At 70.6% G+C, this 115343-nt stretch carries 111 protein-coding genes and 1 pseudogene (2 of these 112 cut by a window edge); 49 read left to right on the top strand and 63 right to left on the bottom strand.

Going from position 1 to position 115343, the window contains the following annotated elements:
- Positions 1-1389, bottom strand: the 5' portion of a protein-coding gene (locus FFT09_RS15920) for an ABC transporter ATP-binding protein (protein ID WP_138383135.1). It extends 441 nt beyond the left edge of the window; only the first 1389 of its 1830 coding nucleotides appear in the window; its start codon is at positions 1387-1389; its stop codon lies off the left edge, out of view.
- 86 nt (positions 1390-1475) lie between these two features.
- Positions 1476-2240, bottom strand: coding sequence for an SDR family oxidoreductase (locus tag FFT09_RS15915; protein WP_081191124.1), 765 nt, complete (start codon positions 2238-2240; stop codon positions 1476-1478).
- 304 nt (positions 2241-2544) lie between these two features.
- Between FFT09_RS15915 and FFT09_RS15910 the strand changes: the two genes are divergently transcribed.
- The 11 genes from FFT09_RS15910 (at position 2545) to FFT09_RS15860 (ending at position 11122) form a co-directional block, all read left to right on the top strand.
- Positions 2545-2808: a hypothetical protein gene (locus FFT09_RS15910; protein ID WP_081191125.1), complete on the top strand. Its 264-nt coding sequence runs from the start codon at positions 2545-2547 to the stop codon at positions 2806-2808.
- Between the two features lie 102 nt (positions 2809-2910).
- Positions 2911-3168, top strand: coding sequence for a hypothetical protein (locus FFT09_RS15905; protein ID WP_138383134.1), 258 nt, complete (start codon positions 2911-2913; stop codon positions 3166-3168).
- A 72-nt stretch (positions 3169-3240) separates the two neighbouring features.
- Positions 3241-4113, top strand: coding sequence for a hypothetical protein (locus FFT09_RS15900; protein ID WP_138383133.1), 873 nt, complete (start codon positions 3241-3243; stop codon positions 4111-4113).
- Positions 4110-4994 (top strand): alpha/beta fold hydrolase, encoded by an 885-nt coding sequence (locus tag FFT09_RS15895; RefSeq protein WP_138383132.1) that lies wholly within the window; start codon positions 4110-4112, stop codon positions 4992-4994. Before FFT09_RS15900 ends, FFT09_RS15895 begins: the two co-directional genes overlap by 4 nt.
- Before the next feature lies 1 nt (position 4995).
- Positions 4996-5562 (top strand): hypothetical protein, encoded by a 567-nt coding sequence (locus tag FFT09_RS15890; protein ID WP_244231380.1) that lies wholly within the window; start codon positions 4996-4998, stop codon positions 5560-5562.
- An 83-nt stretch (positions 5563-5645) separates the two neighbouring features.
- Positions 5646-5924: a hypothetical protein gene (locus FFT09_RS15885; protein WP_138383131.1), complete on the top strand. Its 279-nt coding sequence runs from the start codon at positions 5646-5648 to the stop codon at positions 5922-5924.
- 51 nt (positions 5925-5975) lie between these two features.
- Positions 5976-6881, top strand: a complete 906-nt coding sequence (locus FFT09_RS15880; RefSeq protein ID WP_244231379.1) for a hypothetical protein — start codon at positions 5976-5978, stop codon at positions 6879-6881.
- Positions 6878-7858, top strand: a complete 981-nt coding sequence (locus FFT09_RS15875; protein WP_138383130.1) for an alpha/beta fold hydrolase — start codon at positions 6878-6880, stop codon at positions 7856-7858. Before FFT09_RS15880 ends, FFT09_RS15875 begins: the two co-directional genes overlap by 4 nt.
- Positions 7858-8430: a hypothetical protein gene (locus FFT09_RS15870; RefSeq protein WP_081191131.1), complete on the top strand. Its 573-nt coding sequence runs from the start codon at positions 7858-7860 to the stop codon at positions 8428-8430. The genes FFT09_RS15875 and FFT09_RS15870 overlap by 1 nt, the downstream gene beginning before the upstream one ends.
- Before the next feature lie 4 nt (positions 8431-8434).
- On the top strand, positions 8435-9916 hold the full coding sequence (locus tag FFT09_RS15865; RefSeq protein WP_208544428.1) for an aldehyde dehydrogenase family protein: 1482 nt from the start codon (positions 8435-8437) through the stop codon (positions 9914-9916).
- 183 nt (positions 9917-10099) lie between these two features.
- Complete coding sequence (locus FFT09_RS15860) at positions 10100-11122, top strand: zinc-dependent alcohol dehydrogenase family protein (RefSeq protein ID WP_208544427.1); 1023 nt, start codon at positions 10100-10102, stop codon at positions 11120-11122.
- A 21-nt stretch (positions 11123-11143) separates the two neighbouring features.
- On the opposite strand, the gene FFT09_RS15855 is transcribed toward FFT09_RS15860, so the two are convergent.
- Positions 11144-11650, bottom strand: a complete 507-nt coding sequence (locus tag FFT09_RS15855) for an SRPBCC family protein (protein ID WP_081191132.1) — start codon at positions 11648-11650, stop codon at positions 11144-11146.
- Positions 11647-12009 carry a metalloregulator ArsR/SmtB family transcription factor gene (locus FFT09_RS15850; protein WP_081191133.1) on the bottom strand — a complete coding sequence of 121 codons (363 nt, stop codon included), beginning with the start codon at positions 12007-12009 and terminating at the stop codon, positions 11647-11649. Before FFT09_RS15850 ends, FFT09_RS15855 begins: the two co-directional genes overlap by 4 nt.
- 131 nt (positions 12010-12140) lie before the next feature.
- Here FFT09_RS15850 and FFT09_RS15845 point away from each other — a divergent pair, with 131 nt between their 5' ends.
- Positions 12141-12464 carry a DUF3817 domain-containing protein gene (locus tag FFT09_RS15845; protein WP_081191134.1) on the top strand — a complete coding sequence of 108 codons (324 nt, stop codon included), beginning with the start codon at positions 12141-12143 and terminating at the stop codon, positions 12462-12464.
- Between the two features lies 1 nt (position 12465).
- On the opposite strand, the gene FFT09_RS15840 is transcribed toward FFT09_RS15845, so the two are convergent.
- From FFT09_RS15840 to FFT09_RS15830, 3 genes are read right to left on the bottom strand one after another with little or no spacing between them, the layout of a single operon-like run.
- Complete coding sequence (locus FFT09_RS15840) at positions 12466-13137, bottom strand: response regulator (RefSeq protein ID WP_081191135.1); 672 nt, start codon at positions 13135-13137, stop codon at positions 12466-12468.
- The gene (locus tag FFT09_RS15835; protein WP_081191136.1) at positions 13104-14177 is read right to left on the bottom strand and encodes a hypothetical protein; all 1074 of its coding nucleotides are present in this window, start codon (positions 14175-14177) and stop codon (positions 13104-13106) included. The genes FFT09_RS15840 and FFT09_RS15835 overlap by 34 nt, the downstream gene beginning before the upstream one ends.
- Positions 14170-15303, bottom strand: coding sequence for a sensor histidine kinase (locus FFT09_RS15830; RefSeq protein ID WP_138383129.1), 1134 nt, complete (start codon positions 15301-15303; stop codon positions 14170-14172). The genes FFT09_RS15835 and FFT09_RS15830 overlap by 8 nt, the downstream gene beginning before the upstream one ends.
- A 147-nt stretch (positions 15304-15450) precedes the next feature.
- Here FFT09_RS15830 and FFT09_RS15825 point away from each other — a divergent pair, with 147 nt between their 5' ends.
- From FFT09_RS15825 to FFT09_RS15815, 3 genes are all read left to right on the top strand, one after another.
- Positions 15451-15990 (top strand): YbaB/EbfC family nucleoid-associated protein, encoded by a 540-nt coding sequence (locus FFT09_RS15825; protein ID WP_138383128.1) that lies wholly within the window; start codon positions 15451-15453, stop codon positions 15988-15990.
- Between the two features lie 15 nt (positions 15991-16005).
- Positions 16006-17139 (top strand): type VII secretion target, encoded by a 1134-nt coding sequence (locus tag FFT09_RS15820; protein WP_081191138.1) that lies wholly within the window; start codon positions 16006-16008, stop codon positions 17137-17139.
- Positions 17140-17219: 80 nt separating this feature from the next.
- Positions 17220-18041 carry an alpha/beta fold hydrolase gene (locus tag FFT09_RS15815; RefSeq protein ID WP_081191139.1) on the top strand — a complete coding sequence of 274 codons (822 nt, stop codon included), beginning with the start codon at positions 17220-17222 and terminating at the stop codon, positions 18039-18041.
- A 46-nt stretch (positions 18042-18087) separates the two neighbouring features.
- On the opposite strand, the gene FFT09_RS15810 is transcribed toward FFT09_RS15815, so the two are convergent.
- Positions 18088-18495: a VOC family protein gene (locus tag FFT09_RS15810; protein WP_024877728.1), complete on the bottom strand. Its 408-nt coding sequence runs from the start codon at positions 18493-18495 to the stop codon at positions 18088-18090.
- 10 nt (positions 18496-18505) lie between these two features.
- Complete coding sequence (locus FFT09_RS15805) at positions 18506-18871, bottom strand: helix-turn-helix domain-containing protein (RefSeq protein ID WP_138383235.1); 366 nt, start codon at positions 18869-18871, stop codon at positions 18506-18508.
- Positions 18872-18988: 117 nt separating this feature from the next.
- Between FFT09_RS15805 and FFT09_RS15800 the strand changes: the two genes are divergently transcribed.
- Positions 18989-19765: an LLM class flavin-dependent oxidoreductase gene (locus tag FFT09_RS15800; RefSeq protein ID WP_138383127.1), complete on the top strand. Its 777-nt coding sequence runs from the start codon at positions 18989-18991 to the stop codon at positions 19763-19765.
- Between the two features lie 33 nt (positions 19766-19798).
- On the opposite strand, the gene FFT09_RS15795 is transcribed toward FFT09_RS15800, so the two are convergent.
- The 5 genes from FFT09_RS15795 to FFT09_RS15775 form a co-directional block, all read right to left on the bottom strand.
- Positions 19799-20602, bottom strand: a complete 804-nt coding sequence (locus tag FFT09_RS15795; protein ID WP_138383126.1) for a PIG-L family deacetylase — start codon at positions 20600-20602, stop codon at positions 19799-19801.
- A 76-nt stretch (positions 20603-20678) separates the two neighbouring features.
- Positions 20679-21443, bottom strand: coding sequence for an SDR family NAD(P)-dependent oxidoreductase (locus tag FFT09_RS15790; RefSeq protein WP_138383125.1), 765 nt, complete (start codon positions 21441-21443; stop codon positions 20679-20681).
- A gap of 11 nt (positions 21444-21454) precedes the next feature.
- A complete protein-coding gene (locus tag FFT09_RS15785; protein WP_138383124.1) occupies positions 21455-22828 on the bottom strand; it encodes a TRAP transporter large permease in 1374 nt (457 codons plus the stop codon).
- Positions 22825-23361, bottom strand: coding sequence for a TRAP transporter small permease (locus tag FFT09_RS15780; RefSeq protein ID WP_081191144.1), 537 nt, complete (start codon positions 23359-23361; stop codon positions 22825-22827). The genes FFT09_RS15785 and FFT09_RS15780 overlap by 4 nt, the downstream gene beginning before the upstream one ends.
- 3 nt (positions 23362-23364) lie before the next feature.
- The gene (locus FFT09_RS15775; protein ID WP_138383123.1) at positions 23365-24372 is read right to left on the bottom strand and encodes a DctP family TRAP transporter solute-binding subunit; all 1008 of its coding nucleotides are present in this window, start codon (positions 24370-24372) and stop codon (positions 23365-23367) included.
- Between the two features lie 142 nt (positions 24373-24514).
- On the opposite strand from FFT09_RS15775, the gene FFT09_RS15770 reads away from it, so the two are divergent.
- From FFT09_RS15770 to FFT09_RS15745, 6 genes are all read left to right on the top strand, one after another.
- Positions 24515-25408, top strand: a complete 894-nt coding sequence (locus FFT09_RS15770) for an IclR family transcriptional regulator (protein ID WP_138383122.1) — start codon at positions 24515-24517, stop codon at positions 25406-25408.
- A 6-nt stretch (positions 25409-25414) separates the two neighbouring features.
- Positions 25415-26587, top strand: a complete 1173-nt coding sequence (locus FFT09_RS15765) for a thiolase domain-containing protein (RefSeq protein ID WP_208544425.1) — start codon at positions 25415-25417, stop codon at positions 26585-26587.
- The gene (locus tag FFT09_RS15760; protein WP_138383120.1) at positions 26584-28191 is read left to right on the top strand and encodes an acyl-CoA synthetase; all 1608 of its coding nucleotides are present in this window, start codon (positions 26584-26586) and stop codon (positions 28189-28191) included. Before FFT09_RS15765 ends, FFT09_RS15760 begins: the two co-directional genes overlap by 4 nt.
- Positions 28188-29087, top strand: a complete 900-nt coding sequence (locus FFT09_RS15755; protein WP_138383119.1) for a PCC domain-containing protein — start codon at positions 28188-28190, stop codon at positions 29085-29087. The genes FFT09_RS15760 and FFT09_RS15755 overlap by 4 nt, the downstream gene beginning before the upstream one ends.
- Positions 29074-29892 carry an SDR family NAD(P)-dependent oxidoreductase gene (locus FFT09_RS15750; protein WP_081191149.1) on the top strand — a complete coding sequence of 273 codons (819 nt, stop codon included), beginning with the start codon at positions 29074-29076 and terminating at the stop codon, positions 29890-29892. The genes FFT09_RS15755 and FFT09_RS15750 overlap by 14 nt, the downstream gene beginning before the upstream one ends.
- A 99-nt stretch (positions 29893-29991) precedes the next feature.
- The gene (locus tag FFT09_RS15745) at positions 29992-31290 is read left to right on the top strand and encodes an MFS transporter (protein ID WP_138383118.1); all 1299 of its coding nucleotides are present in this window, start codon (positions 29992-29994) and stop codon (positions 31288-31290) included.
- A 6-nt stretch (positions 31291-31296) separates the two neighbouring features.
- Here the strand turns inward: FFT09_RS15745 and FFT09_RS15740 are convergent, their stop codons facing one another.
- Positions 31297-31956 carry a response regulator gene (locus FFT09_RS15740; protein WP_024877723.1) on the bottom strand — a complete coding sequence of 220 codons (660 nt, stop codon included), beginning with the start codon at positions 31954-31956 and terminating at the stop codon, positions 31297-31299.
- Entirely contained in the window at positions 31953-33161 is a 1209-nt protein-coding gene (locus tag FFT09_RS15735; RefSeq protein WP_138383117.1) for a sensor histidine kinase, read from the bottom strand. Before FFT09_RS15735 ends, FFT09_RS15740 begins: the two co-directional genes overlap by 4 nt.
- A gap of 165 nt (positions 33162-33326) precedes the next feature.
- On the opposite strand from FFT09_RS15735, the gene FFT09_RS15730 reads away from it, so the two are divergent.
- A complete protein-coding gene (locus FFT09_RS15730) occupies positions 33327-34409 on the top strand; it encodes an ABC transporter permease (RefSeq protein WP_138383116.1) in 1083 nt (360 codons plus the stop codon).
- Entirely contained in the window at positions 34406-35101 is a 696-nt protein-coding gene (locus tag FFT09_RS15725; protein WP_138383115.1) for an ABC transporter ATP-binding protein, read from the top strand. Before FFT09_RS15730 ends, FFT09_RS15725 begins: the two co-directional genes overlap by 4 nt.
- 68 nt (positions 35102-35169) lie before the next feature.
- On the opposite strand, the gene FFT09_RS15720 is transcribed toward FFT09_RS15725, so the two are convergent.
- Positions 35170-36366 carry an FAD-dependent monooxygenase gene (locus FFT09_RS15720; protein ID WP_138383114.1) on the bottom strand — a complete coding sequence of 399 codons (1197 nt, stop codon included), beginning with the start codon at positions 36364-36366 and terminating at the stop codon, positions 35170-35172.
- A 77-nt stretch (positions 36367-36443) separates the two neighbouring features.
- Here FFT09_RS15720 and FFT09_RS15715 point away from each other — a divergent pair, with 77 nt between their 5' ends.
- The 3 genes and pseudogenes from FFT09_RS15715 to FFT09_RS15705 all read left to right on the top strand — a co-directional run bounded on the left by FFT09_RS15715 (position 36444) and on the right by FFT09_RS15705 (position 38228).
- Positions 36444-37001 carry a TetR/AcrR family transcriptional regulator gene (locus FFT09_RS15715; RefSeq protein WP_138383113.1) on the top strand — a complete coding sequence of 186 codons (558 nt, stop codon included), beginning with the start codon at positions 36444-36446 and terminating at the stop codon, positions 36999-37001.
- 124 nt (positions 37002-37125) lie between these two features.
- Positions 37126-37494 carry a DoxX family protein gene (locus FFT09_RS15710; protein WP_138383112.1) on the top strand — a complete coding sequence of 123 codons (369 nt, stop codon included), beginning with the start codon at positions 37126-37128 and terminating at the stop codon, positions 37492-37494.
- 107 nt (positions 37495-37601) lie between these two features.
- Positions 37602-38228: pseudogene (locus FFT09_RS15705) on the top strand (HNH endonuclease family protein).
- Between the two features lie 78 nt (positions 38229-38306).
- Here FFT09_RS15705 and FFT09_RS15700 read toward each other — a convergent pair.
- On the bottom strand, positions 38307-38714 hold the full coding sequence (locus FFT09_RS15700; RefSeq protein ID WP_244231378.1) for a hypothetical protein: 408 nt from the start codon (positions 38712-38714) through the stop codon (positions 38307-38309).
- A 382-nt stretch (positions 38715-39096) separates the two neighbouring features.
- Here FFT09_RS15700 and FFT09_RS15690 point away from each other — a divergent pair, with 382 nt between their 5' ends.
- From FFT09_RS15690 to FFT09_RS15680, 3 genes are all read left to right on the top strand, one after another.
- A complete protein-coding gene (locus FFT09_RS15690) occupies positions 39097-39549 on the top strand; it encodes a GNAT family N-acetyltransferase (RefSeq protein WP_138383109.1) in 453 nt (150 codons plus the stop codon).
- A 90-nt stretch (positions 39550-39639) separates the two neighbouring features.
- Entirely contained in the window at positions 39640-40509 is an 870-nt protein-coding gene (locus FFT09_RS15685; protein WP_138383108.1) for a HalD/BesD family halogenase, read from the top strand.
- A gap of 31 nt (positions 40510-40540) precedes the next feature.
- Entirely contained in the window at positions 40541-42325 is a 1785-nt protein-coding gene (locus FFT09_RS15680; protein WP_138383107.1) for a choline/carnitine O-acyltransferase, read from the top strand.
- A gap of 134 nt (positions 42326-42459) precedes the next feature.
- Here FFT09_RS15680 and FFT09_RS15675 read toward each other — a convergent pair whose 3' ends face one another.
- On the bottom strand, positions 42460-43278 hold the full coding sequence (locus tag FFT09_RS15675; RefSeq protein WP_081192182.1) for an IclR family transcriptional regulator: 819 nt from the start codon (positions 43276-43278) through the stop codon (positions 42460-42462).
- Between the two features lie 80 nt (positions 43279-43358).
- On the opposite strand from FFT09_RS15675, the gene FFT09_RS15670 reads away from it, so the two are divergent.
- Positions 43359-44534 (top strand): 4-hydroxybenzoate 3-monooxygenase, encoded by a 1176-nt coding sequence (locus tag FFT09_RS15670; protein WP_138383106.1) that lies wholly within the window; start codon positions 43359-43361, stop codon positions 44532-44534.
- Positions 44535-44578: 44 nt separating this feature from the next.
- A complete protein-coding gene (locus tag FFT09_RS15665; RefSeq protein WP_138383105.1) occupies positions 44579-45073 on the top strand; it encodes a MarR family winged helix-turn-helix transcriptional regulator in 495 nt (164 codons plus the stop codon).
- A gap of 32 nt (positions 45074-45105) precedes the next feature.
- On the opposite strand, the gene FFT09_RS15660 is transcribed toward FFT09_RS15665, so the two are convergent.
- From FFT09_RS15660 to FFT09_RS15630, 7 genes are all read right to left on the bottom strand, one after another.
- Positions 45106-46593 (bottom strand): acyl-CoA synthetase, encoded by a 1488-nt coding sequence (locus FFT09_RS15660; protein ID WP_138383104.1) that lies wholly within the window; start codon positions 46591-46593, stop codon positions 45106-45108.
- 31 nt (positions 46594-46624) lie between these two features.
- Positions 46625-47467, bottom strand: a complete 843-nt coding sequence (locus tag FFT09_RS15655) for a p-hydroxycinnamoyl CoA hydratase/lyase (protein WP_081191163.1) — start codon at positions 47465-47467, stop codon at positions 46625-46627.
- Positions 47468-47781: 314 nt separating this feature from the next.
- Positions 47782-48921, bottom strand: coding sequence for an ABC transporter permease (locus FFT09_RS15650; RefSeq protein WP_081191164.1), 1140 nt, complete (start codon positions 48919-48921; stop codon positions 47782-47784).
- Positions 48921-49805 carry an ABC transporter ATP-binding protein gene (locus tag FFT09_RS15645; RefSeq protein ID WP_081191165.1) on the bottom strand — a complete coding sequence of 295 codons (885 nt, stop codon included), beginning with the start codon at positions 49803-49805 and terminating at the stop codon, positions 48921-48923. Before FFT09_RS15645 ends, FFT09_RS15650 begins: the two co-directional genes overlap by 1 nt.
- 85 nt (positions 49806-49890) lie before the next feature.
- On the bottom strand, positions 49891-50571 hold the full coding sequence (locus FFT09_RS15640) for a response regulator (RefSeq protein WP_081191166.1): 681 nt from the start codon (positions 50569-50571) through the stop codon (positions 49891-49893).
- 13 nt (positions 50572-50584) lie between these two features.
- A complete protein-coding gene (locus FFT09_RS15635; RefSeq protein WP_244231377.1) occupies positions 50585-51901 on the bottom strand; it encodes a sensor histidine kinase in 1317 nt (438 codons plus the stop codon).
- A 38-nt stretch (positions 51902-51939) separates the two neighbouring features.
- On the bottom strand, positions 51940-52788 hold the full coding sequence (locus FFT09_RS15630; RefSeq protein WP_425273059.1) for a hypothetical protein: 849 nt from the start codon (positions 52786-52788) through the stop codon (positions 51940-51942).
- A 109-nt stretch (positions 52789-52897) separates the two neighbouring features.
- Here FFT09_RS15630 and FFT09_RS15625 point away from each other — a divergent pair, with 109 nt between their 5' ends.
- Positions 52898-53668, top strand: a complete 771-nt coding sequence (locus FFT09_RS15625) for an endonuclease I family protein (RefSeq protein WP_138383101.1) — start codon at positions 52898-52900, stop codon at positions 53666-53668.
- A 111-nt stretch (positions 53669-53779) separates the two neighbouring features.
- On the opposite strand, the gene FFT09_RS15620 is transcribed toward FFT09_RS15625, so the two are convergent.
- From FFT09_RS15620 to FFT09_RS15600, 5 genes are all read right to left on the bottom strand, one after another.
- A complete protein-coding gene (locus FFT09_RS15620) occupies positions 53780-57034 on the bottom strand; it encodes a glycosyltransferase (protein ID WP_138383233.1) in 3255 nt (1084 codons plus the stop codon).
- 11 nt (positions 57035-57045) lie between these two features.
- Positions 57046-57948, bottom strand: a complete 903-nt coding sequence (locus FFT09_RS22950) for a hypothetical protein (protein ID WP_081191169.1) — start codon at positions 57946-57948, stop codon at positions 57046-57048.
- Complete coding sequence (locus FFT09_RS15610) at positions 57945-58901, bottom strand: glycoside hydrolase family 18 protein (protein WP_244231375.1); 957 nt, start codon at positions 58899-58901, stop codon at positions 57945-57947. The genes FFT09_RS22950 and FFT09_RS15610 overlap by 4 nt, the downstream gene beginning before the upstream one ends.
- 378 nt (positions 58902-59279) lie before the next feature.
- A complete protein-coding gene (locus FFT09_RS15605) occupies positions 59280-59756 on the bottom strand; it encodes a DUF4383 domain-containing protein (protein WP_081191171.1) in 477 nt (158 codons plus the stop codon).
- 114 nt (positions 59757-59870) lie between these two features.
- Positions 59871-60998: a glutathione-independent formaldehyde dehydrogenase gene (locus tag FFT09_RS15600; protein WP_138383100.1), complete on the bottom strand. Its 1128-nt coding sequence runs from the start codon at positions 60996-60998 to the stop codon at positions 59871-59873.
- Positions 60999-61248: 250 nt separating this feature from the next.
- On the opposite strand from FFT09_RS15600, the gene FFT09_RS15595 reads away from it, so the two are divergent.
- Together FFT09_RS15595 and FFT09_RS15590 are read left to right on the top strand one after the other, a co-directional pair.
- Positions 61249-62364, top strand: a complete 1116-nt coding sequence (locus FFT09_RS15595; RefSeq protein ID WP_024877692.1) for a WD40/YVTN/BNR-like repeat-containing protein — start codon at positions 61249-61251, stop codon at positions 62362-62364.
- Positions 62361-62657, top strand: a complete 297-nt coding sequence (locus FFT09_RS15590; protein WP_024877691.1) for a MoaD/ThiS family protein — start codon at positions 62361-62363, stop codon at positions 62655-62657. Before FFT09_RS15595 ends, FFT09_RS15590 begins: the two co-directional genes overlap by 4 nt.
- Before the next feature lie 24 nt (positions 62658-62681).
- Here FFT09_RS15590 and FFT09_RS15585 read toward each other — a convergent pair whose 3' ends face one another.
- The 10 genes from FFT09_RS15585 to FFT09_RS15540 form a co-directional block, all read right to left on the bottom strand.
- Positions 62682-63953, bottom strand: coding sequence for a cytochrome P450 (locus tag FFT09_RS15585; RefSeq protein WP_081191172.1), 1272 nt, complete (start codon positions 63951-63953; stop codon positions 62682-62684).
- Between the two features lie 100 nt (positions 63954-64053).
- Positions 64054-65235, bottom strand: a complete 1182-nt coding sequence (gene thiI, locus FFT09_RS15580) for a tRNA uracil 4-sulfurtransferase ThiI (RefSeq protein WP_081191173.1) — start codon at positions 65233-65235, stop codon at positions 64054-64056.
- 49 nt (positions 65236-65284) lie between these two features.
- Positions 65285-66223: a coiled-coil domain-containing protein gene (locus FFT09_RS15575; RefSeq protein WP_138383099.1), complete on the bottom strand. Its 939-nt coding sequence runs from the start codon at positions 66221-66223 to the stop codon at positions 65285-65287.
- A 187-nt stretch (positions 66224-66410) separates the two neighbouring features.
- Positions 66411-67322: a methylenetetrahydrofolate reductase gene (locus FFT09_RS15570; protein WP_024877687.1), complete on the bottom strand. Its 912-nt coding sequence runs from the start codon at positions 67320-67322 to the stop codon at positions 66411-66413.
- Between the two features lie 85 nt (positions 67323-67407).
- Positions 67408-68865, bottom strand: coding sequence for an adenosylhomocysteinase (ahcY, locus tag FFT09_RS15565; RefSeq protein ID WP_024877686.1), 1458 nt, complete (start codon positions 68863-68865; stop codon positions 67408-67410).
- A gap of 35 nt (positions 68866-68900) precedes the next feature.
- Entirely contained in the window at positions 68901-72449 is a 3549-nt protein-coding gene (gene metH, locus FFT09_RS15560; RefSeq protein WP_138383231.1) for a methionine synthase, read from the bottom strand.
- 2 nt (positions 72450-72451) lie between these two features.
- The gene (locus FFT09_RS15555) at positions 72452-73429 is read right to left on the bottom strand and encodes a carbohydrate kinase family protein (protein ID WP_138383098.1); all 978 of its coding nucleotides are present in this window, start codon (positions 73427-73429) and stop codon (positions 72452-72454) included.
- Positions 73430-73597: 168 nt separating this feature from the next.
- The gene (gene metK, locus FFT09_RS15550) at positions 73598-74797 is read right to left on the bottom strand and encodes a methionine adenosyltransferase (RefSeq protein ID WP_138383097.1); all 1200 of its coding nucleotides are present in this window, start codon (positions 74795-74797) and stop codon (positions 73598-73600) included.
- Between the two features lie 54 nt (positions 74798-74851).
- Entirely contained in the window at positions 74852-76564 is a 1713-nt protein-coding gene (locus FFT09_RS15545) for a glycine/sarcosine N-methyltransferase (protein WP_138383096.1), read from the bottom strand.
- A 1021-nt stretch (positions 76565-77585) separates the two neighbouring features.
- Positions 77586-78413, bottom strand: a complete 828-nt coding sequence (locus FFT09_RS15540) for a hypothetical protein (RefSeq protein ID WP_138383095.1) — start codon at positions 78411-78413, stop codon at positions 77586-77588.
- Between the two features lie 284 nt (positions 78414-78697).
- Between FFT09_RS15540 and FFT09_RS15535 the strand changes: the two genes are divergently transcribed.
- Positions 78698-79585, top strand: coding sequence for a helix-turn-helix domain-containing protein (locus FFT09_RS15535; protein ID WP_138383094.1), 888 nt, complete (start codon positions 78698-78700; stop codon positions 79583-79585).
- A 386-nt stretch (positions 79586-79971) separates the two neighbouring features.
- On the opposite strand, the gene FFT09_RS15530 is transcribed toward FFT09_RS15535, so the two are convergent.
- Positions 79972-80259, bottom strand: coding sequence for a helix-turn-helix domain-containing protein (locus FFT09_RS15530; protein ID WP_081191179.1), 288 nt, complete (start codon positions 80257-80259; stop codon positions 79972-79974).
- Between the two features lie 570 nt (positions 80260-80829).
- Here FFT09_RS15530 and FFT09_RS15525 point away from each other — a divergent pair.
- Both FFT09_RS15525 and FFT09_RS15520 read left to right on the top strand, forming a co-directional pair.
- Positions 80830-81630, top strand: coding sequence for an IclR family transcriptional regulator (locus FFT09_RS15525; RefSeq protein ID WP_024877678.1), 801 nt, complete (start codon positions 80830-80832; stop codon positions 81628-81630).
- A gap of 68 nt (positions 81631-81698) precedes the next feature.
- Positions 81699-81956, top strand: coding sequence for a GntR family transcriptional regulator (locus FFT09_RS15520; protein WP_024877677.1), 258 nt, complete (start codon positions 81699-81701; stop codon positions 81954-81956).
- Between the two features lie 33 nt (positions 81957-81989).
- Here FFT09_RS15520 and FFT09_RS15515 read toward each other — a convergent pair whose 3' ends face one another.
- Positions 81990-82802, bottom strand: coding sequence for an alpha/beta fold hydrolase (locus tag FFT09_RS15515; RefSeq protein WP_420852677.1), 813 nt, complete (start codon positions 82800-82802; stop codon positions 81990-81992).
- Between the two features lie 56 nt (positions 82803-82858).
- On the opposite strand from FFT09_RS15515, the gene FFT09_RS15510 reads away from it, so the two are divergent.
- A complete protein-coding gene (locus FFT09_RS15510; RefSeq protein WP_138383092.1) occupies positions 82859-83386 on the top strand; it encodes a CGNR zinc finger domain-containing protein in 528 nt (175 codons plus the stop codon).
- 10 nt (positions 83387-83396) lie between these two features.
- Here the strand turns inward: FFT09_RS15510 and FFT09_RS15505 are convergent, their stop codons facing one another.
- Positions 83397-83771, bottom strand: a complete 375-nt coding sequence (locus FFT09_RS15505) for an STAS domain-containing protein (RefSeq protein ID WP_138383091.1) — start codon at positions 83769-83771, stop codon at positions 83397-83399.
- 395 nt (positions 83772-84166) lie between these two features.
- Here FFT09_RS15505 and FFT09_RS15500 point away from each other — a divergent pair, with 395 nt between their 5' ends.
- From FFT09_RS15500 to FFT09_RS15465, 8 genes are all read left to right on the top strand, one after another.
- Positions 84167-84994 (top strand): SigB/SigF/SigG family RNA polymerase sigma factor, encoded by an 828-nt coding sequence (locus FFT09_RS15500; RefSeq protein ID WP_024877673.1) that lies wholly within the window; start codon positions 84167-84169, stop codon positions 84992-84994.
- Positions 84995-85102: 108 nt separating this feature from the next.
- Positions 85103-85663 carry a 2Fe-2S iron-sulfur cluster-binding protein gene (locus FFT09_RS15495; protein WP_081191183.1) on the top strand — a complete coding sequence of 187 codons (561 nt, stop codon included), beginning with the start codon at positions 85103-85105 and terminating at the stop codon, positions 85661-85663.
- Positions 85660-86652: an FAD binding domain-containing protein gene (locus FFT09_RS15490; RefSeq protein WP_138383090.1), complete on the top strand. Its 993-nt coding sequence runs from the start codon at positions 85660-85662 to the stop codon at positions 86650-86652. The genes FFT09_RS15495 and FFT09_RS15490 overlap by 4 nt, the downstream gene beginning before the upstream one ends.
- Complete coding sequence (locus FFT09_RS15485) at positions 86649-88751, top strand: xanthine dehydrogenase family protein molybdopterin-binding subunit (RefSeq protein ID WP_138383089.1); 2103 nt, start codon at positions 86649-86651, stop codon at positions 88749-88751. The genes FFT09_RS15490 and FFT09_RS15485 overlap by 4 nt, the downstream gene beginning before the upstream one ends.
- Before the next feature lie 3 nt (positions 88752-88754).
- On the top strand, positions 88755-89600 hold the full coding sequence (locus FFT09_RS15480) for an SDR family oxidoreductase (RefSeq protein ID WP_024877669.1): 846 nt from the start codon (positions 88755-88757) through the stop codon (positions 89598-89600).
- Between the two features lie 11 nt (positions 89601-89611).
- Positions 89612-89944 carry a DUF3140 domain-containing protein gene (locus FFT09_RS15475; protein WP_024877668.1) on the top strand — a complete coding sequence of 111 codons (333 nt, stop codon included), beginning with the start codon at positions 89612-89614 and terminating at the stop codon, positions 89942-89944.
- A gap of 83 nt (positions 89945-90027) precedes the next feature.
- A complete protein-coding gene (locus tag FFT09_RS15470) occupies positions 90028-90777 on the top strand; it encodes a beta-phosphoglucomutase family hydrolase (protein WP_081191186.1) in 750 nt (249 codons plus the stop codon).
- Positions 90774-93215: a glycoside hydrolase family 65 protein gene (locus tag FFT09_RS15465; protein ID WP_138383088.1), complete on the top strand. Its 2442-nt coding sequence runs from the start codon at positions 90774-90776 to the stop codon at positions 93213-93215. Before FFT09_RS15470 ends, FFT09_RS15465 begins: the two co-directional genes overlap by 4 nt.
- 5 nt (positions 93216-93220) lie before the next feature.
- Here FFT09_RS15465 and FFT09_RS15460 read toward each other — a convergent pair whose 3' ends face one another.
- A complete protein-coding gene (locus FFT09_RS15460; RefSeq protein WP_024877665.1) occupies positions 93221-93400 on the bottom strand; it encodes a hypothetical protein in 180 nt (59 codons plus the stop codon).
- Positions 93401-93430: 30 nt separating this feature from the next.
- A complete protein-coding gene (locus FFT09_RS15455; protein WP_138383087.1) occupies positions 93431-94405 on the bottom strand; it encodes a Ppx/GppA phosphatase family protein in 975 nt (324 codons plus the stop codon).
- A gap of 210 nt (positions 94406-94615) precedes the next feature.
- Here FFT09_RS15455 and FFT09_RS15450 point away from each other — a divergent pair, with 210 nt between their 5' ends.
- Positions 94616-95293: a sortase domain-containing protein gene (locus FFT09_RS15450; protein ID WP_138383086.1), complete on the top strand. Its 678-nt coding sequence runs from the start codon at positions 94616-94618 to the stop codon at positions 95291-95293.
- A gap of 179 nt (positions 95294-95472) precedes the next feature.
- Here FFT09_RS15450 and FFT09_RS15440 read toward each other — a convergent pair whose 3' ends face one another.
- Positions 95473-97140 carry a DUF885 domain-containing protein gene (locus FFT09_RS15440; RefSeq protein ID WP_208544424.1) on the bottom strand — a complete coding sequence of 556 codons (1668 nt, stop codon included), beginning with the start codon at positions 97138-97140 and terminating at the stop codon, positions 95473-95475.
- Between the two features lie 34 nt (positions 97141-97174).
- Between FFT09_RS15440 and FFT09_RS15435 the strand changes: the two genes are divergently transcribed.
- Entirely contained in the window at positions 97175-98200 is a 1026-nt protein-coding gene (locus FFT09_RS15435; protein ID WP_138383084.1) for an AsnC family protein, read from the top strand.
- Positions 98201-98213: 13 nt separating this feature from the next.
- Here FFT09_RS15435 and FFT09_RS15430 read toward each other — a convergent pair whose 3' ends face one another.
- The 16 genes from FFT09_RS15430 to ftsW all read right to left on the bottom strand — a co-directional run.
- Positions 98214-99140, bottom strand: coding sequence for an RluA family pseudouridine synthase (locus FFT09_RS15430; RefSeq protein ID WP_138383083.1), 927 nt, complete (start codon positions 99138-99140; stop codon positions 98214-98216).
- Positions 99137-99742, bottom strand: coding sequence for a signal peptidase II (gene lspA, locus FFT09_RS15425; RefSeq protein ID WP_081191192.1), 606 nt, complete (start codon positions 99740-99742; stop codon positions 99137-99139). Before lspA ends, FFT09_RS15430 begins: the two co-directional genes overlap by 4 nt.
- 71 nt (positions 99743-99813) lie before the next feature.
- The gene (locus FFT09_RS15420) at positions 99814-101292 is read right to left on the bottom strand and encodes a potassium/proton antiporter (RefSeq protein WP_138383082.1); all 1479 of its coding nucleotides are present in this window, start codon (positions 101290-101292) and stop codon (positions 99814-99816) included.
- Between the two features lie 157 nt (positions 101293-101449).
- Complete coding sequence (gene ileS, locus FFT09_RS15415; RefSeq protein WP_138383081.1) at positions 101450-104632, bottom strand: isoleucine--tRNA ligase; 3183 nt, start codon at positions 104630-104632, stop codon at positions 101450-101452.
- A gap of 319 nt (positions 104633-104951) precedes the next feature.
- On the bottom strand, positions 104952-105680 hold the full coding sequence (locus FFT09_RS15410; protein ID WP_138383080.1) for a hypothetical protein: 729 nt from the start codon (positions 105678-105680) through the stop codon (positions 104952-104954).
- Positions 105681-105762: 82 nt separating this feature from the next.
- Positions 105763-106635: a DivIVA-like cell division protein Wag31 gene (wag31, locus tag FFT09_RS15405; RefSeq protein WP_138383079.1), complete on the bottom strand. Its 873-nt coding sequence runs from the start codon at positions 106633-106635 to the stop codon at positions 105763-105765.
- Positions 106636-106684: 49 nt separating this feature from the next.
- Positions 106685-106954, bottom strand: coding sequence for a YggT family protein (locus FFT09_RS15400; protein WP_037335691.1), 270 nt, complete (start codon positions 106952-106954; stop codon positions 106685-106687).
- 46 nt (positions 106955-107000) lie between these two features.
- Positions 107001-107660, bottom strand: a complete 660-nt coding sequence (locus tag FFT09_RS15395) for a cell division protein SepF (protein WP_138383078.1) — start codon at positions 107658-107660, stop codon at positions 107001-107003.
- The gene (locus FFT09_RS15390) at positions 107657-108475 is read right to left on the bottom strand and encodes a YggS family pyridoxal phosphate-dependent enzyme (protein WP_081191198.1); all 819 of its coding nucleotides are present in this window, start codon (positions 108473-108475) and stop codon (positions 107657-107659) included. The genes FFT09_RS15395 and FFT09_RS15390 overlap by 4 nt, the downstream gene beginning before the upstream one ends.
- Entirely contained in the window at positions 108472-109176 is a 705-nt protein-coding gene (pgeF, locus tag FFT09_RS15385; protein ID WP_081191199.1) for a peptidoglycan editing factor PgeF, read from the bottom strand. Before pgeF ends, FFT09_RS15390 begins: the two co-directional genes overlap by 4 nt.
- Before the next feature lie 55 nt (positions 109177-109231).
- Complete coding sequence (gene ftsZ, locus FFT09_RS15380) at positions 109232-110575, bottom strand: cell division protein FtsZ (protein WP_081191200.1); 1344 nt, start codon at positions 110573-110575, stop codon at positions 109232-109234.
- A 239-nt stretch (positions 110576-110814) separates the two neighbouring features.
- Positions 110815-111321, bottom strand: a complete 507-nt coding sequence (locus FFT09_RS15375) for a DinB family protein (protein WP_138383077.1) — start codon at positions 111319-111321, stop codon at positions 110815-110817.
- A 23-nt stretch (positions 111322-111344) separates the two neighbouring features.
- Positions 111345-112169, bottom strand: coding sequence for a cell division protein FtsQ/DivIB (locus FFT09_RS15370; protein ID WP_244231374.1), 825 nt, complete (start codon positions 112167-112169; stop codon positions 111345-111347).
- Positions 112111-113529: a UDP-N-acetylmuramate--L-alanine ligase gene (gene murC / locus FFT09_RS15365; protein ID WP_081191201.1), complete on the bottom strand. Its 1419-nt coding sequence runs from the start codon at positions 113527-113529 to the stop codon at positions 112111-112113. Before murC ends, FFT09_RS15370 begins: the two co-directional genes overlap by 59 nt.
- 34 nt (positions 113530-113563) lie before the next feature.
- Positions 113564-114700 carry an undecaprenyldiphospho-muramoylpentapeptide beta-N-acetylglucosaminyltransferase gene (murG, locus tag FFT09_RS15360; protein ID WP_275528145.1) on the bottom strand — a complete coding sequence of 379 codons (1137 nt, stop codon included), beginning with the start codon at positions 114698-114700 and terminating at the stop codon, positions 113564-113566.
- A 144-nt stretch (positions 114701-114844) separates the two neighbouring features.
- Positions 114845-115343: the 3' portion of a putative lipid II flippase FtsW gene (ftsW, locus tag FFT09_RS15355; protein WP_051473448.1), read on the bottom strand. It continues 950 nt past the right edge of the window; the window shows 499 of its 1449 coding nt (coding positions 951-1449); its start codon lies off the right edge, out of view — the gene reads right to left on this strand; its stop codon occupies positions 114845-114847.

The following is a 115343-nucleotide window of genomic DNA, read 5'->3' as shown; positions in this document are numbered from 1 at the left end:
CGCGTGCTGCTCGCCGTAGACGAGGTTGTCGCCGATCGTGCCGCGCAGGGTCGCACTCTCCTGCTGCACATAGCCGACGCGACCGCGCAGCCGATGCACCGGGATGGAGGCGATGTTCTCGCCATCGAGCAGAATCCGCCCGTCCGACACCGGGTACAGCCGCATCAGCAGTTGCAGCAACGTCGTCTTGCCGGAACCGGAGGGGCCGACGATCGCCGTCAGCCCGCGCGCGGGCACGGTGAACGAGACGCCGCGCAGCGTGGGCTCGTCGGGTCCGTACGCGAACCGGACGCGATCGAACGCCACGCCGGCTCCGTTGCCGACGACGGCCTCCGGCTCCACCGAATCCTCAGTGGACTCAATAAACTCTGTGGACTCAGTGAACTCGGTGGACTCGCGCTCGGACGTGCTCGCGGGCGTCGGCGGGAGCACAACGGACGGCTCCTGATCGATGTCGGCGAGTTCGTTGATGCGCCCGATCGCCGCCCTGCCCTGCTGGAGCTGACCGATGCTCATGAAGAGCATGACCAGTGGCGACACGAGGTAGAAGAGATACATGATGAACGACGTGAGCTCGGCCGGGCCCAACGAGCCGGTGGCCACGCGGCCCATCCCGGTGATGATCACTGCCGCGAGCGAGGCCTGAAGCCCGATGCCCATCGTGGGCGAGAGCATGGCGCTCAGCGCGCTGACCCTGACGCCGGATCGGCGGGCCGACACGGCAAGCCCGCCGATCCGGTTGCCTTCGAGCCGCTCCGCGCGGCACGCTTTGACGGTGTTCAGTGCGCCGATCGCACGGTGCAGGTCGGCGCCGAGGTCACCGACGATCGTCCGGTTGCGGACGGCGGCTTTGCGCAGCTTCCGTGCCAGCACCAGTGCGACCAGACTGGCCACGGCCATGCAGGCCACGGTGACGCCGAGCAGGAGTGGGTCGATCACGAACATCAGCACCACGCTGCCGAGCACCATGAACGAGTCGACGATGATGCTGGCGGTGCTCTGCGCCAAGGCGATCTTGAGCAGCGACGTGTCCGTGACGATCCGCGCCTGGATGTCCCCGTGCCGCCACCGGCTGAACGCGCGGACATCGGCGTGGAGCACCCGCTCGATCAAGGCCGTGCGGGTGTCGTACACGATGCGCTCGCCGGTGCGGCCCATGAGATAGGCCTGCGCCGTCGTCAGCGCGGCGTCGGCGACGAACAGCCCGACCACGATCAGAATGGGGACCAGCAGCGGCACGTTCGTGCCGACGGCCGCGATGAGCTCGCCGATCATCGCGGGCTGCGCGAGTCCGGCGACCGCGGCGAGCAGGCCGAGCACCACCGCGCCGCCCACCTTCGGCAGGTGTTGTCGCGTGATGGCGCCCACCAGACTGCGGTCAGGGTTCATGTCGTCGAATCTAGGTCGGCCGGGCGGGTGGCCGAATCAATCAGCGGGCTGAGATTCGCGCTGCCGGTCAGTACTTCTGTGCTTGTTCAGACCAGTCCGCCGTCGGCCCTGATGTTCTGGCCGGTCAACCACGAGGCGTCCGGCCCGGCGAGGAACGCGACGACCGAGGCGATGTCGTCCGGCCGACCGAGGCGGCCGAGCGGAGTGATGCGCGGGAGGGTGTCCAGCACCGCCTGCGTACCGTTCTGTCGCAACAGATCCGTCTCGGTGATGCCGGGCGACACCGTGTTGACCGTGATGCCGCGCGCACCGAGCTCGCGGCTGGCGGCCCGGGCGAACTGCTCGGTCGCCGCCTTGCTGGCCGCGTAGATCGCTTCGCCGGGGCCCGTGTTGACGGTGTTCACCGTGGACACGTTGATGATCCGCCCACCGGGGCGCAACCGCCGCGCGGCGTGGTGCATCGCGAGGAAGGTGCCCCGCGCGTTCACGGCCATCGTACGGTCGTAGTCCTCCACCGTCGCCGACTCGATTGCCTGCGGCACGGCGATTCCCGCGTTGTTCACGAGAATGTCGAGGCCGGCCGTTTCCTCGGCGAAGTGCCGGTCGGCTCGCGTGAACAGCTGCTCGATCGCCTCGGGATCGGCTTGGTCGGCCCGCACCGCCCACGCGCGCCCGCCGGACGCTTCAACCTCCTCCACCATGGTGCGAGCGGCCACGTCGTTGTCCCGGTAGCTGAACACCACGGCAGCACCGTCCCGGGCCAGTCGCCGCACGATCGCGGCACCGATGCCGCGTGAGCCGCCGGTGACCAGCGCGGCTTTCCCCGCGAGCGTCCCCTCCCCCGCCGTCACCGCGAGGACCGCTCCGCGGAGGTGTTCTTTTCCCCGGCAGTGCGGCACAGGGCGAGCAGCGCGGTGGCGACGCCGGTGAGCACGAGCAGCTTCTTCACGGGCCGGCTCCCTCTCGAAATCCGTGCGATGTGCTGTGGCCAGGAAACCGGAGGAAGAGGCCGAGGGACAACCGTGCGAGTACCGGTCTCGCGGGCCGTTGATATCAGTTTTCTTGTGGATGCCCTGCCTTGGCCCGGTGCTTACGTTGCCGTTGGACGACCATCGACTGGTCGCCGGGTCAGTCATCCACGAAGGAGGAACCTCCATGTCCGTTATCGCGGCATTCGCCAACAGCAAGGCCGACCACGGCCTCGCACCGCTCGAAGCAAGCCCGGTCTACACACCGGTGTTCTGCACGACCTCGACCACGACCGCGACGCTGGCCGGAACCGTCGGCATGGTCTTCACCGCAGGCATCATCAGTGATGCCTGCGAGAGCGTCCACTCCAGCGACGTCTCGTCGGCTGGTCTGCCCGCCCACGGCTCGGCGCAGGACCTGCTCAACTTCCGCGCCGGTTCGATCGGCTGACAGTGCGCCGTCCCGGTGGTGCCTGGCATGTCCGTCATCGCACCACCGGGTCGGCCCCCACACATCAGTGAGGGGCCAGTCATCCACCAAGGAGGAAGTTTCATGTCCGCTGCCGCGGCATTCGCCAACAGCAAGGCCGGCCAAGGCCTCGCACCGCTTGAAGCAAATCAGGTCTACGCACCGGTGCTCTGCACGGCCACGACCTTGACCACGACCACCGCCACCTGCACGGTGTTCGCCACGGGCAGCATCGGTGATGCTGGCGAGAGCGTCCACTCCAGCGACGTCTCGTCGGCTGGTCTGCCCGCCCACGGCTCGGCGGAAGAGCTGCTCAACTTCCGCGCCGGTTCGATTGGTTGACAGTGCGCTACCCGGATTCGCCTGGCATGTCGCACCACCCGATCGGCGCCGCGCACACCAGTGAGGGGCATCATGCCTGACGTTGCGAAGGCCGTCGTGCCGCATTCCGGCAGCACCGACGCCGCCGAGATCGATGCGGTCCTGCGCCGGGTCGAGCGGCTCGCCGCCGTGGGCGCCGGAGTGTCCTCCATGGAGGCTCTGACCGCCATCCGCGACTTCGACCGCGGCTCACTGCTGAACTGGCAGGTGGCGCGAACGCGCTTTCCGTGGATGGTCGGCCGCGCGGGGCGCGTGCTCGACGTCGTGTTCGACAAGGAAGGACTGCGCGTACTGCACGGGCTTCGCCTGCTCTCGGCGGGTACCGTCCTCGCTGGTCGCAAGCCTCGCAGGAGTAAACGTGCCGCGAAAGCCTACCTCGCGGGCTCCAGCCACGCGATGCGCCTGCGCTCACCATACGGCTCGGACGGTTCGGAAGTCCTGCTGAGCCTCACGCTCACCGCGCTGACCCTGGCCGATCTGGCCGGGTCGGACACTCGCGCCAGGAAAGCCTGTCTGTGGTTCATCGCCGCGCAATCCTGCCTGTCGTACGGGATCGCGGGCTCCGCCAAGGCGATCTCCCCCGTGTGGCGGGACGGTTCGGCGATTCGCGACATCTTCCGTACCCGGATCTTCGGTCAGGACGATCTCTTCCGGTTCCTGCGGGACAAGCCTCGCCTCAACCGGGCGATCGGGTGGGCGACCATCGGCGGCGAGGCGCTGTTTCCCCTGGTACTGCTGGCGCCCAAACCGCTCGCACGCGCTCTGCTTGCCGTCGGCCTGTGCTTCCACACGGGCAACGCCGTCGCGATGGGACTGAACCGGTTCGTGTGGGCCTTCGTCAGCACCTACCCGGCCATCGAGTACTGCGCTCGCGGGCTCGGCCGTCAAGAACGGACCGGATCATGACCGCCGGCATGTCCCCAAGCATGTCACCGAGCACGTCGCCGAGGCCGGTCGAGGCCGGTGGGCGGCGGCTGCGAGCACTCGTGCAGGGGGTTTCCGGCGACCTCCCGACCGTCGTGTTCCTGAGCACGCTCGGGTGCCCGCTGGAGGTGTGGACCCGGGTGCGGCAGGCGGTGGCCGAGCACACGATGACGATCAGCTACGACCGTGGCAACGTGCGCTGGAACGGGCGGGAGGCGACGGTGCCACGCCGGGCCGACGAGCTCGAAGACCTGCTGACGGCATTGCGGGTCGACGGTCCGGTCGTGCTCGTCGGGCACGCCTACGGTGCACTCGTCGCCGAGGAGTTCGCGCGCACGCGCACCGACCGGGTGGCCGGCATGGTGCTCGCCGACGCGTGGCGCTCCGACGAGCTGCTGCGCCTGGTACACCAGCGCAGGGCGATGGCCTACCTGGAGACACAACTGCAGCGCAGCCTGCTGATGACCCTCGCCCGGCCGGGCAAGCACGCGCGCTTCGTGGCGTTCGACGCGCTGCCCGACGAGCAACGTCAGGCGGCGTACCGGTATCTGCAGCGGCCGCTGCACTGGCGGACGGCGCTCGCGGAGTTGGTGGCGTGGAAGCACTCCCGGCCCGCCGCGCCGGATGCCTGGCCGCCGCACCGGGTTCCGGTTCTGGTCGTCGTGTCGCAACCGCATGTCGAGCACGACCAGGCCAGGCTGCGGATGCAGCAGGAGCTCGCGGCCTCCTCGACCCGATCCGGGCTGATGGTGATCCCGGAGGCGACGAACCTGGAACTCGTGACCGACGGCCGGTTCAGCCCGCACGTCGCTGGCGCGGTGGTGCAGGCGCTCGGCAAGGACCTCGTAGCAGAAGGAGCGTGACGTGCGGGGACAGCGGAAGGCTGCGCGCGCGGCGGTGTACACGGTACTCGGCGGCTGGCTGGCGCTGAGTGTGGCGGGCCAGAAACTGTTCCGCGACGCGGATCGGCGCAGCGCGTGGGACAAGCTGTACCTGCTGATTCCGGACTGGCGCTTCTTCGCCCCTCATCCGGGAATCCACGACTACCATTTGCTGTACCGGGACGAGCTCGCCGACGGTTCGCTGGCGCCGTGGAAGGAAATCTCCTCGGTGGAGGAGAGAAAACTGACGCACGCGTTCTGGCATCCACATCGGCGTGTCGAGAAATGCGTCTTCGACATCGCGAAGGAACTCTCGAGGTTCGTCGAGGAGTGCCACGCGGACCCGGAAAGACCGATCGAGTCGGTGCAGGTCAGCGTTCCGTACCTGACGGTACTCGCGCATGTCGCCGAGCAGGAGCACGCCGGGACGGCCGCCCGAACACAGTTTCTGGTGTCCACCTCGGCAGGCTACGACGAGCACGAAGAACCTCGTGCCATATTCCTATCGGCCTTTCATCCTGTCGAACGGCCCACGGACTCAGTGGTTTGACTGATGTGACCGCGGCGGCGCCTCGAATACGGTGATGGCGTTTCCCTCTCCGTGGGGGTTCCATGAGAAGTCAGGAGGACTGGATGAACAAGGTCGAGCAGGCCGCTCAGGCGGCACAGGCCGGACACGAGGGCCAGCTGCTTCCGTTGCGGCGCGACGAGCCGGCAGCTCCGGCGCTGAGCGCTGCCTGGGTCGCCGCGACCGCGGGTGTCACCTTGGCCGCAACCGCGGTCTTTCAGGCGGGCAACGCGGTGACCGACTACGTCGGCAACCACACCAACCCGGAGATCAACCCGGAGGCGCTGAGCGGCAAGTCCGGCACGGAACTGCTGAGCATCCGCCAGAACGGTGTCCGTCGCTGATCGCGAGATGCGAACGGTACCGGCTCACGCGGGGACCACAGTGTCACTCGCGTGGGCCGGTCACCGGTCCACCACTGGCACGAGACGAACTGGGAACAATCGATGGTGATGAAGCACATCACGGCCCGGCGGCGACCGGTCGACGACATCGACCGCGCGTTCAGCAGGGTCGAGCGGTTGACGGCGGTCGGCTCCACGATCGGCGCACTGGAACAGCTCGTCCAACGTCGCAAGTACGACGACAACGGGTTGCTCAGCTGGCCGGTGAACCGCACGAGACTTCCCGGTTCGCACCGGCGGTACTACAGACACCTCGACAGGCTGCTGTCCCATCCACAGTTCGTCCACGTCATGCGGGCCCGCCTCATCAGCGGGCTCGGTCTGCTGACGGGGGGAAACCGTCGCACGAGGGCGGTGGCCTTGGCCGGCATGACCGGCACCGGAGCCGCGATCAACGTGCGCAGCAACTACGGTCTCGACGGATCGGACCACTTCGCCTTCATCAACTACGCGGTCGCGACGCTCGAGAAGCTGTTCCCGAACGACCGCCAGGCCCGCGAGTACGCGCTCGCCTTCATCGCCTTCCAGAGCTGCCTGTCGTACTTCACGTCGGGCAGCGTCAAGCTGACGTCGCCGGTGTGGCGCAGCGGCGAGGCACTCACCGGCATCTTCCGTACCCAGACCTACGGTGACAAGTTCCTCTACGACCTCATCAAGGACCGCCCGGGCTTCACGAAACTGATGGCATGGTCGGTGATGCTCGCGGAGGCTGCGTTCCCACTGGTCCTGCTGATGCCGAAGCCGATCGCACGGCTGTTCTTCCTCAGCGGGATGCTCTTCCACGTCAGCAACGCGAAGTTCATGGGACTCAACCGGTTCTTCTGGTCGTTCGTGGCGACCTACCCGGCCGTCTCGTACTTCACGCGCGACGCGATCCGGGAACGGGCCGGGACATGACCACACGTCTCGCGCGCGGGCTCGGCATCGGCGCGTCAGCGATCGCCGCGGGCGCGACCGTGGCCGCCGTTGGTGCCACGGCACTGTCCCGGCTGAGCCGGCCGTCCGGCGAACCGGGCGTCCTGACCAACGTGAACGGCCTGCCACTCCACGCACTGATCCATCGCGGCGACGGCCCGACCGTGGTGTTCGAGAACGGACTGGCGTGCGCCTGCACGGAATGGTCCTGGGTGCTGCGCGATATCGCCGACCGGTACAGCTACCTGGCCGCCGACCGCCCCGGCTGTGGCTGGAGCGGCGACGACGGCAGGCGCCGGTCGGCACGCGAGATCAACGAGCTCACCGCCCAGCTGCTAACCCAGCACGACCTGCCCGCGCCCTACGTCCTGATCGGGCACTCGATCGGCGGGCTGCTGGCGATGTCGTTCGCGGCGGCAGGGTCGCACGACATCGCGGGCCTGGTTCTCGTCGACTCCTCACATCCCGATCAGCTCGTCAGATCCTCCGCGCAACGCGACGCGATGCCGATGGCCGAGCACGCCATGGGCTCACTGTTCTGGCGCACGCTCTCCGGCCGGAAGCCGTCGCGCGTGGCCGTGTCGGACCTCGACGACCTGCCGGAGCACGAGGCCGCGCGCGGTCATCGACTGATGGAACGACCGGCACCGTGGCGTGCGGCGGTACGCGAGATCAGGACCTTCGACGCCTGGTGCGAGGAACTCCGCACGGCGACGCTGCCGAGATCACTGCCGATCGCCGTGGTCACGGCGGGAAAGACGGATGTCGGCGACAGCAAGCACGGTGAGCTCCAGGCCGACCTGGCGGCGGCATCGGACGTCAGCAGGCACGTGGTGCTGGCGGAGGCCGACCACGACAACATCGTGATGCGCGCGGACCACGCGGCCGAGGTCGGTGCCGCGATCGACTGGACGGTGTCGCACAGCACGGCACAAGCACGGAAGGCGAGGAGTGCGTGATGGGACGCGGTTACGGGCGCACCGCGGGCCGCTGGGGCCTGTACGGGCTGCTGGCGGGCTGGGCGGGCCTGACGGTCTTCCAGCAGCTGGACAAACCACACTGGATCCAGACCAAGGTCGACCCCACGGCGATGGGCATCCCGAACTGGCGCTTCTTCGCGCCGACACCGGGCAGGCACGACTTCAACCTCCTGTACCGCAGCACCCTCGCCGACGGTGCGCTCACCGAGTGGCGGGAGCACTCGGTCGGTGTCCAGCGCCGGGCCCTGCAGATGGTGTGGCACCCGGGAAGGCGGCTGGAGAAGGCGCTGTTCGACGCGATCTCCCAGCTCTTCCAGCTCGCCGACCGGTTCGACGATCCGCGCCGGATGCAGCTCACGGTGCCGTACCTCGCGTTGCTGAACTTCGTCACCCACGAGGTCGAGCACCACGCCGACGCCGTCGAGGTGCAGTTCATGATCGGGCAGTCGGCGGGGCACGAACCCGACGTGGAACCGAAGATGCTGTTCCTGTCGGAATGGCACAAGCTCGCCGGGGCGGCCGGGATCGCTCCGACAACCGTGGCGGCGTAGTCCGATGGCGACGATCGACATGCTCCCCGTCGTGCGCGACCGGCTCGCGGGTGGGCCGACCGGCTTCGTGCTCGGCGACGAGACGGACGTCCCCGCGCTGGCGGGAGCCACGCTCGCGGTCGAGAACCCGTCGACCGGCGCGGTGCTCGGGCACGTCGCCGCGGCCGACGCCGAGGACGTCGACCGAGCGGTCGCGCTCGCCCGCGAGGCTGTCGCCGATCGCCGGTGGTCGGCGAAGCATCCCGGCAAGAAGTCGCTGGTGCTGGAGACCCTTCGGCAGCTTCTGGAGGAGCACCTGGACGAGTTCGCGCAGTGGGAGGCGCTCGACGCGGGAATCCCGATCGCCCAGGCGCCGTTGCAGGTGTACGCCGCGTCGGGCGTCTGCCACCACTACTCGGGCTGGCCCACGAAACTGTACGGCGAGCTCAACCCGCTCGTACACACCTTCCACTCGTACACGGTGCGCGAGCCCGTCGGCGTCGTCGCGGTGCTGGCACCGTGGAACCAGCCGCTGGTCACGGTCGCCGCCCGCGTGGCACCGGCGCTGGCGGCGGGGAACTGCGTGATCCTCAAGGCGTCACGGCGGGCCCCGTACAGCGCGGTGCGGTTCGGTGAACTCGCACTGGAGGCCGGACTGCCACCGGGCGTGCTCACCGTGTTGACCGGCGACGGCGAGACGGCCGGCAGCGCGCTTGCGCGTCACCCCGGAATCGACACGGTGACCTACGTCGGCTCGCCGGAAACCGGGGCTCGGTTGCGCGAACTCGCCGCGCCCACCGGGAAGCCGATGCTGATGGAACTCGGCGGCAAGAGCCCGAACATCGTGTTCCCCGACGCCGACCTCGATCGCGCCGCCGACTCGGCCGCGGTGGCGGTGTGGCGCAATGCCGGGCAGATCGGCAGCGCCGGGAGCAGGCTCCTGGTGGAGCGGTCGATCCACGACAGGGTCGTCGATCGCGTCGTGGACTCCATGACGTCACTCACGGTGGGCTCAGCGCTGGACCCGGGCACCCACATCGGCCCGCTGATCTCCGCCGAGCAACGACGCCGGGTGGGCGAGCACCTGAATGTGGCCGAGCAGCAGGGCGCCACGCCGGTCCTGCGCGGTGCCGTGCCGGACGGGCCGGGATACGGCATCACCCCCGCGGTGTTCACCGACGTCGACCCGGACTCCGCACTCGCCCAGGAGGAGGTCTTCGGTCCGGTACTCGCGGTGACGGCGTTCGACGACGAGGACCACGCGCTCGCGCTCGCCAACAACACCCGCTACGGCCTCGGTGCCGGTGTGTGGGCCTCGGACGTCCACCGCGTCCACCGCTTCGCGCAACGCCTCAGGGCGGGCACCGTGTGGGCCAACGTCTACGGGATGCAGGACGTGTCCGCCCCGGTCGGGGGGTTCGGCGCGTCCGGCGTCGGAGCCGACGGCGGACGCGAGTGGATCAACGCCTACACGCGGCCCAAGGCGGTGTTCGTCTCGCTGCTGTGAGGTGTCCCGCCATCGCGCACACCAGAAGGCACGCGACCGGCCTCGCGCCCGCACACTGGAGGCAGGCGCGTTCGTGCGTGGCGAGCGCGGCGCGGCCGGGGGCTGCTGTCCCCTCCCAGTGGCGCGGGTTTCAGGTCTCCTGGTTCTCGGCGCCAGGACCGGCGCCGGAGCGAGGAGGAACTCATGCGTGGAGTAGTGCTGCACACCGCGGGCGACGTCCGGGTGGAACAGCGACCCGACCCGGCGATCGTGGAGCCCACGGACGCGATCATCCGCGTGACGGCGACCTGTATCTGCGGGTCTGATCTGTGGCCCTACCGCGGTGTGGAACCGGCCGATCACCAGGTGATGGGGCACGAGTACGTCGGCGTCGTGGAGGAGGTCGGCGACCGGGTACAGACGATCGAGGTCGGCGACTTCGTGGTCGGCTCGTTCGTCATCTCCGACAACACGTGCGAGATCTGCCGGTCCGGTTACCAGTCGAAGTGCGTCCACGCCGAGTTCGTGGCACAGACGATCGGGACGCAGGCCGAGCGCGCCCGTATCCCCCACGCGGACGGCACGCTGGTCGCCACGCCGGGGCAGCCCGCGCCGGAGCTGATCCCGTCGTTGCTGGCCGCTTCCGACGTGCTCGGTACCGGCTGGTTCGGTGCCGTCGCCGCCGAGGCAGGCCCGGGCAAGACCGTCGCGGTCGTCGGTGACGGCGCGGTCGGGCTGATGGGTGTCCTGGCGGCGAAGCAACTCGGCGCGGAGCGGATCATCGCGATGTCCCGGCATCCCGAGCGGCAGAAGCTGGCCCGCTACTACGGCGCGACGGACATCGTCGAGCAGCGCGGCGCCGACGGTGTGGCGAAGATCAAGGAGCTGACGAACGGGCTCGGCGCCCACAGCGTGATCGAGGCCGTCGGCACGCAGGAAGCCACCCAGCAGGCGATCGGCGCCACCCGCCCGGGTGGACACCTGGGCATGGTGGGCGTGAACTATGACGTCACGCTGCGCGGTATCCAGCTGTTCTTCTCCGGCATCCACCTGCACGGCGGACCCGCTCCGGTGCGCCGGTTCCTGCCCGAGCTGATCCAGCTCGTCTGGGACGGCGCGATCGACCCCGGCCGGGTCTTCGATCTCACGCTCCCGCTGGAGGACGCCGCGCGGGGCTATGAGGCGATGGACGAGCGCCGCGCCACCAAGGTCCTGCTGACGGTCTGACGACCCCTCGCGGCGGGCTGGTCAGGTCGCCGGTGACGCGACCAACCCGTCGAAGTACCCCTTCAGGGCCGGGTAGTACTCGCCGAAATCGGGCCGAGGGGAACCGTCCCGGGAAGCGACGAGCAGGTCGAGGTAGTACTCCCAGCCGGGGCCGATCTCGCCGAGACCCTCGTCGGTGTCCAGATGCTGCACGAGGCGCAGTTCGGTCGCACCACGTCGTTCCGACAGCACAAGCTCCATGCGCCAGGTCCCGGCCTCGTCGGGCATGGCGACGGCCAGTCGTCGCGGAGGTTCACAGGCGTCGATCCGAAGATCGCACCAGGGCGCCTGCTCTTCGAACGCCATCCGCACTCTGAGCGTCCGGCCCGGAGCCGCCTCGCCTTCCCAGGGACCGAACCAGCGCGCGGTCCGCTCGGGTTCGGTGATGCTGGCCCAGACATCGGTCAGCGGCGCACGAAAAGTGCGGGACAGCACCAGGTCGCCGCCGGTGGCGGTACGGAACAGTCGGCCGGTGGGCACGGGTCTCATGCGGTGTGTTCCTCTCCGTTCGCGGTGGGGTCACGTGCGAGGCGTTCGCGGCGCGTACGACGGACTTCGGTCTCCAGCGCGTCGAGCCGGTGCTGCCAGCCGAGCGGCTCGGCGAACTGCGCGAGCCACTCGACGAGGTCGGTGAACTGCCGTGGATCGATCTCGTAGAGGCGGCTTCTGCCCACGACCTCGTCGCGGACCAGCCCGCTGTCGCGCAGGACGCGCAGATGCCGCGAGACAGCGGGCCTGCTGATCGCGAAGCTCGCCGCGATCTCCCCCGCCGAGTGTCGCCGGTGTCGCAGCATCACCAGGATGTCCCGGCGCACGGGATCCGCTATCGCACCCGCGACCCTGTCCATGCGGAAAGCGTAACGCATCGGTTACACGTTTGCCAGTCGCCACGCACGGCGCGGCCCCGCGCACCCGCCGCACCCCGACGGCGCGTCCTGCACCACAATGGCGACGAATCGCCCAACGAAGGGAGAGCCTCGTGCTCCGCAGCCCCGCCGGACGTTTCCGCCTGCTCGCACTGGCCGAGGCCTTCTCGTGGGCCGGCCTGCTGATCGGCATGTTCTTCAAGTACGTCGTGGTCGGCGACGAGCTCGGGGTGAAGGTCTTCGGGCCGATCCACGGGGCGATCTTCGTCGGCTACGTCGCGGTGTGCCTGTGGGTGCGGACCCGGCTGCGGTGGGACCGCCGCACCACGGTGTTCGCGCTGCTGGCCAGCATCCCGCCGTTCGGCACGATAGTCTTCGAGCGGTGGGCGCTGCGCACGAATCGCCTCGACGACTCGCCCCGGACCGCACCCGCCTGAGCTACAGGTCCTCGAGACTCACGACCCCGTCTTGGATGGCGCGGGCCACCAGTGCCGCCTTCGTGCGGGCCGGGCGTCCCGCGTTCGCATACCGGACGCGCACGCGGTCGATGTAGCTGTTCACTGTGCGGACCGACAGGTTGAGCTTGCGCGCGACCATCTCCTTCGATTCGCAGGCGAACCAGTTGACCAGCACGTCGACCTCGCGGGGCGTCAGAGCAGGGCGGCCCGGTCTGGTGTCGGTGCAGATCGCGCGGGCCATCGCCGGTGGTGTGTAGGGCACGTGTCCCCGGGCGGCGTGGACCGCGTGCACGAGGTGGGCCGCGCCTTCCGTCTTCGCCACGTGGGCGAAGGCACCGATGTCGAGGCACGTGAGGATGGCGTCCCGGTCCTCCCTCATGGTGTAGACGACCACGTGGCGGCCGGCGTCGACCAGCCGCCGCAGATCTCCGTAGTGCGGCACCGAACCGGACAGCATGAGGTCGAACACGACCACATCGGCCTCGCTCCCGGGGCCCGTCCACGCGACGCCCGGGGTGGCACCGGCGGCCAGTACGCGGGCGGGCGGGTCGGCCGCCGCGCACCACGACTCGATCCCCGCGACGATCGCGGGATGGTCGTCGACGACGGCGACCGTGGTCAGTCCGGTACGCGCCACGTCACTTCCACCCATACCTTGGTCCCTTCCACGACTTGAGTCACCGCAAGGGGTACGCCTTCGACAGCGTCGGCGATCGTGGGCACGAGTTCCGAGGGCACCTGCGTGACGACGCCGGCTGAGACGTGTTCCGGCCCGCCCAGCAGCGTGACCCGCGCCTCCGAGACCGCCACCGACGTCACCCGCAGCACCACCTCGGTCATCGCCCGGCGCACGGGCAGGGGCGGCGTGGGCCGGTCCCCCCACACGGCGAAGTGCAACGCCACACCGCGTCGCTCCGCCAGGGTCACGCAGGCCGTGAGTTCGTGCCACAGCGGGTCGGCCGTCTCGTCGCTCTCGGCGAACAACCGTCGCAGCTTCGCCGCTTCCACGGCGTACCGCGCGCGGACCCGGCCGTCAGACAGGTCGGCCGCCCCCGAGGCCAGGTCTTCCAGCAACGGAACCGTGGTGCTGGAGAGCTGGGCGAACCGCGACAGCCTGCTCTCATGCACCTGCTCGGCGACCACTTCGGCGGTGCGCAGGTCCTCCCGGCTCCGCCGGGCAGCCGCGGCCTGGTCCGCGACGCGCTCCAAGATCGTGCCCGCCGCCACGACGGGTAGCTGGAAACCCAGGACGAGCGCGGTCAGCACCACCATCCCGGTGACGTCCTGCCCTGCCACGACCGTCTGCACGAGCCGGGCAGCTGAGTACGCCAGCAGGAACGCCGTCGCGATCCGGCCCCGGTCGAGCAGGAGCACCAGCGCGAACCAGCCTGCGACCCCGTACGGGAGCTGAGTTCCCGCCACCACGGCCGCCGTCACGACCGTGGCCACCAGAACCCACCGGGTTCCGCCGTACAGCCGTGCTCGCAGGAGCAGGACACCGGTGACGGCGGCGACGATGGTGAGCAGTAGGAAGGCCCAGACCAGTCGAGCACCTCCGGCATCCTCCGGGGCGGTGGACAACCACCAGGGCAGGGTCAGCCCGTACAGGGTGCCTGCGGCCACCAGTAGGGTCGCGAGCCGGAGCGCCCGCCGAAGCCGGACCGCCACCAGCCGCGATTCGACGTCACTCACCGGGCCATCGCAACGTCACCTGGGTACCCCGGCCGGGCGCGCTGGCCACGGTCCCCTGCCCTCCCACGAGTTCCATCCGCCGCACGATCGAATACGCCACACCACGGCTGTGCGGCGCCACCCGCGCGGGCACGAAGCCGCGACCGCGATCGATCACCTCCACCGTGGTCACACCGTCGACCTGGCTCACGGTCACCGACGCCGTGGTCACTCCGGCGTGGCCCGCGACGTTCGCGAGTGCCTCGGACGTGGCCCTGCGAATGGCCTCCGCCTGCGCGGCAGGCATGGTCACGTGCGCCGGTGACGTCAGCTCGGCGTCCACCATGGCCTCGCCCAGGACCGCGCGGAGCGACGGGACCAGATCCTCATGGTCCGGCCGCGTCGCCGGGGTCCTCCCCTGGTCGCGGAGCACCGCCAGGTCGCGGGCGGCCTGCTCCCGGATCCAGCGATCAGGCTGACCGGCGGTGCCTGCGGCGAGCAGCGTAGCCGCGGCGGTGTCGTGCAACATGGCGAGGTACTCCTGCTCGTCCGTCCGCCGGGCCGCGGCGACGGCAGCGCGCCGACGTGCCCGCTCGCCGCCGGTCAGTTCCCTGTCCGCGGCGCGCGCGCCCGCCCGCACCACGAGGAACAGTCCCCACGACAGCACGGCTTCGGCGGTCGACCACGCCACGAGCGTGACAGCGTTCGGCAGCGCTGACGGAGCTGCCACCACGTTGCCCGCGAGGCAGGCGCCCAGCACGGCAAGTGTGACCAGAAGCCTGGCGCCTTGGTTCAGATACCACTGCTGCGCGACGACCGTGATCGCGACCGTGGCGATCACCCAGTTCGCGTTGTCGCCCACGAGTTCCGGGACGACGAGCCATCGCTGAGCCAGGCAGAGCACGAGCAGTACGGCGACGTCGGTCACGACGACCCACCGGCGTGGTCCACGCCAGACCGCGATCGCGCTCCACGCGGCGAGCGTGGCAGCCACGGCGAGCGCGAGCAGTTCCGTGGCCGCGGGGGCCTGGTGCGCTGCCACCGGCGTGACACACGTGAGCACCGCTGCGCGCACGACCGTGGCGTAGCGGCGCCCCCGCCGCAGAACCTCCTGCTCGGTGACATCACCGGAGTCACCCCGCTTCATCACCGCAGTCTCCCACCGTGGCCACCGCCTGTGGGCCAGTCCGCCGAAGCCGCCGAGTACGCCGGTTGTGGGTCGAACGGCCGTCACGGCACCGGGAGATCCCGCATAACCTTCGAGCGCACCGACACACCGGGGGGAGACGTTGTCATGAGCGGGTATCACGATTCGGGGCGGCCACCGTTCACGGTGAGGGGGATGGCCGCCGACGAGTCGATGCGGCAAGTCGAGGACGCTGTCGAGCTCGCCGTGAGACGGGATGAGCAGTTCACCGAAGCGCGGCGGCAGATCGACGCGCTGACCGCCACCGAGCGATCGCCCGGCGGCGCGATGGAGGTCACGGTGGGATCGGACGGCAACGTGCTGGACGTACGCTGTACCGACCAGATCAACACCCTGTCGCCCCGCGAGATCGCGGACACCGTCCGGTCGTGCGTGCAGCGAGCGCAGGCGGGCATCGCCCGCGAGGTCGAGCGCATTCTGCGCGCCACAGCACCGGGCGATCCCCTGACGGAGCACCTGGTGGCGAACGCGCATCAGGCGTTCCCCGCGCCCGCCCCGGACGAACCCGCGCCGGAGGTCCAGACCTCGGCTCCGGGCCGGCGCAGGATCGGCGGCCCCGGGAACGACGGTGACGACCCGGACGACGACTGGAACGGTCGACCGGTCCTGTCGCGAACCCCGAGATGAGTCAGGGAGCCACGAATGTCGTCACCTCACGGCTACACAATCGATCCCGACGAGCTGTTTTCCCATGCCCGCGCCGTGGCTCAGCTGCAACAACCGATCGACCGTTTGGTCGCGGCGACCGACGAGGCGGCGCCGATCGGACTGTCACTGGCGTACGGGACGAACTGCCAGAGCTTCGGGCTGGCGCTGGACCCCGCAGAGCAGCAGGCGAAAGACACCGCCCGTGCCCTGTCCGACGCCGTGGACTCGGCGGCACGATCGCTCACCAGCGCGGTCGACCGCTACGTCCGCTCGGAGGAGCAGACGTCGCACGTTCTGCGGGAGATCGGCAAAGACCTGCCCTCGGACGCGAGTAACGGTCTCATCGAGAAGGGCACGTCCTGGGACTGGAAGGACTACCACCCCGGAGTGGGAAGCCCGTGGACGAACATGGACGACAAGAATGTGTTCAAGGGCGCGGGAATCGCCGGAAACACCTGGGATCTCCTGCTTGAAATCGAAAACGAGGGTGAGCGCAACTACGGCGAGATGATGGGGCAGATCACCTCCGTCGGAGCCGACGCGGCCGGTTTCGTCGGCGATCCCCTCGGCACCGGGGTCAGCTGGCTCGCGGGATGGGCCATGGAACACCTCAAACCCTTCAAGCTCATCCTGGATGGCCTGGCAGGCAATCCCGATGTGATCCAGGCGGCGAGCAAGACCTGGAAGAACGTCGGCGACGAGTGGAACCGGCTCGCGGAGCACTACACCCGGGCGCTCCAGCACGGCGCGGGCGGCTGGGACGGCGCGGGTGGCGCTGCCTACCGGGACACCGCCAACACGATCATCGAGGCGATGAAGGCCACCGCCAACCTCGCGCACACGATGAGCATCATCGTCGGCGCCACCGGCGACCTGGTCAACTGCGTCCGTAACGCGGCGCGGGACCTCACTGCGCAGGCGGCGGGCCAGCTCGCGGTCTATGCGGCGAAGTCGTTCTACAAGCCGCCGTTCGAGGAGCTGTCCAACCTGCGTTTCCATCTGAAGAACCTCAAGAACCTGGTGAACTTCCTGGTGGTGCTGGTGAATCACTTCGGCAGGGAGATCCCGCTCGTCATCGAGGCGTACAAGACGGTGGCCACCATCGTGCCGAAACTGAACGGGATCTGAGGGCGCCCAGGGCGGCTGGTTTGACGGCGGAGCGAAGGGTAGTCCTCTCGCGCAGCCGATCCCCACCGCAGGAGACCACCATGCCCTTCGTCACCACAGCCGACGGCGCCGAGATCTTCTACCGCGACTACGGGAACGGAGCGCCGGTCGTGCTCAGCCACGGCTGGCCGCTGAACTCCGACGCCTGGGAGGCCACGGCACGGGTCCTCGCCGAGCACGGTTACCGCGCCGTCCTGCACGACCGGCGCGGGCACGGCCGGTCGAGCCAGACCTGGCACGGCAACGAGATGGACACCTACGCCGACGACCTCGCGACGCTCATCGACGGCCTCGACCTGCGGGGCGCCACGCTCGTCGGGCACTCGACGGGCGGCGGTGAGATCGTCCGCTACGCCGGGCGGCACGGAACCGGCCGACTGGCCAAGCTCGTGCTGGTCAGCGCGGTGCCTCCACTGATGCTGCGCACGGACGACAACCCCGAGGGACTGCCGGCTTCGGGGTTCGACGACCTGCGACGCGGGGAGGCCACCAACCGGGGCCAGCTCTACCGGGATCTCGCCGACGGGCCGTTCTTCGGGCACAACCGCGGGCAGGACGTCGCCCAGGGCTTCCGGGACGCGTTCTGGGCGCAGGGCATGGCATGTGGGCACCGCGCCGCCTACGAGTGCATCGCCGCGTTCTCGGCCACCGACTTCCGGCCCGACCTGCGGCGGATCGACGTGCCGACGCTGGTCGTCCACGGCGACGACGACCAGATCGTGCCTTTCGAGGTGGGGGGCAAGCGGTCGGCGGAGCTGATCGACGGCGCCACGCTCAGGGTCTACGAAGGCGGCGCCCACGCGCTGCCCGACACCGCCCGCGACCGACTGCACGCCGACCTGCTGGAGTTCCTCGGCTCCTGAGGCCGGCGCCTGCCCGGATCGCGGGCGGGCACAGCGCCGCGCTCCCCTACGCCGGCTGGGTGATCCGGATGTGGTTGCCGAACGGGTCGCGCAGGGCGCAGTCGATGCCGTAGGGCCGCTGGGTGGGCTCCTCGGTGAACTCGACGCCGCGCGCGGACAGCGTCTCGTAGGTCTGCTGGCAGTCGTCGGTGTGCAGGATGGCCGCGACCCCGAGCGCGCCCTTGGTCACCAGGTCGCGGACCTGCGTGGCGACCTCGTCACTGAGCGCGGGCGGTCCCGGCACCTCGAGCAGCAGCTCCCGCTCGGGTTCGGACGGCAGCGCGACGGTGAGCCAGCGCATGAAACCCAGATCGACGTCGGCGGCGACCTCGAAACCGAGCTTGCCGACGTAGAAGTCGAGTGCTTCCTGCTGGTCGAGAACCGGAACGGAGTGAATGGCTACGCGGGTGAACATACCGCTGACATTAGCCGGGCGTCGACGACGACGGCTTATCCGAAACGACTCGGGTCCACGCCCGCACGAAACAGCTCGGGGCAGCGACCGGGCGGGTCCGCTCGCGGTATTCGGTCGGCGAGAACCCCACGACGGCGCGGAACGTGCGGCTGAACGTGCCGAGGCTGTCGAACCCCACCCGGGCGGCGACGTCGGTGACCGTGATCGACGGCGACCGCAGCAGCGCCGTGGCGCGCTCGATGCGGCGGCGCTGGAGGTAGCGGTGCGGGGTCGCGCCGAACGTGGCGCGGAACGAGCGCGTGAAGTGGGACGGAGACATGAGCGCGATCCGCGCCAGCGCGGCCACGTCGAGCGGCCGGGCGAAATCACGGTCCATCGCGTCCCTGGCACGCAGCAGGCGCCGGTTCTGGTCCTCACTCGCGCTGAAAGCTCCGGCCACCGCTCGATCGTAGTAACGGGAACAGATCGCCGTCCGCGCCGGTTACGAACGATCATGAAGATCGGTGTGTTCCTTCCCGCTTCCAGCCCGGCCGACGTTCCCGCCGCCGCCCGGTTCGCCGAGCAGGCCGGCCTCGACTCGGTGTGGTCGGTCGACCATCTGATCGCGAGCGGCCCGATCCTGGACAGCACCGTCGCGCTCGCGGCGGCGGCCGGAGTGACCGAGCGGATCACCCTCGGCTACGGCGTCATGTTGCTCGCGCTGCGCCGGGTCGCGGTGGCGGCCAAGCAGGTCAGCACCCTCCAGCTCGTGTCCGGCGGGCGCCTCGCGCTCGGGGTCGGCACCGGCAACCCCGCGCACGGCGACCCGGGGTGGCGCGCGGCGGGGATGTCGTTCGGGGACCGGGGACGCCGCACGGACCAGGCGTTGTCCCGGCTGCCCGCACTGGTCACCGGGCAGCGGGCCACGATCGAGGACGGCCAGGACGTGACGCTGGAACCGGGTTCGGCCATGCCTCCGGTCCTGGTGGCGGGGGACGGACCACGGGCGCGGCGCCGCGCGGCCGAGTTCGGCGACGGGTGGATCGCGCTCGCTCAGGACCCCGGGGCCGTGGCAGCGGGTCTCGCCGATCTGCGTGAGCGTGCCGTGGCGCTCGGCAGGCCGGTGCCGAGCGCCACGGTGGTCGCTCCGGCACTGGACGGCTCCGTGGCGCGGGCGGCGCGGAGGCTGGCCGAGTACGCCGCCGCCGGAACCGAGCGGGTGGTGCTCGCCCCGACCGGGGAGGACTGGCGGCACGACTACTCCTTCGCCGCCGACCTGCACGCCGCGTGACGACGGTGCCGCCGGTGCCGCCGGTGCCGCCGCTCAGGCGGCGCGTTCCTCTCGCGCGTAGCTCTTGGCACCCCACCGGCTCCACTCCGGATCACTCTCGGGCGGCCTGCGGCCCATGATCCGGGTGGCGAGGTCGACGTAGCCGTCGTAGTAGAGCGTCCGCTTGTTCGCCAGCGCCGTGCCGGACAGGTTCGCGGGCCGGTTGGCGGTGTCGTAGGAGACCCACCACGCGCGGTGGAAGCCGTCCTGGGCGAGGAAGGAGCGCAGCGCGTCGGCGGTGGCGTAGTGGTCCGGGTGGTCCCCGGGGTTGCGGGCGCGGTCGTAGTCGGCGGCGTTGAGCCACGGGTTCGGGTTCGTGGCGCCCTGGCGCTCGGTGACGAAGATCGCGCGAAGGGTCTGCACCACGTCGTTCCACGACGAGTACTGCTGCGCGGGCAGCGCCGGGGTGGGCAGGCTGCGCACGACGCTGATCGCGCCGTCCCGCAGCTTCGACAGGCTCTGGAACCCGGTCGAGGCGAACCCGTTGCCGTCGACGTTGCCGTCGGGCAGCCGCAGGAAGTAGCACCGCCAGCTCGCGGCGCGGTAGCAGGCGACGCTGCGGCCGTTGACCGGCACCGCCACGGGCGTGAAGTCCTCGTGCCTGGCGACCCGGCACGAGTCGACGAGACCGTGCTCGCGGGCCCACCACCAGTCGTCGACGCGGCCCGCGTCCCCCGCGGTGGTCACGATGCTGACCACGCGGATGTCACTCCACTGTAGATCACCGTAAAACATCTCGCCCCGGAACAACAGCACGTCGTCGGGATGCCCGCTCACGTGGTAGACGACGGTCGGCATGTGGCACCACCTTTCCCACCCCACTGGGCACACCAGAGTGCGAGCGGTACCACGGTCCCGCAAGGGGCCGACGACCTCACCCGATCGCGGCACCACCACAGACGCTGAGGACCTGGCCGGTGACGTACGCGGCGCCGGGTGAGGCGAGGTAGGCCACCGCCGCGCCCACCTCCTCGGGGGTGCCCATGCGCTGGATCACCTGGTCGTCGAGGGCGTAGGTCACGGAGTTCGTGAGTGCCGTGGCGATCGGGCCCGGCGCGACCGAGTTGCAGGTGATGCCGTCACTGCCGACTTCCTTGGCCAGCCACTTGGTGAGCGCGATGACACCGCCCTTCGACGCCGCGTAGGCCGGTCCGGAGCGGCCCCCGCCCTCCCCTGCCGAGCGGGGGCCGCCCATGAGGCCGGAGATGGAGCTGACGTTGATGATCCGGCCGCCACCCTGCCGCCGCATGGGCTGATGCACGGCCCGGCAGTACAGGAACATGCCGCGCAGGTTCGTGTCGAGGTCACGCTGCCACTCGTCGGCGCTCAGCGTGCCGAGCCCGGCTCTGCTGGCCGTGCCCGCGTTGTTCACCAGCACGTCGAGCCTGCCGAACTCGGCGACGGCGGCCTCAACGGAGGCGTTCACGGCGGGCTCGTCCCTGACGTCGACGCGGCGGTAGGCGAACCGCTGGCGTGGGAAGTCCTCCCGCAGTGCGGGCAGATCGTCGGCGGACTCCGCCAGATCCACCACGAGCACGTCGGCTCCCTGCTGTGCGAGCACCCGCGCGGTGGCGGCGCCGATCCCGCGCGCGCCGCCGGTGACCAGTGCGGCGCGACCGGTGAGGTCGAAGACGGTCATGCTTTCCTCCTCTAGAAGCCGAGCAGGTCCGGCAGCCAGTTCGAGATCGCGGGAACGTAGGCGACGAGCAGGACGACGGCGAGCCCGGCGACGAAGAACGGGCGGATGCCGCGCACGACCTCGACGAGCGGGACGCGGGCGATTCCCGCCGCCACGAACAGGTTGACGCCGACCGGTGGGGTGATCAGGCCCAGTGCCAGGTTGACCACCATCATCACGCCGATCGTGGTCACGTCCACGCCGACCTCCAGCAGCACGGGCGCGACGATGGGGATGAACAGGTACAGCGCCGAGACCGCGTCGACGAACGCGCCGACCACGAGCAGCAGCACGATCGTGAGCAGCACGATGAGCACGCGGCTGTCGGTCAGCCCGAGCAGCGCGTCGGCGACGCTCGCGGCGATCTGGTTCACCGTCACGACGTAGGCGAACACGGACGCGGCGCCGACGATCAGCATCACCACGGCCGACTGGGCGGCCGAGCTGACGAAGATCTGGTAGAGCTGCCTCGGCGTGATCTCGCGGTAGACCAGCGCGCCGACGAGCAGCGCGTAGGTCGCGGCCACGACCGCGGACTCGGTGGGTGTGACCACGCCGCCGTAGATCCCGCCGAGAATGATGATCGGCACGAGCAGTCCGGGGATCGCCCTGACGAACGTGGCGGCGAACCCGCGCGCCGGGGCGGGCGGGCCGGGCGGCTCGCCGCCGCCGTCGGCCACCGGGGCGGGTGCGGTGGCGGCGCCGGGACCACCACCGGCGGGTGCGGCGGCTGTGTCGGCGACGGCTTTCCTCGTCACGAACAGGCAGGCCAGCACCAGCGCGACGGCCAGCAGGATTCCGGGCACGATCCCGGCCACGAACAGCCGCACGATCGACACACCGGCGTAGTCGCTGACGACCACGGCGAAGACGATGAACGCGATGCTGGGCGGCACGATGATGCCCATCGACCCCGCGCTGGCCATGAGTGACGTCGCGTGCCGTGCGGCGTAGCCGTGGCGGATCAGCGCCGGGATGAGAATGGACCCGATCGCGGCCACCGTCGCGGGTCCCGAACCCGAGATGGCGGAGAAGAAGAACGCGGCCACGATCACCACGATCGCGAGTCCGTGTTTGCGGCTGCCGACGCAGGCGTGGGCGAAGTCGACCAGCCTCCGGGAGATGCCGGCGTATTCCATGATCACGCCGGCGAGGATGAAGAACGGGATCGCGAGCAGCGTCTCCGACGACACCGAGGCGACGAACACGTTCGGCACCAGCGAGAGCTCACCGAGCCCGCCCATCGCGACCAGCGCGCACACCGCCGCGCCGCCGAGCGCGAAGGCCACGGGCACGCCCAGCAGCAGCAGGACCAGAAACGTTCCGAACAACACGAGCCCGATCACCGGCCCGCCTCCTCACTCGACGCGGCGTCCGGACGGGACTCACCCGGCGCACGGAACCCCGCGCGCGCCGCCTGGATCGTGCGGTGAACGCCGAGCAGTGCGCCCACCGGCAGGGCGAGCGTGAACAACCACTGGGGCACGCCGATGGACGGTGTGGCCCTGCCCCGCTCGGCCTGCTGCCACGCCATTTCCAGCCCGAAATACAGCAGGACGGCCAGGAACGCGAGCACCACGATCGCGATGACCGTGGTCATCACCGCGCGGACGGCACCGCTCGCCTTGTCGTGCAGCGCGCCGAAACCCAGGTGGGCTCCCTCCCGCAGCCCGATGACCGCACCCATCATGACCATCCATACGGCCAGGTTCACCGTGAGTTCGGAGGTGAAGGCCAGCGAGGCGTTGAGGAAGTACCGGCTCAGCACGTTGACGAACGCGACCGTGGCCACCACGGCGAATGGCACGGCGGCCAGCAGGTTCTCGGCGAGGGCGAGGCGACGCCCGAGCTTGGCGGTGTCGGCGGGCAGGGCGGCCATGCGTCAGCCCTCCGGGGTCACGGCGTCGGTGAGGGTCGGGCCCCACACCCGCTCGTACTCGTCGTAGAGGGGGCGTACCGCCTGCTGGAAGCGTTCCACCTGAGCGTCGGTGAGCCGCGTGACGTCCATCAGCTCCGACTGCTCGTCGATCTGGGCCTGTTCGAGTTCGCGGCTGGCCTGGACCTGGAACTCGTTGGCGTCCTCGGCGGCCTTGGTCACGATGCGCCGGTCGTCCGGTGACAGGGACTCGAACAGCTCCTGGTTCATCCCGAGGATCAACGGGTCGTAGACGTAGTTCCAGATCGTCAGGTACTCCTGCACCTCGGCGAGCCCGGCCGAGGAGATCACGTCCATGGGGTTCTCCTGCCCCTCGATGGTCCCCTGCTGCAGTGAGGTGAAGACCTCCGAGAAGTTCATGGTGGTCGGGTTGGCGCCGAGGTCGCGGTAGACGTCGGTGAACAGCCCGATGCCGGGGATGCGGATCTTGATGCCGTCGAGGTCGGCAGGCTCGCGGATGGGCCGGACGTTGTTGGTCACCTGCCGGAACCCGCTCTCCCCGAAGCCCAGCATCGTGACCCCGAACTCGGCGCTCAGGTCCTCGTACGCCTCGCGCGCTCCCCCGTCGATGGCGCGGTCGGCTTCCTCGTGGTTCTGGTACAGAAACGGCGCGTTGATGGCACCGAACCGGGGATCGATGCCCGCGTAGATGATGGTGGAGTTGTAGGAGAAGTCCTTGTCACCGCTCATCAGCTGTTCGACGCCCGCGGCGGGATCTCCCGAGGACAGCTGCTCGCCGGTGAAGACCCGCAGCCGCATCCGGCCGTCCGATTCGCGTTCGAGCGTGTCGGCGAAGCGTTGCGCGGCCTGGTACCACGTCGACGACTCGCCCGTGGTGACCGTCATGTCCCAGGTGTAGACCTGCTCGCCGGGAGTGGCGGCGCCCTGCCCGCACGCACCGAGCGCGAGACAGGCGAGCACGGCGGCACCGCGCAGGAAACGCTTCGACCTCATCGTCCGTTCTCCTCGTTCCGGCCCCTCGTCGGGCTCCCCGATGGTGAGAGACGCCGATCACTCGTGTCAATCACTGAGCCGGAATGCCGGTTCACATCGTGGACCATTGCCAGCAGGGCGACGTACTCGCATTATGGTGGTCATGAGCCCCGAAGCGGACCCGAGAGCGTTCAACGACCGTGGTCAGGCCGCGCGAAGGTCCGCATCATGGACCCTTGCGCACTCGGCGGAGCCGGGAGCCGAGCCCTCTGGTGCACAGAGCGTTCACCGGGCGCTGGTGCTGCTCAACCTCGTCGGTGTCCTGGCCAGGGACCGCCCCGAGGGCGTGACGTTGTCCGAGCTCACGCGGGTCAGTGAGCGACCGAAGGCCAGCGTGCGGCGCGTGCTGGTCGCGCTCGTGCAGGCCGGATACGTGGAACAGGACCCGCGCACCGCCCGTTACCGGCTGGGATTGCAGGCCGCCGTGCTGGGCGAACTCGCGGCCCAGGGAGCCGACCGGCTGGGCGCGGTGAGCACCGACAGCCTGATCCGGCTGTCCGACGCCACGTCCGACACGGCGTTTCTGACCGTCCGGCACGGCAGTTACGCCGTGTGCGCGCGGCGGCAGGAAGGTCCGGGGCCCATTCGCAACTTCGCGCTCGCGGTCGGCGACCGGCATCCGCTCGGCATCGGCGCGGGCAGCCTGGCGATCCTGGCCGCGCTGCCCGACCGGGATGTCGACGCCGCGATCGCGGCCACCGCCCCCGCCCGCGAGCAGTACCCGCGCTTCGACGACGAGACGGTGCGCAAGCTCGTCCGCCGCACCCGCACGGCGGGATACGCGCTCAACGACGGACTGTTCATCCCCGGGTCGTGGGCCGTCGGCGTGGCGGTACGCGACGGGACGGGCAGACCCGTGGCCGCGCTCAGCGTGGCCAGCATCGCCGAACGGCTCGGCGGGCAGCGGCGTGAGGAACTGGTCGAACTTCTCACCCGCGAGGCCGGCGCCGTCCACACCGCACTCACCGGTTCCGACGAGTCCCCACGGAAGGGATGACCGCTGTTGACTTCCTCCCCCAGCATGATCGGATGGGCGCACTCCATGTTCGGCAGGGCGGCCGAGCCCGACGTCGAGGCGCTGCTCGCCGGAGTCACCGGCGCGGCACTGGACCACGCGGGTGTGGCGGCCGGTGACGTCGACGGCGTCTTCGTCGGCGTCTTCAACGGCGGGCTGTCACGCCAGGGGTTCGAGGGCGGGCTCGTCGGAGCCGGCAGGCCGGAACTGGCGAACGTCCCAGCCGTACACGTGGAGAACGCGTGCGCCACGGGTTCCGCCGCGCTCTACGCCGCACTGGACTTCGTGCGCTCGGGGCGAGGGCGGATCGCGCTCGTGGCCGGAGCCGAGAAAATGACCTCGGCCGAGCCCGCACTGCTCAACGACGCGCTGCTGACCGGTTCCTACCGCAGGGAGGAGGAGTCGGCGGGCAGCTTCGCCGGGGTGTTCGCCGGGCTGGCGCGCACCTACTTCGACCGCTACGGCGACCATCGCGAGACGCTGGCCCACATCGCCGCGAAGAACCATCACCACGGCGTCGCCAACCCGTACGCGCACCTGCGCAGGGACGTCGGGTTCGAGTTCTGCCACACGGTGTCCGACCGCAACCCGCTCGTCGCGGACCCGTTGCGCCGCACCGACTGCTCACTCGTCTCCGACGGTGCGGCGGCGGTGGTCGTGGCCGCACCGGAGATCGCGGCGAGGGCACCGCGCGCGGTGACGTGGCGTGCCGGCGCCCAGGCAGCCGACCACCTGCCGCTGAGCCGCAGGTCCGACGTGCTGGAGTTCGCCGGGGCGAGGGCGGCGTTCAGCCGTGCGATGGCGGAGGCGGGAATCGCACTGTCCGATCTGGACCTGCTGGAGACCCACGACTGCTTCACCGTGGCCGAGTTGTTGCAGTACGAGGCGTTCGGGCTCGCCGAGCCGGGCAAGGGAGCCACGGTGGTGGACTCGGGTATGACCCGGCGGACCGGATCGCTTCCGGTCAACCCGTCCGGCGGGCTCAAGTCGAAGGGCCACCCGGTCGGCGCCACCGGTGTCTCGCAGCACATCATGGCCGCCCTGCAACTGACCGGGACGGCGGGCGACATGCAGGTGCCGGGCGCGGAGCTGGCCGGGGTGTTCAACATGGGTGGGGTCGCCGTGGCCAACTACTTCTCGGTGCTGGAGCGGCTCCGGTGAGCGCGGCGCGGCGACGGGCGGTCAACCTGGCACACCTGCTCACCACGACGGCCCGCAGACTCCCCGCCCGGGACGCGCTGGTGCGGGGCTCACTGCGGCTGACCTGGCGCGAGCTCGACTCCAGGGTGTCCAGCGTGGCGGACGCGCTGCGGGCCAGGGGCATCGGTCGCGGGGACGCGGTACTCGTCCACTCCCCCAACCACGTCGAGCTCGTCGAGACCATGTTCGCCGTGTGGCGGGTCGGGGCCGTGTTCGCCCCGGCCAACTTCCGGCTGACGCCGTCGGAGGTCGCGGGGCTCGCCGAGCTGACCAGCCCGTCGGCCCTGGTCTGCCACGCCGACTACCCCGAGCACGCCGACGCCGTCGCGGGGGCCGTGCCCCTGCGTGGCGGCACGCTGTGGATCGGCGCGGAGGCCACCATCGAGGGCGCCCTGAGCGGGTTGGCCGAGCCCCGCGACGCGCGCGGCGCCGAGCCCCGCGACGCGCGCGGCCCTGAGCCCGACGAACCGGTGCGGGAGGGCGAGCACGCCTGGTACTTCTTCACCTCGGGCACGAGCGGCAGGCCGAAGGCGGTGGTGCTCACGCACGACCAGCTGGGCTTCGTCGTCAACAACCACCTGTGCGATCTGCTGCCCGGGCTGACGGCGGACGACGCCCAGATCGTGGTCGCTCCACTGTCCCACGGGGCCGGGATCCACCTGTTGCCCCAGGTGGCGCGCGGGGCGAAGACCGTGCTGCCCACCGCGGCCCGGCTGGACCCCGCCGAGATCTGGCGGCTGGTCGAGACCGAACGGGTCACCAACGCCTTCACCGTGCCCACCATCCTCACCACGCTGACACAGGCACCGGAAGCGGCACAGCACGACCTGAGCTCACTGCGCCACGTCGTCTACGCGGGCGCGCCCATGTACCGCGAGGACCAGTTGCGGGCACGGCGCGTGCTCGGTGACGTCCTCGTGCAGTACTACGGGCTGGGCGAGGTCACGGGCAACATCACGGTCCTGCCCGCGTCGGAGCACGACCGTCCCTCCCCCGACGGCGTCGAGTTCGGCACCTGTGGCTATCCGAGGACGGGGATGCAGGTGAGCGTGCAGGACGACGACGGCCGCGAGCTGCCCACCGGGCAGCAGGGGGAGATCTGTGTGGCCGGGCCCGCCGTGTTCCCCGGCTACCTGCGCAACGACGACGCCAACGCCGCCTCCTTCCGGGACGGCTGGTTCCGCACCGGTGATCTCGGACTGGTCGACGAGCAGGGCTACCTCTACGTCACCGGCAGGGCATCGGACATGTTCATCTCCGGCGGGTCCAACGTGTACCCGCGAGAGATCGAGGAGCGGCTTCTGCGGCACCCGGCCGTGGCCGAGGTGGCCGTCGTGGGCGTGCCGGACCCGAAGTGGGGTGAGATCGGCGTTGCCGTGTGCGTCGCCGCCGACGGCGACCGGCCGGACGACGACGAACTCCGGACGTGGCTCGGCGGCACGCTGGCGCGGTACAAGCTGCCCAAACGGTTCGTGTGGTGGGACGCCATTCCCAAGTCCGGCTACGGCAAGGTGGTCAAGCGCACCATCCGGCAACAGCTGACCGCGGCGGGGGCTCCGTCGTGACGGCGCGCCGGGCGGGAGTACCGCTGCACCATCCCGGGCCGCGCCCCGCCGAGCGCATCGTGTCGGTGCCGACGCCGGTGACGGTGGTCCGGGCGGAGCTGCCGCCCGGTGCGGTCGTGGCGGACGCGCTGTGGGAGCTGACCCGCTCCGCCGGGTGCCGGGGCGCCAGTGCCGAACTCGCGCACGGCTGTTTCGGCACGCTGCGCTACGTGCATCCCGCGATCGCCACCGACGGCACACGCATCGCGAGCTTCAGCGACACCGTCGAACCCACGGCGCCGGGGTTCGTGGTGGGCGGCTCCGCGACCGTCGGCACCCGCGAGGGCCGTGGCTTCGCCCACGTGCACGCCGCGTGGCTCGACGGCGACGGCGCACTCCGTGGCGGGCACCTGCTGCCCGGGACGACCGTCGGCGACGTCGCGATCCAGGTGACGTTGCGGGCCCTGCCCGGCGCGGCACTGGTGAGCGAGACCGACCCGGAGACCACTCTGCCCGCGTTCACGCCCCACCGCGTTGCGGGCGAGCACGGCCCGGCCCGCGCCGTCGTGTCCCGTGTGCGGCCCGGCGTCGACCTGCACGAGGCGGTGGTGGAGGCGGCGCGGCGCGGTGGGTTCTCGTCGGCGGTGGTGCGCGCGAGCCTCGGCAGCGCGGTCGGCGCGAGGCTGCGCACCGGGCCGGGGCGGATCACCGAGGCCGACTGGCCTGCGACCGAGTTCACCGCGCTCACCGGCACCGTCGAGGGCGCGGACGGCGACCGGCCGCGCGTGACGCTGGCCGGGTCGCTGGTCGATCTGACCGGCCGGGTCCACGCCGGTGTGCTGCTGGCGGGCCAGAACCCGGTGGCGGTGACCTTCGAGTTGTTCGTGGAGGAGGCGGGCGAGCATGCCACACGGTGAACGACTGGCCGGTCAGGTCGCCGTCGTGTTCGGCGGCGGTGGCGGCGAGTACGACGGTGGGCACGGCGGGGTCACCAACGGGCAGGCCGCCGCTCTGACCTACGCGAGGGAGGGTGCGGCGGTCGCCGTGATCGATCTCGACCTGGCCGCCGCGCGCCGCACGGTCTCGGCCATCGAGTCGGAGGGCGGCACGGGAGTGGCCCTGCCCGCGGACGTCACCGACGGCGAGCAGGTCGCCGAGGCGGTCCGTGCCGCCACCGACGCGCTCGGGCCCGTGGACGTGCTGCACAACAACGTCGGTGTCACGGTGCTCGGCGGCCCCATGGAGCTGAGCTACGAACAGTGGCGTCGCGCGTTCGCGCTCAACGTCGACGGCGTGTTCCTCGCGTGCCGGCACGTGCTGCCCGCGATGCTCGACCGGGGGCGGGGCGCCATCGTCAACGTCTCGTCGCTCGCGGGGCTGCGGCACGTCGGTTACCCCTACCCCGCCTACATGGCCGCGAAGGCGGCGGTGAACCAGCTGACGGTCTCCCTCGCCCTGACCCACGCGGCCGACGGTGTCCGGGTCAACGCGGTGGCGCCGGGCTTCATCGACACCCCGCTCGTGCGGCAGCAGCTGGCCTCGCAGGCGGATTCGGTCGACACGTTGCTGGCCGCCCGCCACGCCCTGAGCCCGACCGGGCGCATGGGCACCCCGTGGGACGTCGCCAACGCGAGCCTGTTCCTCGCCTCCGCCGAGGCCGCCTACGTCAACGCGGTGTGCCTGCCCGTGGACGGCGGGCTGTCGATGTCCTGTGCCGGGTGAGCAGGCGGGCGTGACCCGAGTAGCCCCTTGACTGAGTGAGCCGGGCCATCGACACTTTCAGGCACCTTATTAGCAGGAAGCCTGATATAAGGAGTCGGCATGGCCGTGAGCACCTCCGGCACCGGTCGAGGTCACAGTTCCATCGGCAGGATCGTCGCCAGCAGCTTCACCGGCAGCCTCATCGAGTACTACGACTTCCTGCTCTACTCGACGGCCGCCGCGCTGGTGTTCAACGTGGTGTTCTTCTCCGACCTCGACCCCGCGACCGGCACCATCGCCTCGTTCGGCACCTTCGCCGCCGGTTACGTCGCGCGCCCGCTCGGCGGTGTGGTGTTCGGTCACTTCGGCGACCGGGTCGGGCGCAAGAAGATGCTCGTGCTGACGATGGTGCTGATGGGCGGCGTCAGCGTCGCCATCGGGCTGTTGCCCACCTACGACCAGATCGGCCTCGCGGCCCCGCTGCTGCTGGTGACCCTGCGCATTTTGCAGGGCATCGCGGTCGGCGGCGAGTGGGGCGGTGCCGTCCTGATGACCGCCGAGCACGCGACGTCGCGGCGCGGGCTGTGGGCGTCGTTCACCAACGCGGGAGCGCCCGCCGGGATGGTCCTGTCCACCGGGGTCATGGCGCTGATGGCCACGATCACGACGCCGGAGCAGTTTCTCGCCTGGGGATGGCGGGTGCCGTTCCTGCTCAGCGCCGTGTTGCTCGGGGTCGGGCTCTGGATCCGCCTGCACATCACCGAGTCCCCCGCGTTCGAGAAGCTGAAGCAGGACAGCCGGGACACCCGCTCCCCACTGCTCGACGTGCTCCGCCACCGGCCGCGCACCCTCCTGCTCGCCGTGGGCGCCGGGCTCGGTGCGTTCGTCGCGCAGGGCACGCTGACCACGTTCACCATCTCCTACGCCGTCGGCGCGGGTTTCGCCCGGTCCACTGTGCTCAACGCCCTCACCGTGTCGTCCGCGGGCGCGGTGGCCGGAATCCTGGCGTGGTCGGCGCTGACCGACCGGGTCGGGCGCAGGCCCGTCGTACTCGGCGGGGCCGCGGTGATGGCCGCGTTCGCCTACCTGCTGTTCCCCCTGCTCGACACCGGCGACACGCTGTGGCTCGTGACGTGCGTCGTGCTGGGGCAGTCGGTGATCCACGCGGCGTACTACGGTCCGCTGGCCGCGCTGATGAGCGAGCTGTTCAGCACCCGCTCGCGCTACACCGGCGCCTCGCTGGGCTACCAGCTCGCCGGGCTGGGAGCCGGATTCGCCCCGCTGCTGTTCGCCGCACTGCGGCAGGCGGGCGGAGGCACCATCGTGCTCTCCACGGTCATCGCCGCGTTCTGCCTGCTCAGCGTGGTCTGCGTGCTGGCGTTGGGGGAGACGCGCACGCGCGATCTGTCGCAGGACTGAACCCGGCTACCGGCGGATGAGACCGAGTTCGGTGGCGGCGGCGACGGCCGCGGTGCGCGACTCGACGCCGAGCTTGGTGTAGATCCGCGCCAGGTGCGACTTCACGGTGCCCTCGGTGAGATGAAGGCGCTCGCCGAGGGCCCGGTTGGACAGTCCTTCGGCGACCAGCGCGAGCACCTCGGTCTCGCGCCGGGTCAGGGAGATGCCGGGCGTGCGCAGCCGGGTCAGCAACCGGTCGGCGACGGCGGGCGCCAGCGCGCTCCGCCCCGCCGCCGCGGTCCGCACCGCCGCCGCCAGGTCCTCGGGTGGGGCGTCCTTGAGGAGGTACCCGGTCGCCCCGGCCTCGATGGCGGGCAGGGTGTCGGCATCGGTGTCGTAGGTCGTCACGATCACCACCCGAGGGGCTCCGGGCCGGGCGGTGATCGCCGCGGTGGCCTCGGCCCCGCTCATTCCCGTGCCGAACTGGAGGTCCAGCAACACGACGTCGATGTCGCCCTCGGCGGCGCGCGCCACGGCGGCTTCGGCGGTCGCGGCTTCGGCCACCACGAGGAAGCCGGGCTCGGTCGCCAGCACGGCACGAAGCCCAGCCCGCACGACCGGATGGTCGTCGGCCACCAGCAGGCGGATGGCGGTGCCGGTCTCGCTGTCGGTTTCGCTGCCGGTCACGGGCGCACCTCGGGCATGGAGTCGTCGGCATGGGCGCGGGGCAAGCGTGCGGTGAGCGCGGTGCCCCGGCCGGGGGCGGAGTCGAGCATGAGGGTTCCGCCGAGTGCCTCGACGCGGGCGCGCATGGCCGCGATCCCGAAGCCCCCGGACTCCGGGTCGGGGGCGGGAGTCTCGCCGGGCTCGAACCCGTGCCCGTCGTCGACGACGTCCACGGTGGCGTGCTCGCCGGAGTAGCCGAGAGTGACGTCGACCGTGGTGGCGTGCGCGTGGCGGACGGTGTTGGAGAGCGCGGACTGGGCGATGCGCAGCAGCGCGACCTCCTGCGCCGTCGGCAGCGGCACCGCCTCGCCCGCGAGCCGGAATCGAGCGGTGATCCGGTGGCGGGCGCTGGTGGTGGCACACAGGCGTTCCAGCGCGCCCGCCAGTGTGGTGCCCTCCAGCGACGGCGGCGCGAGCGCGGCGACGAAACGCCGGGCCTCGGCGAGACTGTCCACGGCGGCCTGACGCGCCTGGTCGACGTAGCGCGCCGCGTCGTCCGACGTCGCGGGCATCGCGCGTTCGGCGGCGCGCAACAGCAACTGGATGCTCGACAGGCCCTGCGCGAGCGTGTCGTGGATCTCGCGGGCGAGCCGTTCCCGTTCGGCGAGCACCCCGGCCGTGTGCTGAGCCGAGGCCAGATCGGCGCGGGTGGCGGTGAGTTCCTCGATCAGCCGCCTGCGCTGCTCGCTCTCCCGGTACAGCGCCTGGTAACCCCACACGACCGCGACCGCCACGGCGGCGCCGAGCACGGGCCCGAGCGCCATCGCGGCGGTGAACGAACTCTGGTGGGTGGCGAAACCACCGACGGCCGCCGCCGCCGTGAGCACGACGGAGGCCAGCCCCGCGCGGCGGGAGAGCAGATGGAGCTGGAGGAAGTACAGCGGGAACGCCAACCAGACCGCCTCGGCGGACAGCGCGAGCAACACCAGCCAGCTCACGCCCACCACGGCCAGCCACAGGGCGGCGGCCCGCCGTGAGCGAGCCACGCGCGGCAGCATCGGTCCCACCGCGTACGCCAGCCCGCAGATTGCGGCCACGGCCACGACCGCACCGGCGTCCGGCCGGTTATCGGCCACGGCCCGCCCGGCTGCCAGGACGAGCAGCCCGACAACGAGCAGGTGCAGGCACCAGGTGAGGGCCCTGGTGGGAGCGGCGCTGGGGTTCACGGTTCCCCCAGCCTACGGAACCCCGCCGTGGCGCCGCGTCTGTCGAAAGACACAACCGGCGCACCCACCTTTCGGATCGCGAAGAGCCCTCCGGGGACGGATGCCGCACGTGGGATCGGCGGCGAGGCTGGAGACACCGAACGACACAGTCGAAAGGCAGCCCACGTGTTCGTCGCCTGGAGAGACCTGAGATTCGCCAAGGGGCGCTTCGCCCTGATGGGCACGGTCATCGTGCTGATCACCCTGCTGGTCGGGCTGTTGTCCGGCCTGACCGCCGGGCTGGGCAGGCAGAACGTCTCCGCGATCACTTCCCTGCCCGCCGACCGGATCGCCTTCGGCGCCACAGGCGAGCTGTCGTACTCGAACTCCACCGTCACCGAGCCGCAGTGGCGGCAGTGGAGCACGGTGCCCGGCGTGACCGGGGCCGAACCGCTGGGCATCACCACCACCCGAGCCGACGCCGGGGACACGAAGGCCGCGGTGTCCGCCTTCGGGGTGCGGCCCGGCTCGCCGCTCGCGCCCGAAAGCCACCGGCTCGGCCACGACACCGTGGTGCTGTCGATCACGGCCGCCGACGAACTCGGCGTCGCGGCGGGAGGGAAGGTGACCCTCGCGGGAAAGCCGGCCACCGTCGCCGCCGTGCGTGGCGACGTCTCCTTCAGCCACACCCCGGTCATCTGGACCAGCCTCGGATTCTGGCAGGCGACCGCGCCCCCCACCGGCACGAGCGAGGGACCGAGGGCCACCGTCGTCGCGCTGACGACCTCCGGCACCTCCGCCGCCGACACCGAGGCCGCCGACCGGAGCCTGGGCACCACGACCGTGACGCTGGACGAGTCACGGTCGGCCATCGGTTCCTACACCGCCGAAAACGGCTCGCTGCAGCTGATGCGCGGATTCCTGTTCGCGATCTCCGCACTCGTCATCGGCGCCTTCTTCACCGTGTGGACGATCCAGCGCAGCGGCGACATCGCCGTGCTCAAGGCGCTCGGCGCCTCCACCCGTTCCCTGCTCAAGGACGCGCTGGGACAGGCGGTGGTGCTGCTGACCTGCGGCACGCTGCTCGGCACGGCCATCGCGGCCGGGCTCGGAGCGCTCATCGCCGGCACCGTCCCGTTCGTCCTCGACCCCGCCACCGTCCTCGTCCCCGCACTCGTGATGATCGCGCTCGGGGCACTCGGGGCGGCCCTGTCCCTCCGCCGCATCACCGCCGTCGACCCGCTGACCGCACTGGGGAGCGCACGATGAGCCTGTCCCTGCACGACGTCACCCTCACCTACCCCGACGGCGACGCGCGCCTGACCGCGCTCGACCGGGTCAGTCTCGATGTGCCCTCGGGCAGCATCACCGCCGTCGTCGGCCCCTCCGGATCGGGCAAGTCCAGCCTGCTCGCGGTCGCCGCCACGCTCATCACACCCGACGAGGGCAGCGTCACCGTCGACGGCACCGACCTCACCGGCCTGAGCCGCGGCCAGCTCACCGACCTGCGCCGCGCCACGGTGGGTATCGTCTTCCAGCAGCCCAATCTGCTGCCGTCACTCACCGCCGCCGAACAGCTCCAGGTGATGGCGCATCTCGACGGCCGCAGGCCGCGCACCGCCCGCAGACAGGCCCTCGACCTGCTCGACGCAGTCGGCCTCGCCGACTACGCGGGCAGGCGGCCCCACCAGCTCTCCGGCGGGCAACGCCAGCGCGTCAACGTCGCCCGAGCGCTGATGAACCACCCGACCGTGCTCGTGGTGGACGAACCGACCAGCGCACTCGACCACGAACGCGGCGCAGCCGTCCTGGACCTGATCGTCCGGCTGACCCACCAACAGGCGACCGCGACCGTGCTCGTGACCCACGACCGCACCCACCTGACGGCGGTCGATCAGGTGGCCGAACTGCATGACGGGCGCCTGCGCCTACCCCGCCACGACGAGTCGGCCCGTGCTTGAGCAGAGCTCTCAGAACCGTCGCCTCCTCAGCCGCGACGGCGTCACCGCCGATCGCCCGGGCTGGTTCTTCAGTCGGGCAGGGTGAACGCGGACAACGCCGCGCTGACACCTCGGGACAGCAGTCGGCCGCTCAGCCACCCCGGCAGCCGGGGCAGCAGCCGCAGCGACGCCTCGCTCACCGCGCGCTGCGTGGCCGAGCGGGGCACGCCGTTGCGCAGGGCACGGGGCGCCGCCTCGCGGCAGCGGCGCACGTAGTCCCCGATCCGGGCCTCGTAGTCGGCGAAGGCGGCGGCATGATCACCAGGCGCACTCGCCAGGCTGTGCGCGAGCACGTAGGCCGCCACCATGGCCAGCGTGGTCCCGCCGCCGACGGCCGGACCCGGCGAGTAACCCGCGTCGCCCACCAGCGTCACGCGGCCCTTCGACCACGACGGCAAATGCACCTGGCTGATCGAGTCCAGGTAGAAGTCGTCGGCGCCGGACATCTCGCGCAGCAGCCGGGGCACCTCCCAGCCCTCCACGGCGTATTCCTCCCGCACGAGCCGGAGCTGCGCCTCCCGGTCGCGATGGTGGGCAGCGGTCTCCCGCGCCCTGCGGAACAGCAGCACCGCCCTCGCCTGACCGGTCCGGTGGACCGGGTACAGAACGGCCATCCGGTTCACCCCGTTGTAGAGCAGGGTCCTGCCTTCGAGGCCGCGGTAGTCCGGCAGCGAGAACACGGCGAGATAGCCACCGAGGTAACGGGTGAACCGTCGCTCCGGACCGAAGGCGAGTTCGCGTATCCGGGAGTGCAGGCCGTCGGCGCCCACGACGAGAGCGAACCGCCGCCGGGTTCCGCTCTCGAACGTCACGTCCACGCCGGAGGTGTCCTCGGCGAGGGTGGCGACGGAGTCACCGAAGACGTACTCGACGTCGTCGCGCGTGGCGCGGTGCAGCAGCGTGGTCAGGTCACCCCGCATGACCTCGACGTGCCGGTCCGCACCGAGGGCGGGCACCAGCGTGTCGAGCCGGATCTCGGTGGCCCGGCGTCCGTCACGTTCGAGCACGAGCGTGCCGGTCCGCGTGCCGGACTCCCGCAACGCGGGCACGAGGCCCATCCGGTCGGCGACCGTCATGGCGGGAGCGAACAGATCGACCGCGTGCCCACCGAGGCCGACCCGGAGTTCGGGCGTGCGTTCCACCACGACGGGGCGGAAGCCTCGGCGGTGCAACCAGTAGGCCAGCACCGGCCCCGCCACGCTCGCACCCGAGATCAACACATCCATGATCCACCTCGTTTGTTTACTTACCGGAAGGTAAGCCAGCTTACTGCCCGGTCGGTCACCGCGCTAGGGTGAGCACCGTGGCCCGACCGAGAACGACCGAGACCCGCGAACGCATCCAGGCCGCGGCACTGGAACTGTTCCTGCGGCAGGGCGTGCGCCAGACGAGCCTGCGCGAGATCGCGGAGCAGCTGGGTCTCACCAAACCCGCGCTCTACTACCACTTCACCTCCCGCGACGACTTGGTGGCGAGCCTGCTGCGCCCGCTGGCCGAGGATGTGGAAGCGCTCATCGCCGAGGACGAGGCCACCGGCCCGGCATCTCCTCGCGACCTGCTCGGCCGCTATTTCGACCTCTCGCACCGGCACCGGGCGCTGACGGCACTGCTGGCACGGGATCTGGGCGCACTCGCCGAACTCGGTTTCGTCGAGCGGATCGTCGAGTGGCGCCGCCGCCTCACCGACCTGCTCGTCGGCCCCGATGCCGGGGTAGCCGACCGGGCCCGCGCGATCGTCGCGCTCGGCGGGCTCGGTGACTGCCTGGTGCTTCTCGCCGACACCCCGGTCGAGCGGCTGCGCCCCGCCGCGCTCGACGCCGCGTGCTCGGCACTGGGCCCGCTGGCCGACCGCCCGGCGTAGTACGCACCGGTCACCTTTTCCGCGCGCGAGTCGTCACCAGGGAGAACACCCATGGTTCCCGCGCGCAGGAGGTATCGATGACCAGGTGGACCGTACGCCGCAGCGGCGAAGGCGAGTACGCCGGATGAACCCCGTGGTCGAGACCGGGCTGCTCGTCGCCACCGTCCTCTGTGTCGTGGCCAACGCGTTCGAGGTCACCGCCAAGCTGTTCAAGGCCCGGTTCGTGCTGGAGAACTCGGCCGAGGTCGGGCTCGCGCCGCGATGGATTCCCCACCTCGCGCTCCTCGAAGGCGCCGGGGTGGTGGGACTGGTGATCGGCCTGCTGGGAGTCAGGCCGTTGGGACTGGCCGCCGCGGCCGGACTGGTGGCGTTCTTCGTCGGCGCCGTCGCCGTCCACATCCGGGCCCGGGTCCTGCACAACATCGCGTTCCCCGGGCTGTTCCTCGCCCTCGCGGTGGCCGCGCTCGCCCACTTCGCCTGGGCTCCGGCGTAACCGAGGGCCGGGGCGGGCGCCGATTCCCTACTCCCGTCGGTGTCGCTCCTGCCCCGGCCGCCCGCATGATCGAGACGCCCGGTGCCCCGGCCGAAAAGGAGCAACCCGTGCGTCGTCTCGCGGTGTCGTTCACCGTCGGTGTGGCCGCTGTCCTCACCGCAGCACTGGCCCAGCCCGCCGCCGCCTACCCGCCCAGCCCGCCGGGTGAGTCCGTCACCCGCGATCACCTCGCCCAGCTCACCGTGGCCGCCGAGGGGTCCATGGACGGCTACGACCGTGACCTGTTCCCGCACTGGTCGCCACACGAGGGCACCTGCGACACGCGGGAGAGCGTGCTCAAGCGCGACGGCTCCGGCGTCGCCGTGGACGGTTCCTGCCAGCCGACCAGCGGAAGCTGATACAGCGTCTACGACGCCCAGTGGGTCTCCGACTCCTCCGACGTCCACATCGACCACGTCGTCCCCCTTGCCGAGGCGTGGCGCACCGGAGCACGCGACTGGACCGAGAGCAGGCGTGAGGCGTTCGCCAACGACCTCGGCACCCAGCAGCTCATCGCCGTGTCCGGCTCCAGCAACATGTCCAAGGGCGACGACGGCCCCGAGCAGTGGCAACCGGACAACACCGGCTACCACTGCATGTACGCGCGATCGTGGGTCAACGTGAAGTACGAGTGGAACCTGACGGTCACCGGCGACGAGGTGACCACGCTGGAGAACATGCTGAGCACCTGCTGAACTCCGCGGCGGACGCGGCGCATTGTTCGGTAGTCACGCTTCATGTGCAGCCACCTGGCGCTCACGGGCAGTCAACGCTCACGACACGCGAGGATTTCCAAGCTTCCGGACGGGTTTTCCGAGGATCTGGCTGACGCGCTGAGGTGTCACCTCGAGTAGAGCCGCGATCTCGCGGCCGGCCAACCCATCGCGGTGCAACTTCTTCGCGAGTTCACGTTGTTGCGCAGCAGCTTCTCGCTGCATCAACGCCGCACGCTTGGTTCGCTCACGTGCGTCACGTATCTCCCTGGTCAACTCGGGGGCGAGTTCCGGGACGACATCGATCTCGAAGGCATGCTCATCGTCGAGATCCAGCGCGAAGGCGATGTACTCACGGGCGGTTGCCTCCGCGCTGGATAGGGAGCGAACCTGGGTAACGCCGACGCCCTCGATGTGGAGCTCCCAGCCACGTGCCCAGCGCTTGGCAGAAACGACGTAGGTGGTCACTGCAACCATCCTCTCGGCAGGCAGGCGAACTTCTTGATCACATCTCCAACGACACCAGGGGATACGACCTTGTGGTTCGGGACGATGGCAATGTGGCTTCCGCAGGGGCACAGCCACTTCTCGTGGCTACCCTTTGTTGACTTGTGCATGCAGTCGTGGTCGAGCAGCGCCCGCATCACGTCCCGATATCTCATCGATCTAACCACCATGGTTAATCTATCCCCTCTAGATGTCAATATCAAGAGGGGATAGACGCAGCGTGGATGGGCCTGACGGTCACCGGCGACGCGGTGACCGCGCTGGCGAACATGCTGAGCACCTGCTGAGCTCCGCGCCGGACGCGGCGCACGAGACTGTCGGAGTGGATCACTAGGTTCCCGGCATGACCGCACTCCGCTTGACCAAGGTGACGGCCGACAACGTGCGCGACGCCTGCAGGCTGACCGTGGCACCACACCAGCAGGAGCACGTGGCGCCGGTGGCCCAGTCGCTCGCCGAGGCCTACGCCCAGCCCGACGTCGCCTGGCCGCGGCTCATCTACGCCGACGACGAGCTGGTCGGGTTCGTGATGGGCTGCTTCGACCCGCACTGCCCGATCGAGTACTTCCGGTGCGGAATCTGGCGGCTCAACATCGCGGACGGCCAGCAGGGGAAGGGCTACGGGCGATTCGCCGTCGAGGCGGTGCTCGATGAGGCGCGGCGGCGCGGCTCCGACGCGGCGACCGTGTTCTGGGTGCCGGGCGAGCACGGTCCGGAACGGTTCTACCTCCGGCTCGGCTTCCGCCCGACCGGCCGTATCGTCGAGGGGCAGGTGCTGGGGCGGCTCGAACTGTGACGCGCACCGCCTCCCGGACACGGGCAGTAACCAACCGGTGGCGACTTCGTTGAGCTGTGACGACGGCATCGAGGCGGGAGAAGGACGCTGATGAGCTCATCCGTGGCCGGGCTGGTCGAGCAGGTGGTCGACACCGGCCGGTACCCGATCACCGAACCGGGAAGCGCCGCGTGGTCGGCCGCAGTCGAGCGGGTCCGGGCCGAGTTGGAGCACGACGGGTGCAGTGTGCTGCGCGACTTCGTGCGACCCTCCCGGCACGACGACCTGCGCCGGGAGGGTGTCGCCGTGGCACCGGAGGCCCACTACGACGTCGAGGTCGTCAACGCGTACAACATCGATCCCGGCACTCCCCTTCCGGACGACCACCCCGGCCGGATCGCGCTGGAGCGCCGCAACGCCTTCGTGGCGCGGGACCGCATTCCCGCCGACGCCCTCGTCCACCGCCTCTACACCGACCCGGACTTCCAGCGGTTCCTCGCGGCGTGTTGCGGCCTGCCCGAGATCCACGAGCTGGCCGATCCGCTCGCTGGACTGGTGCTCAACGTGGTCCGGCCCGGCATGGACCACCCGTGGCACTTCGACACCAACGAGTTCGCCGTGTCGCTGCTGACGCAGCAGGCCGAGTCGGGCGGGGTGTTCGAGTACTGCCCCGGTATCCGGTCGGCCGAGTCCGAGAACGTCGACGACGTCCGTGCCGTGCTCACCGGTGGTGGCGAGCACCTGATCCGGCGACTGCCGTTGCGCGTGGGCGACCTGCAATTGTTCCGGGGCCGGTTCTCGTTGCACCGCGTGACCCCGGTGGCGGGTGACACCGCCCGCCACACGGCGATCTTCGCCTACAGTGCCCGCCCCGGCGTGGTCGGCAGTGTGTCGCGCACCGCGCAACTGTTCGGCCGCGTCACCGACGCGCACCGGCTCGCCGAGGGCCAGGCCGTGCGCGGCGACACCCTGCTCGACTGATCATCCACTCCGCACGTCTTCGAGGAGCATCGTGACCGACACCCAGACCTCCCGCACGTTCGCCCACGAGGACCGGCTGCCGCGCGTGCCGCTGCCGAGCCTCGACGACACCTGCGCGCGTTTTCTGGAGTGGTGCGGCCCGCTGCTCGACGCCGACCAGCGGGCCGCCACCGAGTCCGCGGTCGCCGAGCTGCTGCGCCCGGACAGCACCGCGCGGGCCCTGCACCGCGAACTCGAACGCTACGACGCCTCCGACGGGGTGGAGAGCTGGCTCGACCAGTTCTGGCCGTCGCGCTACCTCGGCCGACGCGACCGCATCGCACTGAACGCGAACTTCTTCTTCCTGCTGGAGCCGTCGCCGCTGCCGCAGCTCACGCGCGCGGCGGAGCTGGTCGCGGCGGCCGTGGACTACAAGCGGCGGCTCGACGCGGAAGAAATCCCGCCCGTCGTCCAGCGGGGAAACCCGCTGTCGATGAAGCAGAACGCGTTCCTGTTCTCCACCACCCGCATCCCGGGTGAACACCAGGACACCGTCCGCGCCCCCTACAGCGCCGAGCACCCCGGCCCGTCTCCCGCACGGCACATCGTCGTGTTCCACCGGGGCTCCGCCTTCCGGGTTCAGGTGCTGACCGGCGACGGCGCCCCCGTCGCCCGTGCGGACATCGAGGCGGCGCTGGCGGAGATCACCAAATCCGCCGCCGACGAGCCGTCGGCCGCGGTGGGCCCGCTGACCACCAAGGCGCGGGCCCAGTGGGCGGCCAGCCGCGAGGCGCTCGCCGCGCTGCCCGGCAACGCCGACGCCCTCGACGTCGTGGAGACGGCCCTGTTGTGCCTGTGCCTCGACGACGTCACTCCCGCCGACACGCACGAGGCGTGCGACCTGCTCCTGCACGGCGACAGCCGCAACCGGTGGTTCGACAAGTCGGTGTCGTTCGTGGTGTTCGCCGACGGCACGGCGGGCCTCAACATCGAGCACTGCGGCCTGGACGGCACCACGGTGCTGTCCTTCGTCGACACGCTGGCGGCCACCGAGCTGCCCGCCGTGCCGGAGCGGGGACCCGCACCGGTCAGCCCCGTCGAGTTCACGCTGGACGACGCCCTGCGCGCCGACGCCCGTGCCGCCGAGGAGGCGTTCACCGACTACGCCGCCGCGAACGCCACCACCACCCTGTCGTTCGACGACCTCGGCTCCCGCCGCATCAAGGAACTCGGCCTCTCCCCCGACGCGTTCATGCAGCTCGCCTACCAACTCGCGCACCGCAGGGCCAAGGGCTTCGTCGGCGCGACCTACGAGTCCATCGCCACCCGGCAGTACCGCAACGGCCGCACGGAGGCGATGCGGGTCGTGACGCCGGAAATGGTGCGTTTCACCGAGGTCATGGACGACCCGGACGCCGACAGCACCGAGCGCCTCGCGGCGCTGCGGGCCGCGGCCGACCGGCACGTGGCACGCGCCAAGCAGTGCCAGGCCGGGCAGGCACCCGAACAGCACCTGTGGGAGCTGGAACTCGTCCAGCGCAGGCGGGGCGCCGAACTCGGGCTGACCGAACCGCTGGCGCTCAACGACATCCCGGGCTGGTCGGTGATGCGCGACGACTACCTGAGCACCAGCTCCGCGCCGTCGGAGCACATCCAGTACTTCGGCTTCGGCTCCACCAGCAGCCACTGCATCGGGGTCGCCTACGTGCTGCTGCCCGGCCACGTGAACCTGTACCTGAGCACGCCGCGCCCCGTGGCCGACCAGCTGCACTCCTTCGCCGAGCACCTCACCACGGCGCTGTACGAGCTGGAGGACCTGCTGCTCACCGACGGCTGAATGGGCGGTCTTCGACGGCGGCGGGATCTCGAGGCCGTTGGACTTCAGCCTGCGTAGCTATCGCCGATCACAACAGCCCAGAGTCGCAGCCGCGCGACATCGTCCACGACGCTCGGGTGAGCCCGTCGGGCTCCTCAGCCCCGCCACGGCGGCAGGTCGTGCAGGAATCCCGGCGCCGGGTCGGTGGCGGTTTCGCGCAGTCGCCGTGCCACGCCGTCGGCCGCCGCCCGCAGCTCCGGGACCAGCCGCGCCAGCTCCGCGCGAACGGAATTGACGGAGTGGACGACCACGCCGATCGCCCCCGGCGGCTCGGTGCCCTCCGCCGGGATCGGCACGGCCACGGAGCAGGAGCCCAGCGTCATCTCCTCGTGGGTCGTGGCGTAGCCGCGCCGCGCCGTCGCCCGCAGGTCCCGCAGCAACCGCCCGCGTTCGACGATCGTGTGGCGCGTGCAGGCGACCAGTGGCCGGGCCAGCACCTCGCGCACCACCGACGGATCGGCGTAGGCCAGTAGCGCCTTGCCGACGCCGGTGGCGTGCAACGGCAGCCGGGTGCCGATCCGCGAGACGATCGGCACCGACCGGTGACCGGACAGCTTCTCGACGTAGAGCGCGTGGTGGCCGTCGCGCACGGCGAGGTGGATGTTCTCGCGCGTGGTCTCGTAGAGGTCCTGCAGGAACGGCAGCGCGACCTCGCGCAGCCTGCCCGACACGGGGGCCAGCGATCCGATCTCCCACAGCCGCAGGCCGATCCGGTAGTCACCGGACTCGTCGCGATGCAGCGCCCCGACCTCCGTGAGCTGCGCCGCGAGCCGGTGCACCGTGGCGGGAGGCAGGTCGGCCCGCCGCGCCAGCTCGGTGAGCGACAGCCTCGGGTGCGCCACGTCGAACGCGCCCAGCACCGCGAACAGGCGCCGGGTCACCGAGTCGCCCTGCCGGTTCGTGTTGCCCGCCATCATCCGAGCCTAGCCCGGTCACTTCCACTGAGTGGAAAGCAAGTCTGGCGTCGAGCGCGCCGAGCGCCTTGGGTGGGCGCATGAGAACGCGAGTCGGGATCGTGGGCGCGGGTCCGGCGGGGTTGCTGCTGTCGCTGTTGCTGGCCGAGCACGGCATCGACTCGGTGATCGTCGAGACGCGCTCCCGCGCCGCCATCGAGGAGACCATCCGGGCCGGAGTGCTGGAGCACGGCACCGTGGAGACCTTGCGGCAGTACGGCGTGGGCGACCGCGCGCTGGCCGAGGGCGCGCGGCACGACGGCATCGAACTGCGGTTCGGCGGCCAGGGCCACCGCATCGACTTCGCGAACCTCGTCGGCCGGTCGGTGTGGCTGTATCCGCAGCACGACGTGCTGAAGGACCTGATCGCCGCCCGGCTGGCGGCCGGGGCCGACATCCGGTTCGAGTGCGGCGACGTCGCGCTGCGCGACGTCACGAGCGATCGGCCCGTCATCGCGTTCACCGAGGCGGACGGCACCGCGGTGGAGCTGGAGTGCGACGTCGTCGCCGGATGCGACGGCTCGGCCGGGATCAGCAGGCACACGATCCCGGACGCCGCGCGCACCGACTACTTCCGCACCTACCCGTTCGGGTGGTTCGGGGTGCTCGTGGAGGCCCCGCCCTCGGCACCCGAGCTGATCTACGCCCATTCCGAACGCGGCTTCGCTCTGGTCAGTACCCGCACCCCCACGGTGCAGCGCCTGTACTTCCAGTGCGACCCCGACGAGGACGCCGCGGCCTGGAGCGACGACCGGATCTGGGCCGAGCTCCAGGCGCGGGTGGCCGGCGACGGGTTCAGCCTCGCGGAAGGCCCGATCTTCCAGCGCGGCGTGATCCCCATGCGCAGCTACGTGTGCGAGCCGATGCGGTACGGGCGGCTGTTCCTCGCGGGCGACGCCGCCCACACCGTGCCACCGACGGGCGCCAAGGGACTGAACCTCGCCGTCGCCGACGTGCTCGTCCTGGCCCGCGCGCTGGACTCGTACTACGCCACCGGTTCGACCGCGCTGCTCGACTCCTACAGCGACGTGGCCTCCCGCCGGGTCTGGCGCGCCCAGCACTTCTCGTGGTGGATGACGTCGATGCTGCACACCGATCCGGCGGGCAGCGCCTTCGACGTGCGGCGCCAGCTCGGCGAGCTCGAATCGGTCACCGGCAGCACCGCGGGCTCCACCTATCTCGCCGAGGCGTACACGGGGTGGCCGGTCGAGTTCTGACCCGACTCCCCGGTAGTCGCGGCGCGGCGTGCGACGATGGCGGCGTGACCGCCGAGCAACCCGCGCCCGAGGCCGCTGCACCGCAGGAGCCCGAGCCACCGCTGACTCTGTATCTGGTGAAGCGGCTGGAGCTTGTGGTGCGTGCCCTGCTGGACGACGCACTGCGCCCGCACGGCCTGACCACCCTGCAGTACACCGCGCTGAGTGTGTTGCGCAGGCGCGGGGGCCTGTCGTCCGCCCAGCTGGCGCGGAGGTCGTTCCTGCGCCCGCAGACGATGCACGAGATGGTGGTCACTCTGGAGCAGCGGGGGCTCATCAGCCGGGAGCGCGACCCCGGCAACCGGCGCATCCTGCTGGCCCGGCTCACCGACCGGGGTGACACGCTGCTCGACACGTGCGAGCCACTCGTCCTGGCGCTCGAGGAGCACCTGCTGGCTCCGCTGGACGCGCGGCAGCGCGACGAGTTCCGCGCGACGCTGGGCACCGGCATCGACGCGCTGAGCGAACTCCACCGCGAGCTGGAGCACAACGGCGGATAGGGCCAGGCCCCAGCGTCCAGCGGTTCAGTGCGTCAGTGCCCGTACCGGTCGCGGATCGCTGACTTGCGCAGCTTGCCCGATCCCGTGGTGGGCAGCTCCTCGGCGAGAACGACGTCGCGGGGCACCTTGTAGGCGGCCAGCCGCGAGCGGAGCCACTCCCGCAGCTGCGCGGGGTCGGGCTCGGCGCCGTCGGCAGGCACCACGACCGCCCTGCCGACCTCGCCCCACACGGCGTCGGGCACCCCGATCACCGCGCAGGCCGCGACGTCGGGGTGCTCGTGCAGTACGTTCTCCACCTCGGCGGGGTACACGTTCTCGCCGCCGGAGATGAACATGTCCTTGAGGCGGTCGACGACGTAGAGGTAACCGCCCTCGTCCACCGTGGCGACGTCACCGGAGTGGAACCACCCGTCGCGGACCGCCCGCGCGGTCTCCTCCGGCGCCTCCCAGTAGCCCGCCATGAGGTTCGGGCCACTGACGACGACCTCACCGCGCTCACCCGGCGCCACGTCACGCCCGTCGGGCGAGACCACGCGGACGTCGGTGAAGAACGACGGCACGCCGGCCGAACCGGCTTTCGCCTGCGCGTGTGCGCGGTCGAGGATCGTCACCCCGGGTGCGGCCTCCGTCATCCCGTAGCCCTGCACGAAACTCAGGCCCCGGTCGAGGTAGCGGCGGATGGTCGCGGTGGGCACGGGCGCTCCCCCGCAACTGAGCGTACGCAGGCTCGACAGATCGGCCGAGTCCCAGTGCGGGTGCGCCGCCAGGGCGTCGAACATCCGGGGGACGCCGAACATCCACGTGACCCGGTGGCGTTCGACGGCGGCCAGCACCTCCGCCGGGTCGAACTGGTCGTGCAACACGACGGCGCCACCCTTGAGCAGGGTCGGCAGGCAGCTCATTCCCAGTGCGGCGGCGTGGAACAGTGGCGCGACCACGAGCGTCACCTCGTCGGTGGCGACGTCGCTCTCCACGAGCACGTTGACGCAGTTCCAGGTCAGGTTGCCGTGGGTGAGCGTCACGCCCTTCGGCGCTCCGGTACTGCCGGAGGTGTAGAGGAGGACGGCCGGGTCGTCGAGCACGACCGGTTCGTCAGGGCGCTCCTGGACCGGGCCGCGTTCGCGTGCGGGAGCACCGTCGAGCACGGTCAGGTTCGCGGCGGACGCGAGCCGCGTGCCCCGGTCCGCGTGCTCGGGGGCGTGGTCGAGAAACCGGGCACCGCAATGAGCAAGGATGCGGGCCAGCTCCGGTTCGCTGAGGCGGACGTTGAGCGGGACGAACACCGCACCGAGCAGTCCGGCGGCGAACAGGCACTCGAGGAAGGCGGGCCGGTTCGGCCCGAGGTGAGCCACCCGGTCGCCGGCCCGCACGCCGCGTTCCCGCCAGTGCCGCGCCAGCCGGGCCACCTGCGTGTCCAGCTCCGCGTACGTGAGCACGGTGTCCGCGAACCGCACGGCCGTGGCCCGCGGAGTCATCCGCGCGCGGCGCGCGGGCCACGTTCCCACACCCTGATTGCGCATGATCGTCACGCCCTCCGGTGTTCTCGCGCGCTCACGGGGCCGGGTCGAAGGCACCGAGGCCGGGGCGATAGGACTTGTCGTCCAGGAACTGGGTGAGTCCCTGGGCGCGAGCGCCCGCGGCGTCGGCGAACTGCGACTGCTCCAGCTTGGCGTAGAGGTAGTCCTCGGCCTGGTCCCACGGCATGTCCCGCGCCAGCTTGTAGCCCAGTTTGGCGGCGTGCAGCACGACGCGGTTGGTCGCCGCGAGCTTGAGCGCCACCTCGCGCGTGCGCTCGCGCAACCGCTCGGCCGGCAGCGCCTCGTTCACCAGCCGCAGTTCCGCCGCCCTGCGGCCGTCGAAGCGCTCGCCCGTCATGATGTAGTACAGCGCGTCGCGCTGGCTGATCGTGGCCGCGAGCGCGCGCGTCACCACCCCGCCTGGCGGGATACCCCAGTTCACTTCGGACAGCCCGAACTGCGCGTCCTCGTCCGCGAAGGCGAGGTCGCAGGCCACCAGCGGTGTGAACGCCCCACCGAAGCACCAGCCGTTGACCATCGCGATGGTCGGTTTGCTCCAGCGTGACAGCCGCTTCCACTGCCACTCCGCGCTGGCCCGGCGCACGCGGAGCTGCACCGTGTAGTCGCCGGTCTTGTCGACCTCCCGGAAGTACTCCTTGAGGTCCATACCCGCGGAGAACGCGTCGCCCGCGCCCGTCAGCACGAGCACCCGGCAGCGGTCGTCGCCCTCCAGATGGTCGAGCACACGCACCATCTCGTCGTTGAGCGCGGGATTCATCGCGTTGCGCTTACCGGGACGGTTGAGTGACACCCACGCGATGCCCTCGTCGAACTCCACCCGCACGGTGTCGCCCCACGGCTGCTCGTCGACTCCCACGATCCCCTCCTATTCATCAGGATTGCTGATTAATAGTAGGCAGGGAACAGTGGACCGCGTCAACACTCAGCCGTGAATCGGTCGTCGGGGCGCACGGTCACCAGCACGACCACGACCGTCCACACGAGATTGAGCGCACCACGCCGTCGCTGTGGGCACTCGCGCGCTGACCGCCTCCGTGTCCTGCGGACACGGCTACGCGAGCTGCGGACACGGCTACACGGCAGCTCGGGCACCGAAGCGGTGAAGACCACCGTCCGCCGCGTCCGCAGCGAAGGTGGCCTTCACCGCACCCCCGGTGAAGGCGGCCGGCATCAGTCGCCGCGCGCCCACGCCTTCCGCAGGGCGACCCTGCCGCCCGTCAGCAGCAGCGCCCCCGCGTAGAGCCGGGAGGCCAGCAGCACCATGACCACCACCGCGGCGGCGAGCACACCGAGCGAGGCCAGTCCCTCCCACACCTGGGCGTCGCCGGTGAACATCCGTACCGGCATGGCCACCGCGGCCGAGAACGGGACGTACGACAGCACCGTCATCATCGCCGCGTTGTCCGACTGCGTGAGTACGAGGAAGTACGGAGCCATGATCACGAGCATCACCACGCTCATGCTCGCGCTCAGGTCCTCCTGCCTGCTGACGAGCGAACCCGCGACCGCCCACAACGAGGCGAGCAGCAGGAAGCCCAGGCACATGAACGGCACGAACCAGCCCAGCGCGGGCGCGACCACCGACAACAGATCCCCGTGGTCGCCGAGTTGCAGCGCGATCGGCGCGGCGATCGCCACCACCAGGACCTGACCGACGGTCAGCAACGCGTGACCGACGATCTTCCCGGCGAGCAGCGCCCGTACCGGCACCGTGGCGACGAGGATCTCGACGATGCGCGTCTGCTTCTCCGTGACGGTGCTCTGCGCGATGGCGACGCCACCCATCCCGAACATCACGAACAGCAGCGCGAACACCATCACGACCAGCATGCGCTGCCCCTGGCCGACGTCGGAGGTCTGCAGGATGTCGACCGGCGGCACCGTGCCGAGCGCGGCGACCAGCTCGGCGGGTGGTTCGGTCAGCGCCACCACGCGCACGCCCGTGGCCGACTCTCCGGTGGTGTCGGGCACGACCGCCGCGTCCACCTGCTCGCTGCGGACCAGCTCCGTGGCCGCGGCGGTGTCCTCCGCGGGCACCAGCTCGGCGTCGAACTGTTCCAGTACCGCGCTCGACTGCGCCCCGACCACGGCGACGTCGGTGCTGCCGCTGAACACCTTCGGCAGGATGGAGGCCGCGAACAACCCGACGACGATCAGGCCGAGCCCGACCCAGAACCCCTTCGTCCGGACGAAGCTCATGATCTCCCGCTCGGCCACGAGCCGCGTGGCCGCCGCGAACGAGGCCGCACCGCCGGTGCCGCCACCGTCACCCTCGGTGCGATTCTGCCGTTCCTCGGTGGTGACGCTCATCAGATGACCTCCTTGAAGATCTCGTCCAGCGTGGGCAGGACGGGCGCGAAGCTGCGCACGGGCCCGCGGTCGAGCGCGGCCCGCAGCACGTCCTGGTCGCCGGGGCCCGCCGGGTCGAGCTCGAACACCGCTCGCGCTCCGTCCAGGTCCAGCAGGCGCACACCGGACATGTCGCGCAGCCAGCCCGCGTCACCGTCGACCAGCAGCTCGTAGCGCGTGCCGCCGTGCCGTACCCGAAGTTCCTCGCGGTCGCCGTTCGCCGCGATCGCGCCGCCCGAAATGATCACCAGGTCGTCGCAGAGTCGCTCCACGATGGCGAGCTGGTGGCTGGAGAACAACACGGGCACACCCGAGGCGGCCCGCTCCCGCAGCACCCCCAGCACCGTCTCGACCGCGATCGGGTCGAGCCCCGAGAACGGTTCGTCGAGGATCAGCAGCACCGGGTCGTGTACCAGGGCGGCCGCCACCTGCACACGCTGCTGGTTACCGAGCGACAACTGCTCCAGCCGGTCGTTCGCCCGCTCCCCCAGGCCGAGCTGGTCGAGCAGCCGCTCGGTGTTGCGGCGCGCCGTCGCACGGTCGAGCCCGTGCAGCTGACCGAGCCAGGCCACCTGCTCGGCGATCTTCATCTTCGGGTAGAGGCCCCGCTCTTCCGGCATGTAGCCGAAACGCTGGCGCAGCGACTGGGTCACCTGCTGGCCGTTCCACGACACCGAACCCCCGTGTGCGGCGAGTACGCCGAGGATGATCCGCATCGCGGTGGTCTTGCCCGCGCCGTTGGCGCCGAGAAAGCCGGTCATGCGGCCGGGCCGGACGTCGAACGACACGTCGTCGAGCACCCGGAGATCGCCGAACCGGCGGCTGATCCCTGTCACTGTCAACATGCGCGACAGTCAAGCAGTGCGGGGACGCGGCGTCGTCCGGCCCCGGAACGATCAACGGGTCATCCTCACGGGGGACACGGCGCCGTCACGCTCCGCCAGGAGTCACGATCCCGTTCTCGTAGGCGAACACGACGGCGTGCGTGCGATCCCGGAGATTCAGTTTCGTGAGCACCCGGGAGACGTGGGTCTTCACGGTGGTCTCGCCCAGGAAGAGTTCCTGCGCGATCTCGGCGTTGCTCGCGCCCGTCGCGAGCAGGGACAGCACCTCGAACTCGCGATCCGTGAGATCGGCAGGCCTGCGCACCGGCGTGGCCCGCGACGGGGTCGAGAAGCGTGCGATCACCCGGCGGGTGACCTCCGGCGACAGCAGAGCGTCACCGCGCGCGACGATGCGTACGGACTCCAGGAGGTGCTCGGGGGAGGCGTTCTTCAACAGGAACCCGCTCGCCCCTGCCTGCAGCGCCTCGAAGAGGTAGTCCTCGCGGTCGAACGTCGTGAGGATGATGACCTTCGTCGGATGGTCCGGCCCCGAAGCACCCAGCAGTCGCCGGGTGGCCTCCAGCCCGTCGAGGCGAGGCATCTGCACGTCCATCAGCACCACGTCGGCGCGCAGGCGGGTCGCCAGGTCCACGGCCTCCCAGCCGTCGTCGGCCTCGCCGACCACCTCGATCCCCTCGCCGGACGAGAGGATGACGCGGAATCCCGCGCGCACGAGGGCCTGGTCGTCGGCGAGCACCACCCGCAACGTGGCCTCGGCACCCGTCACCTCGCCACTCCCGTCACCGCTCGGCGCTACCCGCCGGGTGCGGAAAGCGCGCGCGCACACGGTACCCCGCGTCGCGACGCGGCCCGGTCTCCAGTTCCCCACCGTGGACGGCGACCCGTTCGCGCATCCCGAGCAGGCCCAGGCCGGATCCGGGTTCGCGGCCGGGCCCGGACGGTCCCCGGCCGTCGTCGGTGACGTCCACCTCGATGCCCGTGCCGAGGTAGCGCAAGCGGACCTCGACCGTGCGCGCCGCGGCGTGTTTCACCGCGTTCGTCAGTGCCTCCTGCACCACCCGGTAGACCGAGAGCGCGACCCCCTCCGACACCCGATACGGCTCGCCGAAGACAGCGAAGGTGGCGGCCAGCTCGGGCGAGGCCGCCCGCTCCACGAGTTCGGGCAGTTGGTCCAGCCCCGGTGACGCCACGTGTTCGGCACCGTCGCTGCCCGCCGCTCGGTCGCGGTCGACGGGCTCGGCCCGCAGCACCCCCAGCAGGCCCCGCAGCTCGCCGATGGCGGTCCGCGCCGTGGTCTCCACCGTGTCGAGCGCCGTGCGTGCCAGGTCGATGTCCGTGTCCAGCACCCGGCGTGCCGCACCCGCCTGGATGCCCATCACCGACACGTGGTGAGCCACGACGTCGTGCAGGTCGCGGGCGATGCGCACACGCTCCGACACGAGCGCGCCGCGCGTGTTCTCCTCCTGAGACCGCCGCAGCTGGTCCGCGCGGTACTCCAGCTCGGCCTCCCGCCGCGCCGCGAGCCACGCCATCTCACCGAAGAAGTACGCGGACAGGAAGAACATCAGATTGAACCCGAGGTTGTAGAGCACCGCCGACAGCACCGGGTCCAGCGGACCTCCCACCGCCGGGAACTGCCCTGGATCGAGCAGCAGGGCCGCGAGCGCGACGCCGAGCCAGCAGAACATGGCCACGATGACGCCGACCCGTGCCCACCGCGCCACGACACGGCTGCGTTCCCACGCTCCCACGCTGTAGATGGCGAGAAACAGCGCGAGGGACGGCACGAAGTTGTCGCCGATCTGGTGGGCCTGCGCCAGGATGAACAGCGCGCCGACCGCGAACAGCACTACCAGCGGGAACCGGCGGCGGACCACCAGCGGTGCCGTGACGGCCGCGCCCCACAGCAGTTGCTCACCGAGCGACGGGGCGGTACCGAACGCCAGCGCGCCCATGCTGTTGACCACCACGATGGTGAACAGAGCACCCGCCATCACCCCGAGTGCCACCCAGGCGTCGTTGCGCCGCTGCCTCGCGGTGGGACGGGGCCGCCGCCACCGGGACCAGTCCGGCTCGTCGTCGTTCACCTGCGCCACACGGGTGAACGTAACAGGGGGCCGGACAGGAACCCGGCTCAGCGGTGCTGCGGTGTCTGCGGTGCCTGCGGTGCCGCGGTGAAGGCCGCCGCCGTCAGATCGCCGCATTCCCGCACCAGCCGTCCCCCGTACACGGGGGGCCGCACGATCTCCAGCATCAGGCAGAACCGGCTGTCGACCCCGTAACGCGACACCAGCGCGGGATAGTTGTCCGACAGGTACCGGGCGGCCGCGCGGTTGGTGACCGCGGTCTGCCCGCACACCACGAACAGCGGCCTGCCGCCCCTGCCCCCTCCGGGAACCTTCGCGAGCAGGACGTACTCCGCCTCCCTCGGCGTCCTGGTGAAAACCCGCTCCCCCACCCGCAGAGTCAGCGCGACACCCACGTCGGCGTAGCGATCCATCGACACCCCGGGCAGGAACGTGGCCAGATGCGCCGCCATCCGCGTGTTCGCGTCAGGCCCTCCGACGCAGAACTCCGTCGCGGTGGTGGCGTCGCCGTCGAACAGCGCGTTCTGGCCCTGCACCTTCAGCACGACGGCGGCGCCGCACTCCCGCGCGATCGCCGCCAGCTCGACGACGGCGGCGACGTCGAGCTGGTTCACGCTGTGCGGGGACGGCGACGCGGCGTGCCGGGGCACCACGATCACGCATTCGGCTCCCCCTTCGAGCCCGAAGAACCGTCGGCGTCGCGCCTGGCGCCGCCTGCGCCGAACCAGCTGGAAAACCCACACCGCCGTTCCGGCGATCACGCTCGCCAGCAGATTGATCGCGAGATCGTCGATACCCGACACCCACCGCACCTCCTGCCTTTCGTCGATCACCGTAGCGGTCGGCCGCGACGCCCCGGCGCGATCACCGCCGAGGTGGGTGGGCTTGTCGATCAACGCTGCGGCTACGAACGGTAGTCGCCACCTTCGTCGGTGTCGGCGTTCTCACGCACCGTGCCACCGTCGGATCGACCCTGTTCGACGCGGCGCACAGAGAGGTCGGGGAATGCGTACTCGAACTGGACGGTGGCTCGCGGGCTCGCTCGCGATCGTCGTCGCGGCGGTGGGGGCACCCGCGGCGGCTGCGGCGCCTCCCGCCGACTACTACTCCGGAACCGAGGGACTGACAGGCGAGGCGCTCAAGGACGCGCTTCACGACATCATCGACGACGCCGAGAGACTGTCCTACGACCAGGTGTGGGACGGGCTTCGGGCCACCGACGAGGACCCTGGCGACCCGGGCAGCGTCGTGCTGCTCTACAGCGGGCAGTCGCGGTCGAAGAACTCCAACGGCGGCATGGTCGGCGACTGGAACCGGGAGCACGTCTGGGCCAAGTCACACGGTGACTTCGGCACCTCGGGGCCCGGCACCGACCTGCACCACCTGCGTCCCACGGACGTGCAGGTGAACAGCATCCGCGGCAACAAGGACTTCGACACCGGTGGCAGTGCCGTCGACGGCGCACCGGGCAACTACACCGACGACGACTCGTTCGAGCCTCGCGACGAGGTCAAGGGCGACGTCGCACGGATGATCCTCTACATGGCCGTACGTTACGAGGGGGACGACGGCTACGCCGATCTCGAACTCAACGACCAGGTCAACAACAACTCCGCGCCGTACCACGGCCGGGTGTCCGTGCTACTCGACTGGCACGACGCCGATCCCGTCGACGACGCCGAGCGGCGCCGCAACGACGTCGTCTACGAACAGTTCCAGCACAACCGCAACCCGTTCATCGACCACCCGGAGTGGGCGGCGGAAATCTTCGGCTGACCGCAGCCCGGCAACCGTGTCCGCAGCTCCCGTAGCCGTGTCCGCAGCTCCCGTAGCCGTGTCCGCATCGTGCGGTGCGGACTCGGCTACGCAGGCTGCGGACACGGCGCGTCACCGTGGAGCCAGGCGGCGCCGTCGCGCGTGCCGGGGCGCGGGTCTCGCCCCCGGCAGCAGCGTGACGCGGCGACGGGCCGCCAGGTCCTCGGCCCAGCCGAACAGGAACACCGCTGTGGCGGTCAGCAACACCGCCACAGCGAGGTGCTCCGGTACCGAGTAGTCACCCCACCAGAGCACGATCGGGGCCGCGAGGAAGATCGCCACGTTGTGCCACAGGTACACGGTGACGGCCCTGGCGTTGAGCACGGTGACGAGGCGGTCCAGTGCGGGCACGCGCCCGAGCCAGTGCAGCGAGGGTGACAGCCGCAGCAGGACGAGGACGAAGCCGGCGCTGACGAGGGCCTGTCCCAGCGGGATCTCGTTGAGGTCGTAGGAGCCCCACGACGGGTGTGTCGCGGCCCACCAGAGCCCGAGGGCCACCGAGGTCGCGGCGAGGCCACCGAGCACGGCGACGCGCGTGCGGGCCAGCCAGCCGTCCCGGTGCGCGAAGCCGAGTACCCAGCAGGCCCCGAACGTCGCGAAGTCGAGCACACCCTGGCCGACGTCACCGGCCTCGGCCAGTGGCGAGCCGAGCACCGCGTCGGCTCCGACGAGCGCGAGCGGTGCCAGCACCGTCAGCAGCGGACGGCGGCGGAACAACCGCAACAGCAACGGCGTGAGCAACACGAACCACAGGTAGGCGCGCACGTACCACAGGACGATCGCCGCGTCCCTTCCGAGCGCCCAGTCGCTGTGCGGCGGGTCGAGCACCGGGAAGATCCACAGGGCCAGCTCCGGCCACCGCAGCGTGTCGCTGGCCCAGCTCTCCTCGGTCGCCGTGCTCCACCCGGTGACCAGCATGAGCGGCACCATGATCACGGCGAGCACCCACAACGGCGGCAGCAGCCGCACGATCCGGCTGCCGACGACGTCCACCGCGGGCCGCGTGCCGAGTGACCGGGCGGTGAGCGAGCCGCCGACGGCGAACATGACGCCCATCGCGGGAAACGCCATGCTCAACCACGGCCAGCCCACGGTGTGGTAGAGCAGCACGCGTCCGAGCGCGGCCGCCCGGAGGACGTCGAGCCATCGCTCCCGCACCGCGTGCACAGGCCGCCGCGGCCCGCGCACGTCCTCGTCGCCGGGCGGCGTTCTGGGGGCGGGCACCGCCGCGGCCGGTTCCCGGGACGCGGGCACTCCCGCCGCACCGGCCCGGCGCATGTACTGCCAGCGCACCCGCACCCCCGAGGCCGCGGCGGCGAGCGACTGCACCAGCACGACGTACATCAACTGCCGGTAGACCAGCTGCTGCGCGGGCAACAGCCACAGCACCGTTCTGCGCTCGCCGTCCAGGCGGAACGCATACGCTGCCACGAGCGCCTGTGCCCCCAGCATGCCCAGCCACAGCGCCACCGTGGTCCAGGGATCGAGGAACACCAGGCCGTACAGCAGGAAGACGTCGATCACGGGCGCGATGAGGGGCAGCAGGATCTGGAACGACACCACGTGCAGGAGCCCGAACCGGCCCACCCGGCCCGCCGCGCCACGCGACACGATGGCCCTGCGGTGTTTCCACACCGCCTGCATGGTGCCGAACGTCCAGCGGAACCGTTGTTGCCACAGTTGACGCACCGAGGTGGGAGCTTCGGTCCAGGTCACCGCCTTCTCCTGGAACACCGTGCGCCAGCCCGCCCTGCCGAGAGCGATCGTGAGGTCCGTGTCCTCGGCCAGCGTCTGCGCACTGAGCCCGCCCGCCTCCAGCAGGGCCGCACGCCGGAACGCCCCACCCGCACCGGGCACCGTCGGCATCGAGCGCAGCACGTCGTGAACACGGCGATCGACGTTGAACCCCACCACGTACTCGATGTGCTGCAGGCGGGCGAGCAGCGACTCCCGGTTGGCGATCTTCACGTTGCCGGAGACGGCTCCCACCTCGGGGTCGCCGAACGGCTGCACCAGCTCGTGGACCGTGGTGGGTTCCAGGACGGTGTCGCCGTCGACCATGACGACGAGGTCGTGGCTGGCCGCGGCGATCCCCGCGTTGAGCGCGGCGGCCTTGCCTCCGTTCGCCCGGCGCAGCACCCTGACCTGCGGCAGCTCCAGGCCCTCCACGATGTCGGCGGTGCCGTCCGTGGAACCGTCGTCGACGACGATCACCTCGACGCGGTGGGTGCTCGCGACGGCCGAGCGCACGGTGGCCTCGATACCCGCGGCCTCGTTGTACGCGGGCACGATCACCGAAACGGGCTCGGTGACCGGCGGGCCCCAGCGAGGCCGGGGATCGGCTCGCCGGGCCGCGTGCCTGCGCGCCACCACGACGAGCAGCAGCAGCCGCAGCAGGGTCAGCACACCGACCGCGACCAGCACCCACTTCAGCACCGCGACGACGGCGATCGCTCCCGTGACGAGCACCACCAGGGCGGAACCCGACGCCCGATCGCCCGGAGCGGCGGGCGTGGCCCGCTCGGTGCCCAGGACGTCGGTGACGGTGCTGAACCGGTACCCCTGTTCCTTCAACCGGGGGATGAGGACGTCCAGCGCGGCGACGGTCTGCGCGCGGTCGCCACCCGCGTCGTGCAGCAGCACCACGCCACCGTCCTCGCCCGAAGGCGTGGAGTTCCGCACGATGGCCTCGACGCCGGGGCGCTTCCAGTCGGCGCTGTCGATGTCGCTGAACACGCTGACGTAGCCGAGTTCCCCCGCCCTGCGCACCACGTCGTAGGCGGGATTGTCGAGAGCTTCCACTGTGGACGAATACGGCGGCCGGAACAGTCGCGTGGTGACGCCGGCGGCCCCGGCCAGAACGAGTTGCGTCTGGTCCAGCTCCCGTTCGACCCGCCAGGGCGTGACCTGCGCCAGGTCGGGATGTGTGAACGTGTGGACTCCGAGCTCGGAACCGGACTCGTGAATCCTGCTCACCAGGTCCGGGTGCCGCGCGGCCATCGAGCCGACCACGAAGAACGTGGCCGGCACGTCGTGCTTCGCCAGGACGTCCAGCACCTTCGGAGTCCACACCGGATCGGGGCCGTCGTCGAAGGTCAGTGCCAGGGTGCGGGGCGGCATGGCCGTGGACGCCGCCGAGTCATCATCGGCGTGCACGAGCGAGCCCCCGTTCAGCAAACCGGGCGGGACCTCCGACTGACTCTCGAAGTCCCGCGCCGGCTCGGCGTCGTTGCCCACTTCGGACATGGCCCACCCCGCCACCAGCAGCACCAGGACGAACAGCAGTCCGAGCACCCCCGCGACGATCCATGAGCCCCGCACCCGCATCATGGCACTCCCTACAGGTCGAACGCGGTGCGCAGGTCGGCCATCGACTCGTCCAGCAGCGCGAACCATTCCTCGGCCGAGAACGTCACCCTGTCGGCGTCGTGCGTCTCGGAAACGGGCCGGTCCTCCGCTCCGGACTCCGCGTCGAGTTCGTCCTCGCCGGGCGTGGTGCCCGTGTCCTCAGCCGTGCCGTCGGAGTGCTCGTCGGACTCGGTGTCCTCGGTCTCCTTCGGTGACTCGGCCTCGGCGTCCTCGGCGCTGTCGGGCTCCTCGAGGCCCTCGGTGTGCTCCGCGTCGTCAACATCCTCGGCGTCCTGGGTGTCCCCGGCGTCGTCAGCGTCGTCAGCGTCCTCGGCGTCGTCAGGGTCCTCGGCGTCCTCGGCGTCGTCAGGGTCCTCGGCGTCGTCAGCGTCCTCGGCGTCGTCCGTGTCGTTCGTGTCGTCCGCGCCCTCGGCGTCCTCGGCGTCCTCGGCGTCCTCGGTCAGCGGGGTCGTGGCCGCGAGCGGTCGTACCTCCGTCGGCTCTGTGACCACGTCGAGCACCTGTTCGTCGTGGTCCACGACCGGGACAACTCGGGTGTCCCCACTGTCGGCAGGAGACGCCTCCTCGGCGGAAGCCTGGGGCCGCTCGCGGTGCTCGCGGTGCTCCGGGCTGTCCGCGGCGCCGCCACCCGTGGTGGCGCCGTCGAGCATGCCGGGGGCGACCGCCTGGCGCACCGGCAACGCCAGCGACGCGGGCGCAGGCGACGGCCGGTCGGCAAAAAGCAGTCCGCCCGTGGCCAGGGCCAGGGCTCCGCTGCCCGCGGTCAGTCCCGCGGTCAGGCGCAACCACAGGCGACGCTTGCCGCGCGGATCATGAAAGATCGGCTGGTCGATGTGCGCCGGGGTGTCCCCGGCGGCTCCGGACTCGATCACGGTGCGGTCCTTCCTACTGTGGGCTGGGCCGGTCGCGGGCCCTCCGCCAGCGACCGGGTGAAGGCATGCACGGGTTGCCGGATCCCGCTGCAGTGGCCGACAGCGGTGGGCAGACCGGGGCAGTCGCCGTTGTCGCGGCCCAGCGACCAGAACCCGAGGAAGCCCACCGCGCGGTCGGTGGCGAACTCGCGCAGTGCTCGCGCGTCCGCCCGTGTGGTGACGGGTCCGGTGTCGTTGCGGCCCGCCATGAACGTCAGGCCGAGCCGGGCATAGGCGTCGGACCGGTCGGGCAGCCGCCACAACCGTTGGAGCTGGCTGGTCACGCGTTCGGCGGCGGCGAACAGCGTCCGGCGCCAGTCGTCACGCTGCGGCAGGTTCATGATCATGGCATTGGCCGTCACGGGAACGTCCCGGCGGTCCAGCGCTCGCAGGAGGGCCAGCGCCTGCGAGCCGAGTCCGGTCTCGGCGTCCCGTACCGGCACGGTGACCACCAGCGAGACCCCGTGACGTTGCCGCGCGAGTGCGAGCGCGGAGGCCACTCGCTCGACGGGCACCGGCCGCTCGACGTCGACGTCCAAGGTGTCCGCCCCGGTGAGCGACAGCGCACGGCCGTAGGCGTCCGCGAGCTGATGCGGCGTCGAACACGCGTGTTCGAGGTAGCGACCTCGGGCGCCGCCGGAGGCGACGGTCAGGGCGCCACCCGCGTCCCGGACCTGCTGGGCCTGCGCGAGCAGCGCCTGGTCGGCCACCGCCCGGCCCTGGCTCCACCGCGGCGCGCAGTGCCCTTCAGCGGCGAGGAGGAACGACAGCACGAACCGCCGCACACCGGTGGCCGCCGACACCTCGGCCAGCGCGGGCAGCGCACCGCCCACGTAGACGTACGGCGCGACCGAGCCGATGGCGGGCGCGGGCGGCGGCGAACCACACGCCCCGAGGAGGAACAGTGCCAGCACGGCACACCGCGCTGAAGCGCTGCCGACGACGGACGACCGGCGACGGACACCGGAAGACACGGCTCTGTTTCCCTCCTCCGACGAGATTCGAGGTGCCGTGAGCGACGGCCCCGGCACGCTGTGCGACCACGTCCGGGCACACGTGGGCGGCAGGGCTTGCCGAGCCAACCACTGTCTGTGACCGTCCGAGGTGGACGTGATGAGAGCCCGCAACGCGCGGACACACCAGAATCTACGGACGCCGGAGAGCGCGGGTCAACGCCCTTTCCGGGCGAAACACCCGATTGCATTGTCTACAGTAGACGCTATAGCAAGGGCGGCGCGCACGACGTCGCCACCCGGTCCGCGTACGGTCCGGGTGGCGTTCGTGCTCGGCGATCAGCGGGGTGACTCGGTCCTGCGTCCTCCCGTGCCCAGCAGGGTGCCCAGCGCGATCATCCCGACGCCCAGCCCGAGGTGGAGCCAGTCGTCCGCGGCGTTGAGCGGAACGAAGTTCGCGGTGGACTCGGCACCCACGATCAGGCCGTAGATCCAGAGCGCCAGGTAGATCGCACCGCCACCGACGAGGTACCCGCGCGCCGCCGCGGCGGTCCTCATCAGCGCCAGCCCGGCGATCCCGAACGCCAGATGCACGAGGTTGTGCAGGATCGACACCTGGAAGACACCGAACAGCATCGCGCCGGATTCGTGGCCCGCGAACTGCATACTGCCGTAGTCGGTAGTCACCCCTGGGATGAAGCCCAGGACACCGACCAGGAGGAACACCGCACCCACGACACCGGCTGCCGACTGCACCGCCGGGCGCGAACGGGTTCCGGCCGCCGCGCGGAACGGGTGCGCGGACGAGTAGGTCATCGTTGTTCCCTCCCTACGGATGAGTCGAGTTCCCGCTCACCGGGCTTTCACACCTCGTGACCGGCCGCGTCCCGGACGGGAATCACCCGCCCGGGCACGGCGCGGGCGAGCCCGTCACGGCTTGAGGACCACCTTCGTGTAACCCTCCTCGCGACGGTCGAACCGGGCGTAGGCGTCGGGGGCGTCGTCCAGTGGACGGCGCTGCGACACCACGAAGCTCGGCTCGGCCCGGCCCTCGATGATGAGGTCACGCAACTGACGGTTGTACGACTTCACGTTCGCCTGGCCGGTGCCCATGCGCAGGCCCTTCTCGAAGAAGCGCCCCATACCGATCAGCAACCTGCCGTGCTTGGCGTCCTCGGTGGGACCGCCCGGGTCCTTCGGAAGGTAGAGCCCGACCACGCCCAGCGACCCCGTCGGCCGCACGGTCTCGATCAGGTCGTTGAGCACCACGGCGGGCTGCTCCTCGCCCTCGGGGACCGTCGCCTGGTAGCCCACCGCGTCGATCCCCCGGTCCACGCCGCCGTCCGTGCGGTCCACGATCTGTTCCGGCGCGCTGCCCTTCGTGAAGTCGATCGCGACCGCGCCGATCTCCTCGGCGACCCGCAGCCGGTTGGGCACCCGGTCCACCACGAAGACCTGCGAGGCGCCCCGCAGCACCGACGAGTACGCCGCCATCAGCCCGACCGGGCCCGCGCCGTAGACGGCGACGGTGTCGCCCGGCGACACCCCGGCGAGCTCCGTCGAGTGATAGCCCGTGGGGAAGATGTCCGCGAGCATCGCGAAGTCGTCCTCGTGCTCGTCACCCTGGGGCAGTTGCAGGCAGTTGAAGTCGGCGAACGGTACCCGCAGGTACTCGGCCTGGCCGCCCTTGTACGGGCCCATGCCGACATAGCCGTACGCGCTGCCCGCGAAGCCCGGATTGGCCGTGAGGCAGAACCCGGTCCTGCCCGCGAGACAGTTGCGGCAGAAACCGCACGCGATGTTGAACGGCAGCACGACGCGATCGCCCTGCTTCACCGACACGACACCCGAACCGACTTCCTGGACGACACCCATGTTCTCGTGGCCGAACACGATGCCGGGCTCGGCCACCGTGCGGCCCTCGTACATGTGCAGGTCAGAGCCGCAGATCGCCGTCGTGGTGACCCGGACGATCACGTCGGTCGGGGCTTCGATCCTCGGGTCCTCGACCTGCTCCACCTGAATTTCGTTGGGTCCCCGGTACACCACTGCTTTCATCTCGTCCTCCCTGGTCACGGCATGCCGTTCGGTATCGACTACCCGGGTGAATCCGAGACATGCAGGGCCGCGCATCCGATATCGGGGCTCGCCGCGCCCGGTTTTCTGTCGGAGCCGTCTGATAGTTCATCCGTGACGGACGACACCGAACGTGTGATCGATTTCTGCTCCGCGCCGATCACTGGTTCGGTGGAACTGTCGTGGACTGCCGTGGCGGGGTGTCACCGCCGTGACCTCGAAGGAGACCGTGATGAGCCGGGTACGGGTTCTCGTCGGCACCCGCAAGGGTGCGTTCGTCCTCACCTCGGACGGACGACGCGACGACTGGGACGTGAGCGGGCCGTTTTTCGCAGGGTGGGAGATCTACCACATGGCCGCGTCACCGGCCGATCCCGACCGGCTGTACGCCTCGCAGTCGGGCGGCTGGTTCGGGCAGGTCGTCCAGCGGTCGGACGACGGAGGACTCACCTGGAACCCGGTCGGCAACGAGTTCACCTACGTGGGCGAGCCGGGCACGCACCAGTGGTACGACGGCAGCCAGCGACCGTGGGAGTTCACCCGCGTCTGGCACTTCGAACCCTCCCCCACCGACCCCGACCGCGTGTACGCGGGGGTCGAGGACGCCGCACTCTTCCGCACCGACGACGGCGGCGAAACCTGGCACGAACTGCCCGGTCTGCGCACCCACGAGTCCGGGCCCTCGTGGCAGCCCGGCGCGGGCGGGATGTGCCTGCACACGATCCTGCTCGACCCGCGCGACGAGCAGCGCATGCGGGTCGCCATCTCCGCGGCGGGAGTGTTCGGCAGTGACGACGGCGGCGCCAGCTGGTCACCCGCCAACAAAGGGCTGGTCACGGACGGTATTCCCGATCCGGATGCCGAGGTGGGCCACTGCGTCCACAACCTGGCCCGCCACCCCGCGAGGCCGGACACCCTGTTCATGCAGAAGCACTGGGACGTCATGCGCTCGGACGACGACGGCGCGAGCTGGTACGAGATCAGCGGCGACCTTCCCACCGACTTCGGCTTCCCGATCGAGGTCCACGCCCACGAGCCCGACACCGTGTACGTGGTGCCGATCACCAGCGATTACCTGCACGTCCCGCCGGACGGCCGGCTGCGCGTGTACCGCAGCCGCGGTGGTGGCCACGAGTGGGAGCCGCTCACCAAGGGGCTCCCGCAGCAGCACTGCTACGTCAACGTGCTGCGCGACGCGATGGCCGTCGACACCCTCGACGACTGCGGTGTCTACTTCGGCACCACCGGAGGGCAGGTGTACGCCTCACCCGACTCGGGGAACACGTGGAACGCCGTCGTGCGGGACCTGCCGCCGGTGCTCTCGGTGGAGGTGCAGACGCTCCCATGATCCGCGTGACGCTACCGCCGCACCTGCGCAACCTGGCCAGGATCGACGGTGAGGTGAAGCTCGACCTCCCGGGCGAGGCGACGCTGGGTTCGGCACTGGACGCGCTGGAGCAGCGCTACCCGGTACTGCGCGGCACGATCCGCGACCACACCACTCTCCGCCGCAGGGCGTTCGTGCGGTTCTTCGCGTGCGAACGGGACCTCTCCCACGATCCGCCCGAGACACCGCTGCCCGCCGCCGTGGCCGACGGCAGCGAACCGCTGCTGGTCATCGGTGCGATGGCGGGCGGGTGAGCGGGCCGGCGCCCGGGGCGGCCGTCAGTCGACGAGGACCGGCAGTTTCTCCACTCCGTAGACGATCGAGGTCTTACGGAACTCGAGGTCCTCCACGGGCACGGCGAGCCGCATCGACGGGAACCGCCGAACCAGCGCCGGGTAGGCGGCGCGGAGTTCCATCCTGGCCAGCTCCGCGCCCACACACCGGTGTACCCCGTAGCCGAAGGCGAGGTGCTGCGAGGGCGGACGGGTGCCGTCGAAGATCTCCAGGCTCCGGCCCAGTTCGTCGTCCCGGTTCACGCCGCTCAAGGACACCAGGACCATGTCGCCCTGGCCGATCGTCACACCGCCGATCTCGACGTCCTCCCGGGGGAACCGGGGGAACGCCACCTGCACCACGGTCAGGTAGCGCAGGAGTTCCTCGACGAAACCGTGCACCGCGCCGTCGTCGTCGTGGACCCGTTTGAAGGCCTCCCGGTCCCGCAACAACACGAGAGCGCCCAGCGACAACATGCTCGCGGTGGTCTCGAAGCCACCGGTGAGCACACCGTCGGCCAGCCCGGCGAGCTCACGATCGTCGATCTCGTCCCCATGCTCCTTGATGATCATGCCGATGAGGCCGTCACCGGGATTCTCCCGCTGCTGCCGCACCACCTTCAGGAGGTACTCCAGCGACTCCGAGATCGCGCCCAGTGACGCCCCCGCGCCGCCGAAGAGGTCGAACCGCTGCACCGCCAGGTGCTGGAACTCGTCCCGGTCCTCGTACGGCACTCCGAGCAGTTCGCAGATCACCAGGGACGGGATCGGCAGCGCGAACTCCTCGACCAGGTCCGCGGGTCCGTCGGTCGCGGCGATCGCGTCGAGGCGCTGCGACACGATCTCCTCGATCCCGGGCTTGAGCCGGGAGAGGCGGCGCATCGTGAACTCCGGCGTGAGGAGCCTGCGCAGGCGGGTATGCACGGGCGGGTCGGCGAAGCCGAGCCCACCGGGATTCTCCTCGGTCGTGCCGGTCATTCCCGCGAGATTCGCGAAGTCGTTGCTGAACGTCTTGGCGTCACCGAGCACGGCCTTCGCCTCGGCGTGCCCGGTCACCAGCCACACGTTCAGCCCGAAGGGCACCGGCAACTTGGCGACCGGTTCCTCGGCCCGCATCCGCCCCAGCTCCGGCACCGGGTCCAGCACGTCGCGGCGCAACGGCATCAGCACCCCGTCCGGCAGCAGGGTGAGTTGCGAGAGGTCGAGCCCCTTCTTCTGCACGCGCTTGACATAGCGGCGCGTGGCCCACGACGTGATTCGAGACCGGAGATTCCCCACGGGCGCCAACAGTATCAACCGGGCAGGAGGGCCCGAGGGGACATCGCGCAAATCGAGGCGGACTTCCCCCGACGACGAGGCCGGAGTCGCGCACCCGCCCTCAGGCAGCCCCGGGAACGTGTACCTGGATGTCGGCGAGCAGCTTGGGCACGAGTTCGTCCAGCTCCATTCGCCTCTCGACGGTCGCGAACTGCGACGGTGTGGTGCGGGTCGCGACCCTCGGCGGCGTCAGGAGGCTACAGCAGTCCTCGTCGGGCAGCGTCGAGATCTCGGCGGTGCCGATCCGGCGCGCCTCCGCGATGATCTCCTCCTTGTCCCACGCCACCAGCGGGCGCAACAGGGGCAGCGAGGTGACCTCCTCGACGGTCGCCATGTTGGCCAGGGTCTGGCTGGCCACCTGGCCGAGACTGTCGCCCGCGACCAGCCCGTGCGCACCGACTTCACGAGCCAGCGCGTCGGCGGTGCGCACCATGAGCCTGCGCTGGGCCACGACCTGGAGCTTGCCCGCACCGGCCGTGGCCAGCGCGCGCTGGGCGTTGCCGATGGGGATCACGTGCAGACGCGAGCCGCCCTGGAACCGGTCGAGCTGCCGGACCAGTGCGTACGCCTTGTACGTCGATGACGGCCCGGTGAGCGGAGCGCCGGTGAAGTGGACGAAGTCGCAACGCAGTCCCCGCCGCATGGCGCGGTAGGCCGCCACGGGCGAGTCGTAGCCACCCGAGAGCAGCACCAGCGCACGGCCGCTGGCGCCCACGGGCAGGCCGCCCTGCCCGCGCTCCTTGTGCAGCGAGACGAACACCTCCCGCTGGTCTGCCTCGACAGTGATCTCCACTTCCGGGTCGCTGAGGTCGACGGGCCAGCCCCACTGCTCGACGACGTGGCTGCCGATCCGCGCGGCGAGCCGCTCCGAGTTCAGCGGGAACGTCTTGTCCCTGCGGTGCGCGCGGACCGCGAAGCGGCGCGGTCCCACCCGGTCCGGTCCGCCGAACCGCTCGGTGAGCGCCTGCGACACCGTGGCCAGGGCGTCGTCCACGGAACGCCCGGTCCGCCACGCGGGCTGCACGACGCTGACGCCGATCACGCTCCGGGCGCGGTCCATCAGTTCGGACATCGGCGCGCCCGAGAGCACCACGACGCCGGGTCGTTGCGAGATCCGCACGGGTGCGGACGCGCCGTCCACCGCGTGCCGCAGGGCGTCGCGCAGGTACTCCTCGAACTTGCCGCGGTTGCGCCCCTTGAGCATGAGCTCGCCGTATTTCAGCAGTACGCACGGCCGAGCCATCCGACTACCTCCCTGATCACCCGGAATTTCACCGGAACGATACCGAGGCTCACCCGGCGGGCGACACGGTCGGTACCTTTCGCCGCTGTGTCGGGAGATCGGCATCCGCCGGCGAACCCGGGTCACCGGCAGCCGGTGGTGAGGTCGTCGCCTCGTGACCGGGTACCGCGGCGACTCCCTCCCGTCCCGTGCGATCGACGGCCACCTCGTCGGGCAGCGGTTCGACCAGCGGCAACGCTCCGGCCAGTGCCTCCCTCGCCGTGCGCAGATCGGCGGCCGCCCGGCGACGCGCCTGCTCCAGGGTGTGCACCCGCGAGGTGGCCTCCGCCACGATCCGGTCAGCGCGGGACGCGGCGTCCGCGACGATGCGATCGGCCGCGGCCTTCGCGGCCTCCTCGTGGCGCGCGATGGCGCGGTTCACCTCGTCGCGCCGCACCGCCAGGTTCCTCGCGAAGTCGCGTTCGAGCTCCTGCCTGCGGCGGACGGACCGCTCGTCTTCCTCCCGGCGGGCGCGCTCGGCCGACTCCGCCTCGGCGGCGGCGTCGGCCTTGAGGCAGCGCACCAGCTCACGGTGCTCGGCCTCCAGCTCCGCCTCGCGTGCCCGCAGTTCGGCCTCCCGAACGTCGAGTTCGGCGCGCCGCTGTTGCGCTTCGGCATGCGCGGTCGCGAGCACCTCGTGAGCTTCCTTCTGCGCGAGATCCACCATGCGCCAGAGGCGCTCCGAGAGGCCGTCGCTGGAGACCGGAGCACGGCACACGCGATCGAGGCTCTGGCGCAGCTTCGCGTTCTCGTCGCGCAGCGCCGCCAGCTCGGCGGCCTGGCCCCGCACGTACTCCGCCGCGGCGTCGCGGTCGGCGGTGACCTCACGCAGGGCGCCGGACAACTCCGTGAACCGCCGTCTGACCTCCGCGCGGTCGAAACCGCGCCACGTGACGCGAAAGTCGTCGTGCTGTGGTGTCCACCCGTTCCAGCTCTGCCCGCTCGTCATACCCACCTCGCCCGGCGTCAGTGCGAATGGCCAACCTTAGCCCTATTGATACGCCAAGCGTAGTAAGGGCTTCGTTGCCTCCCGCGCCGCAGCGAGCACAGTGGACGATCCGGCCGGTACCGACGAAACGGGCACCGTGGTGGGGCTTCGCCGTTGAAGCCTCACCACGGTGCCCAGGTGGGACGGCTCAGGGCCGTGTCGTGAGCGCGGGCTCCGCCCGCGGCGAACGCAGTCCCAGCCGATCCACCAGCTCCCGGGTGGCCTTGGACCGGTTGAACGTGTAGAAGTGCAGCTCCGGTACCCCCTCCCGGAGCAGCCGCTCACACAGCTCCGTGATCACGTTGAGGCCCTCGGCCCGGAACGCCTTGGGGTCGTCGCTGAGTGGGTCGAGCCGCTCCGTCAGCCACGCGGGCGGCGTGGCACCGGAGAGCTCGATCGTCTTGCGCAACGTCTTCGGTGTGGTCAGCGGCATGATGCCCGGCAGCATCAGTGCGTCGCAGCCCGCCGCCGCCACGCGGTCGCGCAACCGCAGGAAGTCGTCGGCCTCGAAGAACAGCTGCGCGATGGCGAAGTCCGCGCCCGCGCGCAGCTTGCGCACCAGGTAGTGCGTGTCCGTCTCCAGGTCGGGCGAACGCGGGTGACCGTACGGGAACGCCGACACCCCGACGCAGAAGTCGCCCAGCTCGCGGGTCAGCCGCACCAGTTCCTCGGCGTAGTGCAGACCCTCCGGGTGCGCCACCCACTCCCCCATCGGGTCTCCCGGTGGGTCGCCCCGCAGCGCGAGCACGTTGTGCACGCCCACGGCGGCGAAGTGGCCGATCACGTTGCGCAGCTCCGCCACCGAGTGGTTCACCGCCGTCAGATGTGCCATCGGCACCAGCGTGGTGTCGGTCGCGACCCTGGCGATGTTGCGGATGGTGCCCTCGCGGCTGGTCCCACCAGCTCCGTAGGTGATGGACATGTACGCGGGGTCAAGCGGCTCCAGCTCGCGGATCGACCGCCACAGGATGGCTTCGTCCGCCTCGTCACGGGGCGGGAAGAACTCCACCGAGAACGTCGGGCGATCCGAGCCGTTCAGCCGGTCGGCAACCCTCCGCACGATCAACTCCCTTCGGTGCCGGGAGGGCCACCGTCGACACGGCCGCAGCCGAGGCCCACCGGTGGCCCTCCCCGCCGACTTTCCGTCAGTACCGGTAGTGCTCGGGCTTGTAGGGCCCCTCGACGTCGACACCGATGTAGGCCGCCTGCTCCTTCGTCAGCTTGGTGAGCTTGACGCCCAGGGCGTCGAGGTGCAGCAGCGCGACCTTCTCGTCCAGCTTCTTGGGCAGCACGTAGACCTGCTTGTCGTACTCGCCGGGCTTGGTGAACAGCTCGATCTGCGCCATGACCTGGTTGGTGAAGCTGTTGGACATGACGAAGCTCGGGTGGCCGGTGGCGTTGCCCAGGTTCAGCAGCCTGCCCTTGCTCAGCACGATGATCGAGTGACCGTCGGGGAAGACGTACTCGTCCACCTGCGGCTTGATCTCGACGTGCTTGACGTCCTGCCGCTTCTCCAGGCCCGCCATGTCGATCTCGTTGTCGAAGTGGCCGATGTTGCCCACGATGGCCTGGTGCTTCATCCGCGCCATGTGGTCCGCGGTGATGATGTTGAAGTTGCCGGTGGTGGTGACGAAGATGTCGGCCGTCTCCACCACGTCGTCCAGCAGCGCCACCTGGTAGCCGTCCATCGCGGCCTGCAACGCGCAGATGGGGTCGATCTCGGTGACGATCACCCGCGCGCCCTGGCCGCGCAGCGACTCGGCGCTGCCCTTGCCGACGTCGCCGTAGCCGCAGACCACGGCGACCTTGCCGCCGATGAGCGTGTCGGTGGCGCGGTTGATGCCGTCGATCAGCGAGTGGCGGCAGCCGTACTTGTTGTCGAACTTCGACTTGGTGACCGAGTCGTTGACGTTGATCGCCGGGAAGAGCAGCTCGCCGTCCCTGGCGAACTCGTACAGGCGGTGCACGCCGGTGGTGGTCTCCTCGGTGACGCCCTTGATGTCGGCCGCGACACGGGTGAACCGCTGCCCGTCGGCCGCGAGGCTCTTGCGCAGGGTCGAGAGGATGATCTTGTACTCGTCCGGGTCGTCCGCAGCGGCCTCCGGCACGGCACCCGCGGCCTCGAACTCGACGCCCTTGTGGACGAGCAGCGTCGCGTCACCGCCGTCGTCGAGGATCATGTTCGGGCCCTGCTCGCCGAACTGGAAGAGCTGGTCGGTGCACCACCAGTACTCCTCCAGCGTCTCGCCCTTCCACGCGAACACCGGCACGCCCTGGGGCGCCTCCGGAGTGCCGTTCGGGCCCACGACCACGGCGGCGGCGGCCTCGTCCTGGGTGGAGAAGATGTTGCACGAGACCCACCGCACCTCGGCGCCCAGCGCCACCAGGGTCTCGATCAGCACGGCGGTCTGCACGGTCATGTGCAGCGAACCGGCGATCCTGGCGCCCTTCAGCGGCTGGGAACCCGCGTACTCCTTGCGAGTCGCCATCAGGCCGGGCATCTCGTGTTCCGCCAGCCTGATCTGGTGCCTTCCGGCCTCGGCCAAAGACAGATCGGCAACGGCGAACTCGAGGCCGTTCACCTTCTGCAACTTCGCGCTCATAGTTTCCTTTCTCGACGTGGGAGTGTGCCCACTGTTCAGGTGTTGAAGTACTTGGCCTCAGGGTGGTGGGCCACGATCGCATCCGTCGACTGCTCCGGATGCAGCTGGAACTCCTCGGACAGCGTCACGCCGATCCGCTCGGCATCCAGCAGTTCCACGATCTTCGCGCGGTCCTCCAGGTCCGGGCAAGCGCCGTAGCCCAACGAGAAGCGGGCGCCCCGGTAGCCGAGCTTGAAGTACTCCTGCACGTCGGCCGGGTCCTCGTCGGCGACCTGCGCTCCCGAGGAGAACCGCAGCTCCTGGCGGATGCGGCGGTGCCAGTACTCCGCCAGCGCTTCGGTGAGCTGCACGCCGAGCCCGTGAATCTCAAGGTAATCGCGGTACGCGTTCTTGGCGAACAGCTCGTTGGCGTAGTCGGCGATGGGCTGGCCCATCGTCACGAGCTGGAGGGGAAGCACGTCCACCTGCCCGTCCCGCTCCGCCTGCTCCTTCGGCCGGAAGAAGTCGGCGAGGCAGAACCGGCGGTCCCGGCGCTGCCGGGGGAAGGTGAACCGCAGGCGCTCCAGCGCGTCGGGCTCGTCCTTCTCCAGCACGACCAGGTCGTTGCCCTCCGAGTAACACGGGAAGTAGCCGTACACCAGCGCGGCGTGCGCGAGGATGCCCTGGGTGGACAGCTCGTCGACCCAGGCCCGCAGGCGTGGCCGCCCCTCGGTCTCCACGAGTTCCTCGTAGGACGGGCCCTCACCCTTCTTGGCTCCCCGCAGGCCCCACTGCCCGAAGAACGTGGCCCGTTCGTCGAGCAGCGACAGGTAGTCGGCCACCGCCACGCCCCGGACCACCTTGGCACCCCAGAAGGGCGGCGTCGGGACCGCGACGTCGGCCTCGACGTCCGAGCGGGTCGTGTCGTCGAGGCTCGGCTCGGGGTCCTGTTCCGCCTTGCGCTTCTCGGCGATGCGCAGCGAGCGCTCCCTGCGGGCCTTGCGTTCGGCCTTCTTCTCCTGCTCGGCGGCGTCCTCCTCCGGAGCGTCACCGCGCTTGACGGCCATGAGGCGGTCCATCAGCCGCAGACCCTCGAAGGCGTCCTTCGCGTAGCGGACGTCGCCCTCGTACACCTCGTCCAGGTCGTTCTCCACGAACGTCCTGGTCAGCGCGGCCCCGCCCAGCAGGACCGGGTACTTCTCCGCCACGCCCCGCGAGTTCATCTCCCGCAGGTTGTCCTTCATGATGACCGTGGACTTCACGAGCAGGCCGGACATCCCGATGGCGTCCACCCGGTGCTCCTCGGCGGCGTCGAGGATCGCGTTGATGGGCTGCTTGATACCGATGTTGACGACGTCGTAGCCGTTGTTCGACACGATGATGTCCACGAGGTTCTTGCCGATGTCGTGGACGTCGCCCTTGACGGTGGCGAGCAGCAGCCTGCCCTTGCCGTCGTTGTCGGTCTTCTCCATGTGGGGCTCGAGATGGGCCACCGCGGTCTTCATGACCTCGGCCGACTGCAACACGAACGGCAGCTGCATCTGTCCCGAGCCGAACAGCTCACCCACGACCTTCATGCCGGCGAGCAGGTTCTCGTTGACGATCTCGAGTGGTTTCTTCTCGGCCATCGCCGCGTCGAGGTCGTCGTCGAGGCCGTTCAGCTCGCCCTCGACGATGCGCTTCTCCAGGCGCTCGAACAGCGGCAGCTTCGCCAGCTCCTCGGCCCGCGACGCCTTCGTCGACGACGCGGTCTTGCCCTCGAACAGCGCCATGAGCCGCTGCAGCGGGTCGTAGTCGCCCTGCCGCCGGTCGTACACGAGATCGAGCGCGACCTGCTTCGGCTCGTCCTCGATCTTGTTCATCGGCAGGATCTTGGACGAGTTGAGGATGGCCGAGTCCAGCCCCGCCTCGCGGCACTCGTTCAGAAAGACCGAGTTGAGCACCTGCCGGGCGGCCGGGTTGAGGCCGAACGAGACGTTCGACAACCCGAGCGTGGTCATCACCTCGGGATGGCGCTGCTTGAGCAGGCGGATCGCCTCGATGGTCTCCAGCGCGTCCTTGCGGACCTCCTCCTGCCCCGTGGTGATCGGGAAGACCAGGAGGTCGATGATGATCGACGACGTGGTGAGGCCCCAGTTCGTCGTCAGGTCCTCGATCGCGCGCTCGGCCACCCGCAGCTTCCACTCGGCCGTGCGTGCCTGGCCGTCCTCGTCGATACAGGTGACGACCACGGCGGCGCCGTGTTCCACGGCCAGTTCCAGCACCTGCTGGTAGCGGCTCTCCGGCCCGGTCCCGTCCTCGTAGTTGACCGAGTTGATGGCACAGCGGCCACCGAAGTGCTCCAGCCCGCTGCGTACGACCTCGGGCTCGGTGGAGTCCACCATCACCGGCAGGGTCGAGGCCGTCGCCAGCCGCGACGCCAGCTCGCCCATGTCGTCCGTGCCGTCGCGCCCGACGTAGTCCACGCACAGGTCGAGCATGTGCGCGCCCTCGCGCGTCTGCGCCTTCGCGATCTCGACACAGTCGTCCCAGCGCTGCTCGAGCATCGCCTCGCGGAACTTCTTCGACCCGTTGGCGTTGGTGCGCTCGCCGACGTTGAGCAGCGAGGCGTCCTGCTCGAAGGGCACCGACTGGTAGACCGAGGACACGGCGGGCAGGTGCTTCGGGCTGCGCTGCTTCGGCGGCAGCGACCCCACGGCGTCGACGACGGCCCGCACGTGCTCGGCGGTGGTGCCGCAGCAGCCGCCCACCAGGCGCGCGCCGAAGTCGGTGACGAAGGTGGCCAGCGCCTCAGCCAGCTCGTCGGGGCGCAGCGGGTACTCGGCGCCGTTCGGTCCGAGTTCCGGCAGCCCCGCGTTCGGCATGACCGAGATCGGCACGCGGGCGTGGTCGGACAGCACCCGCAGGTGCTCGCTCATCTCGGCGGGACCGGTGGCACAGTTCATGCCGATCAGATCGATGCCCAGCGGCTCCAGCGCCGTGAGCGCGGCCCCGATCTCGGAACCGACGAGCATGGTGCCCGTCTGCTCCACCGTGACCTGGGCGATGATCGGCACGCGGCGGCCCGCGGCGGCCATGGCCCGCTTCGCGCCCACGATCGCCGCCTTCGTCTGCAGCAGATCCTGCGACGTCTCCACCAGCACCGCGTCGATGCCGCCGTCGAGCATCCCCAGCACGTTGTCGACGTACGCGTCGCGCAGGACGGCGTACGGCGCGTGGCCGAGGGTCGGCAGCTTCGTGCCCGGCCCCATCGAGCCGAGCACGAACCGGGGCTTGTCCGGCGTGGAGAACTCGTCGGCGCACTGCCGCGCCAGAGCCGAGCCCTTCTCCGCGAGGTCCCGGATGCGGTCGAGAATGTCGTACTCACCGAGGTTGCCGAAGTTGGTACCGAACGTGTTCGTCTCGATGGCGTCGGACCCGGCCTCCAGGAATCCCCGATACACCGCCTGGACGACGTCCGGGCGGGTCTCGTTGAGGATCTCGTTGCAGCCCTCGAGCTGCGCGAAGTCGTCGAGGGTGAGGTCGAACTCCTGCAGGGCGGTGCCCATGCCGCCGTCGGCGACGAGAATCCGCCGGTCCAATTCGGCGAGAAACCGACTGTCCATGTTCACACCCGCAGCTTGGATTCGATCTCGGCCGCGGCGTCGTTGCCGTAGGTCGTGGCCACCCGCTTGGAGAATTCCGCCCGGTCCAGGGTGTATTCCTGCGTGCCGACGGTTTCCAGGACGATGGCCGCCAGGGTACACCCGACCTGCGCCGACCGTTCCAGTCCGAGCTTGGCGTGCAGGCCCCACAGGAAGCCGGCGCGGAACGCGTCGCCGACCCCGGTCGGGTCGATCTCGTCGGCCACCGTCAGCGCGGGCACGGCCAGCGCTTCGGCGTCCTTCGACTCGATCCGCACACCGTCGGGACCGTAGGTCTTCACCCAGTAACCGACCCGGTCCAGCACGTCGGCCTCGGACCAGCCGGTCTCCTTCAGCAGCAGCGACGTCTCGTACTCGTTGGTGAACAGGTACGCCGCGCCGTCGACCAGCATGCGGATCTCGGGGCCCGCCATCCGCGCCAGCTGCTGTGACGGGTCTGCGGCGAACGGGATGCCGCGCTGGCGGCACTCCTCGGTGTGGCGCACCATCGCGGCGGGGTCGTTCGGCGCGACGATCACCAGGTCGAGGCCACCGATCCGGTCGGCCACGACCTTGAGCTCGATGTCCCGCGCCTCCTCCATGGCCCCCGCGTAGAAGGAGGCGATCTGGGCCTGCGACTCGTCGGTGGTGCACAGGAAGCGCGAGGTGTGCCGCTCCTGGGACACGTGTACCGACGCGGTGTCGACACCGTGCCGCTCCAGCCACGAACGGTAGTCGGCGAAGTCCTTGCCGACGGCACCGACCAGGATGGGGGTCATCCCCAGGCTGCCGAGCCCGAACGAGATGTTGGCGGCCACACCTCCCCTGCGGATGTCGAGCTGGTCGACCAGGAAGGACAGCGACACCTTGTCCATCCGGTCGGCGACGAACTGGTCGGCGAACTTGCCGGGGAAGACCATCAGGTGGTCGGTGGCGATGGAGCCGGTGACGGCTATGCGCATGCGGGCACACTCCTCGTGGGGGCGGGTAGGCCGCGACCCGGCCCCGGTGGGCCGGGGCCGGCGAACGCGTGCGGGCGGCGGGTCACGGTGGGCAGGGCGGACGGCGGTGACATGCCGTCCGCCCCGCCCGAGCCGGGACAGGAGGGAAAACGGGTGCGGGCCTGCCGCTCAGGCCTTCGCCGCGTCCTTGAGCGCCGGCGCCTTGTCGGTGCGCTCCCAGGGCAGGTCGACGTCCGTGCGGCCGAAGTGGCCGTAGGCCGCCGTGGGCGCGTAGATCGGGCGCAGCAGGTCGAGATCGCGGATGAGCGCGGCGGGGCGCAGGTCGAACACCTCGCTGATCGCGGCCTGGATCTTGGCGGGGTCCACCTTCTCGGTGCCGAACGTCTCGACGAACAGCCCCACCGGCGCGGCCTTGCCGATCGCGTACGCGACCTGGATCTCGGCGCGGTCGGCCAGTCCGGCGGCCACGATGTTCTTCGCGACCCAGCGAGTGGCGTAGGCGGCCGAGCGGTCGACCTTCGACGGGTCCTTGCCCGAGAACGCGCCACCACCGTGCCGCGCCATCCCGCCGTAGGTGTCGACGATGATCTTGCGACCGGTCAGGCCCGCGTCACCCATCGGGCCACCGACCACGAACCGGCCCGTCGGGTTGATCAGCGTCCTCGGCTCGCCGGCGTCCCACCCCAGCGCCTCGATCTCCGGGGTGATCACGTGCTGGAGCACGTCCTTGGCCAGCATGCCGTCGAGGTCGATGCCCTCGGCGTGCTGGCTGGAGATCACCACGGTGTCCAGCCGGACCGGCTTGTCGCCGTCGTACTCGATGGTGACCTGCGTCTTGCCGTCCGGGCGCAGGTAGGGCACCGTGCCGTTCTTGCGCACCTCGGTGAGTCGGCGGGACAGCCGGTGGGCCAGCGCGATCGGCAGCGGCATCAGCTCGGGCGTGTCCGAGCACGCGTAGCCGAACATCAGCCCCTGGTCACCCGCGCCCTGCTTGTCCAGCTCGTCGAGCGCGTTCTCCAGCCGCGACTCGTACGCGGTGTCGACGCCCTGGGCGATGTCGGGCGACTGGGAGCCGATCGCCACGTTCACACCGCACGACGCGCCGTCGAAGCCCTTCGCCGACGAGTCGTAACCGATCTCCAGAATCCGGTCCCGAACCAGCGTGGGCACGTCCACGTAGGCGTCGGTGGTCACCTCGCCCGCCACCTGGACCTGCCCGGTGGTGATCAGCGATTCCACCGCGACCCGGCTCCTCGGGTCGGCCGCGAGCATCGCGTCCAGGATGGTGTCGCTGATCGCGTCACACATCTTGTCCGGGTGGCCCTCCGTGACGGACTCACTGGTGAACAGCCTTCGGTTCGCAGTCACTATGCTTCCTCGTCCTTCCTCGGTGACAGTCGCCGTTCTTCTCCGCTACGCACGTCAGGCCCGCACGTGGAATATGCCCCACGCGAGGTTACCGGCCCGTCCACCCTCGACCCAGTTCCTGAGACCGGCCTTCATGCGCGTGAGGTAGGTCTCGCTCACCAGGGCGGAGAGGTCGGCGTGGCGGCGTTCCGTCTCGGCCAGCACCCTGCCGTAGTGGGCGGCCAGCTGCGCACTGTGGTCCTCGAAGTCGACGCGAGCCAGACCGAGCCTGCCGAGTTCCCTGCGGTAGAACTCCGGCGAGCCCATGCTGTCCAGGTGCAGCCGGTCGAGGATCGGCCGCAGCGAGGCCCGGTCACAACCGTCGGCCGCCATCGGGTCGGTGAAGACGAACTCGCCCTTGGGCTTCAGTACCCGGGCGACCTCCTGCAGCACCCGGACGCGGTCGCCGCTGTGCAGCATCGCGTCCTGCGACCACACGACGTCGAACTCGTTGTCCTCGAACGGCAGGTCCTCGAACGACCCGTCCACGACCTCCACCAGGTCCGAGCATCCCTGCTCCTCGCTGAACCGGCGGTTGCGCTCGTTCTCGACCTCGCTGAGGTTCAGGCAGGTGACGTGAGCGCCGAAGGTCTTGGCGAGGTAGCGCGCCGCGCCGCCGTACCCGGATCCGATGTCGAGCACCCGGGTGGCCGACGTGATACCCGCGGTGGCCGCCATTCGCTCGACGGTACGCCTGCTCGCGGCGGCGATGTCTTCGTCATCGTGCTCATACAGGCCGACGTGGATGTCCTCCCCGCCCCAGATGGAGTAGTAGAAGTTGTCCGCGTCGTCGGAGTTGTAGTAGTCGCGGGCCACGTTCACGGCGGCCGAGTACCGGGCGGTCTCGTCGCCGTCCACCGCGTAGTTCTTCTCGGCCACGTGGATGAGGAAGTCGGGATCGTCCTTGACCTGGTGCGTCTCCTGGAAGTCACCGTAGGTCTCGACCCGCTGGAAGCCCACCTCGCGCAACAACCTGCGCGTGTAGTCCTTGCGCAGCGGGAACATGTTGAGGTGGTACTGCGAGTCGTCGGGGAACCGGTAGCGGAACCGCGCGAGCCCGTCGTCCATGTACTCGGGTTCGGCCGTGACCTCGTCGCCGCAGTAGTAGTACGTGTGCTTGCTGGAGAAGCCGTTGTCGAGGATCGCGTCGTAGTTGCGCTGGTCGAGGATCAGAACGCCGTCATGCTTGAGCACCGCGTAGAACTCGGCGAGCGCCTTGCGCCGGTCGCGCTCCGAGAACAGGTGCGTGAACGAGTTGCCGAGACACACCACAGCGTCGAACTGGCCGTGGATGTCCTTGTTGAGCTGACGCCAGTCGGCGTGGACGACCCGCAGGATGTGCCCGCCGTAGGTCAGCCCGTTCTCGAACGCCTTCGCCAGCATCTCGGCACTGCCGTCGACGCTGACGGTGTCGAAGCCCTCCTCGATGAGGCGTACCGAATGGAACCCCGTCCCGGCGGCGACGTCCAGCACGGACCGGACACCACGCGACTTGAGCAGGTCGACGAAGAAGCTGCCCTCGCTCTCGTAGCGCTTCTTCCAGTCGATGAGGTCGTCCCACTTCTCGACGAATCCCTTGACGTACTCGTTGGTGTAGTGGTCGGTGTCGCGAACGGTCAGGGGGTCCGAACCGAACTCCTGTGCCGGGTGTGCCTCGATCTGGACCTCGTCACTTCCCACGGTGCCGGCCTCTTTCACCTCTGCTGGACCAGACCTCGAATCCTTCATCACGCATCCCTTCCACGTTCGGCCACAGTGCACACTCCGCGAACCGCGTCACACTTATCGCGCCATTCCTCCTCGCCGCCGGGGCGCGCCGGTACGCGCGCATTTATCACGCCGAAAAAACGCACACGCGAACACCCGGACCATCGTCGACATCGCGCCCTCGCGGAGGAGACGGTCCACACGCGCACGGAGCCGGTCGTCGCCACGAACCGTCCATTCGGTCCTCAGCCGGCCGAGCCTGATTGCAGCACATCCTCGTTGATCCCCGCAATACGGCCGAACCCAATCTATTGAACACTTGACGAAAAAGGCAATGGGTCGATTGCGTGATCCACCGGCTCACCCGACGTATACCGTCCGCCGCGCCGCGCCGCCGGTCGGCGACCACTCCACACCACGGCTTCGACGCCGTCACCTGCGACAAAACCGGTGGTAGTCGGGCCGCGGGGAGTCCGGGGCCGCGACTCGTCAGGCAGGCGTACCCCTGCGGACAACCGACTCCGAACCTCACCCGGCCGGAGCAGCGTCGCCTACTGCCGGTATCGAGAATTGACACCCGGGGTGATCATTTAGGCCGTCGGTGTGATATCCGTCCCCACTTTAGTTTCGTATCGTATACGGCAACAGGTTGCGCCATGAACAACGTGCCCACCGGGCGATACACCCAAGGTGATAGTGAGCACCACCGACGGTAGACAACGATCCCGTTATCTTTCACGTGAGATCGAGAACGGGCACCGCGACCGATCCGGATAGCGCGCCCGAAGAATAATCGGAAAAACCGAAGAATCGGGAGCGAAAGAGAATCCGAAAAGAGAGACCTCCCGGCAGGTGTCCCGGCGCTGCTGGGGGTTCAGCACCGGGACACCATCACCGCCGGTGCGCCGTTGGGGAGGGATACGGGCGCACGGCGAGCCGACAGAATGTGACACAGTCCGTCGGCTGCGCGTCGAAGCCTACGGGAGCACCCAGGGCTTGCACAGGTTGCCGCCGACCGGCATTCCGCTCACCGGAATGCCGGTCAGGCCCGGCTCGTGAACGCCTTCCAGACGGACACCGCCGCCCTGCCGAGCACCTCGGCCACCGCGGCCGGTTGTCCCGCGTCGGACTCCGTGCGGTCGTAGTCGTCCCACAGCGCCGTGGTCGCGCGCGGCGCGAGAGTCAGCGCCGGATGCACCCGCCATCCCTCCACGTCCACATACCCGTCGTCGGCACGCAACCGGGTCACTTCGGCGGCCTGTACGCCCGCGTCGTCGACCACGGTCGCGGCCAGCTCAGCCGCCCGCGCCTGAGCCTCACCCGGACCGGCCAGGCACAGCACCCGGTGCCGCACCCGCCACAGGGTGAGCGAGGAATCGCGGACGTACACGGGAGCGTCGTCCTCGGTGACCGGAGACAACCGAGACAGCCGAGACAGCGGAGACAGCGGAGCCGTGGCACAGTCCGACATCCACCGCAGCCGTGCGGCGGCGAGTGCCTGGACGTAGGCGGCGACGTGGGCCCGCTCCAGCGCGCCGTACGGCGCCGGATCGTGGTGCGCGACCGCGCCGCCCGGATAGGTGGTCGGCGACCCGGCGGCTCCGGGTTCCGGCAGGCCCGAGGCCCGCAGGATCGGCACATCGCCGATGCGGTGCTGAGGCTGCCGTACGTAGCGGGTCAACCGGAGGGCCGCGTCGTCCGCGTCCCGCGCGGCGGCGTGGACCACAAGACTCACCACCCAGAGCCGGGCGTGCCGCCCCCGCCGCCGGTGTTCCCAGTGCTCGACGTCCTCGACGTCGAGCCGAAACTGCCGCGCGTCGGCGGTGGACGTCCCCGGCCACGCGACAGCTCGCGCGCGGGCGTGCGCCACCGCCGCCGTGAGCGGCGCATCCTGCCCTCCGCCACAACCAGTACTGCCAGCACCGCCCACGCGCAGGCCCCCCAGCCGTCGTCACTCGCCGGTCGTCCGAGTCCGGCGACGTGACCTGGGAGGGGCTCACCCACGGCCCACGCCGCCGGGGGCTAACGTGACAAGCGTCGAACTGTCCGTAGCCACCCGTAATGTAGCGCGCTAGCCGAGCGCCGCGCTACAGCGCGGTGTGGTCCTTTCGGGTGAAGCATGCCGCCTCGCCCGACTGCCGAAAGGTGAGGCCCTTGGCCGAGGTCAGCCACGTCGTCGCGGAATGGGCGTTCACCCAGGGACTGAAGAGGCTGCGCGAGACGAGCCCGAACTCCAACCAGAGCGAGATCGCGAAGCGGATCGGTAAGAGCAGGGCCACCATCGGGCACTACGAGATGGGCCGCTACCTGCCGAGCCACGACAGTCTCGACATCATGCTCGACAGCTACGGCCACGGTGACCGGGCGGCTTACTACCGGCGGTTGCGCGACCGCGTGGAGATGCGCTCACCGGACTGGTGGGAGGACGAGTTCCCCGACCACTTCCCCCCTCGCTCGCTCGCCCTGTTCGCGGGTTTCGAGTACTCCGCCGCCGAGATGCGGATCTACGAACCCCAGCGCGTGCCGGAACTCGTGCAGACCCCCTCCTACGCCGAGGCGGTCCTGCGCGCGGAGTTGACCGAGCACCGCGCCGACGAGCTCACGCTCCAGCTCCGCATGCTGCGGGGTCGGCAGGCCGTGCTGGACCGGCCCGACGCCCCGCGGTTGACCTGCGTTCTGGGCGAGAGCGCACTGCGCAGCCCGGTCGGCGGCCCGCACGTGCTGGGCGAACAGCTCACCACGCTCGCGGCCAGGGCACGACAAGGCGTCCTCACCCTGCGAGTGCTACCGGACAGCGCGGGCAGACCAGCCGGGGCCTGCGCGGGTTTCACGGAGCTGCTGCTGCCGTCCGAACTGATCCAGGACTTCTCCGAGACCGCGTGGGTGAGCACCCCGGTGGACCGCATTCACTACGAGAGCCCCGAGACGCTCGCCGTCTTCCGGTCACTCTGGCGCGACCTGGCGAAGGCGGCACTCACCCCGGCGGAGTCGGTCGACCTGGTGGCGGAGCTGGGTCGCGAACTCACGCGGGACGTTTCCTGACGGGCGACACGTCGCCGCGCGGACAGCGCCTGCCCGTGACGGGACACCATCCTGACGGCAGACCGCAACCACCCGCACGACGCGCCGCGCTGCGCGCGCGTCCGCGGTGGGTCTGCCACGAGCGGAGGCGGTCCAGCTCGGACAGCGGGCGTCGGCGGGGACCCCCGGATCTGCCCACGGACTCGCTCGCCATGCGTTCCCCCAGTGCGTCGTGCGGGTGGTGCCGGTGGTGCGGCCAGGCCGGAAGGGGCAGTCCCGGCCACACCACCACGGCCGCCGTCGCACGATGAACGGTCCCGCGTCGACGACCACGGCGAGTGTAGCACGCTAGGCGACTAGCGCGCTACAGTGCGGTGTCTCTCGGGGCCTCGCGGTGCCCGGCGACGTCAGTTCCGCCCCGCCGCCCGCCGCAGCCGTCCACAGCGGACGGCTTCCAGGAGCTGATCCACCGGGACGCCGAGTGCGACCGACAGCCATTGCCGCCAGTACGGCCCCGGCACCCGCTTCCCCCGCTCCCATCTGGCGACCTCGTCGCGGCTGACACTGGAGTTGTTCGACAGCTCGGCCAACCGATCGGCCAGCTGGTATTGCGTCAGTCCGCGTAACCTGCGGACACGGCGAACGAGATCCCAGATCGGCTCCTCGGATTGTTCGGGAGTGGAATGGCGGAGCACACCGGACCTCGACACGTCGAGGTGGGCCGGGTGTCCGTCGCGGGATACGCCGGCAGCGCCGGTCCGCGACGTGGTCTCATAAATTGGCATCGGCATCGTCAGCGAGGTTCGGGAACGGTTTTCCGCCTCGTCGTGGCACGAACGACCACGGCAGGGCGGACCCATTAGGACGGATCCACGAGATCCGGAAACCCCCAGCCGCGCGACCGAGCCACGATCGACACCACACCAGACTGCTGGACGATCACGAACGCGGCTACCACCAAACGGGCTATTCTCGACACCGCGATTTCGAGACCGGGACCGAGCGCACGCTCACCGCCCCGAGCCAGGCATTATCCCAGTCCACTCCGGAATCAATATCGCTACAGACAGCGAGCCGTTACAGCGGCCGACTGAGATCTGTACCGCTCAAAGCGGCCCGCCACCGCTCATTTGAGATATACGCGTGGGAGAAATCGATACCACACCGGCGCGTCTTCCTCCAGGAGATCCCTGGCCCCCTGCTCCGGCAGTTCTCCGACCGCTAAGGTTTTTCGGAACACCTCATCCGTATTCCAGGGAGCACGTGTGTCGGGACGACGCGGTCAGGGACACCACGACGGCGCGGATACCGCGACCAAAGGCGAGGAGCGCGACTACACCGTTCGCGCGGTCGAACGAGTCTGCTCCATCCTCAACCTGCTCCAGGAATCCGTGGAAGGTGTCTCACTCATCGAGGTCGCCCAGGAAACCGACCTGCCGAAATCCTCCGCGTTTCGGTACCTGTGGACGTTGGAGGCCCACCGCTACGTCGAACGCGACGACGACAGCGGGCTTTACCGACTCGGCCTCGGCTTCGTCGGTATGCAGTCCCGGCACCTCGAGGTGCTGCGTGAACGGGCTCGCCCGTGGCTGGAGAAGATCCGGGACGAATTCGGCGAAACGGTCAATCTGGCGGTACTCGACCGGGACCACGTCGTATACGTCGACGTCGTGGAGAGCGGCAAGCGGGTGCGGTTCGCCTCATCCCGGGGGTTCCGCGAGCCGTGGTACGCGACCGCCCTCGGCCGGGCCATCGCCGCACGCCTGCCGGGCGAGCGCCTCCGGGAGCTGCTGCCCAGGGAGGAGCGGGAGACCACACCGGGGCCACAGTTCGCGAACGACCTCGAACGGGTGCGGAGTCTGGGCTACGCCACCAGCGACGACGGCGACGGCCGGTGCGTGGCGGCGGCACTGTCCGGAACCCGCCTGCCGGTCGCGCTCGGCATCAGCGCGCCGGCCGCCCGGTTCTCGGCGGCCGACGCCGCCCGCGCCGCCGCCCGGCTGATCGCGGTCACGCGCGAGATCGCCACCGCGCCGATTCCCGAGCAGCGTGGGGCGATCCGGTAACCGCGACGTGCCGCGCTGTGCAGCGGTCTGCACATGAGTGCAGCGTGGCACAGTTCTATCGTGCTGCCATGAACGGTCCCGAACGCAGGAAGTACAACCCGGACAACCGAACCGGGTACGAGTACGTGCTGCTCGCCGACCACCTCGCCGAGCTCATCGCACACGGTGACTGGCCTGCGGGCAGCCGTATCCCGGGCGAGCGAGCGCTGTCGGAGGAGTACGGCGTCGCGCTCGACACCGTCCGCAAGGCCACGAAGATCCTGCGCGAGCGGGGCCTGGTGCAGACGCTGAAGTCCAAGGGCACTTTCGTCGCCCCGCGCGGGTGACGAGCCCGACGCCGTCCGGCCCGGCGCGATGACTCAGCCCACGAAGTCCCGCAGCGTCGCGGCGAGCACCGCGGGCGCGTCCTGCTGCACGAGGTGACCCGCTCCCGCGATGCGCTCCAGCCGCGCGCCCGGGATCAGTGCCGCGAGCCGCTCACCGTGTTCGGCTGGCACCCAGGTGTCGTCCTGACCCCAGCACACCAGCACCGGGATGTCGATCGTCGCCAGCAGCGGCTCGATCTCGTCGGTGTCGCGCTGGTCGGCCTGCGCGATCTGCCGGTAGAAGGCGGGTTGCCCGTGCTCGCCCGACCACGGTGTGACGAGGTGATCGAGCACCGCACCGGGGACCGGCCGGTGCACCGCGCCGGCGACGTACTCGCGCACCAGCGCGCCGTGCAGCGCGGGCGGCAGTCGCTCGAACACGTCGGCGTGCTCGCGCACCAGGCGGAAGAAGGGTGACCCCCACGGCGCGAGGGCCACGACGTCCACCAGGGCGAGCCGGCCGTAGCGGGCGCCGTGGAGCAGGTGGGCGCGCAGGGAGACGGCGCCGCCGAAGTCGTGGGCGACCACGGCGGGTTCGTCGAGCCCCCAGTGCCGCAGCAGCGCGGCGAACACCTCTGCCTGCGCCCGCAGCGAGACGTCCTGCCCCGCGCGCTGGTCCGACTCGCCGTAGCCCAGCATGTCCCAGAGGTACACCTCGTGCCGTGCGGACAGGGCCACGGCCACGTCGTGCCACACGCGCGACGAGAAGGGGGTGCCGTGCAGCAGGACCACCGGACTGCCGCGGCCGAGGCGATCCCAGCGGACCGTACCACCCGGCGTCTCGAACTCCTCCCGCAACCCCAACACCACGTCACTCCCTCCCCTGGTTACCGTCTAACCATGTGAGACGGTAACATCGAGACATGCCGTTCTCAAGGACAGACGCTCCCGGTGAGCTCGGGAAGTTGGAGGGGCTGTGCAACTCGGCACGGCTGCTGTACACGGAGGACGCGCTGATCACCAGCGCCAGCGCGTCGGCGTGGCTGCGCGCCCACGAGATCGAGGTCGCCGAACTCAACCGCAAGGAACACGATCTGCTGCTGCGCCTGCGAGAGACCGTGCGGGACCACCTCGACGGCCACGAACGCACCACCGAGCTGAACCGGCTGGCCAAGGTACTGCTGGCTCCACCACGGTGGTCGGCGCGGGGCGAGCCGGTCCTCCCGCCCAAGAAGACCGGGGCGCTCGACACCTACCTCGCCGACTGCCTGGCGCTGGTCTTCACGACCGGCCTGACGGGGGAACTCGACCGGCTCAAGGTGTGCCAGAACCCGGACTGCCGCTGGGTCTTCTACGACCGATCCCCCGCACAGAACAGTATCTGGTGCAGCATGGACGTCTGCGGTGCGCGCCACAAGATGCGCACCTACCGCTCACGGCACGCACGCTGAGCGCAGGGATTCAGGACGACGCGACCGGGACCTGGGAGGCGAGCAGCACGGCTTCGGCGAAGTCCGAGCACACCGGCAGTTCCCGGTCGAGCCGGGTCACCTCCAGCGGGCGCAGCACGACCGGCGGGCACACGACGGCCCAGCTCACGTGGCGCCGCTGGGCGACACCGGCGGTGTGGACGAGCACGGACAGGCCGGCCGCTCCGAAGAAGGTGGTCTCGGTGAGGTCCAGCACCAGGGATCTGATCCCGGCGGGAAGACTGTCGATCGACTGTCGCACCGTGGGTTCCCCGAGGATGTCGACGGCGCCTGCCACGCTGACGACCAGCAACCCGGTCGAGGGCATGAGCATGTCGACCTCGACATCGTCCGTCATGCGAGCCATCCGGTCGCCGCCTTCCGCCTCTACGGATCCCCCGGCACGGCTGGCGCGAAGCCACCGCCGGTGACGGTACGCCCGCGCCGGTCGCGGTCGCAAGAAGAACGCCGACGCACACTGTCCGTGACGTCACGCGGATTTTAAGTCCACTGTGGATTGTTGGTCCCGGTTCACGCGGCCGGTCGTACCATGCGGACGCCACTGCCTCGCCGCACCGCCGGGACCGCCCGCCCCGGCTTCACACGAACGTGTGACCTTCGGGGCGCCGCGACCGGGCCGTACGTCACTCACCGCGAGGGTCCACCGGCACTGTCCGAACCGGGCCGAGGCTGTCAACCCCCCTCGCCCGACCAGCCATTACGGGGGTGTGGTGCCAACCGGAGCGGGGTAGCCACGGTCCCGTGACCCCTGACGAGCAATCCCGCGTCGAACGCCGTGCGCGAGCACAAAGCTCCGCCGGCTCCCGCGGCTCAGGCGGCTCCAGTAGCTACGAGGACCTCTCCCCACTGTTCAACACCCTCGCCTCGTTCGAGCCGGACGACCCGAAGCGGGCCGCCGTCCGGGAAGAGATCATCACTCGTTGCCTGCCGCTGGCCGAGCACATCGCCCGCCGCTTCGTCGGCCGCGGTGAGCCGCGCGACGACCTCGTACAGGTGGCGAGGCTGGGCCTGCTCAACGCGATCGACCGCTTCGACGCCTCACGGGGCACCGAGTTCGTGGCCTTCGCGGTGCCGACGATCATGGGTGAGGTACGGCGGCACTTCCGCGACTCCAGCTGGGCGGTCCGGGTACCGCGCAGGCTCAAGGAACTGCACCTGTCGCTGAGCCAGGCCAGCGGCAAGCTCGCCCAGCGGCTCGGCAGGGCTCCGACGCCCAGCGAACTCGCCGCCGAACTCGGCCTCGCTCCGCAGGACGTCTGGGACGGTCTGCTCGCGGGCAACGCCTACCAGTCGGTGTCCATGGACGCCGCCTACGACGACGAGGGCACCCTGCCGCTGGCCGAGACGGTCGGCGAGGACGATGTGGAGCTGGAGAACGTCGAGTACCACGAGTCGTTGCAACCGCTGCTCGCGAGCCTGCCCGAACGCGAACGGCGGGTGCTCATCCTGCGCTTCTTCGGCAACATGACGCAGACCCAGATCGCCGAGCGCGTGGGAATCTCCCAGATGCACGTGTCCCGGCTGCTCGCCAGGACGCTCGAATTCCTGCGCAGCCGGCTCACCGAGTGAACCGGTGCGGCCGGTCGCGCGGTGCGCGAACCGTTTCGGGCCCCCACCAGCGGGGTACGCCGCAGCGAACGGCAGGCGCCGAGCCGCGCGCGACGACCCGGGGGTGGCATGGAAGCCGAGATCACGCTCGTCGTGGACGGCGAGCGACGTCACCTGACCGTCGACACCCGGGTCACCCTGCTCGACGCGCTGCGCGAGCACCTCGGCAACACCTCCCCGAAGAAGGGGTGCGACCACGGCCAGTGCGGCTCGTGCACGGTGTTGCGCGACGGCCGCAGGGTGACCTCGTGCCTCACGTTCGCCGTCGCGGCCGACGGCTCCACGATCACCACCAGCGCGGGACTGTGTGACGACGACGGTGCGCCGCACTCGCTGCACCGCGCGTTCGTCGAGCACGACGGTCTCCAGTGTGGGTACTGCACGCCGGGGCAGGTCTGCTCCGCGGCCGGTGTGCTGGCGGAGGTCGAGGCCGGCTGGCCGAGTGCGGTGACCGCCCATCCCGCCGCGGCTCCGTCACTCGACGCCGAGGAGATCCGCGAGCGCATGAGCGGGAACCTGTGCCGGTGCGGGGCCTACCAGGGCATCGTCGCGGCGGTGGCGTCCGTCGCCCGGGCGCGGGGCCTGCGCACGCCCGCGCAGGGGCCGCGACGGCGGAGCGCCGCGTCATGATCCCGTTCGAGTACCGGCGGGCGCAGGACACCGAGACCGCGGTGGCCACGGTGACGGGCAACGGCCGAGCGGCGTACCTCGCGGGCGGGACGAATCTGGTCGATCACATGAAGCTGGGCCTCACCGCTCCCGAGGTCCTGGTGGACATCACCGGACTCGCCCTCGACGGGATCGAGGAACTGCCCGGCGGGGGCATACGGCTCGGCGCGGGCGCCCGCAACAGCGACGTCGCCGCCCATCCACTCGTCCGCGCGCGCTACCCGGTGCTGGCGCGGGCATTGCTCAGCGGCGCGTCGGGACAGTTGCGCAATCTCGCCACCGTGGGCGGCAACCTGCTGCAGCGCACCCGCTGCGTCTACTTCCAGGACGTGACGACGCCGTGCAACAAGCGCAGCCCGAGGGCGGGCTGTTCGGCCCTCGACGGCTACACGCGCTACCACGCGGTGCTGGGCGCGTCGAGCCACTGCGTCGCCGTCCATCCCTCCGACATGGCGGTGGCCCTCGCCGCGCTGGACGCGGTGGTGCGGGTCCGCACGGCGGCGGGGGAACGCACGGTGCCGGCCGCCGAGTTGCACCGGCTGCCCGGGGAGCATCCCGAGCGGGACACGGTGCTCGACCACGGGGAGCTGATCACCGCAGTGGATCTGCCCCCGATGCGGTTCGCCGCCCACTCCCGCTACCGCAAGGCCCGCGATCGCGCGGCCTTCGCGTTCGCGCTGGTGTCGGTCGCGGTCGCGCTCGACGTCGCGGACGGGCGAGTACGGCAGGTGCGGATCGCGTTCGGCGGGCTGGCGCACAAGCCGTGGCGGGCGAGGGTCGCCGAGCAGGCTCTGTCCGGCGCCCCGGCCGAGACCGCCGAGTTCCGCGCGGCGGCCGAGGCCGAGCTCGCCGACGCCGTCCCGTTGCGGGACAACGGCTTCAAGATCCCCGTGGCGCGGGCGATGCTGGTGTCGGTGCTGCGGGAACTGGCCGGGGAGGGCGTCGCGTGACCGAGCCACTGCGTCCGCGCGCCCTCGGCACGGACCACGAGCGGGTCGACGGCTGGGCGAAGGTCACCGGCACCGCGCCCTACGCCGCCGAGCATCGGGTACCCGCCCGTGCCCACCTCCGGTGCGTCCAGGCCACGATCGCGCGGGGCCGGGTCACCGAAATCGACGCGCGCGCCGCGACGGCGCTGGACGGTGTGCTGACGGTGCTGACGCCGTTCAACGCGCCCCGGCTGCGCTCGGGCCACGACGCCGAGCTGGAGGTGCTGCAGTCCGACGAGGTGTGGTACCGGGGACAGCCGGTGGCCGCCGTCGTGGCCGAGACGCCCGAGGTCGCCGGGCAGGCCGCCGACCTGGTGCGGGTGGGCTACGCCCCACGCCAGCACGACGTGACGCTGTCTGCTGGGCGCGAGGACCTCTACCGGCCCGAGGTCGTCAACCCGGCACACGCCACCGACACCCTCACCGGCGACCCCGACGGGGTGTTCGCCGACGCGGCCAGGGCCGTCGAGGCCGGCTACACGACCGCGATGAACCACAACAACCCGATGGAACCGCACACGACCGTGGCCCTCTGGGACGAGGCCACGCTGACGCTCTACGACTCCACGCAGGGCGTCCACCCGCTGCGCGACGCGGTGTGCGCGATGACGGGACTGGCGCACGACCGGGTCCGTGTGGTGGCCCCGTACGTCGGCGGCGGGTTCGGCTCCAAGGGCACCGCCCACCCGCACGTGTTGCTCGCGGTGCTGGCGGCGTGGCGCGTGCCGGGACGGGCGGTCACGTTCGCGCTCACCCGGCGGCAGATGTTCGCCTTCGTCGGCTACCGCACTCCCACGATCCAGCGGATGCGCCTCGCGGCCGACATCGGGGGCAGGCTCGCCGGGCTCAGCAACGACGTGGTCGAGCTGACGGCGCGGTACAAGGAGTTCGCCGAGCAGACCGGCCTTCCCGCCCGCACCATGTACGCGGCGCCCCACCGGCGCACCACCCACCGGCTGGCCGCGCTGGATCTGCCGGTGCCGTCGTGGATGCGGGCGCCGGGCGAGTGCCCCGGGATGTTCGCGCCCGAGGTGGCGATGGACGAGCTCGCGGAGGCCTGCGGGCTCGACCCCGTCGAGCTGCGGCTGCGCAACGAACCGGAGACCGACCCGGAGACGGGCAAGCCGTACTCCAGCCGCAACGTCGTGGCATGCCTGCTGGAGGGTGCCCGCCGCTTCGGGTGGCGCGACCGGCCTCCGGTGGCCCGGTCGACCCGGGACGGGGACTGGTGGGTCGGCACCGGCGTCGCGTGTTCGACCTACCCGGTGCTCGCCACACCCGGCGCGTCGTCGGCCACGGTGCGGCACCGTGGCCACGGCCGCTACGAGGTGTCGATCGGCGCCGCGGACCTGGGCACCGGATCGTGGACGGTGCTCACACAGATCGCGGCGGACGCGCTCGACGTCCCCGACGCCCACATCGAGTTGCGACTGGGCGACACCGACCTGCCGGAGGCCAGCGTCGCGGGCGGCTCGTCCGGTACCACCAACTGGGGCTCGGCGGTGGTCGCGGCCGCGCGCGGATTCCGGGCCGCGCACGGTGACGACCCGCGGGCCGGCGACGAGTTCACCGCCGGGACGCCCGACGACGGCCTGCGTGATGAGTTCGCCCGTTACGCCTTCGGCGCACAGTTCGCCGAGGCCAGGGTCGACGTGGTCACCGGGGAGATCCGGGTACCCCGGCTGCTCGGCGTGTTCGCGGTCGGGCGGGTGCTCAACCCGCGCACCGCCCGCTCGCAGCTCGTCGGGGGAATGACGATGGGCCTGTCGATGGCGCTGCACGAGCAGAGCGTGCTCGACGAACGGCTCGGCTTCGTGGTGAATCACGACCTGGCCGAGTACCACATCGCCACCTGTGCGGACGTGCCCTCGATCGAGGCGCACTGGATCACCGAGCACGACCCGTACCTCAACCCGATGGGCAGCAAGGGCCTCGGCGAGATCGGGATCGTCGGCACCGCCGCCGCGATCGCCAACGCCGTTCACCACGCCACCGGAGTGCGGGTCCGCGACCTGCCCATCACGAACGACACCGTGCTGGCCACGACCCGAGAGGAGTGATCGGTGAACCAGCCGCAGCAGACCCAGCGACCGCCCGGAGGCACCGGGGAGATGACACCGCGACCGCGGGACGAGATGCGTGACTACGTCGGGCGGGACCTGCTCCGGGACCGCACGGCGTTGATCACGGGAGGTGACTCGGGGATCGGCCGCGCCGTGGCCGTCGCGTTCGCCAAGGAGGGCGCGGACGTCGCGATCGCCTACCTCACGGAACACGGCGACGCCGAGCACACCGCCTCGCTCGTGCGCGAGCAGGGCCGCCGGTGCCTGCTGCTGCCCGGCGACCTCGCCGACGCGGCCCAGTGCGAACGGGTGGTCACCGACACCGTCCGCGACCTCGGCGGTCTGCACGTACTCGTGAACAACGTGGCGACCCAGCTGGAACACGACTCATTCGACGAGATCAGCGACGAGCAGTGGACGCACACGTTCGACGTCAACATCCACTCCTACTTCCGGGTCACCGCGGCGGCGTTGCGGCACATCCCCGAGGGCGGGGCGATCGTCAACAGCGGCTCGGTGAACGGGCTGCGCGGCAACAAGAAGCTGATCGACTACTCGGCCACCAAGGGCGCGGTCCACGCGTGGACCATGGCCATGGCGCAGTCACTCGTGCCGCGCGGCATCCGCGTCAACTGTGTCGCACCGGGTCCGGTGTGGACGCCGCTCATCCCCGCCACCATGCCCGAGGAGCACGTGGAGAAGTTCGGCCAGCAGGCACCGATGGGCCGGGCCGCCGACCCCGACGAGCTCGCTCCGTCGTACGTGTTCCTCGCCGCCAACCAGCTGTCCTCGTACTACACCGGCGAGGTCATGGCCGCACTCGGCGGCGAGACCACACCGGGCTGAGCGGGGGCGACATGGATGCCGGAACAGAGCAGCTGTGGGACGAGTTCCACCGGGTCGTGAACATGACCTCGCGGGAACTGCGCGAGTGGCTGCGCACGCGGTCCGCGGGCCCCGAGGACGAACAGTACCCGGACCGGTCGGGCCCGCACCTGGGTCAGCGGGTGCTGGAGATCCTCGGCAAGCGCAAGACCGACCTGCGCGACGACGACCTCGCGGTCATGCGCCGGGTCGTCGACAAGGTGAACGGCCTGCGCGGTGGCGAGGAGGAACCGGTCGCCGGTGAGGCACACTGGCGCCACCGGCTGATGTCGATCGGCCACGACCCGCTCAGACCGACGAGCTGACGGGATCGCGCGACCGTACCGGCGCTGCGGCGGCGGAGCGCTTCGTCATGCCGGGTCACCGCTCGGCTACTAGCGTTGACGGCATGATCGGGTTACCCGACGCCGTGACCACCTGCCTGTTCGACCTCGACGGCGTGCTGACGAGCACCGCCGAGGTGCATCGGCGCGCGTGGAAGCGCACCTTCGACGAGTTGCTGAGCCGTCGTGACCCCGGCGCGCCGCCCTTCACCGAGCAGGACTACGTCACCTACGTCGACGGCCGCTCCCGGCTCGACGGTGTGCGGGCCTTCCTCGCCTCCCGTGGCATCGACCTGCCGGAAGGCGATGACACCGACGACGTCAACGCCGAGACCGTGCACGGTGTGGGCAACCGCAAGAACGAGCGGCTCCTGCGCGTGATCGCCGACGAGGGCGTCACGCCGTATCCCGGCTCGGTGCGCTACCTCGACGCGGCACGGGCACACGGTCTCGCCATCGGCGTGGTCACCTCGTCGGCCAACGGCGCCCGCGTGCTCGACGCGGCGGGACTGACCGGATACGTGGGAGCCAGGGTCGACGGGGTGGTCATCGCCCGGGAGGGCCTGCGAGGCAAACCCGCGCCCGACTCGTTCCTCGCCTGCGCCGCCGAGCTCGCGGCCCGCCCGTCCGCCACGGCGGTGTTCGAGGACGCGCAGGCCGGGGTACGCGCGGGGCGCGACGGTGGTTTCGCGTTCGTCGTCGGCGTCAACCGCGCCGAGGGCACCGCGCGCGAGGACCAGGAGAAGGCCCTGCGCGAACAGGGCGCGGACACCGTCGTGACCGACCTCGCCGAACTGCTGGAGGAATCAGCGTGACCGAGCGCGCGCCCCTGACCGAACGCGGCTACACCCGCGCTCCCTGGGAACTGCGGTGGCAGGGGCTGGACGTCGACCAGCTCCAGCGCACCGAATCGACGTTCGCGCTGTCCAACGGCCACATCGGCATGCGCGGGACCCTGGAGGAGGCCGAGCCGCGGGGCCTTCCCGGGACCTACCTCAACGGCTTCTACGAGGAACACGAGCTGCCCTACGCCGAGGCGGGGTACGGCTACCCCGAAGCGGGGCAGACCGTGGTCAACGTGACCGACGGCAAGATCATTCGTCTGCTGGTCGAGGACGAGCCGCTCGACATGCGTTACGGCCACGCCACCGACCATTTCCGGGTCCTCGACTTCCGCTCGGGCACCCTGCGCCGCGAGACCGAGTGGATCTCCCCCACCGGACGCCGCGTGCGGGTGAGAACCGAACGCTTGGTGTCGTTCACCCAGCGGGCGGTGGCCGCCGTGCGCTACGAGGTCGAGCCGCTCGACGGTGAACTCCAGCTCGTCGCCCAGTCCGACCTGCTCGCCAACGAGCCGATCGAACCCGAGTCGGGCGATCCCCGCGTGGCGGCGGCGCTGGAGGCACCGCTCGTGGGCGAGTACCTGAAGGCCGAGGACTACCGTGCCGTGCTGGTACACCGCACCAGGCGCTCGGGGCTGCGCATGGCCGCGGCGATGGACCACCAGATCGACACCGCGGACGGGCTGCGCACCGACATCGCGGTCGAGGACGACCTCGCCAGGCTCACCATCGCGGTGGACGTGCCGCTGGGACAGACGCTGCGGATCACCAAGTACCTCGCCTACGGCTGGTCGCAGCAGCGTTCGATCCCCGCCGTCCGCGCGCAGGTCGACGCCGCACTGGCCGGTGCGCTCCAGACCGGCTGGGACGGCCTGCTCGCCGAGCAGCGACGGTTCCTCGACCAGTTCTGGGCGAGCGCCGACGTGGAGATCGACGGCGACCCCGAGCTCCAGCAGGCCGTCCGGTTCGCCCTGTTCCACGTCCTGCAGGCCGGAGCTCGCGGCGAGAGTCGCGCGATCCCTGGCAAGGGCCTCACCGGGCCCGGGTACGACGGGCACGCCTTCTGGGACACCGAGACCTTCGTCCTGCAACTGCTCACCTACACCCTGCCCGACGCGGCCAGGGACGCACTCCGCTGGAGACACACCACAGTGGACACCGCGAGGGCCAGAGCCCGACAGCTCGGGCTGCGGGGTGCGGCGTTTCCGTGGCGCTCCATCAACGGCGCCGAATGCAGCGCGTACTGGCCTGCAGGCACGGCGGCGTTCCACGTCAACGCCGACATCGCCGACGCCGTCGTGCGCTACCTCGACGCCACCGGCGACATCGAGTTCGAGCGCCAGTGCGGAACCGAACTGCTCACCGAGACCGCCCGCCTGTGGCTCTCACTGGGCCACCACGATCCGCACGGCGGCTTTCGCATCGACGGCGTGACCGGGCCCGACGAGTACTCCGCCGTGGTGGACAACAACGTCTACACCAATCTCATGGCGCAACGGAACCTGCGTGCCGCGGCCGACTCGTGCGAGCGGCAACCCGACATCGCCGAGACACTCGGTGTGAACCACATCGAGGTCGCGGGCTGGCGGGAAGCCGCGCGCAAGATGCGCGTGCCCTACGACGACCTGCTCAGGGTGCATCCGCAGTCCGAGCGCTTCACCGAGCACGCCACGTGGGACTTCGCGCACACCCCGGCCACGAGCTACCCGCTGCTGCTCAACTACCCGTACTTCGACCTCTACCGCAAGCAGGTCGTCAAGCAGGCCGACCTCGTGCTCGCGATGCACCTGCGCGGCGACGTGTTCTCTCTGGAACAGAAGCGGCGCAACTTCGCCTACTACGAGTCGCTGACGGTGCGGGACTCCTCCCTGTCCGCCGCCACGCAGTCAGTGCTGGCCTCGGAGTGCGGGCACCTCGAACTGGCCTACGACTACTTCGCCGAGGCGGTCCTCACCGACCTGCACGATCTGCACCTCAACGTCCGCAACGGACTGCACATGGCCTCGTTGGCCGGGTCATGGCTCGCCATCGTGGCGGGTTTCGGCGGGTTGCGCGACCACGCGGGCACGCTGAGCTTCCAGCCCCGACTCCCACCGGTCCCGCAGCGCATCGCGTTTCGCCTGTGCTATCGGGGATCCCAGTTCTCCGTCGAGATCAACCGGGACTCGGCGACCTACGTGCTCGTCACCGGGAAGCCACTGGAGATCACTCACTACGGCGAGCCCGTCACCGTGGCCGACGAGCCCACCACACTGCCGCTTCCCCCCGCGGAGCACCACGAGCGCCCCTCGCAGCCCGCGGGTCGCGCACCCGTCCGGCGCCAGCCGCAGCACGACACCACCTGGCACACTCGCACCGCCCGGCCTGCCACACCCGCGCACGATCCGGCGAGCGTGGCCTCGTCTCCGTGACGCGGTCAGTCCGGCGGTTCGATGGTGCCCGCGTCGGGTGTGACGTCGTCGTCGGGCACGACGTCGTCGCGGTTCGGGGGTTCGGGCACGTCCTTCGACGGCAGATGCCCGAGTCCACCACTTTCGTGTTCGGGCCGGTCGTCCGGCTCCGGCGTGTGGGGATTGCCCTCGTCGTCACGTCGCATCGGGGACTCCTTACGTTCCGGCGTTCGTGCTCACGCCGCGCTGGCCCGCCCGGCGCCGCGATCCCACCGCCCGTCCGGACCCTCCAGCATCGACAGCAGCAGGCCGTGGGTCGTGGACCACGGGCAGATCACCGCGCGACCTCCGAACACGGTCAGCAATGCCTCGGCGACCACCGCCCCGGCCAGCGCCTGCCGCGCGCGGGGGCGAGTGATGCCCGGAAGCTCGGCGCGCCGAGACGCGGGCAGCGCGGCCAGCCGGGGAATCCAGCGGCGCACGTCCTCCACGCGCAGCTCGCGCGTCCTGCCCGGCGCCTTGAGGCGGCGGCCGGTCAGCGCCGCCAGCTGGCGCAGCACTTTCGAGCATCCCGCGCTCTGGAAGCCGCGCAGCCGCTGCTCGTCTCGACCCAGCGCGCCGCGGATGTGGTCGAGGGCGTGCGAACGCAGCGCGGCGATGTCACTTTCCGAAGGGCGGTCGCTGTCGAGGCGCCAGGCGCGCATGGTCTCGCGCGCTCCGAGCGGCAGCGACCGCGCGAAGTCGGCGTGGACGCCCTGGCCCGCTGCCAACTCCACCGTGCCCCCGCCGATGTCGAGCACGGAGAGCGGACCGATTCCGGCCCCGAACCACGAGCGCACCGCCCGGTAGGAGAGCCGGGCCTCGTCGGCGCCGTCGAGGAAGCGCAGTGTGCGACCGGTTTCCGCCTCGACGCGGGCGACGACCTCGGCGCTGTTGGGCGCGTCGCGGATCGACGAGGTGGCCAGGCTGTAGACGTCGCGCACACCGTGGCGACGGGCGATCTCGTCGGCCGCCCGCACCGCGGCGACGACCGACTCGATCCCCTCGGGTCGTAACCGTCCCGAGGCGTCCAGTGCTTGATCGAGACGTAGCCGGGTCTTGTGGCTCAACGCCGGCTCCAGCAGTGACCCCTCACGGTCCACCGCGAGCAGCCTCGCGCTGAAACACCCCACATCGAGCACGGCCACCGTGCCCCGCGTCGTCACAGTCATCCACCTTTCGTGTTCACGGCCGAACCTCCAGAATTCCCACCCAGAGCGACCAATAACAGAGATATAACCCGAACGGGTGACGTTCAACCCAGTGTCCGGTTTTCCGTAACGACACCAGCGTGGTCAAACGATCAGACCAACGAGGGATTAATCGCAGGAGGGGCGGTTGATGACCGCGTACCGCGCCACACGCGCAGGAGGTGCCCCGAGGTGGTCCTGACCCTGGGCAGCCGCCATAGCGAACCCCGCCGCATCGGGGTCGCGGCGGCGGCCGTGGTCACGGTCGCCACCCTGACGGCCGCCGTGGTCGGCACCACGTTACTCCGGCCGCACCTCAGCGGCGAGGCCGACCCACTCGGACCCGCCGCCGAGCCCGGTCCCCCCTCCACCGCACCGCACACCCTTGCCGCGGGGGCCGCACCACTGGCTCACGAGGCGCTGCCCAGCTCGTCGCCGGTCCGGGTGCGTATCCCGGCGCTCGGGGTGGACACCGAGTCGATCGCCCGCCTGGGCCGCACGCCTTCCGGCGCGGCCGAGATCCCCGGTCACCTCTCCACGGTCGGCTGGCTCGACTCCACACCGGCACCGGGCCGAGCGGGTGCCTCCGTCCTGATGGGACACACGCAGGTGTCCTACGAACGGGGCGTCTTCTACGCACTCGGCTCACTGCGACCCGGGGACACGGTTCACGTGGCGCGCTCCGACGGCAGCGAGGCCGTCTTCACCGTCTTCCGTGTGGAGGAGGTCGACCAGAGTGACGCGCTGGGACACGCGCAGCGCGTCACGCACGCACCGGACCTCCGGCTGCTGACGACGGCGGGCGAGTTCGACCACCAGGGCGACGACCCCGCCGTGATGGTCTCCGCCCGACTCACCGCCACGACCTAAAGCCGTGTCCGCAGCCCCCGTAGCCGTGTCCGCAGCCCCCGTAGCCGTGTCCGCATCCCCCGTAGCCGTGTCCGCATCCCCCGTAGCCGTGTCCGCAGCCCCCGTAGCCGTGTCCGCAGCCCCCGTAGCCGTGTCCGCATCGCGCGCTGCGGACACGGCTACCTGAACTGAGGACACGATTACCGCCGGGCGGCCACCCAGTCGCGGACCGCGCCCTCCAGCACGGTCATCGGCAGGGCTCCGCCGCCGAGTACGAGATCGTGGAACTCCCGGACGTCGAACCGCTCGCCGAGCGCGGCCGCCGCCCCCGCACGCAGCCGCTGGATCTCCAGCCTGCCGACCATGTACGACAGCGCCTGCCCCGGGTAGGAGATGTAGCGGTCCACCTCGGCCACGATCTCGACCATCGCCATGGGCGTGTTGCGCTCCATGAAGTCGATGGCCTGCTGCCTGGTCCAGCCCAGCGCGTGCAGACCGGTGTCCACCACCAGCCTGCCGGCGCGCACCGAGTCCATGCTCAGCATGCCGAGCAGGGCGACGTCGTCGGAGTAGAGCCCCATCTCCACGGCGAGGCGCTCGGTGTAGAGGCCCCAGCCCTCGATGTAGGCGTTGCAGTCGCTGATCCGCCGCAGCATCGGCAGGTCGGTCAGGTTCAGCGCAGTGCTGATCTGGAAGTGATGGCCGGGAATCACCTCGTGGAACGCCGTCGCCTCAGCGGTATGCCGGAACCGCTCGGTGACCTGGTGGGTGTTCGCGAAGTAGGTGCCGGGACGGGAGCCGTCGGCGGGCGACTGCACATAGAACGCACCGGGCGCGCCGGGTGCGTCCGCCGCAGGCACGGGCTCCACGACCCACGGCTGTGGCGGGATGTGGCCGAACCAGTTCGGCGCCTCCCGCTCCGCGCGGACAATGGCCGCGCGCGCGGTGTCCAGGAGGTCGTCGGCGTCTTTCCACCGCAGCTCCGGGTCCGTCCGGAGCCGGGTGAAGATCTCCCCGAGATCGGTGGTGCCGAGCGCACGCCCGCCGATCTCGGCGTACTCGTCCGCGAGACGGGCCAGGCAGTCCAGTCCGGTCTGGTGCAGGTCCTCGGGGCCGCGGTCGGTGGTCGTGTGGACGCGCGCGAGTGCGGCGTACACCGCGTCACCGTTCGGCAGGTGGCACAGTCCGGGCCGGTCGTCCGGCCGTCCGTGGGCGAGGATCTCGTCGCGCAACACGTCCCGGTAAGCGGCGAACGCCGGGCGGACGACGTCACGGAGCACCTCGTCGCGCAACGCGGCGAAGTCGGCGTCCGGTGCGGTCTGGCGGCTCAGCGGATCGTTGTCCGGTTCCGCCAGGTAGCGGTCGATGTGGTCGATCGAGGCTTGCACGAGCCGTGCCACCGGGGTCCGGCCCGCCGCGACCCCGGCTCGGTGGCGTTCGGCGTGGCGCTCCAGGAAGGCGGGGATCGCGCTGAGCCGGTCGAGTTGGGCCCTGCCCTCTTCGGTATCCCGGACGCTCACCATGGGCAGCAACGTGAGCAACCCCGGAGCGGGTGCCACGAAGAGGTCCGAGATCGTGAACTCCACCAGCCGGGTGTCGAGCTGCGCGATCCGGGAGCTCGCCTGACTGATCAGCACGTCCCGGGTGATGCGGTCCTGCCCGCCGAGCCCGTCCGGTTCGATCGCGGTGGCTCGCTGCACCAGGCGCTCCAGCGCGGCCCGGTGCTCCTGTTCGGTCGATTCTCTGACGTCTCCGAGTCCGGCCCGGGTCGTGTCGACCCCGAGCAACACGGCGGAGAGCGGCTCGGTCTCGAACAGGAGGTCCACGAATTCGTCGGCCAGCGCGGTCACGCTGCTCACGGGCTGCATGGTGCGAGCCTAGCGGCAGACTAGGCTCGCGGGTGTGGCCGTGACCGATCCTGTCGACGCACGCCTGCTGTCCGCGCTCGCGGAGGTGGGCAAGGTGGCCGTGCACGAACTCGCGGCGCGAGTCGGGATGGACCCCCGTGACGTCGCCTACCGGCTGGTCGGGTTGTCGGCGCAGGGCCTACCCCTGCTCGTCGGGGTGGAAAGCGACCCCGGGGGACTGCGGTCGGCGCTGGCGGCATCGAACGCCGTGGGCACGGGGCCGCTCGCTCGGGCCCACGGCGGCGCGCCGGGTGTCACGTCCGGCAGTCCACCGCCCGGCCCGGCGACCGGCGGCACCCAGCCGGTCCACGGCACGCCCAGCGGCGCCTACGCCGTGGGCGGTGTTCCCACCGGGCCGTACCCGCCGCCGCACCCACCACAGAACTCACCGCAGCACCCCCCGCAGAACCCACAGCAGCACCCACAGCATCCGCCGCTGGCGAGCCCGGCACGTTCCGGCGCGGCCCCCGCCGCGACGCAGCACGCGCCACCCCCTGATCCCGCCATCAGCACCTGGGGGCCGCCGCAGAGCGCCCAGTGGGCGCGCGGCGACCAGCAGCCCCCGTTGGGAGCGCCCTCTGCGCCGGTCCGGCGGGGGCGGGCCGGCGACTCACTCGCCACCACGGGGCTGGAGGGTGAACAGCTGACGGTGCAACTGCTGGAGGTGCAGGACCCGGCGGACTTCCTGTTCTCCGCGGCCGGATACAGCCTGCGCGACGGGGAGCGTGCCGTGGTGGTCCACACGGAGATCACCAACCGGGGCTCCGTGCCGTACGCCTCGCTGCCAGACAACTATCTCGAACTGCTCGCCGCCGACGGCTCCGCGATCGCCAAGGCGCCCGTGTCGCTGACCTCCCGGCCGCCGCACAAGATCGGTGTCCGGCCCGGTGAGACCACCGGCGGTCACACGGTCTACGTCGTCGCGGACGCGGTGCGGCTGGCGGCCGTCCGATGGAGCCCGCGCCCCGAGCCGGACGAACGCAGCCTCACGTGGGTGCTCGACGACGCGGCGGGCGGCTGAACCCGCGACCCGCTCACGCCTCCGCGCGCAGGACCTCGAGTGCCGCCGCGAGATCGGCCGGGTACTCGCTGGTGAACTCCACCCACCGGCCGTCCGCGGGATGCGCGAAGCCCAGAGTCCGTGCGTGTAGCCACTGCCTGCTGACGCCGAGCCTGCGGGCGAGGGCGGGATCGGCACCGTAGGTCAGATCGCCGACACACGGGTGCCGCATCGCGGAGAAGTGAACGCGAATCTGGTGGGTCCGGCCCGTCTCCAGCACCACGTCCACGAGTGACGCCGCGCGGAACGCCTCGATCACCTCATAGTGGGTCACCGACGGCCTGCCGCCCGCCACGACGGCGAATCGGTAGTCGTGCTTGGGGTGCCGGTCGATCGGAGCGTCGATGGTGCCGCGAATCGGGTCGGGATGTCCCTGTACCAGGGCGTGGTAGCCCTTCGACACCGTGCGTTCCTTGAACGCACGCTTGAGCACCGAGTAGGCGTGCTCGCTCTTGGCCACCACCATGACCCCGGTGGTACCCGCGTCCAGCCGATGCACCACGCCCTGCCGTTCCGCGGCACCCGAGGTGGAGATGCGCAGTCCCGCCGCGGCCAGTCCGCCGACCACCGTGGGCCCGGTCCAGCCGGGACTCGGATGCACGGCCACGCCCACGGGCTTGTCGACGACCACGATGTCGTCATCGTCGTGGAGAATGCGCAGGCCCTCGACCGGCTCCGCCACCACCTCGACCGGGGTGTCCGGATCCGGCAGCGTCACCTCCAGCAGGCCGCCCGCCACGAGGCGGTCGGACTTGCCCGCGGGCTGCCCGTCGAGCAGGACCTCCCCGGACGCGGCGAGCTCGGCCACGGCCGTGCGCGACAGGCCCAGCAGCTTCGCGAGTCCCGCGTCGACCCGCATCCCGTCGAGTCCGTCGGGCACGGGTAACAGACGGCTGCTCATTCTTCTCGCTCCTCGGCGTCGTCGCGGCCGGTGTCCTTCGAGCGTCCGCCCTTCGGGATCACCGTTCCGTCGTAGTCCCTGCCGAGCAGGGTGAGCAGCACGATCAGCCCGGCCCCGATCGTGATCGCGGAGTCGGCGGCGTTGAACACCGGGAAGAACTCGCCGTTCGGCGCGAACACGGAGATGAAGTCGACGACGTGGCCCTCGAAGACCGACGGCGCGCGGAAGAGGCGATCGGTGAGATTACCCAGCGCCCCGGCCAGCACGAGCCCGAGCCCGACGGCCCAGCCCGCAGACCGGAGCTTGCGGGCGAACCACACGATGCCGAGGACGACGAGCACCGCCACGGCAGTGAGCACCCAGGTGCCGACGAAATCCATACCGAAGGCCGCGTACGGGTTGCGCAGCAACTGGAGGTAGACGGCACCACCGAGAATCCGGATCGGCTCCTCGCCTTCCAGCGTGGCGGTGACCACCACCTTGCTGATCACGTCGACGGCGTAGGCGAGGAGGGCGACGAGGACGAGCAGACCCATCCTGCGCCGCGCCGGAGCCGGGGTCTGTTCGGTGTCCGAGGGATCGGGCTGTTGCTCGGTGTTCACCGGTTCATTGTCCACGTCCGCCGCTCACCGCCGGCCTGGGCGTCGGCGGCGGATCGACCAGCCCGGGCGACTCAGTCACCCCGCTCACCTTTCCAGTGCGCGATGGGGCCCGCTCGGTCGACGGCGCGCAACCTGCGTTCCGTGGCGGCGCGTGCGGCTTCCGTGGTCACGACGAGCAGCTGGTCGTCCTCCTGGAGCCGGGTGGTCGGCTCCGGGGTGAAGCCCTCTCCCCCGCGCACGACGAGGCTCACGCTGGCGCCTCGGGGTACGCGGAGTTCGGCCAGGTACACGCCGTGCAGTCGGGACCGCCTGGGGATGCGCACCTGGAGCAGGACCGCGCCCAGCTCGTCGAGGGGCGCTGCGTCGACCTCGATCTCACGGGGTTGCGACGGCTCCGCCACCCCCAGCACCCTCGCCAGTGGTGTCAGCAGCGCGGCCTGCAGCAGGGTGAACGCGATCACGATGACGAACACCGCGTCCACGAGCAACTGCGCGCCCGCTCGCCCGTCGGCCAGCGGGATCGTCGCGAGCACGATGGGCACCGCGCCCCGCAGCCCGGCCCACGACAGGAACGCCTGCTCTCGCCAGGGCACTCGGAACGGCATCGTCGACAACACGACCGCCAGGGGCCGGGCCACCAGCACGGCCACGGTCCCGGCCACCAGTCCCGGCACGACCGCGTGGAGCAGCCGTTCGGGTGCGGCGAACAACCCCAGCAGGACGAACAGCCCGATCTGCGCGAGCCAGCCGAGCCCCTCGGCGAAGGACAGCGTGTCGGAGCGGTGCGGCAGGCGCGAGTTGCCCAGCACCACCCCGGCCAGGTAGGTGGCCAGCAACCCGGACGCCCCGGCGAACTGCGCCGACGAGAACGCCAGCACGCACAGCGCGACGGCGGCTAGCGGGTAGAGGCCCGTGGCCGGGAGCGCCGCCCGGCTCAACAGCCAGCCGCCCACCCAGCCCAGCGCCAACCCGACCACGGCGCCGAGCCCGAGCTGGTACAGCAATTGGAGCGGCAGTCCCCAGTCCACCGTGACGTTCGTGGCCAGCAGCACGACCGCGATGTAGCTGGGAGCGTCGTTGAGGCCGGACTCCAGTTCGAGCACCCCGGACAGCCGCCTGCCGATCCCGGCCGACCGCAGCACCGAGAACACGGCCGCCGCGTCGGTGGACGACAGCACCGCGCCCCACAGCAGCGCCGTTCGCCAGTCGAGGTCGAGCGCGAAATGCAGCGCCGCTCCCGTGACCGCCACCGTGACGGGCACGGCGATCACCGAAAGGGCGATTCCGGGGCCGAGGCCGGGACGCACGGCCGACCACTGCGTCGTCAGACCCCCCTCCACGAGGATCATCACGAGCGCGGCGAGACCCAGGCTCTGCGTCAGCGCAGGGTTGTCGAACTCGACGCCAAGACCGGCCTCGCCGATCGCGACCCCGATGCCGAGATAGATCAGCAACGAGGGCAGACCCAGTCGGATGGAGAAGCGCACCGCGAACACCGAGGCGAGCAGGACGATCGCGCCCGAGCCCAGCACGACAGGCAGATCGTCCATGTCACCCCCGCTCAGCGCCGCCCCGCGTCTCCACATCGGAGCCCGGCGACTCCGTGGTTCCTCCGTTCCCCGGCACCGTCGCCGGCACCATGAGCGTGTCCCGTGCCCGCCGACCCCGCACGACGATCACGTCGCGGGCACGGGACCGGCGTGCGCGCTACCCGGCCGCCGACACGGCCACCGTGACCGAGGCCCCGTCACCGACCGCGCCCGCGAAGCCCTCCGCCACCGCGGTGTAGCTCACCGACCGGGCGAGGGTCTCGGCGGACACGAACGGCTCGTGTTCCCGCGCGGCCGCCACCACGTCCTCGGGAGCGTCCACGGTCAGGGCGATCCGGTCGGAGACCGCCAACCCCGCGTCCCTGCGCGCCTGCTGCACCACGCGGACCAGGTCCCGGGCCAGCCCCTCGCGAGCGAGGTCGTCGGTCACGTCCGTGTCGAGCAGCACGAGGCCACTGCCACCGGGCAGCTCGGCGGCCGCGCCGGAGTCCCGGGCCACGAGGCGTCGTTCGTACTCGCCCTCCCGCAGCTCGATCCCCGCCGCCACCACGGCACCCGCCGGGGTGGTCGACCACTCCCCCGACTTCACCGCCTTGATCACCTGCTGGACGTCGCGGCCCAGCCTCGGGCCCGCCGCCCGCGCGTTCACCGCGACCTCGACCGTGCCGTAGGAGGCCACGTCGGTGGTGAACTCCACCGACTTGACGTTCACCTCGTCCCGGATCACGTCGGCGAAGGGCCGCAGTGTCTCGACGTCCTCCGCCGCCACGATCAGCCGGGCCAGCGGTAGCCGGACCCGCAGCTTGTTCGCCTTCCGCAACGACAGCGCCGACGAGCACACCTGGCGCACCCGGTCCATCGCGGTGACCAGCGCCGGGTCGGCAGGCAGCTCGTCGACCAGCGGCCAGTCACCCAGGTGTACCGAACTGCCACCGGTCAGCCCGCGCCACACGACCTCGGTGGTGAGCGGCAACAGGGGCGCCACCGTGCGGCACGCCACCTCCAGCACCGTGTGCAGCGTGTCCACCGCGTCGCGCTCGCCCTGCCAGAAGCGGTCCCGCGAGCGGCGCACGTACCAGTTCGTCAGCACCTCGAGGAAGTCCCGCACCCGCGTACACGCGCCCGCGATGTCGTAGTCGTCGAGCGCGCTGCCCACATCGGTGACCAGCTCGTGCGTCTTCGCGAGCAGGTACCGGTCGAGCACGTGGCGCGAGTCGGTGCGCACCGTTCCCGAGCTGCCCTCGGCGTTCGCGTACAGCGCGAGGAAGTAGTACGAGTTCCACAACGGCAGCACCGCCTGCCGTACGGCGTCGCGGATGCCCCGGTCGGTGACGACGAGGTTGCCGCCGCGCAGGATGGGACTCGACATCAGGTACCAGCGCATCGCGTCGGAGCCGTCGCGGTCGAACACCTCGGTGACGTCCGGGTAGTTGCGCAGCGACTTGGACATCTTCTGCCCGTCGGACCCGAGCACGATGCCGTGCGAGACACAGGTACGGAACGCCGGCCGGTCGAACAGCGCGGTCGCCAGCACGTGCAGCGTGTAGAACCAGCCCCGTGTCTGCCCGATGTACTCGACGATGAAGTCACCCGGGTAGTGGTGCTCGAACCACTCGGAGTTCTCGAACGGGTAATGCACCTGCGCGTACGGCATCGACCCGGAGTCGAACCACACGTCCAGCACGTCCGGAACCCGCCGCATCGTCGCGGTGCCCGTCGGGTCGTCGGGGTTCGGGCGGGTCAGCGCGTCGATGTGGGGCCGGTGCAGGTCGGTGGGCCGCACCCCGAAGTCGCGCTCCAGCTCGTCGAGCGAGCCGTACACGTCCACCCTCGGGTGGTTCGGGTCGTCCGAGACCCACACCGGGATCGGCGTGCCCCAGTAGCGGTTCCGCGAGATCGACCAGTCGCGCGCGTTCTCCAGCCACTTGCCGAACTGGCCGTCCTTCACGTGCTCCGGGTACCAGGTGATCTGCTGGTTCAGCTCCACCATGCGGTCCTTGAACTTCGTGACCGCCACGAACCACGACGACACCGCGCGGTAGATCAACGGATTACGGCAGCGCCAGCAGTGCGGATAGGAGTGTTCGTAGGTCTCGTGCCGCAGCAGCAGCGCCCCTTGCCTGCCCGCCGATCCGGTGCCGTTCTTCAGATCCCGGATGATGTCGGCGTTGGCCTCGAAGACGTTGCGGCCTTCGTAGTCGGCGACCTGCGCGTCGAAGCGGCCCTTCGAGTCCACGGGCGTCACCGGCGTGATGCCGGCCGCGTCGGTGACGGCCTTGTCCTCCTCACCGTAGGCGGGTGCGATGTGGACGATCCCCGTGCCGTCGTCGGTGGTCACGTAGTCCGCGGCGAGCACCCGGTGCGCGTTCTCCCTGCCCACGAAGTACGGGAACGGCGGCGCGTACCGCATTCCGAGCAGGTCCTCGCCCCGGTAACGGGCGATGATCTCGGGCTCCTCACCCAGCTCCCGCGCGTACGCGGCCACCCTCGCACTCGCGAGCACGAACCGCCTGCCGTCGTCGGTGCGCACCTGGACGTAGTCGACGTCCGGGTTGACGGCCGTGGCGAGATTCGACGGAACCGTCCAGGGTGTCGTAGTCCAGATCAGCAGGTACGCCCCGTCGAGCGCGGCCAGTTCCCCCGTGTTGCCCTCGACGTGGTAACCGATGGTGACGGCCGGGTCCTGCCTGCTCTGGTAGACGTCGTCGTCCATTCGGAGCTCGTGATTGGACAGTGGGGTCTCGTCCCGCCAGCAGTACGGCAGCACCTTGTAGCCCTCGTACACCAGACCGGAGTCCCACAGGCGCTTGAAGGCCCAGATCACCGATTCCATGTAGGTGGCATCAAGCGTCTTGTAGTCGTTGTCGAAGTCCACCCAGCGGGCCTGGCGCGTGACGTAGTCCTGCCACTCGGCGGTGTAGCGCAGCACGGACTCGCGGCACGCCTCGTTGAACTCCGCGATGCCCATCTCGTCGATCTGCGACTTGTCGGTGATGCCGAGCTGGCGCTCCGCCTCGAGTTCGGCGGGCAGACCGTGGGTGTCCCAGCCGAACCGGCGTTCCACCCGCCTGCCGCGCATGGTCTGGTAGCGCGGCACGATGTCCTTGACGTAACCGGTGAGCAGGTGGCCGTAGTGCGGCAGGCCGTTCGCGAACGGCGGCCCGTCGTAGAAGACGTACTCGTTCCCGCCGTTCGTTCCCGCCTCACGGGCCGCCACGCTGGCGGCGAAGGTCCGGTCGCTTTCCCAGTAGGCCAGCACGTCCCGCTCCAGTGCGGGAAACGACGGCTGGGCGGCGACCTGGTCTGCGGGCTGGTCGCCGAAGGATGCCTTCGGATACATCGGTGGTGCGCTCCTCGCGGTCGTCGTCCTCGCCGGCGGCCTTTCGGCCTGCTCGGGGACGACACGACGCCGGTCGGCGCGCGTACCGCGGTACCACCCCGGTTGCCCGCGCGACGGCGCGGACCTCTCGTTGGCCGGCGGTGACGGGCCGGTCCCGGCCGGGTCTACTGAGGCGGGCGGACCTCTCGGACCGCGCTCGCCCGTTCTTCCGGCGGCTCCCCGGTGATGGCCGGATCGATGCCTGTGCTCCCCAGATTAACCGGTGACCCGGCGAGCGCGGTGAGCAGCCCACCCGCGGGCAGGGTGAGCACGGTGTCGGTCAGGCCGTGCTGCGCCGCCGGAGCCTGCGCCGGTGCGCGGCGGTCAGCGCCGCGTCCGGTCCGCACAGCCCGCACGGGCTGAAGCCCAGGTCGCGTGCTTCCTTCGCCGAGAGGGGGATCGTGGCCCTCGGCCCGAGCCAGCCACAGTCGGCGAGGTGATACCGGGGGTACTCGTCGACCACCAGCACCTCCGCGTCGAGGGTGGCCACGAGCAGTGCGTCGTCGGCCCTCGTGTCCTCCTCAGGAGGATCGACGTCGGCACCGGCGAGTTCACCCGACGACGCCAGCAGTGCCGTGCGAGGCGCCGTGTCGGTCAGGCTGTCCACGCCTTCCCGCGCCCGCGGTTCCCGCTCGGCCACACCGCCGGCCGCGACGAGCGTCGGCCGGAACGGCTCCGGCTCCGGCTCCGCGTCGGCAGGCTCGACGGCCGCCACGGGCTCCTGCGCACGGGACGGCTCCGGCTCGGTGGCGTCACCCGCTTCCGCGGCACCGGCGCCATCGGCGGTCTCGGCGATCTCTGTACTGCCGGTACCAGTCGCGGCGGGTTGGGGACGGGCCTGCACGCGGCCCGCGGGCCTGTCCCGACGCACCCGGTCGACGACCAGCAACGCCCCGGCGAGACCCGACACACCGATCGACACCCAGGCCCACAGCGAACTCGCCGTGACGAGCGCGGCGGCCACTAGCCCGAGGGCCGTCAGCACCAGCAGGAGGACGATGTAAAGCACGGTGAATTACAACACAACCGCCACGTCACGGCGGGAGTGACCCGCCGCCGCGACGTCGTCGCGGAGGACGGCTCCGCCGGCCTCAGCCGGCCTCGGCACGCGGCCCGAACGAGTAGCCCTGCCCGCTGCCGCTGCCGCTGCTACCACTGCCGCTCGTCGACCCGGAACCCGACGACGACGCCGAGGCGGGCGCGGCCGAACCACGGTCGTCCAGTTCGCGCAGCTGCGACTCCAGAAAGCCACGGAGCCTGGTGCGGTACTCCCGCTCTATCGTCCGCAGCTCCTCGATCTTCTTGTTGAGAGCCGTCTTCTCGGTGTTGAGGTTGTTCAGCGTCTCGGTGTACTTGCGCTGCGCCTCGCGATCCATGTTGGTCGCCTTCTCGCGCGCCTGCCGCTCCAGCGTCTCGGCTCTGGTGCGGGCCTCGTTGAGCATGGTCTCGGCGCGAGTGCGCGCCTCGTTGACCATCGAGTCGGCCTTCGACCGCGCGTCGGAGAGCAACTGTTCCGACTTGGTCCTCGCCTCGGCGAGCATGCTGTCGGACTCGGTCTTCGCCTCCGCCGTGAGCCGGTCGGCCATCTCCTGTGCGAGACCGAGCACCTTCGCGGCCTGCACGTTCGGCTCGCCGCCGTCGGCCATCAACCCGGTGGCCTGCGTCTGCTCCATCGCGGAGGCGGGCGGCGGCACCGGCGCGAGCCTGCGCGAGGGCGCCTCGTCCCGCGCACCGTGCTGCGACTGCGACGACTTCGCGGATTCCAACTCGCTACGAGTTGATTCCAACTCGGCATCGAGCTGTTCGACCTGCTGCCGCAGCTCGTTATTGTCCTCAATCAACCGGGCAAGTTCGGTCTCCACAAGGTCGAGGAACGCGTCCACCTCGTCCTCGTTGTAGCCCCGCTTGCCGATCGGAGGCTTGCTGAACGCGACGTTATGCACGTCAGCAGGAGTCAACGACATCAGATCACCTCACGCACTCCATGGCCTGCCGTTCCGCCCGGGTTCCCCGCTACCCGGGATACGCCAGTTGCATCAGTATGAACACAACCAACAGCAGCACCATAATCGATAGGTCCAGTCCCACGCCGCCGATCCTCACGATCGGAATAATCCGTCGCACAAGCCGGACCGGCGGGTCAGTCACCGTGTAGATCGTCTCGAGTGTCACCGCGACGCCTCCCGCGGGACGCCAGTCACGCGCGAAGGAGCGCACGAGCTCCACCACGATACGCGCCGTGAGCAGCAGCCAGAAGGCGAAGAGCAGCCAGTACAGAATCATGCGGACAGCGACCACGGCACCACTCTGCCACACGTCGTTCCCGACATCAGTGGCGGAGGAACAACCCGCCCTCGGCAATCCTCCTTCGGTCCTCCGCCGTCACATCGACGTCCGGCGGTGAGAGTAAGAACACCTTGTTCGTGACCTTGTCCATGGAGCCCCGCAGCGCGAAGGCGAGACCGGCCGCGAAGTCGACGAGCCGCTTGGCGTCGGCGTTCTCCATCTCGGTCAGGTTCATGATCACAGGGGCGCCGTCGCGGTACGCCTCACCGATCTCCCGCGCCTCCGCGTAGCTTGTCGGGTGCAGCGTGATGATGCGGCTCAGCGGGTCCCGCGCCGCCGCGCCCGGCGCCTCGGGCGCCGCACCGGGCGTGGTCATCGGCCGCACGCGCGCCACCGGTTCCGGCTGCCGGTCGATGGCGAGTGATCCGTGGACCGCAGGCTCTCCGCGGGACGCGGACCGGCGGGTGCGAGGCGGGGGCGACGCGGGCGACGGGGGTGACGGGGGTGATTCCGCCTCCTCGAACTCGTCCATGACCCGGTAGCGGGGACGGGACCGGCGCGGCTGCGTGTCCTTGTACCCCGGCTCGTCGTACGAGCCGTAGTCGTCGCCCTGGTAGTCGCGCCGATAGTCCTCGTCGAAGTCGTACTCGTCTTCGGCAGGGACCATCCCGAAGTAGGCCTTCAGCTTCTGTAGCGCGCTCATGCCTCTCCCTCGCCCTCCGCGGTGGTCTCGTGCGGTCCGCCGACTCCCGGACCTCGGACGCCGCTGTGGGTGGACCTTGCTGAGGGGGAGGCTAGACCGCGACCGCCGAGCAGTGCGGTTCCGACACGCACACACGTGGACCCGTACGCGATCGCCTGATCCAGGTCACCACTCATGCCCGCGGACATCTCGGTGGCCGCGGGATGGGCCGACCGCAGCCGTTCGGCAGCGGCGGCGAGGCGCGCGAAGGCGGGCTCCGGATCCGCTCCGAGCGGAGCGACGGCCATTACGCCCCGCAACCGGAGGTGCTCACCCCGGTGCGCGATGGCGTCGGCGAGCGTCACCACTTCGTCCAGCGGGCAGCCGCCGCGCGACGGATCGTCGTCGAGGCTGGCCTGGATGAGCACGTCGAGCGGCCGATCCCGCTCGCCCGCGTCCAGCGCCGCCCCGGCCGCCTTGGACAGCGCGTCGGCCAGCCGGAGGGAGTCCACCGACTGCACCTCCGCCGCCCAGCGAGCCACCGAGCGAGCCTTGTTGCGCTGCAGGCGCCCCACCATGTGCCAACGGGGGGCTGCGCCTGGGCGGACGCGCGCCACCTCGCGGACCTTCTCCGCCGCCTCCTGGTCGCGGTTCTCGGCGAGTTCGGTCACACCGAGGTCGGTGAGCAGTGCGGCGTCGCTCGCCGGGAAGGTCTTGGTCACGGCGAGCAGCCTGACCTCGGCCGGGGAGCGGCCCGCGCGAGCGCACGCACGCTCGATGCGGTCGGTGACCTCGCGCAGGGCTCCGGCCAGTTCGGTCCTTCGCGGATCGTTCACTGTTCCAGCCACGTGACCGCCGCGATCCTGCCCGTCGGGGCCTTCCTGCGATGGCTGAACAGCGTTTCGTCCTCCACCGTGCACCGGGGATCGACTCCGATCTTGCCGACACCGAGGTCACCGAGCTGCCGCCACAGTCCCGCTCGCAGGTCGAGCGCGGGAGTGCCGTTTCTGCTCCGGCACGCGCTGCCGGGCAGGTGTGCCTCCACGTCGTCGGCCATGGCGCGCGGAACCTCGTAGCACTGCCCGCAAACGGCCGGGCCGAGCAGCACCTCGACGCGAGCGCGACGCGCCCCGAGCGATTCCATGGTCTCCAGAGCCGCGGGAAGCACCCCGACCCTGGCGCCCACCCGGCCCGCGTGGACCGCGGCCACCACACCGGCTTCGCTGTCCCCGAGCAGGATCGGCACACAGTCGGCCACGAGCGCGACCAGGGCGAGACCGGGCCGGTCGGTGACCAGTGCGTCCGTGGCCTCGGCGGGCGCCCGCTCGGTGCCGTCGACGACGGTGACCGTGCGCCCGTGGACCTGCTCCATCCAGCTCAGCTGGTCGGGGGCGAGGCCGAGCTCCCGCGCGAGCCTGCTGCGGTTGGCGGCCACGTCGGCCGGATCGTCGCCCACGTGGTCGCCCAGGTTGAACGAGTCGAACGGTGGCGCGGACCGCCCTCCCGCTCTGGTGGTCACGACCCGGCGAATGCGCACAACGCTCAACCCCTTCGGCACCTCGTGCTGGTGTGCCTGTGCGAGCTTAGACGGCTCAGCGGCGCATGAAGGGCGGCACGTCCACGTCGTCGTCGGTCGGGTCGTCGCCTGCCGGGTAGGTGCCGCCCGGCAGGTTTCCCTGCGTCCGCTGCGAACTCGGCGAGGGCGCCGACGAGGCCGACGGCGGAACGGAGTAGCCACGCGGCGTCCCGGGTCCGGGAGGAAGCGAGCCGGAGTGACCGCCCTGCCCCGCCGGCGGTGGCGAACGCCGCGCCACGGGGGGCGTCGGATTACCCGCGTCGTCGTGTCCCGGCCTGCCACCGGCGTCGCGCGGGTCTCCGCCGACGGGTGCGGCGGCGCCCGGTCCGCCCGAGCCGCCGTTGCCGCGCTGGCCCTCGGCCTCCGCAGCCCGGGCGGTGAACGTGCCGGGATCCAGCTTCTTGTGGGTGGGCGCCCCGGCGTCGAAGCCCGCCGCGATCACCGTGACCCTGACCTCGTCGCCGAGCGAGTCGTCGATGATCGTTCCGAAGATGATGTTCGCTTCGGGGTGCGCCGACTCCTGTACCAGCGACGCGGCCTCGTTGATCTCGAAGAGTCCGAGGTCGGAGCCTCCGGCGATCGACAGCAGCGCACCGTGTGCGCCGTCCATCGACGCCTCCAGCAGGGGCGAGTTGATCGCCTTCTCGGCCGCCTGCACCGCGCGTCCCTCACCTCGCGCCGAGCCGATGCCCATGAGCGCGCTGCCCGCACCGGACATCACGCTCTTCACGTCGGCGAAGTCCAGGTTGATCAGACCCGGCGTCGTGATGAGGTCGGTGATGCCCTGAACACCGGAGAGCAGCACCTCGTCGGCCGAACGGAACGCGTCCATGAGTGACACGCCGATGTCGCCGAGCTGGAGCAGCCGGTCGTTCGGAATGACGATCAGAGTGTCGCACTCGTTGCGCAGGGACTGTATTCCGTCCTCGGCCTGCCGGGCACGGCGCTTGCCCTCGAAGGAGAACGGCCGCGTGACCACACCGATCGTGAGCGCGCCGAGCTTGCGCGCGATCTGCGCGACCACCGGGGCTCCCCCGGTGCCGGTGCCACCGCCCTCACCGGCGGTGACGAAGACCATGTCGGCACCCTTGAGTACCTCTTCGATCTCCTCGCGATGGTCCTCGGCGGCCTTCTGTCCGACCTCGGGGGACGCGCCCGCGCCGAGGCCGCGCGTGAGCTCGCGGCCGATGTCCAGCTTGACGTCCGCATCGGACATCAACAGGGCCTGCGCATCGGTGTTCACCGCGATGAACTCCACGCCCTTCAGGCCGACCTCGATCATGCGGTTCACGGCGTTCACACCGCCGCCGCCGATTCCGACGACCTTGATCACCGCGAGGTAATTGTGCGGGGGCGTCATCGGGTTGCCTTCCTGATCGTGGTGGTGCTGTCGTGCGTCGGCGCTGGCTCGTCGACGAGTGCGGGGCCGTCCGGCCGAACCCTCAACCTGAGGTAGAGGTTCAGAGTTATGTCAACTACCAACGTTGCTGACGGACGGTAGGCACACTCCAGCCCGGAATCCAGCAGCCACGCGGCGTGTCGCGAACGTGTTTCGCCACAACGTGTTTGGTCGTGGCCACGTACTTCCTCCGAACGGGTTCACTCACCGGTCCTGCCGTCGAGCAGCTCCCGGAGTACGTCCAGATGGCCCGCGTGCCGGCCGGTCTCCTCGATCAGGTGAGTCAGGACCCAGCGCGCGGTCACCGCCCCGGAACGGAACGGCACCTCGTGTTCGAGAGCGCGATCCGCCACGATCTCCCTGCTGCGCGCGCATTGGCGCTCGTAGTCGTCGAGCAGTCGCGCCAGCGGAACGCCCTGCGCCGCACGGAACTCCGCGTCCGGATCGTCGGTGAACGCCTCCCGCCACGGGTCGGCCTCACCCGCCAGCACCACCGAGAACCAGAAGCTCTCGACGTAGGTCAGGTGGCCCACCAGACCCGCCACGGTCGTCAGCTCACTCGGCAGCAGCGCCCGCCGGGCCTGCTCGTCGCTCAGGCCCTCGGACTTCCAGCGGATCGTCGCCCTGAGGTAGTCGAGAAACCCGGTGAGCGTCTCGCGTTCCGAGCCCGTCCACGGCGGTTCAGGCCGCGTGTCGTCGTTCGTCACGGCGACACTCTGCCAGGTCGTGATCACGACACGGTGGGCAGCTCAGGGCTGGACACGTCGAACACCGTGCCGTCCTGCCCCAGCAGCACGCCGAGCACCCTCGCCTTGTAGCCGTTCTGCTCCGCGTCGCCCCACCGGACGGTGCGATCGCCGGTCAGTTCGAACTCGACACTGCCCGCCGTGGTGGCCGCGACCGCCACGACCTGCTCGGCCAGCTCCGCGGGCAGCGACGCCAGCGCGCCGGTGGCGGCCGTGGTCTCGTCGTCGGCGGGCCCCGGATCGAGTACCTCCAGCCGGGGCAGGCCCTCCGGCGCCGCCTCGACCCGCTGGAAGAGGACTCCGGCGGAATCGACGAGCCGGATGCCGTCCCCGCCGTCGTGGTAGGCGACCGCGCGACGCTCCGTCACGGTGACGGTGACGGTCGACGGCCACGAGCGCGACACGTCCACACCCGCCACGCCGGGCAACGCGGCGACCCGCGCCGCGATCGCGTCGGTGTCGAGCCGCAGCATGGGATGATCCAGCGGCACGTCGGCGGCGGCCCGCACCCGTTGTTCCCCGACCGCGCGGGCACCGGTCACCTCGACAGTGCTCACCCCGAGCAGGGGCGTGAACCACACCAGGTACGCCAGTGTGATGACGGTGAGCACGCTGAGCGCGGCGATGCGCCGTCGCTGCACCACCTGCTGCCGCGACGGCGCGCGGCGACGACGCGAGGCCGATCCGCGCGGCCTCGGTCTCGCCCGCTCCCTCGTCGGCGCTCGCGTCGTGGCCACGGCGGGGCCGTCCTCACCGGTCCCGGCGGTCCAGCTCGACGAGCAGCTCGGGCCCGAGCTGGGTGACGTCACCCGCGCCCATCGTCACGACGAGGTCCCCGGGCTTCGCGAGCTGCGACACGAGCGTGACCGCGCGGTCGAACGCGGGTTCGTAGTGTGCTCCGGCACCACTGATCCGCGAGGCGACCAGCTCGCCGGTGACCCCCGGCTCCGGCTCCTCCCTCGCGCCGTAGACGTCGAGGACCACGACCTCGTCGGCCAGCCCCAGCGCCTCGGCGAATTCCGTGGCGAACGCCTTCGTCCGGGAGTACAGGTGCGGCTGGAACACCACCACGACCCGGCCGGGACCCGCCGTCTGCCGCACCGCCCTCAACTGCGCCGCGACTTCCGTGGGGTGGTGGGCGTAGTCGTCGTAGACCCGCACGTCACCCGCCCGGCCCTTGAACTCGAAGCGCCGCCGCACGCCACCGAAGGCCGCGAGCCCGTCGATCAGATCGGTGCTCTCGGCTCCGAGTTCGAGGCCCGCCAGCAGTGCGGCAACGGCGTTGAACGCCATGTGCTCGCCCGGCACGGACACCCGGACACGCAGTTCCGCACCGCCGAGACCGACCCGGACCGTGCCGCCGTCCTCACCGGGGACGTAGTCGAGCACCCTGGCGTCCGCGTCGCCGGTGGCGGCACGGCCGTAGCGGCGCACCCGGACACCCTGCCGCTCGGCACGCGCCGCCAGCTCCGCCGCGGGGCCGTCGTCGGCACAGACGATCAGCACCCCGTCCGGCCGGACGCGCGCGAGGAAGTCGGAGAACACGGCGTTGTAGGCATCCGCGGAACCGTGGTGGTCCAGGTGGTCGGGCTCGATGTTGGTGATCACCGCGACCGACGGCGAGTACGACAGGAAGGACCCGTCGCTCTCGTCCGCCTCCGCCACGAAGATCCCGCCACCGCCGTGGTGGGCGTTGGCGCCCGACTCGTTGAGGTCGCCGCCGATGGCGAACGACGGGTCGAGCCGGCAGTGCTGCAACGCGACCGTGAGCATCGACGTGGTGGACGTCTTGCCGTGGGTTCCGGCGATACAGGCGACCCGGTGGCCTTCCATCAGCGCAGCCAGCGCCTCGGCCCGGTGCAGGACGGTGATCCCACGCTCGCGGGCGGCGAGCAGTTCGGGATTGGACTCCTTGATCGCCGTCGACACGACGACCGCCGACGGCGCGTCACCGTCCGAACCCAGGTTCTCCGCCCGTTGTCCCACCTCGATGCGGGCGCCCTGCGCCCGCAGGGTGAGAAACGCGCGCGAATCCTTCGCATCGGAGCCGGACACCCGTGCTCCCCTGGCGAGCAGGATGCGCGCGATTCCGCTCATCCCCGCACCGCCGATCCCGATCAGATGCGCGCTGCGCAACACGGCGGGCAGTTCCCGCGACCCGAGTGTCATGGCACCCAGCCTTCCCCCTCGATGACCACCCTGCTCAACGACCCCTCCGTTCGGCCTGGTCCAGCACCATCCCGGCGAGAACCTCGTCGGCCTCCCGATGCCCCAGCCCGACGGCGGCGGCGCTCATCCGCGACAACCGCTCGGGGTCGGTCACCAGAGGTACCACGAGTTCGGCGACCTTGTCGCTCGTCAACTCCTCATCGGGCACCAACAGCGCGGCGGCGGCCTCCACCGCGGGGCCCGCGTTGAGTGCCTGTTCGCCGTTGCCGTGCGGCAGCGGGACGAACACGGCGGGCAGGCCCACCGCCGACACCTCGGCGACCGTCATCGCACCCGATCGGCACACCACCAGGTCGGCGGCCGCGTACGCCAAGTCCATCCGCTCCAGGTACGGCACGGGCACGTACGGCGGCCTGCCGGGGAACTCCTGCACCACGAGCGTGTTCTTGGGGCCGTGGGCGTGCAGCACCGACACACCCGCCTCGGCGAACCGGCCCGCCGCCTGCGAGACGGCGGTGTTGATCGACCGCGCACCCTGGGAGCCACCGAAGACGAGCACGGTCGGTGCGTCGGGGTCGAGTCCGAAGTGCCGCCGCGCCTCGGCACGCAGGGCCGCCCTGTCCAGCTTCGTGATCGACTGCCGCAGCGGGATGCCGACCACCTCCGCTCCGGGCAGTGCCGTCCCCGCCGCCGCGGCGACGACCTTCGCGGCGAAGCGGGCACCGACCTTGTTCGCCAGGCCCGCGTGCAGGTTCGCCTCGTGGACCACGATCGGCACCCGGCCGCGGGCGGCGAGGTACGCGGGCAGCGACACGTAGCCGCCGAAGCCGACGACGACATCGGCGCCGACCCGATCGAGGACCTCCCTGGTACGCCGGACCGAGTTCAGCACCTTGCCCGGCAGCCGCAGCAGGTCCACGGTCGGCTTGCGCGGCATCGGCACGGGAGGCACGAGTTCCAGGGGATAGCCGCGGGCGGGTACGAGCTGGTTCTCCAGCCCGCGCTCCGTGCCCAGCGCCACGACCCTGGCACCGGGCCGCAGGCGGAGCACCGCGTCGGCCAGTGCCATCGCCGGTTCGATGTGCCCCGCCGTGCCGCCGCCCGCGACAACGACGGTCGGTGTCGCCACGGCCGGTTCGGGCGCGGGGTTCGAGTCCTTCGAATCCTTCACCGTGTCGCCCACCTGCGACTGTCCACGCGACGCCTCCGCGTCGCCGGGCCTTGCCTCGGTCACGTCCGTCCTTCTCCAGAGTCGTTCCCCGTACCGCACCCGCGGCGGCACGCTCACCTCACCCGGACGCGCGGCGGGACCGGCTCACCGGCGACCTCGCCGCGCTGCCGTCGTCCGCCTCGTCGTCGTACGCGGCGTTGTGCGCCGACCGTACTCCGGTGCGCCGCGCCTGCGTTCGCCTGCCACGGCGCGGCCAGCCCGCTCCGCGCGTGGCGCCGGACGCCCGGCCCTGCCGACGCCCGTGCGGGTTCCGCCGCGACGCCGCGCGGGCGGCCGGTACGGCTTCGGCGCGGGCAGTCGCATCAGGCGTCCGAACTTACCCGGCCCCTGGGTGCGCAGTGCCGCCACCGCCACCGGTTCGTGCCGCGCGCAGTTGGCCAGCAAACCGAACAGCGCCATGGTCACGACCAGCGACGTTCCCCCGTACGAGATCATCGGCAGTGTCACTCCGGTGACCGGGAGCAGTCCCACGACGTATCCGATGTTCACTGCGGCCTGTGACACGACCCACGTCGTCAGCGTGCCGGCCACGATTCGAATCCAGGGATCGAGGTTGCGGATCGCGATGCGCAGTCCGATGAAG

The sequence above is a fragment of the Saccharomonospora piscinae genome, from assembly GCF_005862235.1.
In the GTDB taxonomy this organism is placed as follows: domain Bacteria; phylum Actinomycetota; class Actinomycetes; order Mycobacteriales; family Pseudonocardiaceae; genus Saccharomonospora; species Saccharomonospora piscinae.
The sequence above is the reverse complement of the archived record's forward strand: the minus strand, read 5'-3'. Positions and strand labels throughout refer to the sequence as shown.

Bases quoted from the DNA above. Each gene is read 5' to 3' on its own strand.
- FFT09_RS15750 (WP_081191149.1), top strand. From the start codon at position 29,074: ATGCCACACGGTGAACGACTGGCCGGTCAGGTCGCCGTCGTGTTCGGC.
- FFT09_RS15495 (WP_081191183.1), top strand. From the start codon at position 85,103: ATGGAAGCCGAGATCACGCTCGTCGTGGACGGCGAGCGACGTCACCTG.
- FFT09_RS15860 (WP_208544427.1), top strand. From the start codon at position 10,100: ATGCGTGGAGTAGTGCTGCACACCGCGGGCGACGTCCGGGTGGAACAG.
- FFT09_RS15725 (WP_138383115.1), top strand. From the start codon at position 34,406: ATGAGCCTGTCCCTGCACGACGTCACCCTCACCTACCCCGACGGCGAC.
- FFT09_RS15690 (WP_138383109.1), top strand. From the start codon at position 39,097: ATGACCGCACTCCGCTTGACCAAGGTGACGGCCGACAACGTGCGCGAC.
- FFT09_RS15810 (WP_024877728.1), bottom strand. From the start codon at position 18,495: ATGTTCACCCGCGTAGCCATTCACTCCGTTCCGGTTCTCGACCAGCAG.
- FFT09_RS15650 (WP_081191164.1), bottom strand. From the start codon at position 48,921: ATGAGCGTCACCACCGAGGAACGGCAGAATCGCACCGAGGGTGACGGT.
- FFT09_RS15815 (WP_081191139.1), top strand. From the start codon at position 17,220: ATGCCCTTCGTCACCACAGCCGACGGCGCCGAGATCTTCTACCGCGAC.
- FFT09_RS15790 (WP_138383125.1), bottom strand. From the start codon at position 21,443: ATGACCGTCTTCGACCTCACCGGTCGCGCCGCACTGGTCACCGGCGGC.
- FFT09_RS15850 (WP_081191133.1), bottom strand. From the start codon at position 12,009: ATGGACAGGGTCGCGGGTGCGATAGCGGATCCCGTGCGCCGGGACATC.
- FFT09_RS15595 (WP_024877692.1), top strand. From the start codon at position 61,249: ATGAGCCGGGTACGGGTTCTCGTCGGCACCCGCAAGGGTGCGTTCGTC.
- FFT09_RS15660 (WP_138383104.1), bottom strand. From the start codon at position 46,593: ATGCGCAATCAGGGTGTGGGAACGTGGCCCGCGCGCCGCGCGCGGATG.
- FFT09_RS15720 (WP_138383114.1), bottom strand. From the start codon at position 36,366: ATGGATGTGTTGATCTCGGGTGCGAGCGTGGCGGGGCCGGTGCTGGCC.
- FFT09_RS15805 (WP_138383235.1), bottom strand. From the start codon at position 18,871: ATGGACCGTGATTTCGCCCGGCCGCTCGACGTGGCCGCGCTGGCGCGG.
- FFT09_RS15460 (WP_024877665.1), bottom strand. From the start codon at position 93,400: ATGCGACGTGACGACGAGGGCAATCCCCACACGCCGGAGCCGGACGAC.
- FFT09_RS15555 (WP_138383098.1), bottom strand. From the start codon at position 73,429: ATGCGCATAGCCGTCACCGGCTCCATCGCCACCGACCACCTGATGGTC.
- FFT09_RS15675 (WP_081192182.1), bottom strand. From the start codon at position 43,278: ATGGCGGGCAACACGAACCGGCAGGGCGACTCGGTGACCCGGCGCCTG.
- FFT09_RS15440 (WP_208544424.1), bottom strand. From the start codon at position 97,140: ATGCAGCCCGTGAGCAGCGTGACCGCGCTGGCCGACGAATTCGTGGAC.
- wag31 (WP_138383079.1), bottom strand. From the start codon at position 106,635: ATGTCGTTGACTCCTGCTGACGTGCATAACGTCGCGTTCAGCAAGCCT.
- FFT09_RS15420 (WP_138383082.1), bottom strand. From the start codon at position 101,292: ATGGACGATCTGCCTGTCGTGCTGGGCTCGGGCGCGATCGTCCTGCTC.
- FFT09_RS15875 (WP_138383130.1), top strand. From the start codon at position 6,878: ATGACCACACGTCTCGCGCGCGGGCTCGGCATCGGCGCGTCAGCGATC.
- FFT09_RS15710 (WP_138383112.1), top strand. From the start codon at position 37,126: ATGAACCCCGTGGTCGAGACCGGGCTGCTCGTCGCCACCGTCCTCTGT.
- FFT09_RS15625 (WP_138383101.1), top strand. From the start codon at position 52,898: ATGCGTACTCGAACTGGACGGTGGCTCGCGGGCTCGCTCGCGATCGTC.
- FFT09_RS15645 (WP_081191165.1), bottom strand. From the start codon at position 49,805: ATGTTGACAGTGACAGGGATCAGCCGCCGGTTCGGCGATCTCCGGGTG.
- FFT09_RS15800 (WP_138383127.1), top strand. From the start codon at position 18,989: ATGAAGATCGGTGTGTTCCTTCCCGCTTCCAGCCCGGCCGACGTTCCC.
- FFT09_RS15430 (WP_138383083.1), bottom strand. From the start codon at position 99,140: ATGAGCAGCCGTCTGTTACCCGTGCCCGACGGACTCGACGGGATGCGG.
- FFT09_RS15870 (WP_081191131.1), top strand. From the start codon at position 7,858: ATGGGACGCGGTTACGGGCGCACCGCGGGCCGCTGGGGCCTGTACGGG.
- FFT09_RS15775 (WP_138383123.1), bottom strand. From the start codon at position 24,372: ATGAGGTCGAAGCGTTTCCTGCGCGGTGCCGCCGTGCTCGCCTGTCTC.
- FFT09_RS15780 (WP_081191144.1), bottom strand. From the start codon at position 23,361: ATGGCCGCCCTGCCCGCCGACACCGCCAAGCTCGGGCGTCGCCTCGCC.
- FFT09_RS15395 (WP_138383078.1), bottom strand. From the start codon at position 107,660: ATGAGCGCGCTACAGAAGCTGAAGGCCTACTTCGGGATGGTCCCTGCC.
- FFT09_RS15905 (WP_138383134.1), top strand. From the start codon at position 2,911: ATGTCCGCTGCCGCGGCATTCGCCAACAGCAAGGCCGGCCAAGGCCTC.
- FFT09_RS15795 (WP_138383126.1), bottom strand. From the start codon at position 20,602: ATGCCGACCGTCGTCTACCACGTGAGCGGGCATCCCGACGACGTGCTG.
- FFT09_RS15620 (WP_138383233.1), bottom strand. From the start codon at position 57,034: ATGCGGGTGCGGGGCTCATGGATCGTCGCGGGGGTGCTCGGACTGCTG.
- FFT09_RS15605 (WP_081191171.1), bottom strand. From the start codon at position 59,756: ATGACCTACTCGTCCGCGCACCCGTTCCGCGCGGCGGCCGGAACCCGT.
- FFT09_RS15545 (WP_138383096.1), bottom strand. From the start codon at position 76,564: ATGAAGGATTCGAGGTCTGGTCCAGCAGAGGTGAAAGAGGCCGGCACC.
- FFT09_RS15825 (WP_138383128.1), top strand. From the start codon at position 15,451: ATGAGCGGGTATCACGATTCGGGGCGGCCACCGTTCACGGTGAGGGGG.
- FFT09_RS15505 (WP_138383091.1), bottom strand. From the start codon at position 83,771: ATGGCTCGCATGACGGACGATGTCGAGGTCGACATGCTCATGCCCTCG.
- FFT09_RS15745 (WP_138383118.1), top strand. From the start codon at position 29,992: ATGGCCGTGAGCACCTCCGGCACCGGTCGAGGTCACAGTTCCATCGGC.
- FFT09_RS15600 (WP_138383100.1), bottom strand. From the start codon at position 60,998: ATGAAAGCAGTGGTGTACCGGGGACCCAACGAAATTCAGGTGGAGCAG.
- FFT09_RS15770 (WP_138383122.1), top strand. From the start codon at position 24,515: ATGAGCCCCGAAGCGGACCCGAGAGCGTTCAACGACCGTGGTCAGGCC.
- FFT09_RS15475 (WP_024877668.1), top strand. From the start codon at position 89,612: ATGGATGCCGGAACAGAGCAGCTGTGGGACGAGTTCCACCGGGTCGTG.
- FFT09_RS15400 (WP_037335691.1), bottom strand. From the start codon at position 106,954: ATGATTCTGTACTGGCTGCTCTTCGCCTTCTGGCTGCTGCTCACGGCG.
- FFT09_RS15830 (WP_138383129.1), bottom strand. From the start codon at position 15,303: ATGAAGCGGGGTGACTCCGGTGATGTCACCGAGCAGGAGGTTCTGCGG.
- FFT09_RS15840 (WP_081191135.1), bottom strand. From the start codon at position 13,137: ATGGGTGGAAGTGACGTGGCGCGTACCGGACTGACCACGGTCGCCGTC.
- FFT09_RS15685 (WP_138383108.1), top strand. From the start codon at position 39,640: ATGAGCTCATCCGTGGCCGGGCTGGTCGAGCAGGTGGTCGACACCGGC.
- FFT09_RS15910 (WP_081191125.1), top strand. From the start codon at position 2,545: ATGTCCGTTATCGCGGCATTCGCCAACAGCAAGGCCGACCACGGCCTC.
- ftsZ (WP_081191200.1), bottom strand. From the start codon at position 110,575: ATGACGCCCCCGCACAATTACCTCGCGGTGATCAAGGTCGTCGGAATC.
- FFT09_RS15820 (WP_081191138.1), top strand. From the start codon at position 16,006: ATGTCGTCACCTCACGGCTACACAATCGATCCCGACGAGCTGTTTTCC.
- ileS (WP_138383081.1), bottom strand. From the start codon at position 104,632: ATGTATCCGAAGGCATCCTTCGGCGACCAGCCCGCAGACCAGGTCGCC.
- metH (WP_138383231.1), bottom strand. From the start codon at position 72,449: ATGGACAGTCGGTTTCTCGCCGAATTGGACCGGCGGATTCTCGTCGCC.
- ahcY (WP_024877686.1), bottom strand. From the start codon at position 68,865: ATGAGCGCGAAGTTGCAGAAGGTGAACGGCCTCGAGTTCGCCGTTGCC.
- FFT09_RS15510 (WP_138383092.1), top strand. From the start codon at position 82,859: ATGCCGTTCTCAAGGACAGACGCTCCCGGTGAGCTCGGGAAGTTGGAG.
- FFT09_RS15470 (WP_081191186.1), top strand. From the start codon at position 90,028: ATGATCGGGTTACCCGACGCCGTGACCACCTGCCTGTTCGACCTCGAC.
- thiI (WP_081191173.1), bottom strand. From the start codon at position 65,235: ATGGCTCGGCCGTGCGTACTGCTGAAATACGGCGAGCTCATGCTCAAG.
- FFT09_RS15575 (WP_138383099.1), bottom strand. From the start codon at position 66,223: ATGACGAGCGGGCAGAGCTGGAACGGGTGGACACCACAGCACGACGAC.
- FFT09_RS15590 (WP_024877691.1), top strand. From the start codon at position 62,361: ATGATCCGCGTGACGCTACCGCCGCACCTGCGCAACCTGGCCAGGATC.
- murC (WP_081191201.1), bottom strand. From the start codon at position 113,529: ATGACACTCGGGTCGCGGGAACTGCCCGCCGTGTTGCGCAGCGCGCAT.
- FFT09_RS15455 (WP_138383087.1), bottom strand. From the start codon at position 94,405: ATGACTGTGACGACGCGGGGCACGGTGGCCGTGCTCGATGTGGGGTGT.
- FFT09_RS15855 (WP_081191132.1), bottom strand. From the start codon at position 11,650: ATGAGACCCGTGCCCACCGGCCGACTGTTCCGTACCGCCACCGGCGGC.
- FFT09_RS15895 (WP_138383132.1), top strand. From the start codon at position 4,110: ATGACCGCCGGCATGTCCCCAAGCATGTCACCGAGCACGTCGCCGAGG.
- FFT09_RS15520 (WP_024877677.1), top strand. From the start codon at position 81,699: ATGAACGGTCCCGAACGCAGGAAGTACAACCCGGACAACCGAACCGGG.
- FFT09_RS15900 (WP_138383133.1), top strand. From the start codon at position 3,241: ATGCCTGACGTTGCGAAGGCCGTCGTGCCGCATTCCGGCAGCACCGAC.
- FFT09_RS15490 (WP_138383090.1), top strand. From the start codon at position 85,660: ATGATCCCGTTCGAGTACCGGCGGGCGCAGGACACCGAGACCGCGGTG.
- FFT09_RS15885 (WP_138383131.1), top strand. From the start codon at position 5,646: ATGAACAAGGTCGAGCAGGCCGCTCAGGCGGCACAGGCCGGACACGAG.
- FFT09_RS15670 (WP_138383106.1), top strand. From the start codon at position 43,359: ATGAGAACGCGAGTCGGGATCGTGGGCGCGGGTCCGGCGGGGTTGCTG.
- FFT09_RS15865 (WP_208544428.1), top strand. From the start codon at position 8,435: ATGGCGACGATCGACATGCTCCCCGTCGTGCGCGACCGGCTCGCGGGT.